We start from the raw sequence: 106,869 nt of genomic DNA on the forward strand, positions 1-106,869 counted from the left end.
GTACGATACCCGCGGCAATGTCATCCACAATGGCCGTTACCCGCTCAGCTATAACCTGGGACAGCAAATGGTCTCAGCCAAAGGTATCAACTACAGCTACGATGGCCATAATCGTCGGGTACGCAAAACTGAAAGCGGTAAAAACAGTTACAGTGTGTACAGTCAGGGGGGCCAGTTGTTACATCGAGTCTCTGAAAACGGCATGAAGACTGACAGTATATATTTGGGCAAAACCATAGTTGCTGAAGTGGATGACCCAACCTCCTCGGTTGTTGTGCCGGCTCCTACAGTGAATATCAATATATCAGACACCATGATTGGTGGTGAATGCCCTCCTAAACAAGAATGTTTTGATATTGTGGATGTACCAGCGCACCGAATAGCCTGGTCGTCAACTTCATCCACGAGCTGCAGCGGTACGATTCAAAAGTATCGGAATGGTATCAACATGGGCACTATTACCCTGGTAGGTACAAGTGGCACACAAACAGAATTAAAGAATGGCACAGTGTATAACATCAGTGTCACTTGCACAGGAAACGGCGGCAGCAAAAGCGCTATTGCGACAGCTCGCGGCGGCAGTAGCGGCGGCGGTGATTACATGTAAGGGGAATACTCATGGAACGAATAATTCAACTCCTAACGCTGCTGTTACTGTTAATATGCAGCCAAGTATCAGCAACCACAGTTAGATATCAGCATACAGATATGCTGGGGTCAGTCGTTGCAGAATCGGACAGTGCCGGCAACATCATTAGTCGCAGTCATTACGAACCGTTTGGCAAACGATTGGGGGGAGACAAGGCCGGCATAGGCTACACAGGCCACCTGCAGGATGAGGACTTGAACCTGACCTATATGCAGGCACGATACTATGATCCACTGATAGGGCGGTTCTATGCCAATGATCCGGTTGGATTCAGGGATGTGCATAGCTTTAACCGGTATGCGTATGGGAATAATAATCCGTATAAATACGTAGATCCGGATGGGAAAACAGGGGTTTTAGCTTATACGCCAACAAGTTCTCCTGTTGGAACAACCGGCATGGAGAAGCTTTCCCTTGAGCAACAATCAGCTGGGGTAAATGCTGTAATGGATGCGGCTCCGATTGTTGGTGATATCAAAGCTATTCAAGAAGCCGCAAGTAACCCTACCGGGGTAAATATTGCCGCAGCAGCAATTGGTGCCATACCACTGATAGGAGATGCCGCTGCGGCTGGTATAAAAGGGAGTAAAGTTTTTAGCAAAGAAAAACAAGCTCTTGTGGAGATGGCTAAAATGGACAAGAAGAATGGTGGTGTGACGCAAGGTGATATGGATGCATATGCCGAATTAAATGCTGAGCTATCAGACCCCTTCCCATCAAATCAAGTCAGGGGACTGGAAACTCATCCAGATAGGGCTAATGGGAGTGAGCCTCATGGTCACGTTGGCCCAGTAAACCATATACCAGAAAAGAAAATCGAAGATTAAAGGCTTAGTATGTATAAGAAACTGCTTGATTTTTGGATAAAAGTATCTAGTGAACTAAATTTGGACATTGATATTGGACATAAGGTCACATTGGATTCTGGGGAAGTAATCGAGTCGCTACTTTTGGTTAAAGGATTTGGTGCCAAAATGGGGATGTTAATCTTTAGCAAAGATATTGATATTACCCAAGTAAGAAAAGAGTTGAACGAACTTGGTTATGGGTACTCACATATGTACCCACCACTAGAGAATGAACAATTTGACATTGATGATTATGTTGAACTTTTAGAAGATTGGGGGTGGACGGGTAAGCTATCAGAAAAACCTTTTTAAGTTCAATTATGCTAAATAATTTAAAGACTCTGACAAGTCTTGAGTAGGTCTGAGAAGCGTGGTCAGTTTTCAGCGGAAAGCTGGCCAACTGTTTTAGAAAAAGACAGGACAGCCAGATCTTTTTGATGTTTCGCACAGGCTTGACTAGGCTTTGAAATACCCATCAAAGCTCAATCGAGGTTGGTTATGACCACAGCCCGTCGCCAGTTGATAGATGCTGAAAGTACGCCCTTTTACCACGTGATTAACCGTTGCGTTAGAAGGGCATTTTTGTGTGGTGAAGATGCACTGTCTGGGCGCAGTTACCAGCATAGACGTGGCTGGATAGTGGATAAAATCAGGCAGTTGTCGTCAATATTCTGCATCGACGTTTGCGCTTATGCGGTTATGAGTAATCACTACCATTTGGTGCTGGCATCCAAATTCATCCACGGATAAGGTCTGCTCACCATCCTTGGCTCACGCCCATAAGCACACTCGCCGCTGGCCACTTTATTTGCGCCAATAGGCTCTCGGCAACGCCCAAGTGCAGCGCAATTTTGTAAGTCTAAATTCGTGAGTTTAGGATGTGTGTCTATTCCTCGGTGCAGGTTCGCACCTTCCTTAGTTTCAATACAGCTTAAAAAAGACTAGGATCCAGTAGCTTGTCTAGTTTTTAACAATTGTTTCGCCAGGCCTTGGAGGCCTTGCGCCGCTGCGCAGCAAGGTTAACTGGTGGCCGACAAGCGAGGATGATATCCTTTTTGCTCAGGAATTAGAGTTTTTACTCTAGGGGTGTAGATGAAATTGACCAAATTTGCCTGGTTGCTGTTGTGGCCGCTGGCGGCTCAGCCTGCGCTTGCCGCAGACTATAGTTTTGCCTCGGCCTGGCAACAGTTGCTGGAGGTGAGCGATAAGCTGGCGGCCGAAGGCCAGGAAGTCAGCCGCGCCGAGGCGCAGCAAGAGGCCGGGCGTGACCTTAACCTGCCATCGCTCAACATCAACGGCAGCTATACCAGGCTGGCAAAACCGATAGAGTTGGATCTTAGCGATCTCAATCCACTCGCCTCTATGGATCCCGCCACTCTGCCACCGGCCATAGGTGGCATTATCGGCTCGCTTCCCGGCTCGATGTTTGTGACTCCTTTTACCGAGCAGGATGTGTTCCGAGCCAGCTTACAGGCGATGTGGCCGATTTATACCGGTGGCCAGATCTCTGCCGCTCAAGGCATTCAGGCGGCTCAGGTGGCTGAGAAGAAGCAGCAACTGGAGTTGGCGCGGCGTGAGCTGTTTACCACTCTGGTAGACAGATACTATGCAGTCACTGTGACCCAGGCTTTGGTGCAAACCCAGGCTCAGCTGGTGGCCTCGCTGGAAAAGCATTACAGCCACGCTGAAAAACTGGAACAACAGGGGCAGATCGCCAGAGTCGAGCGCCTCAATGCCCAGGTGGCACTGGATCAGGCCAAGGTCGACCTCGGCAGTGCCAAACGCCGCCATGAGATGGCGCTGATAGCCTTGTCACGCCTGCTGCACCAGACTGATATCGCCACCAAGTCACCGCTGTTTATGGCGCCAAACTCCCCTTCATTGCCGCAATTGACCGAGCTGACGCTGAAACAGCATCCAGCCTTGCGCTTGTTGGAGGCGAAAGAGACCCAGGCTCAGGGCCTGGTCGATATGGAAAAGGGAAAATACTTCCCTACGGTTTTCCTCTACGGTAACTACACCCTCTATGAAGACGACAGCCTGTTTTCCAAGGTCGAACCCGACTGGATGGTAGGCGTCGGGGTCAAGGTGCCGCTGCTGTCCCGTGATGGTCGCAGTGGCAAGGTGCAGGCGGCCAAGAGCGCCCTGCTGCAGGCCAGATACACCAAGGCACAAACCCGTCAGGATCTCAGTCTGTTGGTGGATCAGAGCTATCGCCAACTGCTGCAGGCCGAAGAGGAGGTCAATGCCTTGAACAGCTCTCTGGCGCTGGCAGAGGAAAACCTCAAGCTGCGGGAACTGGCTTTCAATCAAGGGCTGTCTACCTCTATCGACAGAGTGGATGCCGAGCTCAAACTCAGCGCCGTACGCACCAAGCAGTTGGCGGCTCAATATCGTTATGTTCAGGCCTATGCCCGCTTGATGGCGGTCAGTGGCCAGTTGGATGAATTTATCGGACGCAGTGACAAGCAGGAGATACAGGATGCGGGTTAATCCTTTGGTGGCCATAGTGGCCCTGGTAACCATAGTGGCGGCGCTGGTATATGGGCTGATCCTGGCTTACTCCCCCAAGCCACAGCTGTTGCAGGGGCAGATAGAGGCCAGGGAATACAATGTGTCTTCCAAGGTGCCGGGCCGGGTAGAGCAGGTGTTGGTGCGCCGCGGAGACAGTGTCAGTGAAGGGGATCTGCTGTTTGCCATCGACAGCCCCGAGCTCAACGCCAAACTGATGCAGGCCGAGGGTGGCCGTGATGCCGCCAAGGCGATGCAGCAGGAAGCCGACAGCGGTGCTCGTAAGCAGCAGGTTGCCGCCTCCCGCGAGCAGTGGCTCAAGGCCAAGGCCGCCAGTGAGCTGGCCAAGACTACCTTCGACCGGGTAGAAAACCTGTTCCGCGATGGCGTACTTGCCCGGCAAAAGCGTGATGAAGCCTTTACCCAATATCAGGCCGCCAAGTATACCGAGCAGGCCGCCTATGCCATGTACCAAATGACCGAAGAGGGCGCCCGGGAAGAAACCAAGGCCGCCGCAGCCGGTAATGCCCGTATGGCCGAAGGCGCGGTGAAAGAGGTCAGTGCCATACTCGCCGACAGCCAGATGCGCGCGCCCAAGGGCGGTGAAATCACCGAGGTGCTGTTGCAGGTGGGCGAGCTGGCACCCAGTGGTTTCCCTGTGGTCAGTTTGGTGGATATGACAGATGCCTGGGCCGTGTTTCAGGTGCGAGAGGATCAACTCAAGCAGTTCAAGAAGGGCGAGCGTATGACCCTGACACTGCCGGCGCTGCAACGCAGTGTCGAGTTTGAGGTCAGCCACATCAGTGTGCTGGGCGACTTCGCCACCTGGCGGGCGACCGAGAGTGGCCACGACTTTGATATGCGTACCTTTGAAGTGGAGCTCAGGCCGCTGGAGCCGGTGGCCGATCTACGGGTGGGCATGTCAGTATTACTTGAAAAGTCTTGATTATGAATAAGTTGCTTCGGCGAGAGTGGCAGGCTGTCTGGCGCGATCCCTGGCAGCTGGCACTGATAAGCTATCTGCCGCTTATCGGTGTGCTCTGTCTTTGGTGGTTGTTTTCCGCCGGGTTGCCCAGGCAGTTGCCGGTGGCGCTGGTGGATCAGGACAATTCCAGCCTCAGTCGTGAGCTGGGGCGTCATCTTGAGGCTAATCCTGTCACCGCCCCCAGGCGCTATCTGGCGCTGGACGAGGCGGTCGAGGCGATGCGCCGCGGCGAGGTCTATGCCTTGGTTATCTTGCCCTATGGTCTGAAACAGGAACTGCTGACCGGGCATACTCCCACCATAGACCTGCGCTACAACGGCCAGTTTTTGCTGGTGGGCAAACTGCTGGCCAGTCAGTTGCAACTGACCCTGGCCGATGGTTTGCAGCAGGTGGCCAGGCTCAAGCAGCTGGCGGCCGGTGTCAACCCGTCCCAGGTTGAGGTTCACCTCAGCCCTGTAAGCACCCAAACCACGGCACTGTTCAACCGCAATAACAACTATGTCGGCTTCCTGGTGCCGCCTGTGCTGATAGCTCTGTGGCAGTTATTTGCCATGCTGGCCTTTGCCGGCAGTCTCAACCGTGAGCTGCGCCAGGATACTCTGGGGGAATGCTTCCGCCTGGGTATGCCCTCGGTGCTTTTGAGTAAGTTTATGGTCAACGGCGCCTTTATGTTGCTGCACGGCGGCTTTATTTTGGTGCTGCTGTATCAGCTGCTGGGGCTGCCGATTGCCGGGCAACTCCTGTGGCTGCTGCCGATGCAACTCTTGATGTTGATGGGCGTTTGGCTCTGGGTGCAGGGGATTTTCTTTATGCTGGCCGACTGCGCCAGGGTGATCAGCTTTTGCACCGCGCTGTTTGCACCCGCCTTTGCCTTTATGGGCATTACCTTCCCGACCGGAGAAATGCCGCTGCTGGCGCAGTGGTGGCGTCTGTTGATGCCATCAAGCCACTATATAGAGTCCCATGTTGCTTTGGTGAGCTATGGCGCCGGGCCGGCCAGCTTGCTGCCTCAGGCGCTGGGTTATCTCGGCTTTCTGCTGCTGTTGATCCCCAGTTGGTTCTTTGCCCGTCGTTATGCCAGGGTGCTGCAGTCGCAGTTGCCGCTTGAGGAGAGGTTATGACAGCCAAGTCCCTTTCGTTATGGCAGTTGATCTGGTTGGATTTACGCGCCTTGGTGCGTGACAAGGCGATCTCTTTGACCCTGTTTGGCGGCGTGCTCTTCTATGCTGTGCTCTATCCCTTGCCCTATCTGCATCAAGTACCCACAGAGCAGCAGTTGGTGGTGGTGGATCACGATAACTCTTCGCTGTCACGGCGGCTTATCCGTCACGCCGATGCCAGTGCCCGTATTCAGGTTGTCGGCCGGGTCGGCGCCATCGACGAAGCCAAGGCCTGGGTCACCGATGGCCGCGCCCATGGTTTATTGGTGATCCCGTTTGATTTTCGCCGCGATCTGTTACTGGGACGGGGCGCGACCTTGAGCTTCGGCGGTGATGCCAGTTACTTCCTGATCTATTCCGCCGTGGTAGAAGGTTTGGTGAGTGTCGGTATGGATGCCGGCAAGCAGATCCAGCTCAAGGGACTATTGGCCTCGGGCCAGAGCCCTGAGGCCGCTGCCCAGAGTCTGGCGCCGATTAAACTCAATGCCGTGCCCGCGTTTAATAAAGGTTTGGGTTATACCCCCTATGTGGTGCCCGGCTTGTTTCTGCTGATTTTGCACCAGACCTTGTTGATAGGCGCAGGCATACTCGGCGCCGGGCAATGGCGTCAGCCGGGCTATTGGAACCGGGTCAGCCCCTTGATGCTGGTCAGTGCGCGGGTGTTGGCCTTCAGTCTGCTCTATTGCCTGTTCAGTGCGCTCTATATTGGCTGGTGTTACTACGTCTATCAGGTGAGTCTGCAGGCGAGTCTGGGGCAGGTGTTGTTGCTGATGTTGCCTTTTCTACTGACCACGGCCAGCGCCGGGGTGGCACTCAGCTGCCTGTTTGTGCGGCGCGAATTGCCGACCCAGGTGATACTCTTGGTTTCTATGCCTATTCTGTTTGTCAGCGGCTTTGTCTGGCCCTTGGCGCTGATCCCTGAGCCCTTGGTGTGGCTGTCGCAGGTGATCCCGGCGGTACCGGCGATTATGGGAATGTTGCAGTTGAATCAGATGGGAGCCGAGTGGGCAGCCATAGCCCCCAAATGGTTACAGCTGTGGGGGCTATTGTTGCTGTTCTTCCCTCTGGCGGTTTGGGGCGTTAGTTGGCGTCGGCGTCAGCTGCCAGCAGCGGCGCACTGACTCTTTCCAGCACCCCACAGGCCTTGGCTAGTACCAGCCCGTAGTTGGTGATGGCGACGCCGCGGCGGCGACATTCGAGAATGCGCCGCTGCATCTCTGCCCGACCCAACATACAGGCGCCACAATGGACTACCAGTTTGTAGCGTTCCAAATCGGCCGGAAAGTCATGACCGGCACAGACGCTGAACTGCAACTGCTTGCCGGTCAATTTGCCGATGGCCGCCGGGATCTTCACTCTACCTATATCTTCATCCTGCACCTCATGGCTACAGGCTTCGGCGATCAATACCCGATCGCCATCCTCAAGCTTTTCGAGCATCTCGGCGCCTTGCAGCTGCGCCGGTAGATCGCCCTTGGCCCGGGCAAACAGGGTGGAGAAGGTGGTCAGCGGAATACTGTCGGGTACCTGAGCGGCCACTTGTCTCACCGCCTGGGCATCGGTTACTACCAGTGCCGGTGGCGTGGGCATGGCGGCCAAGGCCGTGGCCAGCTCAGACTCACGGCAGATGCTGGCGATGGCACCGTTATCCAGCGCTTCTCTGAGAACCTGCACCTGGGGCAAAATCAATCTGCCCTTGGGGGCGGCTGAATCTATCGGGGCGACCAGCAGCAGCTGCTCTCCGGTGCGGTAACAGTCGGCGGCCAGCACGGGATCGCGGCGAAAATCGGCCGGTACCAGTTGAACCAGCTGCTCGACCAAGTCTTCCCGGTGTTTTGCCTCTTGGGTCGACAGGCATAAGAACTTGATGCCTTGGTCGTTGAGCCAGTGCTGATGCTCTGCGGGCAACGGCGCCAGATCTTGCTTGTTCGCTACCACCAGGATCGGCAGTTGCCAGCTTTGCAGCAGTAACAGCCAGTCGCGGTCAAACTCATCCAACCCCAGTTCATCCAGCACATAGACGGCGATATCGGCCTGTTGCAACGCCCGGCGACTGGCGGCTATTCGCTGAAGCCCCAGGGCGCCGGTATCGTCCAGTCCGGCGGTATCTATCAGGGTAGCCGGGCCGACCGGATGCAGCTCAAAGGGCTTGCGCACCGCATCTGTAGTGGTGCCCTTGGTCTCAGAGACTATGGCACTCTGCTGGTTGGATAAGTAATTGAGCAGGGAGGATTTCCCGGCGTTGCGACGACCACACAATACTATGTGCAGTCTGACTCCGCGGGGGGCTGCATTGGGGGCCGAATTACACATTAATTTGTCTCCTGGCGTTGCCTCTGTCCGCAGAGCAATGCAAGCCGCGGGCTTTGAGGCTGAGTTTGATATCGGCGAGACGCTGTTCCAGCGGGCAGCCGGAGGCATTTTTGCCGGGGTAAATAAGGTATTTACTGCTGTCTTTCTGTGGTGTGAACGAGGGCATAAGCACATTGCAGCCGCGGCTCAGGGAGTCGAGCCTAGCGCCGCTTTGCAGGGCATCCAGGGCGCTGGTGGCCGGTATGTTGGCACCGGGGTTAAGCAATCTGAGTATGGCGCAGGCCCGTTGGCACTCAAGCACATTGCCATTGGCCGTGTTTGCCAGCGGGGTTTGTGGATGACTGACGAAGGGGCCGACCGCCAACATCTCCAGTTCCATGGCTGAGAGCGCCAACAGGGCGTCAGCCAGGGCATCGCTCTTGCTGCCCGGCAGGCCACAGATAATGCCGCTACCTGTCTCATATCCCAGGCTCTTGAGGGTTTCCAGTAGCCTTAGGCGTTTGTCCAGCACTCTTCCCGGACGCAGGCGGCTATAGAGCTCGGCATCCAGGGTTTCCAGTTTCAACAGATAGCGGTCGGCGCCGGCTTCGCGCCAGAGCGCCAGTTCACTGTGGCTGCGTTCACCCAAAGATAGCGTGATGGCCAACTGGCTTTGCTGTTTGATAGTGCTGAGGATGCGGCTTATGCCATCCTGGCGAAAGCGGCTGTCTTCACCGGATTGCAGCACCAGGGTACCGATGCCGGCTTTATCTACTTTGAGGGCCGAGTCGATGATTTCCTGGTGGCTGAGCCGGTAACGCTCAATGTCGCGATTGGCGGCTCTCAGGCCACAGTAGTGACAGTCGCAGCGGCAATAACTGGAAAACTCCACTATGCCTCTGAGCCAGATCTCTTTGCCAAAGTACTGGCGCTTGACCTCATCGGCACGGGCAAACAGCCAGTCATCAGCTTCGCCGCAGAGCAAGGCTCTGATTTCTGCTGAATCCAGATTTTCGGCCGGTTTCATGCCTGGGCTCCTGCCTGTTTCAGCACTTGTGCCAGCTCATCGGCGTAGCGATATAACGCCTGTTGCCAAGGCGTGGCAGCGACCTTGGTGCGGCCTTGCATTCTTTGCCATAGGCCTGCCGGTGGCAGCCCCAGCTCGCGGCTGTCCAACTTGAGCCACAATCCCAAAGGCGCCAGATGTGGACTATGGGCATAGTGGCCGACAAACAGTTGATCATCGAGCAATAGCAGCGGCGCGCTGGCGGCCAGCTTACTGCTGACTGCTGTCACCTGCTCAGGCCAGGAGGAGGCGAGTTGCTTGCTCCAATGCTGAGACACCCGGTATTCCTCGAGGATTTCCATCTCGGTGGACTCAGGACGCAACATTTTGCCAAACGCCAGCCCGGCTTCGCTTTCCAGTTCTTGCGTCACTATCAACAGCTGCGACAGCTGGCGGCTTTGCAGTCTTTGTCGCAGCAGCTGATCTATCGCCCCTTCACTGAAATTGGCATAGTGGCCGGCATGCAGGGCCACTCGCCGGGCGCGGCTCAGTGCCGATTTCAGCTGTTGTTTTGGCAGCCCGGCATAGAGACGGCAGCCGGGTGCCAGTACCAGGGTACGACCTTTCACAGATAGATGTCCCTCTCGCCCGCATCGGTGCGCGTGAGGCAAGCCTCGATATTACGTCTTCTGGCAGGGCTGAGTTTATCCAGCTCGGCGGCTATCAAGGCTTCGCCGGCTTTGCGGGTCTGCTCGCTGGCGTAGTCGTTGAGGTATTCCTTGAAGGTGATCAGGGCATTGGGTTGGCAGAATTTGCCAATAAACTGCTGCTTGGCCAGGCCGATAAAGTGATCGCCGGTGCGGCCCTTGCGGTAACAGCCGGTGCAGAATGAGGGGATGGAATGGCTATGCTTGACCAGATCCAATACCACTTCATCCATGCTGCGGTGATCGCCCAGGCTAAATTGGGCTGCATCGTCTTCCTGGTTGTAGCCACCTGGGGTGGTCCGTGAGCCGGCACTGATCTGTGAAACCCCCAGGCTCAGGAGTTCACGTCTGAGTTCGGCATTTTCACGGGTGCTCATAATCAGCCCTGTGTAGGGCACTGCCAGGCGGGTAATGGCTACCAGGCGCTTGAAGGTGGCGTCATCGACGACATAGGGAGGCTGCTCCGACAAGCTGGAGCCATCGGCGGGTTCAATCCGCGGGAAGGAGATGGTATGCGGGCCTATGCCGCAATCCTGCTCCAGTTGCTGTACATGGGCGAGCATGGCCAGCAGCTCGAATCTGTGGTCATAGAGACCAAACAGTACGCCAATGCCCACATCGTCGATACCGGCTTCCATGGCTCTGTGCATGGCGTAGAGGCGGTAGAGGAAGTCCTTCTTGCGGCCCTTGAGGTGCACCTGTTCGTAGGTCGTTCTGTGGTAGCTTTCCTGAAAACACTGATAGGTGCCTATGGCGGCTGTTTTCAGCAGCTTGAAGTCTTCTGTGTCCATGGGGGCGCAGTTGACATTGATGCGGCGGATCTCACCACCTTTGCCTTTGCGCACGCTGTACATGGTCTTGATGGAGTCGACTATGGCGCGGGCGTTATTGCGCGGGTGTTCACCGTAGACCGCCAGGATCCGTTTGTGGCCCATATCTTCCAGGGTTTCCACTTCGGCGATCAGCTCCTGCTCGCTCAGGGTCTTGCGTGGCAAGTCATGGTTGTCGGCGCTGAAGCCGCAATAACTGCAGGCGTTGGCGCAATAGTTGGAAACATACAGGGGTGCGAACAGTACAATGCGATTGCCATAAATGGCATCTTTGATGCCACGGGCAACGGCAAACAGCTCTTCGTCTACAGTGGCGTCCTGGTTTTGCAGTAAAACCGCCACTTCCTCCAGTGTCAGCCCCTGCAAACTGCGGGCTTTTTCCAACACCTGACGTACGATTTCTTTGTCGGGTTGTTGATTATTGTTGAGCAAGGCCCAGATGGCGTCATCATCAATAAAATTCACGGCGGGGTTATAGTCTTTGACTTGAATCGTCTCGGCATGGCCCGATACAAGCGGGTCTGATATCAAAGGGCCTGACATTTGTGGCTCTCCTGTGAAAAAAGGAGCACAGTCAAACTGCGCTCCTTGGAATTTGAAGAAGGGGAGGGTTACTCGGCGTGCTTGGTAGAGACCGGAACGACCTCCTCCTGTACCCATAGTGGCGTGTATTCGGCGGCGTCGTGATAAGGCACTTTACCGTGCAACATCATTGCCTTGAAGTCGTCGAAGCGGTAAACCGCCAGGAACAGGTGCACGGGCAAAAACGCTGTCAGCAGCAGGCCACAACCCAGGTGGATCATGCCTAGCAACCAAGCGGTATCACGTGGGATTGCATAGGGAACCAGCCATAGCGCCAGACCTGTGATAATCAGTGCAGTACCGCCGAGCAGAACGCAAACCCCGAACAGCTTCTGTCCTGAGTTGTACTTACGCATAGGAGGTACGGCAACTTTTTTGCCCAGCAAAAACTTCTGTGGATAGCCACCGAGTACCTTGAACCAGCCTACATCGTTGCCACCGAAGGTGAACACCCGGTTGGTGAACAGCACGACACGGTCGAATGCCATCAGGGTGAAAGCCACCGAATCCAGCGCCATAATGACACCGGCAACAATATGAATGTCATAAGTCAGCCCCATCGCGCTGTCGCTCAAGGGTTTAAAGAACAACAATAGCCCGGTAGCCGCCAGTGGCAGGAAGCTCAGCAGCAAAATGTAGTGGAACACCCGAACATTCAGCGGGTGCTTGAGAATGGGACGATTGTCCTGATGCATAGCCGACTCCTTAGGATTTCAGTTTAGTGCGATCGACAAAATGGGTATGCAGCAACTCGTGGGACAGATGTCCCAAGGGCTCACCGCCAAATTCGCTGTAATAGCGGGCAATGGCTGGGTTGGCGTGGCTGACACGGTACTTGGCGATGGCATCATCCATATAGAGGGCATCGGCCCTGGCCTTGATGTATTCGTTGCGCTTGGCGATACGGCTGCCGAGCCAGCCCACAGGCAGGGCCAGTACCGCCAGAATGGCTGCGCCCACAGCCATGAAACGGCGCCGAGACAACAGAAAACCGTCTTCGGTAAATTGATACTTGTCTGTCATGAGCAACTCCTTACAGTTGGGCAACCCAGGATGTGCCTGAGCCGTTGATAGGTTGACCGCCACCGTTGACACAACCACCGGCGCAGTTCATCACTTCGATAAAGTGGTAGGGAGACGTGCCGGCCATCACCTGTTCCAGCAAGGGGCGGATATTGCGGCCCATGTCGTGCACCACGGCGACTTTCAGCTGCACATCTTGCTTAAGCTGTTTGTCATGAATGGTGAGTTCGGCTTCCTTGACGCCTTCCAGACCGCGTACCGGAGTCAGTTCCAGTTTGGCCAGTTCTTCGCCTGTGAGCACCTTGTGCGCAGTACGCACCGCGGCTTCCATCACGCCACCTGTGTTACCGAAAATAGTGCCGGCCCCTGTGTATTGGGAAAACAGGCTATCACCCTTATATTCGGTCACATCGGGTAGGTTGATGTTGAGGCGCTTGAGCAGCTCGGCCATCTCGCGGGTGGTCAGCACAGCATCCACATCGGCGTAAGGTGCGGCATCGTTGTCGTATTGTTGGTGGAATTGCCAGGCTGATTTGAACTCTGGACGTGATGCTTCGAGTTTTTTCGAAGTGCAAGGCATAACCGCTACAGTGAAGATCTTTTCCGGAGCCATATCGTAGACTTTAGCGCCATAAGTTTTGGCGACAGTACCGGCCATCTGCTGCGGCGACTTGGCGGTAGAAAGATGTGGCAACAGGTTGGGGTATTCGATTTCCAGGAAGCGAACCCAGCCCGGACAGCAGGAGGTGAACTGCGGCAGCTTACCGGCATCTGGTTCCTGACGCACATTGGCGTGCAGCCTGTGAATGAACTCAGAGCCTTCTTCCATAATGGTCAGGTCGGCGGCGAAGTTACAGTCGAAGATCCTGAATCCGGCCTGGTGCATGGCGCCATAGAGTTTATTGGTCAGCAGTTGCCCCTTGGGCAGATTGAAGGCTTCACCTATGGCAACCCGTACTGCTGGAGCCAGAATGCCGACCACTTCAGTGTTGGGATCCTGGAGCTTGGTTAATACTGTATCCAAGGCACTCTGGGTTTCATGAATGGCACCGAACGGACAGTTGATCAAACACTGGCCGCAGCTCAGGCAACGCTCTTCATCAATCTTATGGGGGGCACCGGATGCGCCCTCAATAGCATGGGTGGGACAGAACTGTTTGCAGGCGTCACACCCTTTGCATTTGAGCGCATCTATCTGGATCAGTCCGCGGATCTCTCCTGGCTGATAGCTGGTTGCTGTCATGGCAATGCGTTCCTTTTTACGTGAGAATGTTCTTATTTTCTAATTGCTTATGTAAAAGCTATGCCCCTTGGGAAAGGGCGGAAGGATTATAGGAAATAGCTGGCAGCTATCTGTGATCCAAAGCCGAACAAATTGGAGATTTCACAAGTTTTTACATGAAATATGATGAAATTAGCCAGTGAAACAGGGGCATGGGACTTTTTGACTTAGGCCCTGTTTCAGTTAATTTCACAGATGTGACGCGGGATAACACGGATATATCTAGTTGGGATGAGTGTTAGAAATAGAGGTTTTCGACTGTTTTACCGTCAACCAGAATCTCACACTTGTCACCATTGCTGGATTTTGAGGATTGTACCGCGCTGGCAATAATGCCAAATGCGCCGCCTTGACTGCCGAGTACAGACCCAAAGTAGCACTTGCCATCGATTTCCATCTCTTGATAACGACCACCCAGATTTTGGGTTGGAGTATAAGGAGGGAAGGTGCCGCGCATTATCGGGTCACCATTGACTGTCAGTTCCAGTTTCTTCTTATCGGAAAAGTAGCGTCCACCGAGCTTCAGCGTTTGGCCTTTCACTTCGACAGTTTTTTCCTGGGCTATGATGGGTTGCGGGGTTGAACTACAGCCTGCCAGCAGAGCGCCGGCGCAAGCTAGTGAGGCAAGGGTCAATTTACGCATTAATCCGTCCTTTGTTGGATTGTAAGGTATTACTTTTCCGTGTTATCCGCGCCGGATTATAACTTCTTGGCAACAAAGAACGCCAGCATCCTGGTTTAATTCCTTTTACTAAGTTGATCATTTTGATGAGCGTCGTTTTCATAACAAGGCATGCAACTGTTAGGGAAGGTGCGAATCAAGGTACCGTTTGCTTTGGCTAATACATGCTCCTGATAACACTTGAGCTGTAAATTTAAACAAATTGCGAGAGAGGGCGGGATTTTGCTTTGCCAGATAAAAAGAAAGGATCGAGTATTTCTCCGCTCGATCCCCATTATTCCGACCAAATATCCATCTAGATATCACTGTTAATGCTCATCTGAACATTACATAGAGCCGGCTTTGGAGTCTGAAAACGGCAGCAATAAGGCATTAGGTACGACAATAGCCAGCAGACTCGTTACGGTATCAGTTGATTGTAGGTGCTGATTTTTTATTGTGCAGCACTTCCAACATTCTATCTTCCAACTGGAAGCGGGTCTCCAGGGCGTGCACCAATTCGGCGAGATCTTTATCCAGTTGATAGAGTAGATCGTCGCTTTCCAGCTCGGAGTATTTATCACTGAAGTCCAGAGCTTGATCTGTCGTCTCGACAATCTTGGGCAGTAATTGCTGTGCCAGTGCCTTGTTCGATTGCCCTTGTTCGTCACAGGCGTCGACGACTCTATTGAAGACCTCGAAATGACCTTCTGAAACGTAATCCACCAACAGATTACAGAAGCCGCGAACCTGATCGACGCAGGGCAGGGACTTGTCACGGTTTTCATAGGGGGCCAGTCCGGCTAATTTGCAGTAATAAACCAGCAATTTCCTGCGGTTATTCAACCATTGATCCACCAAAGCATTGGCTCCGCCCCATTTTTGCTCGGCCTGTTCAAGTTGTTTCAGCATGATCTTCTCATCCTTATCGCCGCACCTGTACCTAATTTAGGTGACAAGTTAACCAGTGATCAACTCTTTTCGGCGTGTAAATGGTTTTTTTACTCATGGACAAACCAGTTGTTTTGTATACAAAAACAACTCAAATGTTAAATTGTGTATCCGGATGCGGATTGGAAAATAAAAAGCCCAGCGGTAGAAACTACAGCTGGGCGAGGAAAGTTTTAACGGGCTCGATGTGACGAGCTTCTTGATTGTTCTTGCTAGCGCAGACTTTTTATACCAAAGGGTGGGAACCTGTGCAACTTTTTTCTGTCATAAGACGTTCGGCTGACGCCTGGATCTTTATACTTTTGTTGTAAAAATGTGAGCTGGCGCAATTGCGTTGCCGTGTCTCGCGGCGCATTAAGTCTGTGGTGGCCGAGTCGTTAGTCTTTATCGTCAATTCGGTCATAAATTTGTCCATTTCAGTTGCCCAATAAAGCTTGGATGGGGTCAAACTCTTCTCCGGAATGGTATTTATCCATGCCTCTGGTCACATAAATACTCAGACACAGGTTACAATGCAGCCGCAAATGCTAAACTAGCGAACCAGCAGATCTCAATCGGAGTAGGAATAAGCCCAATGGCAGAATTAAAAAACGATCGTTATTTACGTGCGCTGCTCAAGCAACCTGTTGATGTTACACCAGTTTGGATGATGCGCCAGGCTGGCCGCTATCTGCCAGAATATCGCGCTACCCGCGCCGAGGCCGGTGACTTTATGGCGCTGTGCCGTAATGCCGAGCTGGCTTGTGAAGTTACCCTGCAGCCGCTGCGTCGTTTTGAATTGGATGCGGCAATCCTGTTTTCCGATATTTTGACTGTGCCTGATGCCATGGGTTTGGGCCTGTATTTTGAAGCAGGTGAGGGGCCTCGCTTTGAACGCCCAACCGATACCATTGACGCCATCAAGAAACTGGCTATTCCGGATCCGGAAGATGAGCTCGGTTATGTGATGAAAGCCGTTAGCACCATTCGCCGCGAACTCAAGGGCGAAGTACCGCTAATAGGTTTTTCTGGTTCACCTTGGACACTGGCTACCTATATGGTTGAAGGTGGTTCCAGCAAGGCCTTCGAAAAGATCAAGCGGATGATGTATGCCGAGCCTGCAGCATTGCACATGTTGCTGGACAAGCTGGCTGACTCAGTGACCCTTTATCTGAACGCCCAGATCGCCAATGGTGCACAAGCCGTGATGATCTTTGACTCTTGGGGTGGGGCGCTGTCACATGCGGCTTATCGTGAATTCTCCCTGCGTTATATGCAGAAGATCATCGATGGTTTGAACCGTCATGCCGAAGGTCGTCAGGTTCCTGTAACCCTGTTTACCAAGGGCGGTGGTCTATGGCTTGAAGCTATGGCTGAGACAGGTTGTGATGCCCTGGGGCTGGATTGGACCATAGACATAGGCGATGCCCGTAAGCGTGTCGGCGATAAGGTTGCCCTGCAGGGCAATATGGATCCTTCGACTCTGTACGCATCGCCTGAGCGTATTCATGAAGAAGTGGCGCAGATCCTGGCCAGCTATGGTCAAGGTACAGGCCATGTATTCAACCTGGGTCATGGTATCCACCAGCACGTGGATCCTGAGCATGCCGGTGCCTTCGTTAAGTCGGTACATGAGCTGTCTGCCCAGTACCATAAGTAAGTTAGTATTCGTTTATTAAAAAGGCCCGCAGTGCGGGCCTTTTTAATGTTAAAACAATAACATGTTGTCCGGGCTTGCACCCTTGGATAACATTAATGCGACTGAGTGGCTGTGTCTTAGGGGGAGGACTAACCTGATTCTGCGGTGGACAGGAACCCATGCTGAATTACCCGGAATACAGATTTAGTTCCTTACCATTGATATTTTCAATTTGACAAATTGTGCTCCAAAGCACGTATCTATCTCTTTTTTCCTGCGCCAAATCAACACAAGCCTGTAAGAGTCAGGGCAAGCTGGTGCAGTTTGTCGCGGGCAAAGGGCGGCAAACTGGCGATGATGCCAGTCAAGAGTTTTAACCGGTCATTAAATGAGGTATGTTGCCTGCCGGAGTTCGGTCACTCTTGATATCCGATCACAATCAGCCGTGGTTTAAGATGCACATTGGCAAAAAAATAGGCGTGTTCATTCTGGGGTTCTGTATTCCGGCCCTGCTTGTGGTCGCCTACTGTTTGAATTTTTGGTTTGAATACAGTCTGGGTCAGTTCCGGCAGCAAACGCTGGAACATGAGTATGTCGGTATTGAACAACAGTTTACCCGAGAGTCCCGGCGTTTGCTGCAGCTGGCGCGTCTCTATGTCCCCATTCTCGAAATGCCGTCAGATTCATTGTTAGCCGGTTGGGTTGAGGGGTTACAGTCATCCAATATCAGTCTGTTTCATCTACATCAGGGCAAGGTAACGGCGCTGGCCAACGGCAAGACCCGGGTGCTTGAGCAAAAAGTTCCTCCTGCCGATATGTTTGCTGCTTTGGATAAAGAAGCGTTTGGCGCTGCTGTCGTCAATGGTCAACCGCTGCAGATTGGCTTCTATCGTTTTGACGATGACGAGGCTTTGATCGTCACTCGTTTGCTGACCCCTGTGCACCTGCAGAGTCTTGGGCAGACCAATCTTATCCAATCTGTGACCTTGGTTCCGCTGCGACAGCCTGTGAGTATAGGGCAGCATCTTAAGCTTTTCAGTCAAGTTCCCGTACCGACACTGTTGGACGAGCCTTTTGTATTACAGATCAGACAACAGAGCGATGCCTTTGAACGTCTGGAGTGGCAGAGTTTACTTGTGGTGATGCTGCTATTGCTCGGTGGCATGCTGATGGTCGCCATCGGTTATTTGTGGTTACGACGCGGGTTGCTAAAACCTTTCGACCGACTGATGACAGAGCTTAAGGAGATAGATCCCAGCGCCAGGCGTTATACCCATATTAGTGGTTGCGGCGGCGCTGAATTCAAGGTGTTGGCTGACAGGATCAACAACTTGTTGTTGCGGATATTTCAGCAAAACGAACGTTCCCGTATCACCCTTGAATCCATTGCCGAAGCGGTAATCCTCACCAACAATAAGGCCAAGGTTATCTACCTTAATCCGCAGGCTGAATCCCTGCTTGGGCTGCGCAGTCAACAGGCATTGGGGCGAACGCTGGATTCTCTACTCAAGAGTGACGATCAACTGGACGAAGAGTTACTCGCCTTTATGTCCAGTGGTAACCGACAGCCCGAGTACAGTAAGGTCACTCTGCAGATGCAGCAGCCGAGGATTATGGAACGGGCTGTGAGCAATCTCTGTAACCACAAAGGTAAAGTGATAGGTGCGGTGACAGTGCTGCGGGACATTACCCAAGAAGAAACCCTCAAACAGCAACTCAGGTTGAAGGCCAGTGTCGATGGTATTACCGGGCTTTATAATCGTAGCGCCTTTGAGGAACGCTTGCCCGGCTTTGCCGAAGGCGCCGATACCCTGGCGCTTTGTTATCTGGATTTGGAGCAGTTCAAGCTTATTAATGATAACTGTGGTCATGACGCCGGCGATCAGATGTTGGTGATGGTTGCCAGAGCCATAGAATCCTGCTTGCAGGGCGATGAAATGTTGGCCAGACTCGGTGGTGATGAGTTTGGCTTGGCTGTCCGTAACCGCAGTGCTCTTGAAGTCGCCAAGCTTTTGAAGCAGTTGGTGAAGCAAGTTTGTTTGCAGGTATTGCCTTGCGGCGGTGCCCATTACCGGGTGGGTGTCAGCAGTGGTGTGGCCTTCCATCGAGGCCCTTGCATGGCCCCGGCCGAACTGCTCAAGGATGCCGATATCGCTTGTCTGGCGGCCAAGCGCAAGGGCAGTAATCAAATTCACTTCTTTGATGATCGCAATAAAGAGCTGGCTAATGAGCGCAATGCCCCCAAGTGGGCTGTGCGTATTGCCAGAGCCATAGAAGACAAAGAGTTATTGCTCTATTTTCAGCCAATTAAAGGACTCAATGGTTGTTGTCGCCGTCAAAGGTTGGAGATCTTGCTGCGGATCCGCGACAACAGTGGCCGAATCTTGCCTCCGGCCCAGTTTATTGCGGCGGCGGAACGCTTCAAGTTAATGCCCGATGTCGACCGGGAAGTGATCCGCAAGGCTTTCCTGTGGCTCTCTGAGCATCCGCAGCTGTGGCCTGAGATCAGTATCTCTATCAACCTCTCGGGTAATAGTCTGGGCAGCGAGGGCATGCTGGACTATATCGCCGAGATGCAGGGGCGTTATGGTATTCCCAGCTCCTGTGTCTGCTTTGAGATTACAGAAACCAGTGCTATCCAGAACCGAACCCGGGCGATGGAAATGCTCAACCAATTGCGCCGCTTGGGATTTGCCTTCGCCCTGGATGATTTTGGCAGTGGCTTTGCTTCTTACGGTTACTTGCGGGAACTTCCGGTGGATTATGTCAAGATAGATGGTTGCTTCGTTCGTCATCTGGCCAGCAATGCCAAAGATTATGCGATAGTTAAATCCATTCATGATGTGTGCCGGGTCATGGGGATAGAAACTGTCGCCGAGTTTGTCGAAAACCAGGAAATAGTGGACAAGCTGTTGGAGATAGGGGTTGATTATGCTCAGGGTTACGCCATAGGGCGCCCCAAACCTCTGGAGCAATTTTATCAGTGGCAGAAGGCTCATGAGCAGCAGTTGCAGGGATTGCACTTGCAAGAGGAGTATGCGAGCTTAGCCTGATAACTTCGACTGACAATGGACTGTAGATGGAAGGACTCGCTAATAAGGTCATAGTGATTACCGGTGCCTCGGAAGGTATTGGACGGGCGCTGACGCTGGCATTGGCACCACTCGGTGGACAACTTGTGCTCAGTGCCCGCAACGAACCCAGATTACGTACCCTGGCGATGGAGGTCGAATCGGTCGGCGGTGCGTCGCTGGTGGTCTGTGGTGATGTCGGGCGACAACAGGACTGTGAAGCCTTGATAGCCACGGTAATCGAGCGCTTTGGTCGGCTGGATATATTGATTAATAATGCCGGCATGACCATGTGGAGCCGCTTCGATGAACTCAAGCAACTGGATATTCTTGAACAGCTGATGCGGGTCAATTATTTGGGACCTGCCTGGCTGACCCATGCGGCGCTGCCGCATCTGAAGGCTTCCCAAGGGCAAGTGGTCGTGGTGGCTTCCGTGGCTGGTCTCACTGGGGTGCCAACCCGCAGTGGTTATGCTGCTTCCAAACATGCTGTAGTGGGGTTCTTTGACTCTCTGCGTATCGAATTGGCCGAGGATGGTATTGCAGTGACAGTGATCTGCCCTGACTTTGTGGTTTCCGAGATCCATCGGCGGGCGCTGGATGGTGAGGGTAAGCCACTCGGGACTTCTCCCATGGCGGAGAGCAAGATCATGACTGCCGAAGAATGCGCGCAGATGATGCTGCCGGTCATAGCCGGGCGGGGCAGGATGCTAATTACCTCCTGGCGTGGTCGTCTGGGACGTTTTGTTCGCCTTATTGCTCCAGCATGGGTGGATAATCTTGCCCGCAAGGCAATAGCGTCCGGGCACTAGCCCAAAAATAGATAAGCCTCCGCAGTGGAGGCTTATTTAGGTTATTTTAGAGATTACTTTTTGTCGTTGAGGTGCTGGACTATGGTGGCCTTCGCCTCTTCATGGCTAGCCTTGGCAGCTTTGGCTTGAATATGGGCTGTGGCTTTGTGGCCGGTTAAATCCTCGGCGATATGTAGCCAATCCGGATGCCAGTAAAACTGGCTGCCTTCCAGGGTTGACCAGTTGTGTACTCCATGAGTTTCACCGTTATATACCAAGTCTTTGATTGAATATCCCATAGTCAGTCTCTCCAAGTCGGAATGGTATTATCATGCGGCCGTTGTGGCCGCTTGATTGTGACAAAGATCTCATTTTAGGTGCGAAAACGGCTGATCAAATGCGCCAGATTGTGGGCTAACTGACTCAGCTCCTGGCTGGATTGAGATACCTGCCCTGTTCCCATTGACACCCTGGAGGCGGCATCACTGATATTGGTGATGTTGACCCCCAACTCGCCGGTAACCGCTGTCTGTTGTTCGGTGGCACTGGCCACCTGAATTGCCATATCGTTGATGATACTGATGGCGGCACTAATCCTTTCAATCGCATCACTGGCCTCATTGGCACAGCGGACACTGCCTTGCATACGTTCACGGCTCTTTTGCATCACTTCATTGGCATGTTGAGCCCTTTGTTGCAGCTGCTCTATAGTGCCTTTGATTTCCAGCGCCGAGCTTTGGGTGCGGCTGGCGAGGGTGCGTACTTCATCGGCCACTACTGCAAAGCCTCTGCCGGCTTCACCGGCCCTGGCAGCTTCGATGGCGGCATTGAGGGCCAACAGGTTGGTCTGGTCCGTTATCTGGGCGATCACTTCCAGCACCATGGCTATGGAGTCTGAGTCTTTCTGTAATTGATTTATCACTTCGCTGGCGGCGGTGATTTCTGCATCTGAACTTTGAATGGTATCCAGAGTTTGCATTACCACTTGCTGGCCTTCAGTGGTGGCTTGCACCCCTTGGTTGGCTTGATCGGCGGTTTGTGTGGTGTTGCGGGAGATGTCGGCAATCGAGCTCTGTAGCTCTGTCATAGCGGTGGCTACCTGATCGACCTCAGAGCGCTGCTGTTGCATCTCCTCGGCAGATTCAGCGGCGACAGCAGTCATCTCCTCCACAGCCGCAGCCAGTTGTACCGAGGCGGCGCCTATCTGGGAGATCATTTCATGCAATGTGGTACGCATCTGTCCCAGAGTTTCTGCCAAATGTTTGAATTCGCTGCCGCTGAATTTCTCCATCGGGATGGCGCTGGCGAGATCGCCCGAAGCGATTTTTTCCAGCACTTGCGTGGTGGCGCCAAGGGGGATAAAGATTCGTCGCAGCAGGAACCAGCCGGCTCCCAGTGCCAGGGTTACAAAGAGACAGAAGACGATAACCAAACTGCTGCTGAGGGATTGAATCGCCTGTTCACTGGCGCTTCTGGCAGAGCTGACCTTATTGGTTTCCAGCTCCATCAAGGCTTTGAGCTCGGTCTCGACATTGTTGTAAATATGCCAGGATTCCATGGAGGTCAGCATGTTGGCGGTGTTTTCCGCAAGGTCGTTGCTGTCTTGAGCCAAAAACTGCTTATGCAGTCCCATAAAGGCCTGCAGCGGCGCATCCAGCTTGTGCAGCTGCACCAGGGTATCTTGTCCGGCACCCTGTTTAAGTTGCTGTAATGCCGAGTTGATCGCCAGAGTCTGATCTTGAAGGTACTGACGTGACTCCTCACTCATGGGAGCGTTCAGTACCCGTCTCAAGCTGTAACCCAGCTGTTCCCGTCTGAGGCCGGATACCAGTTGCAGTAAAGAGGCGGCCTGATCATTGCTGTGGTACTCCCGTTCCAGCAGGCTTATTTGGCTTTTCACCTCCTCTAGGTGATAGCCAATGGTGCCCAATGACAGGCAAAACAGTGCTAAAAGCGCAGCAAACAAGGTGATTAACAACTTGCGCAAAGAAAGATTGGAAAAGATGGCTTGGTTCAAAACCCGGCTCCCAAACAAATGCATGAAAAATATAGTGAATGTTTCAAGATCCTAGGTCTTTGCTCTGTTATAAACTGTGAGTTGTGGCAATTTAATAGGTAAATGTTTTAACTTTTAGTATTTTTGATTGTTAATATTATTAAGTCGTTATTTAGTAATGATTTAATATGAACTTTTGAGACTGTATTTTGTTTTTGAACAAAGTAGGGGAAATACCGATGAAGCCGACTCTGTTTTGCCCTCTTACCTTGAGTCCGGTTCTATCAGTAGCCTGCCAAGGCGCGTAGGAGCAATGGGTCTTTCCTGCTATAATGCGCGCTCGTTTTTGTGGAGGCGCGAATGGACGTATCTTCTTTATTGGATGGCCTGAATGACAAGCAGCGTGAGGCGGTAGCCGCACCTCAATCGAGCATGCTGGTGCTCGCCGGAGCCGGTAGCGGCAAGACCCGGGTACTGACTCACAGGATTGCCTGGCTGCTGCAGGTGGAAAACCAGAGCCCGTACTCCATTATGGCGGTGACCTTTACCAATAAGGCGGCCGCCGAGATGCGGGAGCGGCTGGAGAAGATAGTCGGCAACCATATGGGCCGTATGTGGATTGGTACCTTTCATGGTCTGGCCCATCGTCTGCTGCGCACTCACTGGCAGGATGCTGGCCTGCCGCAGAATTTTCAGATCCTCGACTCGGATGATCAGCTGCGCTTGCTCAAGCGTATTCTCAAGAGCCTGAATTTGGATGAGAAGCAGTATCCGCCGCGGATGGTGGCCAGTTATATTAATGGTAAAAAGGATGAAGGTTTACGCCCGAAGCATCTTGATGGGGGGATTTTCCCCATGGAACAGAGGCTGATTCAAATCTATCAGGTGTATCAGGAATCCTGTGATCGTGCCGGGCTGGTGGATTTTGCCGAGATACTCTTGCGGGCTCACGAGCTGTTTCTCAACAAGGAACATATTCTGGCCCACTATCAGGATAGATTCCGCAATATTCTGGTGGATGAGTTTCAGGACACCAACGCCATTCAATATGCCTGGATCAGAGTACTGGCAGGCAAGAGCGCCAATGTGATGATAGTGGGCGACGATGACCAGTCCATCTATGGCTGGCGCGGCGCCCAAGTGGAAAATCTGCACAAGTTTTTGCAGGACTTTCCCAATGCTGAAACCATTCGCCTGGAGCAAAACTACCGCTCCAGCGGCAATATTCTCAAGGCCTCCAACGAACTTATCGCCAACAACCCGGATCGGCTGGGTAAACAGTTGTGGACCGAAGATGTCGATGGTGAACCCATCTCAGTTTATTGTGCCTTCAATGAGATGGATGAAGCCCGCTTCATCATAGGCCGCATTGGCGACTGGCAGGACAAGGGCGGCAGTCTCAGTGACTGCGCCATCCTCTATCGCAGTAATGCTCAATCACGGGTATTGGAAGAGGCCTTGCTGCACAAGGGGCTGGCTTATCGCATCTATGGCGGTTTGCGCTTCTTCGAGCGTCAGGAGATCAAGGATGCCATGGGGTACCTGCGTCTGATTGCCAACCGCGATGATGATGCCGCCTTCGAGCGGGTGGTCAACACTCCCGCCAGAGGTATAGGCGATCGCACCCTGGATATTCTCAGAACCACAGCCCGGCAGCAGCAACTGACTCTGTGGCAGGCCTGCGTCCGTTTGTTGGAAGAGAAGGTCTTGGCAGGCCGCGCCGCCAATGCGGTGCGTGGCTTTATGGACTTGATAGTGCAGCTGCGCAGTGACACCGAAGAGCTGCCTCTCTATCGCCAAGCGGATAGAGTGATCCAGGATTCCGGGCTCAAGGCCATGTATGAACAGGAAAAGGGCGAAAAGGCTCAGGCCAGAGTGGAAAACCTCGAGGAACTGGTCACCGCGGCGCGCACCTTCGAAGTGCCGGAAGAGCTGGTGGACATGGGGGAGTTGAACGCCTTCTTATCCCATGCGGCGCTGGAGGCGGGAGAAGGCCAGGCTGATGCCCACACAGATGCGGTGCAGTTGATGACGCTGCACTCGGCCAAGGGGCTGGAGTTCCCGCTGGTGTTTATGGCCGGTGTTGAAGAAGGGCTGTTTCCCAGTCAGTTGTCGCTGGAAGAGGGCGATCGTTTGGAAGAAGAGCGGCGCCTGTGTTACGTGGGCATGACCCGCGCCATGCAGCAGCTGTATATCACCTATGCCGAGTCGCGCCGCATCTATGGCCGTGAAAACTATTCACGGCCGTCGCGCTTTATCAAGGAGATCCCGCCTCAGTACCTGCAGGAAATTCGTCTCAAGGCGCAGGTGGCCACCCCCATGGCCAATAACAGGTTCAGCAAGTCGCAAAGCAGCTTCAACGACACGGGCTTCAATGTCGGCCAACGGGTGCTGCATCCCAAATTCGGTGAGGGGATAGTGACCAATTTTGAAGGCCAGGGCGCACAGGCCAGGGTGCAGGTGAATTTTGATGACTTCGGCAGTAAGTGGTTGGTGGTGGCCTACGCCAAGTTAACCGCGTGCTGACAGCCCGCATAGGAAAATTCGCGTTTTGCGGTGTCAATCACACTGTTGCTGAGTCATAATGCTTGGCAAATTTAAGGCTGAGATGTGTTGGAGAGCCTACCGATGAACTTGAGGGAAAAAATTGACGTCTATGCCCGTCTGTCGCGACTGGACAGACCCATAGGGACTTTTCTGCTGTTGTGGCCCTGTTTAATGGCGCTGTGGTTGGCGGCCGGGGGCTTACCGGATCTCAAGGTGTTGATCATCTTTATCATAGGTGTGTTTGTGATGCGCGCCTGCGGCTGCATCATCAACGACTATGCAGACCGTGAATTGGACACCTATGTCGAGCGCACCAAGGCCAGACCTTTGGCCAGTGGCGAGGTCACAGTCAAAGAAGCGCTGGGCTTGTTTGTCGTCATGGGGCTGTTTGCCTTTGGTCTGGTGTTGCTGCTTAACCCTCTGGTGGTGAAGCTCTCCCTTGTCGGTATGCTGCTGACTATCATCTATCCCTTCACCAAACGCTACACCAATATGCCGCAGATGTTCCTCGGCACAGTGTGGAGCTGGTCGATCCCCATGGCTTATGCCGCCCAGACAGGTGAAGTCCCTGTCGAAGCCTGGTGGCTATTTGCCGCTAACTGGTTCTGGACTGTAGCCTACGACACCATGTATGCCATGGTGGACAGGGACGATGATCTCAAGGTGGGGATCAAGTCCACCGCGATTCTGTTCGGCCGTTACGACAGGCAGATCATCGGCCTGTTTCAGCTGGCGGCGCTGGCCTGCTTTATGACTGCAGGTTATGTGGCCGAGCGAGGAGCCCTTTATCTGGTAGGGCTACTGGCCTTTATCGGCTTTGGACTTTATCAGCAGAAGCTGATTTATGACAGGCAGCGGGCACCCTGCTTCAAGGCGTTTCTCAACAACAACTGGGCGGGTATGGCTTTGTTTGTCGCCTTGGGGATGGATTACCTGCTCTGAACGACATTGAGTTTGACTATCAACGCCGCGATTCTCGCGGCGTTTTTGCTGGTGCAAACCACTGCCAACCGTTAGTCTGAACAGCCAGGTTAGTAAACCAAGCAGCGGCAAGAGGTGCTGCTGAGGACTGAAGCAAGAAGGAGTCTTGGTATGTTGATAGAACAACTCTTTGGTATTGAATTACCGCTTATTCAAGCACCTATGGCCGGTGCTCAGGGGGTGCCGCTGGCTTTGGCGGTCGCTTCTGCCGGTGCGCTTGGCTCCATTCCCTGCGCCATGTTATCCCATGACAAACTCAAGCTGGCAATAGAAAGCTTCAGGCGTCAGAGTGACCGGCCGCTGAACCTTAACTTCTTTTGCCATAAGCCACCCGAGGAACAACCCGAGCGTTTGCGTACCTGGCTGCAGCAACTGGCGCCTTATTACCGTGAATTCGAGGTCGAAGAACTCGGCGGCGGTGCTGAGCGGCGTCCCTTCGATGCCGAGGTGGCCGCGGTTATAGAACCCTTTCGTCCCGAAGTGGTGAGTTTTCATTTCGGGCTACCCTCCACCGAACTGATGCTCAGGGTCAAGAGTTGGGGCACCAAGGTGATTGCCTCGGCAACCAGCGTCGCTGAGGCCAAATGGCTTGAATCCAGAGGCGTGGATGCCATCATAGCCCAGGGCCTGGAAGCCGGTGGTCACAGAGGCCATTTCCTCAGTGATGACTTGACTGAGCATAGCGGTACTTTTGCCCTGTTACCGCGCCTGGTACAGGCGGTGAAGGTGCCCGTGATTGCCGCCGGTGGTATTGCCGACGCCGCCGGAGTGCAGGCGGCCATGGCTTTAGGGGCGGCCGGGGTGCAGGTGGGTACAGCCTATCTCCTGTGCCCGGAGGCCGAGATCAGTGAACTGCATCGCCAAGCGCTGAAAGATCCGCAAATGAATCGCCATACGGCACTGACCAACCTCTACAGTGGTCGCCCGGCCAGAGGCATAATGACCCGTTTGATGCGTGAGTTGGGGCCTTTGGGGCAAGCGCCGGACTTTCCACTGGCGGCCAATGCCATTGCGCCGCTGCGCGCCGCGGCAGAAGCACGCGACTGCTGTGACTTCAGCCCGCTCTGGTGTGGTCAGAATCCGGAGGGATGTCGGGAAATTCCCGCCGCCGACTTGACCCGTGAGTTGATGGCGGCCTTTATCAGGGCTTGAGCTTTTTCTGGTCTAGTGTATGTAACTGGTTGTATCATTGCGAATTAGTCACTCCTGCAACCGGTGGAGTGACCCTATCTTAAGATGGACTGCAATCAAAGCTTTGACTGCGGCGTAGAGCCGCAAAAGGGAGATATAGATGAAAAAATCACTTGCTCTGGCGCTGCTGGCCCTAATGGTCAGTGCCAACGCCGCGGCGCGAGATACCATAGCCCAGTATCCGGTGCAGGAACTGCTGCAGACCGAGAAGGCCAAAGAAGCCCTTTACGATGTGCCACTGTATTTTGCCACTCAGGCGCATCCGGAGATCAGCAAGAGCTATGGCGAGGTGATCACCAATAAAAAGACCAATGCCTTTGGCAAGTCAGATCGCGAAGCTTGTGAGTGGGTGATGTTGAGTGCCCTAAAGGCGTTGCAGGAGCGCGCCGAGCGTGAGGGGATGGACGCTGTGGTCAATATCCAGTCCTATTACAAGAAGCGTGAGTTTGCCAGCGAAACTGAATATGAGTGTGGTGCCGGGGCTATCATGGCCGGGGTGGCGCTGAAAGGGACCTTGGTGAAGTTCTAACGGTGAAGTTCTAACGATGAAGCACTCACAGTTTTGAACGCTGAAAAAGCAGACCTGGAGTCTGCTTTTGTGGGCGAGCGGTTGGGAACCTGTTTGGTTCCCCAAAGGCGAGTGCCAGTTTAGGATTGAACGCCGAGCGTTACACCAGATCCTTGAGGTTGGCTGGACGATAATAGACAGACTTGAGCACCTTGCCCTGGCGCACTGTTTTGCCGGTCATTTCCACATCTTTGGCGCACTTGGCTATCAGGAAGTCACCCTGACGGCTACCGACAATTTCCACCCCTTGCTTGGCATAGTGGGCCACGGTGTCGGCCAGTTCTTGCTCATTGCGGCACACCTTGCTCATGTTGCTGGCATGCACTTCATCCCAGCAGGGCTCAAAGTCGATAGCTTTGTTGGCGGCAACCTGCAGCAGCAGATCTATCAGGTAGCTGATCTCCAGTCGCTCCCCGACTTGGGTGCAGCCCAAGTGCACCAAGCGTCCCATCAATACATACACGCTGTCGACTATGGCGTCGGCCTGTTCAACCTTGTCGTCGGCTTCGGCCAGTTCGGTCAGCTCTTCGCTGATAAGTGAGGTGTGCAGAGTGTCTGCCTTGGCATCTAGGGTCTCAGGAGAGTCGACCGGCAGATCGAAGGTGGTTCGGAATTCGTGAATATCCCGGTAGAGCTTGCTGTATAGCTCTTGAGTCAGCAGAGTCAGTTTCATTGCTTGGGTTCCAGCTTGGGCAAAGGAGGGGATGATAAAGAATTACCGGGTTTGAGGCAAAGTTTGGCTACTGTGCCTGTTTAAAATCTGCCTTTGCTCGGCTTGATGCTGACACCCCAGGTTGTCACCTTTGGATTTTGTGCCAAGCTGAACTTTGTATCTGGAGTTGCCCTCGGACCGTTTTTTGGGCCCTTCCCCTGAGAAGCATTAATCACACTTGAGATACAAAGTTTGAATTTTGTACATAATTACATACAATCAAATTCATAGCTTTCGGGGATGTGACATCATGGATTTGAGTGAATTTATCCTGTTGGTTGATGACGATCAGGAATTAACAGAGCTGCTGAGTGGCTTTTTGACCAAGAATGGCTTTGAGGTCCGAACCGAAGCCAATGGTGTAAATGCCGCCAGACGCATTATTGACGAACGCCCCCGATTGGTGGTGTTGGATGTCATGCTGCCAGAGATGGATGGACTTTCTATCTGTCGCGAAGTTCGTAGTCGTTATCCCGGCCCCATCCTGATGTTAACCGGGTTAGGGGATGATATTGATGAAGTTGCCGGGCTTGAAACCGGAGCGGATGACTATATTGCCAAGCCGGTTCGTTCCCGGGTGCTGTTGGCGCGTATTCGCAGCTTGCTGCGCCGCTCGGAACGACAAGAAGGCCAAGTTCAGGAACCAAGAGCAAATCAGAGTGAGACCCATTTGGCTGTCAATGGTTTGCGTCTGGACAAGCTGGAGCGGACTGCAAGTTTGAATAACCAAGATCTTGAACTTACCCTGGCCGAGTTTGAACTGCTGTGGCTTTTGAGCAAACATGCTGGCCGGACTCTCGCGCGGGATGCTATTTGCGAACACTTTAAAGAGCTGGGTTATGACAGCACACCGCGCACTATAGATCTTCGAATTTCTCATCTGCGACGCAAGATGGATGATGATCCCAAAGAACCCTCCCTAATTAAAACGATACGTGGTCAAGGCTACGTACTGACCCTGAGTTAAGATGAAAGTCTTCTTGGTAGTTTCCAGATTTCAAGGCCGTTCTGGGGCGTTAATGCCCTGGCTCTTGGGATTGTTACTGCTGATATTGCTGCCATCTTGTCAGGAAGCGGAACGTTCATCTTTGGTCTCGGATGAGCATAGTCAAATCCTCGAACTGCTTGATTTGGCTGCCGCCTCACGCCATCAAGACCCAATCAAAACCATAGACTACAGTACACAGGCTCTGCGACTACTGGAAATTGAGCCTGACCCAGGTTCCGAGGTGATGGCGCTCAGTAATCTGGCCTGGGCGAAAATGATGTTGGGGGAGTTTGCCGAGGCTGCGGACTTTGGCGAAGCTGCGTTGACTTTGGCCGAGGAGCAGCAGCAAGCTGAGATCTTGGTGGTACCGCTCAATGTCGCCGGTCTGATTTATTGGCGTCAGAGTCAGTTGGATAAGGCTCTAACCTATTATCAGAGAGCGCTTACAGTTGCCAATAGCCTGAAAAACAGTTCTTTTGAAGCGACCACCTACAACAATATGGGTCTTATCTACAGTGATAAGGCTGAATATCAGTTGGCACTGGAGTGTTTTACCAAGGCCAGGGATCTACATAGAGGACTGGACGACTCAAGAGCATTGGCGCTGGCGTTGAATAATATTGCAGGTATTCATGCGACTTTGGGCGATTTTGGTGAAGCGCTGGCAAATCAACAGGAGTCTTTGAGGATCAGGGAGCAGTTGGATGATAAGTCAGGCGTGGCGGAATTGCATCACAATATGGGGATCACTTATGAGCACATAGGTGATTTGCAGGAGGCTATGGCGCAGTTGCAATTGGGACTGCAGGGATTCGAGGCCTTGGATGACAAGACCGGAATGGCACAGGCGCTGACAGCTCTCGGGACAGTGCAGCAAAAATTGAATAGAAAGGTGGCGGCCAAGGCTGCCATGAAACAAGCTCTGATCTATGGTGAAGAGCTTAAAGACGGTAATGTCACTGCCACGGCTTTAATGAGTCTTGGTAAGCTTTCCTTGGACATGGGCGAGTATCCTATTGCCCGGCGTTATCTGGAGCGAGGCTTGGCTACAGCCGACCGATTGGGGCTGGTCGCCTTGCAAGCCCAGGGAAGGCTGAGTCTCGCTGATTATTTTTTGGCGACCAACGATGTGGATATTGCCCGTGAAAGAGCCGAGCAGGCATTGCAATTGGCGCTTGCCAGTGGCGATCGTGGTCAGCTCAGAGATACCTATGAACTCTTGTCAAAAATACATGAACGTAAAGGTAATTATCGCCAGGCGTTGTTAAACCATAAAGAGTTTAAAAGTATCAATGATGCGCTTTTTAATGCCAACTCCAGTGAGCGTCTGGCATGGCTGCGCAGTTCATTTGAAGATGAAAAACGCCAGCGACAAATCACTTTGCTGGAAGGCGAGAAAGCCTTGCAACAAGAGGTTATCAAACAACAAAAGTTTACCCGCAATCTTTGGATCGTGGCGCTGGTAGCGGCTGCGGCTATTCTGCTGCTGCTCTATGGTCGTCATAGTCAATCGCGGGTAAATCAAGCCTTGCAACGCTCGATAAAGATGCAAAGCGATCTAATGCAGGCAGTGGCGCACGAGTTCAGGGCGCCACTGGCCAGGGTGCAACTGGCTTTTGATATGCTCATCGAAGCCGAGGAGGACGAAAGGCCGCAATTGGAAGACAGGGTACTGCGGGGCCTGGAAGAGTTGGATGAGCTGATCCGTGAAATCGTCAAGCTGATTAAAGCTGAAGGAAGTCCGAGGCGAGCGCCAACAGAGTCTTTGTCGCTGGCGCCATTATTGCAAACTTTGGTGGTAAGGCAGCATCCCTTGTTCCCCGAGAAAAAGATCACCTTAACGCCAGTTGATCCTGAAATATCTGTCATTGCCAGTAAGAAGCATTTGGAATGGGCAATAAACAACTTGCTATCCAATGCATTGCGACACTGCCATCAAGAGGTTCGGCTCAGTTGTCAGCTTGAACAAGGGCAGGTGAATATCATAGTGGACGATGATGGTCCCGGGGTGCCGACTGCAGAAAGAGAACGGATTTTTGAACCTTTCATCCGTCTCGATCCCAGTCGCACCCGTGCCACCGGCGGTATAGGCTTGGGGTTGGCCATCGCTCGACGATTGGCCGAAAATAGTCGGGGGCAAATTCGTGTCGGCGATAGTCCAATGGGCGGGGCGAGATTCGAACTCGTTTGGCCCTGTTAACTTCTTGTTCCTGCTAAATATACCTGCCATCAAATTGTATTTCTTTAGATACACTTCATAACATTCCTTGCTGTTTTTAAGCGGATCTTAGCGTTCTTCAGTTCTTTACCCTGGTGAGACTCAGCTAGTTTTTGCTGCTGAGGATCCACTTTGCTTGGAGTGATGGTGTAAGAACGCTATTGTTAAAAAAGTTTCTTTTTTGTTTGAATTTTGTTTGTTTCGTGTCTAGATTGTATGTGTTCGCATACATAACGATTATAGCGAGCACTCTTAATCACAGGAGACTACAAATGAGAAAGCCGCATACTCGCTTGAGCCGATTGACTTTGGCCATGCTCTCTACTTCCCTGATGGCAGTGACGGTTCCGTCACTTGCCGCCAAGAAACTAGAACCCAAACAAGACTTCGATAATGCCTCTGTTATTGTTAAATTCAAAGAAACCGCAAAGAAAGCGGACCGTAAGCAGTTAATGGCTCAATTCGGTTCTTCATTCAAAGATAAAAACCATGATGGCGTTGATGATCGATTTCGCCATATTGCCAAGGGTCGACTGGCTGAATTGACAGTTCCCCGGGGGCTGGATGCCCGCGCTATGGTGGAACGGCTCAAGCACAACCCCCACATCGAATACGCTGAACTCAACCACAGATTTTATCCTTCGGTTATCCCCAACGATCCAAGCTACGGCCAGTTGTGGGGTATGCCAAAAATCAATGCGGAGCAGGCCTGGGAGATGGAAATGGGCTCGCGAGAGGTAGTCGTTGGGGTGATAGATACAGGTTTTGACTACACTCACCCGGATCTGCGAGACAATATTTGGGTGAATCCCAATGAGGTCCCCAATAACGGTATCGACGACGATGGCAACGGTTATATTGATGATATTCACGGTATTTCAGCCATTAATGATAACGGCAATCCGCAGGATACCCATTACCATGGCACGCATGTTGCGGGAACCATAGGGGCGACCGGCAATAATGGCTCGGGAGTGGTTGGGGTCAACTGGAATACTGCCATGGTAGGTTGCTCTTTCCTGGGTAACCAAGGTGGTACCACGGCAGATGGTATTCAGTGTATTGATTACATGGTTGATTTGAAAAACCGTGGCGTAAATATCCGAGTGTTGAACAACTCCTGGGGCGGTGGCTCATTCAGCCAGGCTTTGGAAGATGCTATTACGGCAGCCAATAATGCCGATATTCTGTTTGTCGCCGCGGCCGGTAATGATGCGATTGATAATGATGTCAATGACAGCTGGCCCGCCAACCATGATGTACCCAATGTGATGGCCATTGCCTCTACTACTCGCGATGATGAAATGTCTTACTTCTCTCAGTGGGGGCTTAATACGGTTGATATGGGGGCTCCAGGCTCGGATGTTTATTCCACTGTTCCAGGGAGTGATTACAATACCCTGAGCGGGACTTCCATGGCGACTCCCCATGTGGCAGGGGCTGCCGCTTTGATTTTGGCCGCCGATCCAACCCTGACTACGGCCGATGTCAAGAATATCCTAATGTCTTCCGGTGACCCCATTGCCGCATTGGAAGGTAAAACCGTGACAGGTAAGCGCTTGAACCTGGAGAGTGCCTTGAACATGGCCGGTGCCGGTGGTCCTGGTTATTATCTGCTGGTGAGTCCTGCCAGTCGCACTGTGAACCAAGACTCGTCTGTGACCTTTGATATCGACATGAACGCCGTGGGTGGCTATAACGGCAATGCCAGTTTCAGTGCTGATGTGCCAGCGGGCTTGAATGCAGCGGTGAGCTTCTCCAGTAACACAGTACCGGCCGATGGTCGCACCACAATGACAGTCTCCACAGATGTCAATACTACCCTGGGCAATCACATCATTACTATTAATGCAGTTGATGGTGATATCCACAAGAGTATCGATGTCAGTCTGCTGGTGTATCCTGCCGGTACGTTCAGCACTACCTACAGCAATGAAAATCCGCTGGCGATCCCCGATGACAATGCCGATGGTGTAAGTAGCGTAATCAATGTACCAATCAACCTGACATTGACGGACCTCGTGGTCAATCTGGACATAGCACATACCTATATAGGTGATTTGCTGGTGACTTTGACTTCGCCCAGCGGTCGCACAGTTACCCTGCATAATCGTACCGGCGGCAGTGCTGATAACCTGGTAGCCAGTTATGCAGTGGAAGACTTTGATCTGGAAGAGGCTTTAGGTGATTGGATTCTTCACGTCACAGATTCAGGATTCCGTGATACCGGTACTCTCAAAAGTTGGAGCATGGATGTTACAGGTGGATCTCAGCCTGGTACCAATCTGCCTCCTACAGTGACTATAGGTGCTAACCTGCAAAATGCTCTATATTTGCCGGGTGATGTAGTCAATTTCGTTGCTGATGCAACCGACTCAGAAGATGGTGATGTTCGTGCCTCACTGGTGTGGACTTCCAGCCTCGATGGTCAAATCGGCACAGGTGGAAACTTCTCCCGCTCGGATTTGAGCCAGGGGACTCACCAGATCACAGTGACAGCCTTTGACAGTCAAGGTGTGGTGAGCAGCCGTGAGTTCTTTCTGTACATTGTTAGTGACGGCACCGTTGTTTCCTATGAGGACAGCAGGGTTCAATCCATCCCTGATATGGGAAGTGTGGTAGCTGAGATTAATGTTCCCCTTGGTGTGAAGATCAAGGACATGAGCCTGTTTGTGGATATTATGCATGGCTTCAACAACGACTTGTTGATCCATTTGGTGTCTCCGAACGGTACTACGGTTGAGATCTTCGATGTGCGCGGTCCGAACGATAACTACCGCGATCTGATTAAAACATTCTATCCTGTTGAGTTTAATGGAGAAGTAGCTACAGGTATTTGGCAATTGGTCATTAGGGATGAATGGAGCGGTGACGCAGGTCGACTGAACAAATGGAGTTTGACTTTTACCCACGACGGTATTGGTAGCACACCTGTTAACGCAGCTCCGGTTGTTGGTATTAGCGCTCCAGTGGGGGGCAGCAGTTTTATTGAGGGTGACACTGTGGCCTTTATGGGCTCTGCCAACGATGCGGAAGATGGTGATGTAGCTAATACCCTGGAGTGGACATCCGATCTGGATGGCCTGATTGGTCAAGGCGCGTCCTTTAGCACCAACAGCCTGAGCGTGGGGCAGCATACAGTGACGGCCAGCGCAGCCGATAGCCAGGCTGCTAATGGTGTGGCCCTGGTAACTTTGACAGTGGAAGCTGCGCCTGTGAATGAATTGCCAAGCGCAGAGTTCAGCTTCCAGGTGAATCATCTGGATGTGAACTTTGCCGATGCTTCCGGTGATAATGATGGGGCTGTGGTCGCTTGGGCTTGGGACTTCGGTGATGGCAATATTTCATCACTGGCCAATCCAAGCCACAGTTATGCCTCTGGTGGTAGCTATGAGGTGACGCTGACAGTGACAGACAACAGTGGCGCCAGTCACAGCATCAGCAAGCAGGTGAGCGTTGCCGCGGCTATCAGCCTCAGTGGTGCCGGCAGTACAGACGGTAGCAAGGTGAATGTCAACTTGAACTGGAATGGCTCGTCAGCCCGAGCCGTCGACATTTATCGTGATGGTCAACTGATCGACAGTACCCGAGATAGAGGCAGCTATAAGGAACGTTTCAACAGCAGTGCCGAAAGCTTTGAATACAAGGTATGTGAAGCCGGCAGCAATATCTGCTCTGAACTTATCACTGTGACCCCTGAGTTAAGCCGCAAAGGAAAAGGTAAGTAACCTATTTGGTTTGTATTGAAAGCCGCCTTAGTTAAGGCGGCTTTTTTTGTTTTCAGTGTTAAGACCGGCTTACAGAATGAAGCGACTCAGATCTTCATCCTGAACCAGGTTGTCCAGGTGAGCATCGACATATTCGGCATCGATAACAAACTTGCTGCCGGACTTGTCGCTGGCCTCGAAAGAGATGTCTTCCATCAGCCGCTCCATCACAGTGTGCAGCCGACGGGCGCCAATGTTTTCGGTACGCTCGTTGACTTGCCAGGCGGCCTGGGCGATACGGTCGATACCCGACTCGGTAAATTCGATGCTGACTCCTTCGGTGCCCATCAAGGCCACATACTGCTCGGTGAGCGAGGCGTGGGGCTCGGTGAGGATCCGTTTGAAGTCGGAGGCGGTCAGGGCATCCAGCTCGACCCGAATCGGCAGACGGCCCTGCAGTTCGGGGATCAGATCCGATGGCTTGCTCATCTGGAAGGCGCCGGAGGCGATAAACAGAATGTGGTCTGTCTTTACCATGCCGTGCTTGGTGTTGACTGTGCAGCCTTCCACCAGCGGCAAAAGGTCACGCTGTACCCCTTCGCGGGACACATCCGGGCCTGAGGTTTCGCCGCGCTTACAGATTTTGTCTATCTCATCGAGGAACACTATGCCGTGCTGCTCGACCAGCTCAATAGCCTGCTCTTTGAGATCTTCCTGGTTGACCAGCTTGGCGGCTTCCTCTTCGACCAGTTGCTTGTAGGCATCCTTGATCTTGAGTTTCTTGCGCTTGCTCTGTCCCTGACCCATGTTCTGGAACAGGCTCTGCAGCTGGTTGGTCATCTCTTCCATACCGGGAGGCGACATGATTTCGACGCCAATTTGCGGCGCCGAGACATCGATTTCGATCTCTTTGTCGTCCAACTGGCCTTCACGCAGTTTCTTGCGGAACACCTGGCGGGTGTGGGACTTGTCCTCGGTTTCCGGATCCCATTCACTCTTTGGCTTGGGCAGCAGGGCATCGAGAACCCGCTCCTCGGCGGCTTCTTCGGCGAGGGAGCGGCACTTCTTCATCTGCTGCTCGCGGGTCAGTTTGACCGCGGCGTCGGTGAGATCGCGGATGATCTGCTCCACTTCCTTACCCACATAGCCCACTTCGGTGAACTTGGTCGCTTCAACCTTGATGAAAGGCGCATTGGCCAGCTTGGCCAGACGGCGGGCGATCTCTGTCTTACCGACACCGGTTGGGCCTATCATCAGAATATTCTTCGGGGTCACTTCCTGGCGCAAGCCGGCATCCAGCTGCATGCGGCGCCAGCGGTTACGCAGGGCTACTGCGACAGAGCGTTTGGCCTTCTGTTGGCCTATGATGTGCGCGTCCAGTTCGTGGACGATTTCGCGGGGTGTCATTTCAGACATAATACTTCCTCACGCTCGGGATCAGTAATTCAGTTCTTCTATAGTCTTGAACTGGTTGGTAAATACGCAGATATCGCCGGCTATGGTCAGCGACTTCTCGGCAATATCACGGGCACCCAGTTCGGTGTTTTCCAGCAGCGCCAACGCCGCGGCCTGGGCATAGTTGCCACCTGAGCCTATGGCGATAAGATCATGCTCCGGCTGCACCACATCGCCATTACCTGTGATGATCAGTGAGCTTTCATGATCGGCCACCACTAACATGGCTTCGAGTTTCCGTAAGGCTCTGTCACTGCGCCAGTCTTTGGCCAGTTCGACCGCCGACTTCATCAAATGCCCCTGATGCATCTCCAGTTTGGCCTCGAAGCGTTCAAACAGGGTAAAGGCATCGGCGGTGCCACCGGCAAAACCGGCCAATACTTTATTGTGGTACAGGCGGCGTACTTTGCGGGCATTGCCTTTCATCACAGTGTTGCCCAGAGACACTTGGCCGTCACCGGCGACAACAACCTGATTATTACGGCGTACAGATACGATAGTGGTCACGATAGATCCTCTTCTCGGGCGGACGGCGCGTCCGTCATGGGTCAAATCCCCAGGGGCTGCTGCATGAAACGGCCCATTGGGGGCACAGCAAGGCCAACTAATGAGGTGATAGTTTTCTATATGGGGTTGGGGACAGGAATATCAAGTGCCCGGCAGCGGCTTTCGTGCTGAAAAACAAAAAGGCTGCAAATCTTATTGTTTGCAGCCTTTAAATTGAGAGGAGTTTATTCCTCCCAGAACCAGATCATACAGCCGTTGAGACCGGCTCTTTGCAGCACGTGGCGCTGCCGCTCGGCATCGCGCTTGCTGTCATAGGGGCCGAGTACCACCTTGTACCAGACACCACTGGTGCCTTGCACCTTGCGCACCTGGGCTTCAAGCCCCTGGAAGGCGATCACGGCTTTCATCTCGTCGGCCTGGGATTGCACCCGGAAGGAACCGCACTGCATCTGATAAGGGCGAGATGGCTTGTTGCTCTCTTCCGGCAGATCCACTTCTACCTGTTTGTTTTCCAGCTCCTTGAGGTAGGTCCACTCCTCTTTGGGCTTGGGCGGCAAGGCGTTGGGGTCTTTCTTCTGTGGCACCGGCTTAGTCTGTGGCTGAGGCTTAGCCACTTCGGCCTCGGGGGCGCTGCTCTTCAGGCTCCAGAGGAAATAGCCAAAGCCGGCCACCACGGCCACTACCACCACAAGCAACAGCACAGGAAAGCCTTGCCTGGGCTGCGGTTGCTTGCGAGCACCCCGCTTGGCTGGCTTGCGGGGCTTGGGTTTGCTATTGGCGTAATCGCGTCCCATGGATTACATGCGCTCCAGAGTCTCGATACCCAGCAGTGACAGGCCCTGCTTAAGGGTCTTGGCGGTCAACTGAGACAGCAGCAGACGGCTGTGCTTCTGGGTTTCGTTATCGGCCGCCAGCACGGGGCAGGCTTCGTAGAAGCTGGAGAAGGCGCCGGCCAGTTCAAACAGATAACCACAAAGTACATGGGGTTGGCCCTTGTCGACCATACGGGCAAGGATTTCACCGAACTGGGCCAGCTTGTTGCCCAGCTCTTTTTCCTTGTCGTGTTCCAGAGCGATAACGGCATTGCTCAGATCCACATCTTCGGCCCGCTTGAAGATCCCGGCAACCCGGGTATAGGCGTACAGCAGGTATGGCGCTGTGTTGCCTTCAAAGCTCAGCATCTGATCGAAGCTGAAGATATAGTCGCTGGCGCGGTTCTTCGACAGATCGGCGTATTTCACCGAGGCGATGCCGACTACTCGGGCGATTTCGGCCAGGGTGTCTTCGTCCATGTCGGGGTTCTTGCTGCGTACCAGCTCCAGCGCCCTGACATTGGCTTCATCGAGCAGGTCCACCAGTTTCACCACCCCACCGCTGCGGGTCTTGAATGGGCGGCCGTCTTCACCGTTCATGGTGCCAAAGCCCATGTGTTCCAGTGTCATTTCCGGGCGCACAAAACCTGCGGTGCGGGCCAGGCTGAACACTTGCTGGAAGTGCAGCGCCTGGCGCAGATCTACGAAGTAGAGGGCGCGATCGGCATGCAGGGTACCCGAGCGATAGCGCATGGCCGCCAGGTCTGTGGTGGCATAGAGATAGCCGCCATCGGCCTTCTGAATGATCACCGGCAGGGCTTCACCGTCTTTGTTACGGAATTCTTCCTGGAATACTACCTTGGCGCCGTTACTTTCAGACAGCAAGCCTTGGGCATCCAGATCTTTGACCACCTGTTCCAGATCGTCGTTGTAAGCACTTTCACCATGGACATCGGCGCGGGTCAGGCTGACGCCCAGGCGCTGATATACGTCATGGCAGTGGCTCAGAGAGATATCGTTGAACTCACGCCACAGCTTGTTGCAGTACTCGTCACCGGATTGCAGCTCGACTACCAGCTGGCGGGCGCGGGTGGCAAATTCGGCCGACTCGTCGAAACGCAGTTTGGCAGCACGATAGAAGCTTTCCAGATCCGACAACTCCAGGTTGGCGTTTTCGCCATTTTGCGCCCGCAGCTCTTCCATATAGGCCAGCAACATGCCGAACTGGGTACCCCAGTCGCCGACGTGGTTTTGGCGGATCACCTTGTGACCGAGAAACTCCAGCGCCCGCACAACGCTGTCGCCAATGATGGTGGAGCGCAGGTGGCCCACATGCATCTCTTTGGCGAGGTTGGGGGAGGAGTAGTCCACTACCACGGTTTGCGACTTGGGCAGACTCACACCCAGATGCTCGTCGGCCAGTGCCGCCTGCAGCTGTTTGGCCAGGGCATTGTCATCAATAAAGAAGTTGATAAAGCCGGGGCCGGCTATTTCTACCTTGGCCACATGGCTTGACGCAGGCAGGTTGTCGATGATCAGTTGTGCCAGCTCCCGAGGCGGTTTGCCGGCAGCCTTGGTCAGCATCATGGCCAGGTTGGTGGCCAAGTCGCCGTGACTCTTATCCTTGGTTCGGTCTACCTGAATCCTTGGCGCAGTCTCTTCGGGGATCAACCCCTGTTGTTTCAAAGTGGCTACTGTCTGTTCAAGCAAAGATTGGATATGTGATTTCATTGGCGTTTTATCGACACTGACTGATAAAGGTTAAAAGGGGAATAACCGCACATTCTAGCGCTTTCGGCAGTAACATTGCTATCACCAGTATGGTTTTATCAGCAAATTTTGTTGTTGTCTGGGTTTGCGGTTGCCTGTGACCTTTTAAGATCACTGTTATTGATAAAGAGGGATGAATCTTTGTTTAAGAATCACTGATTTTCGTTTTTGGGGAGTATGATGTCGATCCTGTCTTCCCCCCAAGTGCCGATTTTGCTATCGGTATGTGTCGATAGTTTCAATGGAGATATAGATGCTGGACTCCATCACCACAGTGTTACAAGCCATTTGGCAACAGGATTTTACCGCGCTGCATGCTCCGGGTATCGCCCTGAGTATCTATGTGTGCATCTTCAGTTTTATTTTCCTGGAGAGTGCTTTGCTGCCGGCGGCCCCCTTGCCTTGCGACAGTGTGGTCATACTCTCAGGCACCCTGGCGGCCATGGGGATCCTCAACCCTTGGCTGGTGTATCTGTTGCTGTTTGCGGCGGCCGCAGGCGGCAGCTATTTGGCATTTGTTCAGGGGCGGCTGCTCAATCGTCTGCCCAAGGTGCAGGGCTGGGTCTACAAGGTGCCGCCCGACAGCCTAGCGGCAGTGGATAAACTCCTTGCTCGCCATGGGTTGGTGGCACTCTTCTGTGCCCGTTTTCTGCCGCTGGTGCGTTCGCTGTTGCCTTTGGTGATGGGCGTGCGCATGGCCTGTATCAAGAGCTTCTATTTTTTTGCGGCCCTGAGCGCCTTTTTCTGGGTGGGGCTGTTGGTATCACTGGGCTATATGATGCCGTTTCTGCCGGAGCGGATCAGCAAGCTGTTGACCATGGCGCTGATGGCGGCGCCGGTGATTACTCTGGTATTGGTGCTCGGCAGTTGGCTGACCTATAAGCTGCTGCGCAAGCCGCAGGATAGGCAGGGGCCTCACGGTCAATTCTGAGCCGGATTAAAGCCGTTCAAGGGAGTTACAGCAGATCCTGCGGACTCTTATCAATTACAACAGATCCTGCGGATCTCGATCCAGACTCCAGCGGCAGCGCTTGGCCTCGGGCAGCTGTTCGGCCTGGGGCAACAGCTGTTCAAACACCTGTTGCAGCCTGCGTCTGTCCTTGGCCTGGGCCAACAACTGGCGCCGATACTTGCCGGCCTTGCGATCCAGCGGCGCCGGCAGCGGGCCTATCACTTCAAAATCCTTGTCCATGGGTAACATGGCGGCAAAGGCCGCCAGAAAGGCATCAGCATCCTCGGCGCGGTGGGATTCGGCGCGGATCAGCACCATATGCCAGGCCGGGGGCAACAGTGCCTGCTGGCGCTCATTGAGCTGACTGCGGGCAAACTCGCCATAGCCTCTGTGAAGCAGGTCCCTGAGTAAGGGGTTGTCGCTCTGATGGGTCTGCAGCAGCACAGTGCCAGGCTTGTTGGCGCGACCGGCGCGACCTGCTACCTGGGTATAGAGTTGGCCGAATCGCTCTGGAGCTCGAAAATCGGCGCTGAACAGTGCGCCATCCACATCCAGCAGCCCCACCAGGGTGACATCGGGAAAATGATGTCCCTTGGCCAACATCTGGGTGCCTACCAATATCTTGTATTCGCCGCGATGAATAGCGCTTAAGTGCTGTTCCAGCGAGCCTTTACGGCTGGTGGTATCCCGGTCGATTCGCACCACGGGATACTCGGGAAACTCCTTGCTGAGCGCCGCCTCCAATTGCTCCGTGCCTATGCCCTGGCCTTGTAACATGGTGCTGCCGCAGTTGTGGCACTGGCGTGGAATCGCGTATTGGTTGCCGCAGTGGTGGCAGCGAATTTCGCCGAGTGATTGGTGCAGGGTGAAAAATGCATCACAGCGATCGCACTCGTGCAGATGGCCACATTCGTGGCACAGCAGGGCTGGGGCAAAGCCGCGGCGATTGAGAAACAGCAACACCTGGTTACCGGCCTGCAGATGCAGGCGCATCTCGTTCAGCAGCGGTTGCGACATGCCCGCCTGCAGCGGTTGGTTGCGGATATCTATCAGTCCCTGACGCACCTTGAGGGCATTGCCGGCCCGCTCTCCCAATTTTAGATGCTGATAGCGGCCGCTGAGGGCGTTTTGCAGGCTCTCCAGCGACGGCGTCGCGCTGCCCAGCAGCACAGGAACCTGCTCCAGGTGGCCACGCATGACGGCCAGATCCCGGGCGTGATAACCCACGCCTTCCTGCTGTTTGAAACTGCTGTCGTGTTCCTCATCGAGAATGATGATCCCGGGCCAGGCCATGGGAGTGAACAGCGCCGAGCGGGTGCCGATTATGATGGCCGCCTCGCCACTGCGGGCCAGGCGCCAGGCGTCGAGGCGCTGCTTGTCGGTCAGGCCGGAATGGATCACGGCAACCGTGACTTTGAATCTGCGTTTGAACCTGTTAATGGTTTGCGGCGTCAGGCCGATTTCCGGCACCAGGATCAGCGCTTGTTTACCTGCTTTGAGTATGGTTTCCAGTACCGCCAGATAGACTTCTGTCTTGCCTGAGCCTGTGATCCCTTCCAGCAAGCTGCACTGATAGCCGCTCTGGGCATTGAGGCTGGCGACCGCCACGGCTTGCTCCGGGTTGAGCCTGTGAGCTTCTTCCCCCAGTTCAAGCTTTTGCCGCCATTCAAGATTGGCGCTGACTGACCGTTCTCTCTGCTCGGCCCAGCCCTTGTCCAGCAGCCCCTTGATGGCACTCTTGCTCAGCTCCAGCGCGTTGACCTCTTCAGTGGTCAGTTCCCCCAGTTTGAGCTGTTGCAGCAGTTTGCGTTGGGCGGGAGCCCGTTTCAACGACTCCAGCGTGGCCTCCTGGCCCGCACTGGTCAGACACAGATAACTGATTTTCTCCGGCGCGGCATCGGCACCCTTGCGCAGCGCTACCGGTAGGGCCTGGGTCAACATCTGCCCCTGGCTGCAGAAATAGTATCTGGCGGCCCAGAGGGTCAGTTGGTACAGCGCCGGTGGCAGCAATGGCGCGCTGTCCAGCACTTGATATACCGGCTTGAGTTGTTTGGGCTCGAGTTCGCACTCATCACTCAGGCCTGTCACCAGGCCTATGAGTTGCTGGCGGCCAAAGGGCACCCGCACCCGCATCCCCGGCTCGAGTGGCCAGGGACAGGCTTTGGGCATCAGGTAACTGAAGTTCTGCCGCATGGGAACGGGAAGGGCAACTTCGACAAACTGCGGCATAGTCAGAATTTTCGCAAATGATCACGGCACATGTTGCCCGTCAGTTTACTCAGGCTAGAATGAGAGAACCAGCCCCGGAAACAAAAAGCCGCAAAACCGCAGCTTGAATCTGCTGACTTAACGAATCCAAACCAAAGAACTTAAGCCAGAGAACCTAAGCCAGAGAGCCTAAGCCAGAGAATCCAAGCCGGATAGCCTAAACTGGGTAATTTAAAATCAAACAGAGAGGATAGGGATGAGAGCGGGTTTACTGATGCTTGTACTCATGTTGTTAACGTCTGTTACCAGAGCAGAAACCGCCCATGTCAGTATCAATCAAAGAATGTTTGAGCTTGGGCACTTGCCCATGCTCAAGGTCAATGTGGTGGCCGACAGTGAGGATATGACTCGGCTGGAGTTTATTGTCAGGCAGCAAGGTGCGGCGGAAAAACTCATGGTGCAACCCATTAACCGTTACATGGTGTTGCTGCTGGGGATAGATGAAGTGACCGACAAGCAGGCCGAATTACTGGTGCGGGAATACCGAATCAATCGCTGGCATGAACTCAAACGCTTGCCCTTGTTCGATACCTCAGTGCCTGTGGCGCTGCGTTCCAACCGTGCCCGGGTCTTTGGTGAGCAGATGCCGAGTGAGTCACAGCGGGCTGCAGTGCAAGCCACAACAGGAGCAAGCGAAGCTGTGAAATTGTCAGCCGTTCAAGCTCAAAGGGTTCAAGAGGTCGCCGTTCAAGCCGATGCCGAGCCTCAACGTCCTGGTATGTCCTCGGCCTCTCAAGCCGTTGCCGCGCCAGACTCACAGGTGAAGGCGCCGCCAATTGAGAAGCGTGAGCAGGGATGCATGCTGGATTTCGATGGTACGGAAACCCTCTGGCGGGTGGCCAGCCGCTATGCCGAGAACAACCATACCCATGTCTATGGCGCCATGCTGGCTATTTTTGAGGCCAATCCCAAGGCCTTCAGCCGCGGTAATATCCGCAACCTTCGCAGTGATGCCAAGCTGCACTGCCCCAGTAGCCGCTTGCTGCAGTCCTATGAGGATAAAGCCGCGGCCAAAGAAAAGTTCGAGCAGATGTAGTCACCTACTTGTCAGCGCTGGGCAGATACTGTACTATTCTGCGCCCTGAACTTTTGATATTAACCGCATGTGGTGTCCGACTTCGGGTTGGAAGAGCGACATGGCCTTAACTTGAGGTAACCCCAATGAAACCAGGTATCCATCCTGAATACGCAGAAATCACTGCAACTTGTACTTGTGGCAATGTCATCAAAGTAAACTCTACTGCAGGCAAAGCTCTGCACTTGGACGTTTGCGGTGCATGTCACCCTTTCTACACTGGTACTCAGAAAGTTGTTGATACCGGTGGTCGTATCGACAAGTTCAACAAGCGTTTCGGTATGCTGGGCAAGAAGTAATTGCCACTGCAACCAATCGAAAAGGCGTCCATGGGACGCCTTTTTTGTTGCTTCAGGAGTCATGCTGTTGTGACTCAGTTCGGAGGCTTCCTGGTTAATGAGAGTTTGATGTTGAGTAGTGTTTGCCGTCGGGCCTGTTATCTAGAGATGTGAGTGTTACACCCTGGGTTCCAGGGGGAATTGCAGTGAGCCACGCATTGCATCCAGTAGCCGATGCAGGGCACACATGGGACTTGTTCACAGCTTCCTTATGTTCAATATTTACGGGAGTGATACCTCTTATTTGCATGCTTTTTATCCCATCCGACAAGTTAACTCAGAGTGCTGATGGAACTTGTTAAAACCTTTCTTATTCCTAATCCTGAAAATAAAGTTATTTATTAAATAATAAAATACTTATCAATAATTGAAATAATATATGTCCTATATGATTTTCATTCTCATATTCGTTGTTTATGTTTTAATAATACATGTTTTTTGAGTCTTTTTAAATTGTGATTCATATCAATCATGCAATTATTATGCAGCTATTTCGTTGTTACATTCTTTTTCGTTAATTATTTCAATATCTACCCATTTGGTTAACGACTTTGTTTTTTTAATTGTTATTCAAAATGTTATCTTTGGTCAATTTATTGGCTTTTATTGGTTGTAATGTGGTTTTGAGTGATCTGTGTCATATTGTTGTGTTGTTTTATATGTTCATCCCAAATTTGAGATATGGAAATGCAACATTTGATAATTCGAAAAGTGAATGCCTTAGAATTGTGTTTGGGAGAAAACTGTCTCCTTTTTAAGTGAAATAGATAATAAAGGCCGGAGAATGATTAAATCTATCAATAAAGGCTGGAGTTTTTGCCTATATGCGCTAAGCGCTGTCTTATTGTTTTCAACTGCTTTGGTTCAGGCTACCCCTTGGGATAATTTAACTGCAACCGAGCTTGAACAGCAATTAACTGAAAAGTTCAGTGATGGGAAATATTCCCCTAAAGGCGCTGATTCCTGTCTGATGTGCCATAAAAAAGATCCCAAAGTTATGGCGCTGTTTAAAGGAACCCATGGCGGGATGAATAATAGCCGTTTACCTATGGCTGGACTTCAATGTGAAGCTTGTCATGGCCCCATGGGTAAGCATAACCGTGGCGGTAAGGAGCCTATGATAAGCTTCGGCCCGGAGTCCAAACTCTCAGCTGAAAGTCAGAATAGTGTTTGCCTTGATTGTCACCAGAATACGGAACAGATGGCTTGGCACAACAGTTTGCATAATCTGGAGCAGGTAGCCTGCGCCGATTGCCATCAGGTGCATGCCGCCGAAGACCCCATGCTCAATCCTTTGCGGATCAACGAGGCCTGCACCAGCTGCCATACCCGTGCCAAGGCCGATATGAGCAAGCGTTCATCCCATCCGCTCAAGTGGGATCAGATGACCTGTATCGATTGCCACAACCCTCATGGTTCCTTGACCGAAAGTGCACTGAAACAGAGCAGTATCAATACCACTTGCTATGAATGTCATGCCGACAAGCGTGGCCCTGTATTGTGGGAACATGCTCCTGTGGTGGAAAACTGCGCCAACTGCCACAACGCCCACGGCAGTGTGAACGAAGCCTTGTTGAAAGCCCGGGTACCCCAGTTATGTCAACAATGCCATGCCGACGATGGTCATGCCTCAAGAGCTGTATCTCAAAGTGGTATTAACGCTTTTGGCTCCGGCAAGAGTTGTTTGAACTGCCACAGCCAAATCCATGGTTCTAATCATCCAGCCGGCAGTGTGCTGTCCCGTTAAGCAGGAGTGTTGAAGATGAGATTTCCTTTGAATCTGTTGACTGTGGCACTACTGGGTGTTTCAGGAACTGTTGTGGCTGCCGATTTTGGGGTTAGCCGTGCCAATACAGATAAGGTCAATACTGCCGGTTTTCAATGTCGGCAGTGTCAGTTGACGCCAGGCTTGGCCGGTGAGGCTACAGTGAATGCCGGGTACAACGACAGTGATGATATCCACAGCGGTAATGCTTTTGGTGATGATCATGATGGTATCGTCGCCAGTGTCGATGCTGCACTTGGTTACCGCACCGAAAACGGGTATCGCAGCCAACTGCGGGCCCATAATTTGGGTCAGGATAACGGCTTTGTCAGCCTTAAAAGCGGTCGCCCCGGCAAGTACCAGATGACGCTGGATTATCGCAGCTTGACCCGTTATGAGAACGGCAACGTTGGCACCGGACTTTGGCATAACCAGGGTATGCTGCAACCCGATGATACCCTGCGTTACCTGGATCTGGAACTGGAGCGGCAGCAGGCTGGAATAGGCTTTCGCTATGACTTCGGTCAATTGGCCCAAATCGGTGACCTGAGCAGCTATGTTCGCTATGACAGAGAAGAAAAACAGGGCCACCGCAGTGCCAGTTTGATGACTCCAAGGCCGGTCAACTTCGCTTTGCCGGTGGATGAGAGCAACGACAAGTTGCGGGCCGGGTTACAGCTCAGCGGCGACAATTGGTTTACTGAATTGGCGTATCAAGGTAGCCAATACAAGAATGACATCAACAATTTAAGTCTGCCTTATGCCAGTGATATCTACAGCGCCGCACCGGACAATCAGGCCCATCAACTGACATTGAACGGCCAGTACCGGTTGAGCAACACGGTGATCAGCGGCCGGGCAATTGCCGGACGGATGATCCAGGATGAAGGCCTGATCCAGATGACGGGAAATCCGCTGCAAAGCTGGGATGGTCAGGTAGATACCCTGGACGCCAATCTGGCCGTCAGCACCTTGGTCAATAGTCGTTTGCGCCTGGGGGGACAATTGGATTACCGCAAGCGCGACAATGATTCTACTGTTGCCGAATTTGTGCAGCTTGAATTCAACCCAGTCAGTGGCGCTATTCGGCAAAATCCTTTGCTGGATTCTGAACGTCAGGCACTGAAACTCAATGCCAGCTACCGCTTGGCGCCGGGTTACCGACTCCAGACTGGTTACGACTTCAAACAGCTTGATCGCAGCTATGGTGAGCGGGAAGAAACCCGTGACCACAACCTGTGGGCCAAGCTGGGTATGCAGCTTTTTACTCCGCTGAAGCTTGATCTGAAAGCCAGTTTTGGTGAGCGGGATGGCAGCCGCTATGAGGCGGCCGAACTGACCTCCAGCGAAACCCAGAGCCTGCTGCGCAAGTATCACCTGGCTGATCGACGCCGGACCGCAATGGAACTTGGGTTGCAGTACACACCGCTGAGCTGGATGACGTTGGACCTGAACAGTCACTATGCCTTTGATGATTATCAAGAAACAGTCATTGGTCTTACTGAATCCCGCGATTATGGCTATGACCTGAACCTGACAATGCAGTTGAGTAAGCAACTGAGTGTTTACGGTTTCGTTGGCCAGCAGTGGATTGCATCGAAACAGAGTGGCGACCAAAGCGCGACTTGGTATGGCGACATCGATGACAGCTTTATCAACCTTGGGGCAGGTATCGCCTATAGCGGCTTGCTGGACGACCGCCTGACCTTGGGGGCTGACTATCAATTTGCCGATTCCGAGGGGGAAACCTGTATTGGAAGCGCTCAGTACGATGACTATTACAGTTTTAATCATAGTGTTGAGCTATACGGCCGCTACCACTTGAATGATGCCATGGCTCTGAAAGTGTCGTACCGGTACGAGCGTTACTTCGATACCGATGGCAGCGATGTCGGTATTGATGCCGTCACCGGCCTGACTACTTTGGGCGTATTGAATCATAACTATAACGCCCATCAGCTGATGTTCTCTTTCAGCTACCTGTTGCCTTGAGCAAACTTAAATCGTGAGGATAAATATAATGGAACGCAGAAGTTTCTTGAAAATGAGTGCCGCCCTGGGTTGCGCTGCAACAGTGTCTGGCTGTAATTCCAGCTCTGATGACGCCAATGTTGTCCCGCCAAAGCCACCTGTCAGTGATGAGCAGATAAACTGGTCATCCTGCTTGGTTAACTGTGGCTCCAACTGTCCGATTAAAGTGTTCAGTCGTGATGGCATTATTACCCGGGTAGAGACAGATCATGAGGTAGAAGATGTCTACGGTCTTCATCAAATTCGTGCCTGCGCCCGTGGTCGTTCGTTGCGCCAACGTGCATATGCACCGGATCGCCTGAAAACACCAATGAAACGGGTAGGGGAAAGGGGAGAAGCCAAGTTTGTGCCGATCACCTGGGATGAAGCAACTCAAACCATCGCAGATAATTTGCAGCGGGTGATTAATCAATATGGTAACAAGGCCGTATTCCGCAGTTATGGCTCAGGCGCCTATTATGGCTTTGCCTCCAATGCCTGTTTTAACCGCTTGTTTAACCTGGTAGGTGGTTGCCTTAACGCTTACGGCAACTACTCTTGGGCTCAGCAGATGGAAGCGGCCAAACATACTTTCGGGACAGGGAGTACTCAAGGCTCGTCGACCATAACTCTGGAACACAGTGACTTTTTCCTGGGCTTTGGTTACAACCCAAGTGAAATTCGTCAATCCGGATCGGGTGAAGGGTACGACTACCTGCAGGCCTTGATGAAAAATAATGGCCTTAAAGTGGTGATGATTGATCCTCGCTATACCGATTCTATGCTGGGCAAAGAGTCCATGTGGTTGCCTATTCGTCCCGGAACCGATGCGGCGTTTGCCGAAGCTGTTGCTTTCGAGATGATCAGCACAGGTTGGGTAGATGCCAATTCACTTGGCTTTATCAATGAATATGCAGTGGGGTATGACGCGGCCTCCATTGAGAAACAAAAAGCACTGTTTGCTGCCAGCAGTGATGCCAAAGAGCAAGAATATGCGGCCTGTATGGACAGCAGCGATAACTACCATGATTACATCATGGGGGTTGGTAAGTTTGCCGCTCAAGGCGCGCGCACGCCTGAATGGGCCGAGAAAATTACCGGCATCAGCGCTGCTTATATCCGTCAGGTGGCCGAAGATCTGATGAATGCCAAGGCTCCCTATATTGTGGCCGGTGCCGGGGTTAACCGCCAGGCCAACGGTGAACAGAGCATGCGTGCCCTGTATATGCTTTCTGTACTGACAGGTAAGCTGGGTACGCCAGGCGCCTCCAACGGTGAACTGCCTTATATGAGCAGCATGTCACGTGCAGGTATTCCCACGGGGTCCAACCCGGTTAAGGAAGCTATCTCCTTCTTTACCTGGACTGAAGCGATTGAAAACGGTGAGAATTTTACTGCACGTACTCACGGTATTCGCGGAACTGCGGATCCCGATGAGAAACTGGGCAGCAATATTCATTTTGTGTTCAGTGCCTCGGATAGTTCTTTGCTGAACCAGCACGCTGAAATCAATAACACAGCGCGTATTTTACGTGATGCTGAAGACTTGTTTATCGTTTCCTGCGATTGCTGGATGACTCCAGGGGCTAAGTTTGCCGATATCATACTTCCCGATACCAGTTGGCTGGAGTCCAATGACTTGGTGAATGACTCATATGCCTCAGGTTCGCTTGGGTATTTGACCGCCATGTCAGCCGCGGTAAAACCTATGTGGGATTGCAAGTCCATGTATGAAGCCGCAGCCATGATCGCTGAGAAAATGGGGGTTGGTCAGCTGTTCACTGAAGGCAAAACCGAAGCTGATTGGTTGGAAGAACTTTATCAGAAAACCAAGAGTGCCAGTGCAAACCTAGGTGTCAGCCCGGCTTTCCCTGCCAGCTATAAAGAGGCCCAGAAAATAGGGGTATTCCGCAAGAATATGGGCGACAAATATGTTGCTCTGGATAGCTATGTCAATGGTGGCAAAGCGTTATCTACGCCTTCAGGCAAGATAGAGATTTATTCTGCAGAGCTGGCTTGGCGCGCCAAAAACTGGGAACAGAACAAGGTAAAAGGTGACTCCATTACAGCCATTCCTCAGTACACGGTGACTTGGGATGGTTATGAGGATCAGGACGCCATAGATGCAGGCTTCCCGCTGCAACTTGCAGGTTATCACACCAAGGGGCGCACTCACTCCAGCTACCACAACGTGCCTTGGTTGCGTGAGGCTGTGGAAGATGCTGTGTGGATTAACCCCATCGACGCGGCTGCCTATCAGTTGACTGCCGGTGATGTGGTCGAAATGTACAACGAGCGGGGATCTATTGAGGTCAAGGTTCGGGTTACTCCTCGAGTGGCGCCAGGCGTCGTGGCATTGGGGCAAGGGGCCTGGTACCTGGCTGATGCCAATGGCCGCATTGGACAGTCCGGAAAAGTGATCGATGTCGGCGGGGCAATCAATACTCTGACCCGTTATATCCCAAGCCCGGTGGCCAAGGGGAATCCTCAACACACCAACCGTGTTCAGCTCATCAAAAAAGCGTAAGGGAGCACTTGTAAATGAATCAATCTACTCAATACGGCTTTTATGTCGATACCACCAAGTGCACTGGTTGCAAGGCCTGTCATGTATCTTGCAAAGACCGTCAGGGTGATTTGCTGCGCGCCAATAATAAACCTTTGGCCAATGGCGTCCCCAGCCTGAAAGGCGTCACCTGGCGCCGGGTTTATGAATATTGTGGTGGTAGCTGGTCTGTGGATCCCAATACCCAGACTTATAGTCAGGATGTATTTGCTTATTATATGTCCATTGGCTGTAACCATTGCAGCGAACCTGTGTGCGTCAAAGCCTGTCCAACCGGTGCTATGCACAAGCGTCGTGAAGATGGTTTGGTGCATGTCGAAGAGTCTCTGTGTATTGGCTGTGAAAGCTGTGCCAGAGCTTGTCCGTACGACGCACCACAGATAGATAGAGAGCGTAAAGTGATGACCAAATGCGATGGTTGTCACGAACGCTTGGCTGAAGGGCGCCAACCTGTCTGTGTTGAGTCCTGCCCAATGCGAGCGCTGGACTTTGATACCATGGACAACTTGCGCGCCAAGTATGGTGACGGTGATGGTCATATCGCCCCCTTGCCCAGTGAATCGATAACTTCCCCTAACCTGATCATCAAGGCAAACCGCCATGGTCAACCCGCGGGAAGTGGTGCCGGCAAGGTGCTTAACCCTACTGAGGTGTAACTGGAAAACAGGCGCCCGTGGGCGCCTGTTTTTGTCCATTAGGAGATAAGATGTCTAAGTCTTTGTCTAATATAGATTTCATTCAATATCAAGGGATAGCACGTCTTCTGCATCATCTGCTTTACGGCTACCCTAAACCTGAGTTGATCACCGAATTAAAGGTCAATCAAGTTGCCGAGACTTGGCCTGAGCTGGCTGCTCGAGACGGTAACAGGATCGGTAGGGAAGCACTGGCTAACTATTTGCAGCAATGGGACGAGACTCAATTTCTGGATCTGCAACTTGACTATGGACAACTGTTTTTCGGTCCCGGTGAGCCTAAAGCTGTACCTTATGGTTCTGTTTATTTGGGTGAAGAACAAGTGTTGAATGACAGAAGCACTCTGGCGTTGATGGATTTTTATCAGGTTCATGATGTCAGTTTGCAGCTACCGGCAAGGGATCCGGTCGATCATATCGGCCTGTTCTTTAGCGTGTTGGATGCCAGTTTTGGACGCTTGGCAGCAGAGCCGGATAACCAGAGATTAGTGCGTTTTACTCAGGTATTACTGCAACAGCATCTTCTTCCTTGGGCGGAGCGCTGCCTTGAGTTGGCTGCCGAGCATGCACAAACTGAGTTTTATTTTGCAGTTGCATTGCTGGCCAGGGATTTTTTGCTGCAGCTGACAGAGGATTTTAATCTCATACCTATGCCTGCAAGATTGTTTCGGTAAGAGGAGTCTGGGGTGAGTGTTATTCATGCTTTGGGAGCTCAGTGGCAGAAGGCCGAATTTGCAGAGCATTTGGCTAAGGCCCTGGCAACCCGTCCTGCGGTTTGCGAGTTATCCGGTGGGGCTACCTCTTTGACCACCCTGTGTAACCTGGTAGCGGCCATCAGTTATCGGCCCGATGATCCCCGCTTTAGCCAAACACAGATAGATGATGGTCTACTGTTATCTGTATTTTTTGATTGTTTCAGGCTCTTGTTTATCAAGGAAGTACAGCAAGAATCAATCACTCAGGCCGAGCAGCAGATACTGCATTTGGCCCCCAAGTTGGCAGCCGAGCTGTCCGTCGGGGCCTTGAGCGAATCTCAGCAACTGCAGCGGCAGCAATTGTTGGAGATCAGCTCTCAGTTGGAGTCCTTATATACGCAGCGACGCCAACTCAGTCGCAATATGGGGTGAAGTTAAACTGAGAGTTTAATCGAGCACAAACAGGGTTTGCTGTAGCCCTACCGCTTCACCGTTTTCTGCCAGTATGGCTTTCACCGTGCCGCTCTGTTCTGCCTTGACCGGATTGAGGGATTTCATGGTTTGCACATAGCCCAGTACTGTGCCCGGCTCAACTTCTGTGCCCAATTCCACCAAGGGGACGCCATGGTCGCCGGCGCTGCGTAAAAAGGTGCCGGCGACAGGCGCCAACACTTGCACGCTGTCATTACCAATACTGAAACAGGCTTGGGGTTGTTGTGGGCCAAAACGGCGGATACGCACGGCTTCCTGGCCTTCAGTTATTTCCAGCTCATTGATGCCGGATTCCTGCACCAATTCGATCAGTTTTTTGATTTTACGTATGTCCATCGTCATTCTCAGTACTAAAGGGTGACAGGACCTTCCTTTGCTCAGCCTTGTTTGAGCGCCTCTATGGCGGCTTCCAGGGCAAATTCATAACCCTTTGGCCCCAGTCCCACTATCACTCCTTTGGCCTTGTCGGAAAAGAAGGAATGATGGCGAAACGGCTCCCTGGCATGCACATTGGAAAGGTGCACTTCAATGAAAGGAATGGCGACCCCCAGCAGGGCATCTCTGAGTGCCACGCTGGTGTGGGTAAAGGCGGCCGGGTTGATGATCACAAAACCGGCATCTGTGTTGTGGATAGCTTCTATGAGCTGGTATTCGGCATTGGACTGAATATGCTCCAGTTTTACTCCGGCGGCAAGCGCCTTGTCCTGCAATCCCTGCACCAGTTGCTCCAGCGTCCGCTGGCCGTAATGTTCCGGCTCTCTGCGACCAAGCAGGTTGAGATTGGGGCCATTCACCAAGAGTATTTTTGCCTGACTGCTCATATTGTTTTCCTTGCCTTAAGGGAGAGTTCGCACCTGAATTTGTGCCTCCCTGATTTCAGCAAAAGCTGTCGAATTTGTCGACCAATAGCCGCACAATCGCTGCACATTCCTTTCAGTTGCCAGCAATTATTGTCTATTCCGGCGGCAAGACTGGTCTTATCAGAAGCGGATCTTATTCTGCCGCAGCAATTTCACTTCACCGCGTTGCTTTTTGCTGTCGACCCGGCGCCTTTGGCTGGCGCGGGTGGCCTTGGTGGGAATACGTTTCTTGGTTACTTCGCCGACCGAAGCAACCAGTTCGATAAACTGTTGTAAGGCTGTCTGGCGGTTGGCGTCCTGGCTGCGGCTCTGTTGGCATTTGATAATGATCTTGCCGCTTTGAGTAATGCGGTGATCTGTCTTGGTCAACAGCTTTTCCTTGTAGAAGTCCGGCAGCGATGAGGCCTTGATGTCGAAGATGAGTTGCGCCGCCGTGGAGACCTTATTCAGGTGCTGGCCTCCGGCACCACTGGAACGGACAAATTGCCATTCGATTTCATTTTCTGAAACTTGGACACGGTTTGAGATCTTTATCATGGCAAAATAATTGTTTTTTGAGGCAGTCGCTATATTACCATCCCATGGAAGCGTTTACTTCCTCCATAGTGCGGAGAGTCTTGTAAGACTAAACTTCCTGTACGGGATAACCCATAGTCATCAGATACCGTGCCATAAGCCGGTATCGAAGGTTCAATGGAGCTTTGCTTATGTTGTGTCAAATTCCGGATATTGCCAAAGGCGTGATCAGCTTGTTTGCCAGTGGCCGTATCACTGCCGAGGATTACCGCACATATCTGCGTCCCGCCATCAAGAGTTACCGCCAGGAGTGGGGCCAGGTCTGTCTTTATATAGAGGCAGATGTATTGTTGGAAGGCTGGGAGATGGCCTCCCTCTCGGGAGCCGGTGAAGTGCAACTGCCTCCATTTGATGCCTTGGTGTTTGTCGGTGGCCCGGATTGGGTCGGCAATGCGGTGCGTCTGCTGGGGCCCTTTGTCAGCGCTGAACTGGCTTGGTATCCGCTGGAACATAAAGACGAGGCTATTCGTTGGATAGCCAAACGTTCGGCCTGCTAGTTGTCAAAACCGCCTATAGGGTAAAGCCGGTTATTCTGCTATTCTGTGGCGATTAAGTAACTCAGATAAGGAAATTTCGATGTCATTATCCAAAATTTTTGCTGCATCTTTGGCGCTGGCTTTTGCCGCCGGATTGAGTGCTTGTGCCCCTGAAGTGGGCAGCGAAGCTTGGTGTAAGCAGATGGATGAAAAGCCCAAGGGTGATTGGAGCGCCAATGAAGCGGCCGATTACGCCAAACATTGTGTGTTTAACTAACTGAACTTTATCTTGGCCTGTAGGTCTATTTGGGCACGGGCCATTTTTACCCTTAACCGGAATTATCCTTGACTGTATTTGTCCGCAAACTGACTCATATGCTTATCGCCTTGGTGGTGCTGCAATTTTGCGCCGCTAATCTTGGCGCGCATCAGTTGCATCTGGGCAATCCGGCCGAGGAAGAGAGTAACCATCCTCATCTCAAGTTTGTCACCGAAGTCACAGTGATCAGCCAGTGCATCGATTGTACCTGTGAGTCAGAGACTTCATCCGGGATGGAGGTTTCCCGAGTGACTCACAGTCATCTGCATTCTCATACTGAGTCCCAACAGTTTGATCTCTGCCTCGACTGTCAATGTCATGGTGGTCACCTGTCTTTGCCGGTGACTCTGGCTCAGAGCCTGACTCCCTTGATGCACGCAAGGCCCCAGAGTATGGAGCCCGCTTTCCAACCCTATTTCTCCACCCCAGATTACCGCCCCCCAATAGCTTGATTAACTGATTTCAGTGTTTGTGGTGCCCAGGCATGGTTTGCCTGTATTCCATGGCGCTTGTCTTGAGCTGTCTGTAGTCAGAGCCTTTAACCGCTTTATTTCAACAGCTTGAATCATCTCATGCGCTTTGGCTGATATAGCCGCAGCATTCTGATCAGTATTCGACTCAACACACAAAACGTTAACCATTGACTTTAGATTTAACTCTAAGGTTTAACCTTTGGTCACACGATTTCATCGTGGCCATATAGGTCTTTCCCAAGGAAAGTTTATGTTGAAATTTATAGTCTCCATGAGTCTATTTGGGCTGGGAACACTAGTCTCGCAACCGGCGTTTGCCGCCGAGAAGCCGGATACTTCCTATCTTGTTGGTGGCACCGAGTCCGAAGTGTCATTGGCTTGGCTTGAGCAGCTGATGCGGCAGATGACGACTTTACCCGAGTTTCAGGCGCAGGAAGCCAGACTCCGTGAGGCCCAATATCTGGCAAAGGGCGCCGATCGCGCCATCTACAACCCCGAGTTGGGCTTGAGTTATCAAAATGCACCGGAAGATGACACATACAACCTGTCTCTCAGCCAAACCATTGACTGGGGTGATAAGCGCGCCGCAGCCAGTGCATTGGCGCTCACACAGTTGATGTTGCTGAAGAGTGATATCGCTATTGAACGTTCCCGCTTGTATGCCGAGGTATTGCAGGCCCTGGTCGATCAGAGTCTGGCCAAGAAGAAGCTGATGTTTGTGCGGGCTCAGAATAATTATGGTGAGCAGCAGTTGCAGATAGCCAGGCAAAGAGCCGAAGTCGGTGATTTGTCCCAGGCAGAATTGAATCTGATGGAGTTGGAACAGGCCAGTGCCATCAGTGATCTGGCTTTGGCCCAGAAAGCGTTGCTGGATGCCGATACCCGTATTCTGGCGCGTTTTGGCCGGGCAGAGCTGCCCTTTGGCAGCTTCGCCGACCGGCTAGAGTTGCCCGCGACCGAGGCGCCCGTGCCGGCACTGAATAGTGCCGGGTTGCAACTTGAGTTGGCGCGGCTGCAAGTCAATCAAGCCAAGGCTCAAGCAGCGGCTGACCCCAATATCAGCCTTAGTGCCGAGAGAGAAGGTTCAGATAACAAGTTGGGGATTGGGGTATCTGTGCCACTGCAACTGCGTAACGACTACAGCGAGTCGATCAAGGCGGCTATGGAGGCGGTTACCGCCGCCAGCGCCCAGTTCCAAAGCATTGAGATGGCACTTAAACAACAGCAACAGCAGTTTAGCTACAGCTTACCCAGATTAAAACAGAGCTGGCTTGACTGGCAACAGCAGGCTTTGGTGGCCGGTCGCAAGGCGGCCGAGCTTTTGGGGCAACGCTGGCGCAGCGGCGATCTTAGCACCAGCGACTATTTGACCAGTCGGCGGCAATTGGCCAGCAGTTTTCAGGCCGGTCTCGAACTGGAAGCCGCCCTCTATCAAAGTTGGCTCGAGTGGATGGGCGCTTCGGGGCAACTGCCCGGCGCACTGCCGAAAATAGCCGTATCCCAGGAGAATGCCCAATGATAGCCCCATACACACTAAGGTACCGGACAATGAACAAGACTTTACAATACCCACGGCTACAGGCCGCTTTACTGGCGCTGATGTTGGGGCTGTCCAGCCCTTTGACTGTCGCCGCCGAAGATGGACATGAAGATGAGCATCAGGCGCTGCAGCTCTCAAGTGAACAACGCCAACTGGCTGGCATTCAGATCCAAGAGGTCAGCGTCGGTGGCTTTAGCCTCAATGCTGTTGCCAACGCCACCTTACTGGTGGATCGCGAGCGTACTGTGGTGCTGACGCCGCAGCTGGAAGTACGGGTGTTGGAACGGCATGTGGTGCCGGGGCAAGAGGTAAAGGCGGGGGATCCTTTGCTGACCTTGGGTGGTGCCGCGGTGGCCCAGGCTCAGGCTGATTATATCAATGCCGCTGCCGAGTGGAGCCGGGTTAGCCGCATGAGTGAGAGCGCCGTCAGTGCCAGTCGCAGGTTGCAGACTCAGGTCGATGCCAGTCTGAAACGCGCCATTCTCAAGTCATTGCAGATGACGGATCAACAGATAAAGGCGCTGGAAAGCCGGCCCCAGGAGATAGGCCAGTATCAGCTGTTGGCGCCCATAGATGGCCGGGTGCAGCAGGATGAGGCGCGCCTTGGGCAGTTGCTCGGCGCCGGTAGCCAACTGTTGCAGCTGACCGATGAGCGCTCGCTGTGGGTGGCCGCCGAGCTGACTCCTGCGCAGGCCGAAGGCTTGGGTGAAGGTAGTGAGACTCTGGTGCGGATTGGCGATCGCAGTGTCAGTGCCAGCGTGATAGGCCGCTCCCATGAGTTGTCCAGTGTGACCCGTACCGAGCGGGTGCTGGCGCGGTTGGATAACACTCAGGTGCGTTGGCATGCAGGTCAGTTTGCCGAACTGTTTTTGCCCGATCCCCGCGGTGAAGGTGTGATGTTGCCGGATGCGGCATTGAGCCGGAGTGGCGATGGCGACTGGCAGGTGTTTATCGAAGATGATGACGGTTTCGAGGCCAAAGAGGTGCAACTGCTGGCCAGTGAACGCGGCATGAACCTGGTATCCGGCATAGAGCCTGGAACTCGGGTTGTTACCGCCGGAGCCTTCTTCCTGGCATCCGAGCTGGCCAAGTCTGGCTTCGACATCCACAACCATTGAGGAAAGCACTATGCTGCAATCGTTAATAGATTGGGCTATCCGCAACCGCTTTCTGGTGTTGCTGGCCTTGATTGTTGTTTTGGTGGTGGGGGTGTTTGCCCTGCCAAAGCTTAATCTGGATGCCTTTCCCGATGTGACCAATGTGCAAGTCACTGTCAATACCGAAGCCGAGGGACTGGCGGCCGAAGAGGTGGAAAAACTCATCTCTTATCCGGTGGAGTCCAGCATGTACTCACTGCCTGCGGTGACAGAAGTTCGTTCACTCTCCCGCACCGGACTTTCCATAGTGACTGTGGTGTTTGAGGAAGGCACAGATATCTACTTTGCTCGTCAGCAGGTGTTTGAACAGCTGGCCACCGCCAAGGAGATGATCCCGGATGGAGTCGGGGTGCCGGAAATCGGCCCCAACACCTCGGGTCTTGGGCAGATTTATCAGTACATTCTGCGAGCCGAACCGGACAGTAATATCGGCGCCGATGAGCTGCGTAGTCTCAACGATTATCTGGTGAAGCTGTTGCTGATGCCGGTTGGTGGCGTGACCGATGTGCTCTCTTTCGGTGGCGAAGTGCGTCAGTATCAGGTCAGGGTCGATCCCAATAGGCTGCTGGCTTACGGTTTGTCTATGTCACAGCTGGAGCAGGCGCTGAATGCCAACAACCGCAATGCCGGCGGCTGGTTTATGCCCAACGGTCAGGAGCAACTCGTGGTGCGTGGTTATGGTTTGTTGCCTGCGGGTCAGGCCGGGCTGGACGCCATAGGCCGCATTCCGGTGAGCGAATACCAGGGCACGCCGGTCACAGTTGCTGACTTGGCGGAAGTGGGCTTTGGCAGTGAAATCCGGGTCGGCGCCGTCACCATGACCCGTCGGGACGACAATGGTGAAGCCAAGGCTTTGGGCGAAGTGGTTGCCGGGGTGGTGCTCAAAAGAATGGGCGCCAACACCAAGGCGACTATCGATGATATCGCCGAGCGCGAACAGTTGATCAGCCAGGCGCTGCCAGAGGGGGTGACCTTCGAGGTGTTCTACGATCAGGCTGACTTGGTAACCAAGGCGGTGACCACAGTGCGTGATGCCCTGTTATTGGCCTTTGTGTTTATCGTGGTGATCCTGGCACTGTTCCTGGTCAACGTACGGGCCACCTTGCTGGTATTGCTGTCAATTCCAGTCTCCATTTTGTTGGCATTGCTGGTGATGAGCTATCTGGGAATGTCGGCCAACCTGATGTCGCTCGGTGGTTTGGCGATCGCCATAGGTATGCTGGTGGATGGTTCTGTGGTGATGGTGGAGAACATCTTCAAACATCTGAGTGAACCGGATAGGCGCCACCAAGACCAGGCGCGGCAGCGCAGCGATGGCGAGGAAGACCCTTATCATGGCGAAGAAGACCAATACAGAGGCTCGATTGCCATGCGGGTATGGCAGGCCGCCAAAGAGGTGTGCAGCCCGGTGTTCTTTGCCACGGCGATCATCATAGTGGTGTTTGCGCCACTGTTTGCCCTGCAAGGGGTCGAAGGCAAGCTGTTTCAGCCGATGGCGGTGAGTATCATTCTTGCGATGATCTCGGCGCTGCTGGTGGCATTGCTGGTGGTGCCGGCACTGGCCGTTTATCTGTTCCGCAAGGGGGTGACTTTCCGGCAAAGCCCAGTATTGGCACCGCTTGAGCGGGTCTACCGCCCGCTGCTGCAAAAGGTGTTGACCTCGCCTGGCAAGGTGGGGCTGGTGGCGGTAGTCATGCTGGGCATGAGCCTGTCGCTGTTGCCAAGGTTGGGTACGGAATTTGTACCTGAACTGGAAGAGGGCACCATCAACTTGCGGGTCACTCTGGCACCCACCGCGAGCCTGGAGACCTCTCTGGATGTGGCGCCCAAACTTGAGGCCCTGCTGCTGGAGTTCCCTGAGGTGGAGTATGCCCTGTCACGCATAGGGGCACCTGAGCTGGGCGGTGACCCTGAGCCGGTGAGTAATATTGAAATCTATATCGGTCTCAAACCTTTGGATGAGTGGACTTCGGCCGAAAACCGCGCCGAACTGCAACGCTTGATGGAGCAGAAACTCAGTGTCTTCCCCGGATTGTTGCTGACCTTTTCCCAGCCGATCGCGACCCGGGTCGATGAACTCCTGTCCGGGGTTAAGGCGCAGTTGGCCATCAAGCTGTTTGGCCCGGATCTCGATGTGCTGGCGGAAAAAGGTGAGCAACTGTCGAAATTGGTGGCCCAGGTGCCCGGCGCCGTGGATGTGTCTCTTGAGCAGATCACCGGCGAGGCGCAATTGGTGGTGCGGCCCAACAACGCGATGCTGGGACGTTACGGCATCAGTGTCGATGAGGTGATGTCGCTGGTGAGCACAGGCATAGGCGGCAGCAGTGCCGGTCAGGTGATCGACGGCAACGCCCGTTACGATATCAACCTGCGTCTGGCCAGCCGTTTCCGCCAGAGCCCGGATGCGATAGCCGATCTGCGTCTGGTAGCTGCCAATGGGGCGCAGGTGCGTTTGGGCGAAGTGGCCGATGTCAGCATAGAGATGGCGCCGCCCAATATCCGCCGTGACGATGTGCAGCGTCGAGTCGTGGTGCAGGCCAACGTCTCCGGCCGGGATATGGGTTCCGTGGTGCAGGATATCTACAACCTGGTGCCCGAAGCCCAACTGCCGCCGGGCTATACCGTGATGGTGGGCGGCCAATATGAGAACCAGCAGCGGGCCCAACAAAGGCTGAGTATGGTGGTGCCCATCTCTGTGGCACTGATCGCCTTGCTGCTTTACTTCTCCTTTGGCTCCATCAAGCAGGTGGCGCTGATCATGGCCAATGTGCCACTGGCGTTGATTGGCGGCGTGTTGGCGCTCTGGCTCAGCGGTACCTATCTATCTGTGCCCAGCTCCATCGGCTTTATCACTCTGTTTGGGGTGGCGGTGCTCAATGGGGTGGTGCTGGTGGATTCAATCAACCAGAGGCGCAACAGCGGCGAGTCGTTGGAACAGGCGGTGTTTGAAGGCACGGTCGGCCGACTGCGCCCTGTGTTGATGACGGCACTGACTTCGGCGCTGGGGCTGATCCCCATTTTGATGTCAACCGGTGCCGGCAGTGAGATCCAAAAGCCGCTGGCCGTGGTGGTGATAGGCGGCCTGCTGAGCTCAACCGCATTGACTCTCTTGGTATTGCCAACCCTGTATCGAGCCCTGTACCTCAAGAGCGACAAGGAGCTGGAAACCTTGGAATAACAGCTGATTTACTCCGATAGAGAAGCATTGTACAGATTGGAGCGTGACGCCCTAAAGTGGAAGATGAGAGCCGCTTTGGGTTATGGCCGGACTGCCTACCTGGCCTGCGTCTAAGGCCTGCCGCTTTGCGGTAGGCCTGGGCAGGGATGCCCCCTTTTATAGGGAAACATGCTATGCAAAAATCTTCTCAAGAATGGCAGGCACTGGCGTTGGAGAATACGGGGCACTTCCACCAAGATAACCCGGATCATGGCGGTCGTCTGGGATTGGCGGTGATCATCAATATGTTACTCACTCTGGCGCAGTTGTTTGGTGGTATTTGGGCTGGTAGTTTGTCATTGATTGCCGATGCTCTGCATAACTTCGGTGATGCCATAGCAATCTTGATAGCTTTAATTGCCCGTAAATTAAGTCGGAAAACCAGTCACCCAGGGATGAGCTACGGCTATAAACGCGCCGAAGTGCTGGGCACCTTTATCAATGCGGCAATCTTATCGTTGGTAGGTGTGTACCTTGTCTATGAGGCTCTGCAGCGTTTCTGGAACCCGCAATGGAGTCAGCAGGCTGTGGACGGTTTGCTGATGTTTTGGCTGGCTGCCCTGGCTTTGATTATCTATATTGGCACTGCTATGTTGACTTATGGTGTCGGGGCCAAGGACAAGATGAATATCCGCGCAGCCTTTGTTTATAATGTATCGGATGCCATGGCATCAGTGGCTGTGTTGGTAGCCAGCGGGCTGATTATCCTTTACCAATGGTATTGGGTCGATCTCTTGGTCACTGTATTGATCTCTGTTTACGTGATCCACCATGGCGCACTGCTATTGGCGGAGTCCGGGCGTATTCTGATGCAGCAGGCTCCGGCTGACTTGGCCCCGGAACTGTTGCAGGAGCAGTTGGCCGCCAGACCTGAAGTGGTCAGAGTCGAGTCGATGCACCTGTGGCGTTTGGATGAGAAGCAAAACGTGTTGACTGCGGTGGTCTACCTGGAGCCAGGGTTGGACAGTGCATCGCCCTTGGCGCAGCAGCGGCTCAGATGTTGGTTGAGCCGGCGCACTCAGGGGGCAGAGATAACGCTTGAATGCAGGTTTGCCTGAATCAGCAATCGTCGGCGCCGAGCATGCGTTGCAGTAATTGGCTTAGCCTGGTTATTGTTTCTTGTGGTGTGGCATGGCCGCAGGCCACGGCATTGGCGACTTCATTGATGGCACCATGGATGGCCCAGTACAGCAGTTTACTTTGTGGCGCCGGCAACTGGATGTAATCGGCAAAGAGTTCGCTGTAGAAATCGGTGAAGAAGTCGCGAATATCTGTAGTGATGTTCTGATACTCAGGATAGCCGCGCAGCGCCGCAACTATCGCCTCATACTCGGGGCCGCAGCGTACGGCGCAGTCCAGATAGGCGCAGCAGACCAAAGTGCAAAGCTCTGCCAGCGAGGTTTTTTGCTCCGCTTCGGCTTGTTTCACCGCCTCGACAAATTGACTGTCGTAGTGGCGGTACATCTGTGCCAACAATCCTTGTCGGGTGGCGAAGTGACGATAGGTCAAAGGCTTGGTTACTCCGGCTCTTTGAGCCAGGGTGTTCAAGGTCAGCGCATCGGTACCGGCTTCGCGGACAATCTCACAGGCAACTTCGAGCAACTGTTCCCGGCGCTGATCTTTGAGCATTCTCTTCTTCACGTATCCCCCACAGATAGCTGATTGAATTTAAATTGAAAAAGCGGCAATGCATAGCATTGTCGCTTCTCTTTTGTTACTCAGTATAGGGTTGCAGTGGAACCTTTGGAAAGTCGATTTTTGGCTGCACTGTGTTGTTAACCCAGTTGCTGAAGTTATTCAGACCACTCCAGGCGCAGACTTGCATCACCTTGGCCTCACTGAACCCGGCATCCAAACAGGCCGTTAGCAATGAGTCCGGCAGTTTGCCTCTGTGTTGCAGCAGTGCCAGGGCAACATCCAGCAGCAGTTGATCTTCGCTGTTATCGGCCTTGCCTTGCTGCGCCTTGATGCAGGCGTCGGGGCTGAGTCCGGCACGTTTTCCGGAAAAGCTATGGCCGCTGACACAGTATTCGCAGCCGTTATAGTTGGCAACCGCCAGGGAGATCATCTCCCGCTGGGCCAGGCTCAGCAAACTGTGCTCTTCCAGATTGGCCTCAAACTCCAGATAGCCCTTCATGACCGCGCCATCTATGCCCAGGGCTGAATAGAAGTTGGGGATCACTCCGTAGCGAGCCTTGATCTCCTGCAATATGGGTTTGGCCAGTTCATCGGCATTGTCCAGAGTGCACTTGGTTAACCTTTCCACACTAAAACTCCTGTTGCTGTTATTGGCCGTTTACGGCTTAAGCGCAACGGCAAAAATACCAAGCTGTGCCGGTCGGCTGCTTTGCCTGTCCTCGAAACGGACGGCCTCGAAACGGATACCCTTGAAACAGATATCCATGAAACGACAGCCACTAACGCTTGGTTGACTAAGTTACTTATAGTAACAAGTGCAAAGTTACCATTAGTAACTTTTGTTTGCAATCTCCAGCCAGCATGTTTTTCAAACAAGATTTGAGACATTGACCATGACTCCTTGCCGGATATCGCTGATTTTGTTGTTGGCGTGGCCTAAGCCGCTGGCGGTTTCAAGGCCAATCAACCGCACTCTATGGGTAATATGGCGTCATCCCGGGGAGGCTGGATCACACTTGGCGGCATTGAACTGTAAATGGGTGTTTTGTAAACGATATTGTTTTTGCGTTTCCGTTAGAATTGCCCTTCCTCGTCCGAAAAGGAGGCTCGGCCGCCGGCTTAAGCCGGTGTTTACTGAATGTCTGCTATTGGGGGAAGGAAGACATATTTGCTAATGACTCAAGGAATATGAGAGATGCTGGACGTATTAAAAAACAAGCTTGAAGCCTTCACTCGCCCCAATACAGACAAGTTACTGTTAGACGCTTGCCGGATTATCGATGAGCAGCAAACCGGTTTGGCACAAGCCGTCAGTCAGTATATTTTGACCGGTGAACCTGTGGCGTGCCTGTCGCAGCTCCAGCAGCTCAGTGCCAGAGAAACACTGGCGCGGCCGGGTGTTTCCTATGGTTACGGACAAAATGATGAACGCTTGGTTCAGGCCCGTGATGCCATTAACCGGTTTGTGGCAACCGGTGCCTGTAATGAAGCGGCCGTTATGCGCCGTCTCGGCTTGGTGTGTCATGCCTGCAACCCAGATATAAGCACCTACGGCGTGCAAAACAGCTCGAGCGGCTGGCTCAATGGCGTGCTGATGCTGTTTAAAGAGTTGGCGGAAGAGTATTACGGTTGCCGTTTGGCGGGCAAAGATCTGCCCAGTCGTGACTATCTTGCTTCGCTGGTCGCGCAATATGAGCACCCGTCCCATGAGCTGGAAGCCTTTATTCTAGAAGGTTCCGACTCTTATTATCACGATACATTCCGCACCGCGCTGAGGAAGAGAACCGACTGGCTCAAGCTCAGTGAAGATCCTGAATATCTGCAGCTGTTGAAACAGTTGCACTTCAGCGGCCGCGAAACCTTTTGTGCTTTGCTCAATAAAGCCTGTCAGACCCTGTCACAGGCGCAGCTGCCGCTGGTCATGGCGTTGGCCGCCGATGGTTCGGCGACTGTCCGTGAAGAGGCCCTGAAACTGCTGAAAAAGAGCTCGCAACAAGAGCTGCTGACGTTTCTGGAGCGGGAATTTCCGGGTGCCAAGGCGGCTACCCGTGGTCACTGGCTGGTTGTGGCCGGCCGCTATCCTGAAGCGACCCCCTTGCTGCAGCGCTGGCACAGTGAAGAGAAATCCGCCACGGTGAAAACGGCACTGGCGAAAATGCTGGATAACACTACCCGGCAGCAACAGAGTGAGCAGTTCAGCTGGGATATTCCGGCCGTTGCGGCCATTGATAATAAGGTCAAAGTGCCTGAAGAATGGCTCGGTCTGTGTGAAAAGCAGTTGGCTAAAGAGATCAAAGAGTTCGAAGAAGATATCGCTGCGGCGGAGCACCCAGATGCCCCCAGCTACCGAAAAAGTTATTTGGCCGACTACCGGAAAAGTCTGCAGCAGTGGCAGCAGATCAGTAGTGCCAAGCTGCAAGCGGCGCTGATGGATCTCGAAAATGGCCGGCAATCATCTCTGTCAGGGTTTTATTCTCTGATCAGCCACGCCGATCTCGACGAGCACCCCAAAGCCTGTTTGCGGCTTATTTTGCGGATGGAACGTCATGAGCTCTCCTGCCATTCCTGGGAACGTATGCTGGGGCAGGAACATATTCTGAAAAGTCTGCAGGGAATGACGGATTTACGGCAACTCTTGAGCCTGTGCAACCAAGAGAATCAACCCGCCGCGGCCTTGGTTGAAGCCCTGTTTGGTTACGAAGGCCGCGAAGATGACTGGTTGCCTGCCGCCTGTGAACAACTGCTGATCTGGCCCTTCTTTGCCGAAAACCCCGACTATATAGAGCATGGCCTCAATGGCCGGGTGCTCAATGGCACCTATCGACACGATGCCAATCAGGTATTGATACAGACCTTGGCGATTCTGGCCGAATTTCCCAAGCTGCCGCAGCACTGGCAAAGAAAGGTTCATGAACATGCCTTCCATGGTCGCAAAGCCATACAGGCGGCGGCTCAGTACTGCGCCGAACGCCACGGCGCCGATATCAGCCTTATCACTCCCGAACTGGCCTCCGGCAGCAAGGATAACCGGGTACTGGCCGCCACTTGGCTGGGTCGCCTCAAGGCGGCTTCGGCGCAGGAGGCATTGAGTCAGGCGCTGAATAAAGAGAAAGATATGCCAACCCGGGTGGTGCTGCTGGAAGCCTTGTTGCAAACCGGCGCCGATATCAGCCAGTTTCTCGGCAAGGAAGCGCTGCTGGCCGAAGCCAAGGCCGGCCTTAAAAAGGCGCCACCCAAGTCGATGGATTGGTTCCCGCGTGAATCGCTGCCCGCATGCCGTTTTGAAGATGGCAACGCGGTCGAGCCCGAACTTGTGTTCTGGTGGGTAGTCTTGGCGGTGAAGCTCAAGCAGCCTCAGGGCAACCCATTGCTGAGTCACTATCTGTCGCTGCTGGATAGCGAAAGCCGTCAGCGTCTGGGGCATTTTATTCTGTCGGCATTTATCGCCCAGGATACCAGTGGTCCTTCGGATGATGAGGCGCTGGCATACGCCAACGCTCACCAACATCAACAGTTGCAAATTTTCCAGCAATGGGCCCGGTATGACTGGGGTAAAGAGTATCAACACAAGACCCTTGAGGATGCGTTTCAAACCTGTTTTGCCGAGAAAAAGAATGAGCTCTTGGGCTCGGCCATCAAAGACAAGGGGATGTTGGCCCTGATCGCTGGCGGCGATGCGCAAACCCTGCTGGGCATGATCCAACCCTTTATGAAGAAGCGCTATGAGCGGCGGGCACAGATAGAGGCCATGTTGCAGGCCTTGGCCAACTCGGACGATCCTGTGGCGATTCAGTTTCTGCTGAGTATTTCGCGGCGTTATCGTACCAACTCGGTGCAGGAGCTGGCACGGGCGCAAGTCAGTCAAATTGCGGCCCGTAACGGCTGGACTCAGGATGAGCTGGCGGATCGCACTGTGCAGACGGCCGGGCTCGAACATCTGACCCAGCCCAGCCCGTTTGAATTCGGCAGCCGTACTTTGGCGCTGGCACTCGGGGACGACCTCAAGCTGAGATTGCTCAACGAAGAGGGCAAGCTGCTCAAGAGCCTGCCGCAACCTCGGCAGACGGACAACGAAGGCGATATTGCCGAAGTGAAAAAATGGTTCAGCAACTGCAAGAAAGAACTCAAGCAGGTGGTCGAACAGCAAAGTGCCAGATTGTATGAGGCCATGGTCACAGAGCGGCATTGGCTCGCCGCGGACTGGCAGCAATACCTGCATCAGCATCCGGTCATGTATCGCCTGTTGCAGCGCACCCTCTGGCAGGTGGAGATTGATGGTCAATGGCAAACCTTCAGACCCACGGAAGACGGCGCCTTTATCGATATTGATGATGAAGAGCTGCAACTGCCCGCTGCGGCGAGCATACGCCTGGTGAGCGGTAACCTGTTACCGGCGGCAGCGCTGGATGCCTGGCGTTCACATCTCAAGGATTACAAGGTCAAGCCGCTGTTCGAACAACTGCGAAGTGCCGAAGTGACGCTAACTGAAGGTCAGGAGGCTCTCAATGACCTGCGCGGCCGGATGACCGACTGCTATACCCTGCGAGGCCTGTTGACCAAGAAAGGTTATCAGCGCGGCGAAGCGGAAGATGGCGGTTTCTTTGATCACTACTTCAAGCGTTTCGATACCCTGGGACTGAGAGTGGAGTTCGGCTTCAGCGGTAACTGCGTGCCGGAAGAAAACGAGGCCGCCGCCATCTATGACATCAGGGTCATGGAGCGGACTAACCCCCGCGGCCGCTATGCCCGCTACCGTAAACTGCCGTTGGCCGAGGTGCCGGTCAACCTGCTCAATGCCATCGCCGTTGACTATCGTGAAGTCGGCGACAAGTGCGTGGCAGAATTGGACTGGGAATCGAAACTGCCCTGGTAAAGGTCGATAACGGATGGATTAGGCTGCTTCCTTACTGGTGGCAGCCAATAAGGAGAAGCAAACAGGATGGAACAAGTCATTCGGGCTCATGCCGAGCAGCGTTATCAGGATGAATTGCAACGCTTGATAGCGGCCGACAAGGGGGTTATTCCGCCGGGTTGGGTCATGTCGGCCGGAGCGGTGCGACGTTTTATCTGCGGCGATGCGGCGCTTGATATCAGCCGCAAATACTACGGGGAAGATGCCCTGGTGGAGCGGGCCATTGTCAGCCTGATGGGCAACAACGGCCTGATGTTGGTCGGTGAACCCGGTACCGCCAAGTCAATGCTTTCTGAGCTATTGAGCGCCGCCATCAGCGGCAGCAGTGAGTATCTCATTCAGGGCACAGCTGGCACTACGGAAGAGCAGCTCAAGTACAGCTGGAACTTTGCCCTGTTGCTGTCCGGTGGCCCCAGTCTGGAGGCTTTACTGAAAAGCCCCGTCTATCAGGCGATGGAGCAGGGCAAGCTGGTGCGTATCGAAGAGATCACCCGCTGCCCGCAGGAGGTGCAGGATGTGCTGATCTCGCTGATGTCGGAAAAAAGCCTCAGTATCCCCGAGCTGGGCGTCTCGATTCAGGCCAAGCCCGGCTTCAACCTGATAGCCACCGCCAACCTGCTGGACCGTGGGGTCAACGAGATGTCCAGCGCGCTCAAGCGCCGTTTCAACTTCGAGACAGTGCCTGTGCTCAGCGATCCTCTGCTGGAGCGCCAGCTGATTTTGGCTCAGGTGAGCCAACGTCTGGCGGACAGCGGCCAACAGGTGCAGTTGGATGAAGCGCTGGTGGACTTGCTGGTGCGGGTATTTCACGACCTTCGCAGCACAGTCGGCCCACAGGCGATGGATGCCACTCTGTCCACGGCCGAGGCGGTTAACATAGTGCATGGCTGTGCCCTGCACAGCCTCTATTGGCAAGAGCCCATGAGTGCCGCCCAGTTGGTGCAGCAGATGCACGGCACGCTAATCAAGGACAAGGCCGACGATGTGAAGAAGCTGGCTCATTACATGGATGTGGTCGCCCGTGAACGCCAGGGCTGGCAAGCCTTCTTCCAGGCAGGAAAAGCGCTGTGGATGAGGTGATGCTCCTTAGAGAGGAGTTTGGCGAACTGCTCAAGGCCGCCGCGGCCGATCCCGGGGTGTGCTGGTTGCCGCTGCGGCATCACAGCCCCGCCTGCGCCGCCATGGCGCTGGAGCAGTTGCAGCGCCGGCAGCCCCAGGCTGTGTTAATAGAAGCCCCCGGCAGTTTTATCCGCCATCTGTCGCTGCTGCAGCGCGATACTGTGGTGCCGCCTATTGCCATCTATCAGAGTGGCAGCTACTACCCTCTGGCCGAGAACAGCCCGGAGTGGCAGGCGCTGCGCTGGGCGACGGCGCAGGGCGTTGAGGTGATCTTCATCGATCTGGATGAAAAGGCGCAGGAGGGCGGTGCAAGCAACCGCTGGAGTGATAGCCGCTTTTTAAGCTCGGATTACAGTCGCCGCCTACAGCAGCAACTGGGCTGCCGGGATGCCGGTGAACTGTGGCAGCGTTTGTTTGAACAACAAAATTTCGCCTCGGCCGAGAGCTTCTTTACCCAGGTATTGCTGTTCTGCGCCGCCAGTCGTGCCTGCTTTGGCACAGACAGCCTGGAAGAGATGGGCGATCTGGCCCGTGAAACCCAGATGCGGGCCCATATCAAGGCGGCCCGCCGCCGCTATGAGCGAGTGGCCGTGCTCACAGGTGGTTTTCATACCCCGGCGTTGATTAACTTTGCCGATGAGGCCGAGGCGATCGTCGTCGATGACACGCAAGACAGCTTTGTGATCCGTTTCAGTGACGCCTTGCTGGATGCCCGCAAAGGCTACGGCGCCGGTATGCCTTATCCGGCCTTTTGTCGCTGGCAGTTTCAGCAGCGGCAATTGAACGCCGATGATTGGTTGCTCTACCTCTTGGAGCAGATGCCGCAACTGCCGCTGATCTATAAGAAAAACTGCTTTGAACATCTGCAGGCCCTCTGTAGTTTGCGTGGCTTGGCGCGCCCCGGCAGCTATGATCTGCTGGATTCTTTAGGCAGCTGCCTGATTAAACAGCAGCTGTCGGCATCGACACTCGAACCCTGGCAAAAGGTACTCAGCGGCGATGCCCTGGGGCAGTTACCGGCCGACCAACCCAGTTTACCGCTGGTGGAAGAGGTGTTGGCGCTATGTCGTAAGGCCAGATTGCAGACGGAAAAACCGGGACGCTGTCACTTCGATCTCTACGCCATGACGGACAAGCATATTGAGCGCCGTCGCCTCCTGTGTCGGCTGCTGTTTGTGGGCAGCGGTTTTGCCAGGCCACAAAATGGCATGCCGGTCATCCGGCAATTGAAGTTCAACCATCGCCACGAACATTGGAACTATCATTGGACTCCGGCGGTGGAAGTGGCACTGGCCGAAAAATCCAGCCTGGGGCTACGTCTCGAGCTGGTGGTGAAACGGCGGCTCAGTGAGTTGCCCCAGGAGGATTTGCAGCAACTGGTGGAAAAACTGGTGTTGGCACTGCATCTGGGGATGCCGGAAGAGCTGAGCGCCCATGCCATTGCGCAGCAGATAAGCCAATGCAGCGACATTCAGCAACTGGCCAATAGCTTTATGACCTTGCTGGCGGCAGCACATCATCCACTGTTTGCCGATATTGAGCTGCTGGCTTACCAAAAAGCCCTGTGGCATCAGGTCGGCTTTCATTTACCGGCAATCAACCGCCTGAGCGATGAAGAGGCGCTGAAGTTACTATTGGATCTGCAGAGCGTAGCTGTCTTGCATCAGGACGAGCTCGAGTCTCCCTGGCGTGACAGACTGCGCTGGTTGACAAGCCATAACGCCCATCGACCCGTGCTCTATTTTGTCCTGCAGGCCTTGGCTATCGAGCTGGACAAGTTGGACCCGGCGCCACTGCTGCAACAATTGCAGCTGCAAAACGATCCCTTTCCTGTGATTGAGGCGCTGCTCAAGGTGGTGCCGCACTGGTTGCGGCAAGACCATGGCCTGTTGCCCATGCTGAATCACTGGCTCAGTGAGCTGAGTGAGGCGCAGTTTATCGACAAGCTACCGGCCATGAGGGGCTTGTTCTGCGCGCTGGATGCCAGAGAGGTGGATGAGCTCTGCCGCCGTTTGCTGCAGCTGAATCAGTGGGATAATGGCCTGAATTGGTTGCAATACGGGATATCTGAGCAGGACTTTCAACAGGGGCTGGCGCTGGAGCGGCAGCTGCGCAGTGACCTGGAGCAACAAGGATTGAGTCAATGGATGAGCAACTGAAGCAACGCTGGCGTCTGGTGTTGGGGCGCTATGCCAACGCGCTTGATACCCGTCTCAGCTCCCGGCAACAGCAACAGGATGAGGTGTTGCAGCAGCTCTATCAGGAGGGCCAGCTGCAGCGTGGCTTCAAGGTAAGCGCTGGCTTGGGGGAAAGCGAGTTGGCAGTGACCAACTGGCTGGAGGCGGCGGAGACCCTGTTTCCCCGTTCGGTCAACGACAGGCTGCAGTCCGATGCGGTCGAGCGCTTTGGGTTGCATCAGGTGTTGCAGCAGCCGCAGGTGCTGGAAAAGATCACTCCCAGTATGGGGGTGCTGAAGCAGTTGCTGAAACTCAATGCCCATCACAAGCCGGCCATTCGGCAACAGGTAGAGCGAATTATTCAGGGAGTGGTCGAGGAGTTGCTGCGTCGCCTGCGGCCGACCTATATCAACAACTTGAGTGGCAGGCTCAACCGCCAGGCCCACAGTCCGGTGAAACGGCTGGCCAATCTGGATTGGCAGACCAGTATTCGCCGCAACCTCAAGCATTTTGATGGCGAGAAGGTCTGTTTCGAGCGGGTCTATTTCCATGCCCGCCAGCAGCACCAACTGCCCTGGCACATAGTGCTCTGCATAGATCAGTCCGGCTCCATGGCGACTTCACTGATCTACTCGGCAGTGATCGCCGGGATCCTGACCCGCTTGCCATCGGTGAAGTTGTCGCTGGTGGTGTTCGACACCCAGGTGGTGGACTTGAGTGAGCAGGCCCAGGACCCCGTGTCTGTGTTGCTCAATTGCCAGTTGGGCGGCGGCACCCTGATCTCCCAGGCCTGGCGCTATTGTCAGCAACTCTGTTCTGAGCCGGGGCGCTCTGTGGTGGCAACCGTGTCCGACTTTGAAGAGGGCGGTTCGATGCAGACCTTACTGGCCCAGGCTCAAGGGATGATAGACAGTGGCATCAAGATGTTGGGGATGACCGCCATGAATCACGATGCCGAGCCTTTCTACAGCACTTTTAGTACCGACAACCTGCAGCGCCTGGGGATGGAGATAGGCTCACTCAGCCCGGATAACTTTGCCGAATGGCTGGCGCTGACTATGGGGCTACGCCGATGAATGAAACCATACTCACCAGCCTCGGCAGTGCAGGTTTGGTGCGCCGGGCCCGCAAGGCGTTGGAGCAAAGCCAGCCGCAGATGCAGGATTATGGCTTTGAGTTTGAAGGGCAAAAGGGGCAGCTGGATTGGGATAACCCGCTCGCCAGTCGCTGCGATTGCGGCGCCTCCGGCCTGTGTAAACACATAGTGGCTGCGGCGCTTTATCTGCTGGAGCAGCCTGCATCCACTGAGACTCGCGCCGAAGAGCCGCCCCGGGTGGAACTCCATCTGGCCGAGCTTTTGAATGATGCCGGCAAGACTCAGGTTCGCCGCCTGTATCAGCAGAGTCAGCGCCGCTGGGCGGCGGATATTAAGCTTTCGCAAAGCACAGTCTGCGTCGAACTGGAGGGGCAGCAGCTGTATTTTCGGTGCGTACAGGGGCTGCAGGATATTATCTGCACCGAAGAGGCGCAGCGTTATGCGCTGCTCGCCGTCTGGCTCTATTGCCAAGAACAGGCCATCGCCTTTGAATGGCCGCAATGGCTGCTCGATGAGCAGGCGCAGTTGCAGTATCTGGGGCAGCAGAGCCGCGATCAGTTAAAGCGCCGTTGCCTTAAGTTGCTGGAGCAGATGACTGAGCTCGGCATAGATAGGTTGCGGCCCTCGTCCCTGGTAGAGCTGGAACTCCTGCTGGTGCCCATGGACAGGCAAAATCTGCCACTGACCGCTTTGAAACAGCTGCATGGCACGCTGGAAAAATATGTCTCGGGCCAAGGCGTCAGGGACCGAAAATTGCTGCTCAGCTGTCTGGCCCGCTCCTTGGCGGCCCTGGAAGGCAGCCAGGCTCAGACGCAAAGACCCTATCAACAAGCGCCGGAGCAGGTGCTGGGGCTGGGCGCTTTTCCCTGGCAAAGCGAAGGGGGCGCCCATGGTTTGACTCAGGTATTGCAGGATGAGCAGGGGCGCTTTATCACCCTGGCCGAGAGCCGCCCCAAAGCCGAGCAGCGGCTGGATTATGCCAGCGTATTTCGCGGTCTGCCCATGCTGGCAGGTGCGCCGTCGGCCCTGGGTTGGCAGGGTAAGACCCAAACCCTGGCTCAGGCCGAACTCAATGCCTGGGGGCGCCTGCGGCGTTTGCAGGATACCCGGGTCTACCCCGCGACCCAGCCGCTGGAGCCCGTGAGTCTCTCTGTTGCCGGCGAGATAGACTGGCAACAGGAGTACCTGTGTTTCCGGCCAAGCGGTCTCTACCTGAGTGGTTTCAATCAGGCCAGTCAGTGTATGGAACTGCACTATTGGGACAGGGAGCAGGCGCTGCTGAGTTTCTCGCTGCCTTACAACAAGTTGAGTCAAAGAGCCGTGACCAATCTGGAGTTGCTGGGTGAGCGGGTACCCGAGCTGATAGTGGCGCGCATCGAGCGCACTGCCAGCCACTTATACCTGCGACCTGTGTCCCTGCTGCTGGATAACTGGTTCAGCCTCTTTTTCGATACCTTGCCCCAATCCGGCGATCAGCAACTACTCGCGCAGGCGCTGGCCGAGCCTTCAGCCCCCCAGGCGCCGCAGCCGCGCCTGGGCCTGATGCAACAAACCCTGCATGGGGTGCTGGATGAGCTGGCCGATGGCCTGCCGGCACCAAGGCCAACATTGGCGCAAAGGGCCGAGCGTCTCGGGCTGATGACGCTGAGTCACAACCTCAAGGGAGCTAAAGCGCGGGACTATCTGCGCGCCGCCTATTGCGCCGAGAAAATGCTCGCCATGTGTCTGATCAAGCCGGTGCATTACCCGGAAGGCTAGGATGAACCTAAAAAAAGCCCCGCTGCAGGGGCGGGGCAAGAGTTTGGGAGTTGCTAATTATTATTATGGTGAGGAATTAGTCGTTAACTAGCTTGATTAGAAGTTGAACGCGAGTCCTATCATATAGTGGTCGTGCTCAAACTCCTGATAACTGGCTTCCAGCAGCAGATCCAACTGTGACAACAGGGGATAGCTGTAGCGCAGTGCCAGATCGTAGGCGCTGTTTTTAAGCTCCCCCTTATCTTCAAAGCCCATGGTTTCGGCATCGAAGTAATAGCCGCCATGGATCACCAGTTCGCCATATTGTGCCAGCGGCAGCGCATAGTTGGCCTCGCTGTACCAGGTTTCAAAGTCCTGATCATAGTTGAGCGCCAAGTTTAAGCTGTTGTAGTCCATGGACAGTGTGTATTCGAGATTGGAGTGATTGTCACCATAGGTGTAACGCATGGCATTGAAGCCAAAGCCCAACTCGTCGTTGACCGTCAGGTAGTAACCCGCGTAGTAGTCGATTTCATAATCTTTCTCTATGCCCTCATCGCCTTGATACCTATAGGTTTCAAAGGCGACTCCGGCATAGAAACCGGTTTCATGTTCCAACATGATATCGGCCTGCAGTGAGGGTTTGTCGTCGCTGATGGTCAGGCCGCGCCACAGATAGTTGCTCAGCCCCATGATCACTCCTGAGGTCTGAAAGGCGCTTTCCTGGGCCTGCGCGTATTGCATACTGCCAAGACCGCACAGCAGTAAACTGATTATCATCTTATGTTTCATATTCGGCTCCTGGGCTCAGTGTTTGGGTAAACGTTCTTTAGGGACTATCCATTGGCTTTCTGAGACGGGATCTGTTTCTCCTAGATGAACGTCACTTTCTTTGAGGAAGATATCCTCATCAGTGTTGTGGCAGTTTTCACACATGCGCCCACTTTCGCGTGCCTGCTTGGTCGCCAGAGGGTTCTTGGCGGTAAAGTGAGTAGAAAAGGGCACCCAATAGGATTTGGTGGCCGGATCTTTGAGATCCACCTTGACCCCGGCATCGATACTGATCCCGGCCGAATGGCTCAGCGGAATCAATTTGCTGTTTTTATCATTGGCTATGCTGAGACCCAGCTTGATGTTCTGCTCCGGAGTCTCGGCAGTCTTGAGACTCTGCCAGTTGCCCAGAGACAAGGTGTCGTCCTGGTGGCAACCGAAGCAGTTGCTGTAGGGCTGGGTGTGGCAGGCGGTACATTTCAGCTTGGCATTGTGATCTATGGGAGAGGCCTTACCGCTTAGAAGTTCGGTGTGATCGGCGACTTTATCCTGGTGGCAGTCTTCACATTTCACCACGATAATGTCGCGTTTCTGAGTCTGCTCATAGGGGCCGGTCTTGTTACTGTTCGGGCCTTCGCTGTAGAGTCTGCCTTCGGGGATCTGCTTGATGTCCCGACCGTGGAATTCCTGTTGTGCACTGTGACAGTCGATACAGCTCATATTGTGCTTGGTGACGTGCACATCTTGCTCTTTGTGCTGCTCGGCATTTTCATAGTGACAGGTTTCACAGGTCTTGACCGGATCCGGTGTACCGATAAAGGCGTGCTTGTTCAAAAGGCCGCCACCGGCGAAGTCGGGAGCACTGACATGGCACTGGCCGCAAGTTGCGTGGCAACTGGCACAGCCTTCTTCGCCGTTGTGCATCTGTTCAAACAACTGGGCCCGCTCTGGGGTCTGCTGCAACCTTTCCATCAAGCCCTTGGCAACGCCATTGACAGTGAAGTGCAGTGAGTGGCGGAAGTTGGTAATCATCTCCTCACCATGGCAGTCACCACAGACACTGCCGCCATCGGCACTGGGATCGGCCAGAACGCCTGGGTGCCAGGCTCTGCCCTCTGGTTTGTCGGCCTTGCTGTGGCAGTCGCGACAGCCGAGTTCGGCATGACTGCCCATATCTGTTTGGCTTACCAAAAGTTGCAGAGATTGTTGCTCGACGGAGAGCGACTCTTTTTCCAACTGATGTTGCTTTATCAGCGCCTGTAATTTGGCTTGATCACTGTGACAATTCAGGCAGCTGTCTGCCGCCTGAACCCCTTGTCCCAGCAGACAAAGGAGCGCAGCCAACCCTGCCGAATATGTGGCCATATTCAGTATTTTTGGTTTCATCTTGTTATCCCTTAGGTAATAGCTCCCCCTGACAAGAGCGAACTCTTGCCATGTTCATTCCGGGAGACTTTTTGTTATGAGTTGGGTTTTCCTGGGAAGGTGCGAACAAGCCTCATGTGTGCTCTGCGTCGGCTTACAGGCCTGGATGCAAGGCGTGGTTCGCAGCAAATGGCCCTAGTCCTTTGCAAGAAACACAACACAGCAGGCAGGTCCGTAAGCCACGCCCTTCGGGGCTTTCACAGCAATCGGCTTTCTGCGTTATCCGACTTTGACAGGCCCCGGCATGCCTTCAGTCAGATGCCTTGAACGCCAATTGCTGTGTAAGCCAGAGTGCCACTAGGACTTATTTGCACCTTCCCCTATTCCATTCGCTTTTCAGCTCTCTGATCAATACCTCCTTAAGCCAGTCTCTGGCCTGTGATTTATTTAGATCACTGGCCACGACATAATGGCCTATATCTCTGTTGGTGTTTATTTCGCTTAGCAGCGTCTCACTTATTTCGAGAGGCAGTTTTCTATAAATAAGATTGGGAAAGCTGGCGATATAATCTGTGGTAAATAGATTGCAGGATATGGAGTAGTAAGGCATATCCAGCAGTACACAGGCGAGGCTGGCCAGACTCCCGGTAGAGCCGGCAATGACACAATCCTGGTTGCGCCGTCTGGCTGCCGAGACAATTAAAGGCTCGGGTAAGTCGCAGAAATTATCCATCTCATAATAAGGGTATTTGAACAGGTCTTCCAAAGTCACCTGCACATTATCCTGCAAGAAAGGATGTTTACGGCTGCCCAATAAATACAGGTTTTTCACTTCGGCAAATAGATTGCCCTGTAAATGGGCGCCGGTATAACTTTCTGACATCACGGCAATATCTATATTGCCGTTTTCCAGTTCTGTGGTGTATTCGTGGGAAAGAATTCGAATATCAAAACTCATGTCAGGAGCGAAAGGACGTACCTTATTATTGAGTATTTTGTGAATAATCGGACTGAAGTCATCGTAAACGGAAATAACAAAGTGCTCCCGTGACTTGGCCGGTTGATACTCGGTGAACTGATTTTCCAACTCCTGATAGCGCTGACACAACTCCCTAATCATGGGCAGTAATTGACTTGCTTTATGGGTGGGAATAAAACCACTGGCACGGCGGATGTACAGGGTGTCATCAAAAATTTCTCTTAGCTGCTTGAGGTACCTGCTCATAGCAGAATTGCTTATCCTCAAGGCATGGGCCGCATTTTGGCAATTTCTATGCTCATCTATGGCGATAAGCACCTGCATTAATTCATAGTCCAGTCGTTTTATATCTTTCATAGCTGGGTAAGTGCTTCCAAGGTATGTCCGAATAATGGCGGGATAACTAACAGGGGAAAGTGAACTGAGTCACATCTGACTTGAGTGAGTTAACCAAAATGTTACATAGCGCCCAATGTTGCCGAATCGAAAAAAGCGAATCCCAAAAGTGGAAAAACTCTATTGTGAACCTCTGTGACCGGCATGGACGTCGTGCTGAAGAGATCAAACAATTGTGTGCTGTGACTTAAATCAGCCAAGGTGGACAAATGTCCTTAACTTGAGCTTTGCCATCTGCTTACATTGGCCAAAAACACAATTAATGCAAGGAATAGATGATGGATATTGCCGCTTGGTTTGATATCAACAATACTCTGGTGAACATTCCCATTGGCAGTGGCTATGCCATGTCATGGATTGAAGCCGTGGGCACAGTATTTGGTTTGCTCTGTATCTGGTTTGCCAGCCAGGAAAAAACGATTAATTATCTGTTTGGGTTGGTTAATGTCACTCTGTTTGCGATTATTTTTTATCAAATACAGCTCTACGGCATCTTGCTGCTGCAGCTGTTTTTCTTCTGCGCCAACCTCTATGGCTGGTATGCCTGGACCCGGCCGGATCAGCAAACCGGCGACACCCTCAAGGTGCGTTGGCTGTCGAAGCAAAAACTGGCCTTTACCGCGGCGGTCTCAGTGCTGGGCATCGGCCTGATGACTGTCTATATCGATCCGGTATTTGCTCTCTTTGCCCAGGTCAGTGTCGATACGCTCAACCTGTTTGGTGCCGAGCTGGCCCAGCCAGTGCTGGAGCCGGATGCTTTCCCTTTTTGGGACTCAGTAATGACAGTGCTGTCTGTGGTGGCGCAAATTCTGATGACCCGAAAATATGTCGAGAACTGGATCCTCTGGGTACTTATCAATGTGGTCAGTGTCGGCATTTATGCCGCCCAGGGGGTTTATGCCCTGTCGATTGAATACATCATTCTGCTGTTTATTGCCGCCAACGGCACCCGTCAGTGGATGCGTACCGCCAAAGACAATGGCAGCCGTCCGGCGGAGGCTTGCTGATGAGCGCCGATAAACAGCCGCATATCTGTCTGTCTCCGGCGCAGGTGAGTGAGCGGGTGATCCTTTGCGGTGAGCCACAAAGGGTCAATCGGATTGCCGCGCTGTTGGACGATGGCCGGTTGCTGGCAGAGAACCGCGAGTTTCGCAGCATGGGCGGATTTTACCAAGGCGTGGCTGTCACTGTTTGCAGCACAGGCATAGGCGCACCATCGGCGATTATCGCCCTGGAAGAGTTGTATCAGTGTGGCGCCCGCCGTGTTATTCGGGTCGGCTCCGCCGGCGCGCTGCAGCCGCAGATAGCCTTGGGCGAGTTGATTCTGGCCGAAGCCGCAGTGCGCGATGACGGTGGCTCAGCTTGTTATGCACCGCCCGGTTACCCGGCGCTGGCGAGTCGGCAGCTTATCAATGCCATGGCGGCCTATTTGCAGCGCCGCGATTGCCGCTTCCACTCCGGCATAGTGCGCTCACACGACAGTTTTTACCGGGATGATGAGCTGGAGATTTGCCGTCATTGGCATCGACTCGGAGTCTTGGGGGCCGACATGGAAACAGCCGCGCTGCTGACGCTTGGCCGCCTGAGAGGCCTGGAAGTGGCTGCGGTGCTCAATAATGTGGTCTTGTATGGTGAAGATGTACAACAGGGCATCAACCAGTATGTCGACGCCGATAGCGCCATGATGCAGGGGGAGAAGCTAGCGTCTTTGGCGGCGCTGGAGGCGCTCTGTTGTTGAAGTTTGTGCCCGTAAGGCTGATGGGCTAGCATGAGCCATCATCTTTACGGGAGCTTGTTGTTATGCAGCTGCAACCATACAGCACCGGGCGTTTCAGTGCGCATCTAAAGCAGTCTCACCAGGCGTTTTGCGACGCCATGCTCGAGTGCTGCGTCCAGAACCAATTGCTGCAGGCTGGTGAAGATCTCTTGTCTCAGGGGCGGGAGTTGACCCATATGTGCCTGGTGCCCGAAGGCCGGGTGTCGATGAATATCTGCGCCGTCAATGGCCGCAGGTTTCAATTGGGGGAGCTGGATTGCGACTGGCACCTTTTCGGTGAGATGGAGTTCTTTACCGCCACCAGTTGTCAGTGGAGTGTGGTGGCCGAAGAGCCGATGGAAATCCGCCGGTTATGCCTGAAGAAAGTCAGGCAGATGCTGCTGCAACAACCCGAATTTACCCTCTTTTTTGCCAGTGCCCTGGCCTGGGATTATCAGGACTCGCTGGACATCTACACCAATAGGCTCTTGCACCCCATCAGCTACAACATCGCTTTCGATCTGCTCAGGCGTCAACACGAAGAGGTGATGCTGGGTTCCTGTGGCAGCCCGGATCAGGAAGCGGAGCGATTCGGCACCTCAGGCCGGGTCTATCGCAGGGCGGTAAAAGAGCTTATCGACAAGGGCCTGGTCATAAAACAGGGTGCCTTGCTGAAAATAGCCAACCTGCAGGCATTGCAGGATTTTGTCGATAAGGCTTAGTAGCCAACTTATTGATCTGACATTTAATTCAGCCAGCGGACAGGCGACGGGTTTTAGACTAGGATTAGTTTGCGCAAAGGCTTTGGCAGCCGCGAGTAGATCTAGCGAGAAGATTAAGGAGCAAAAATGAGTTTGGGGACAGTTTCACAGGCAGGGCTTGTACTGGCGTTGGTCGCCGCGGCGACGCTCAGTGGCTGCGGGCAGCAGGCACTGGATAACAGCCAGGATGTTGCCGCCGCATTGGCTACAGGTGATGGCTCAACCTCGCCCCAGGGGGCGGAGCGGGAACTGCCGACATTTGATTGCAACGCCTTGGGCGAGCGGGCCTCCAGCATAGAGATGCTTATTTGTCAGGAACCCGAGCTTGCCAAGCTGGATCAGCAGCTGGCCGAAGTTTATGCCAAGGCCAGTGACAAGGCGGTCAATGAACAGCCACCCCTGCTCAAGGCCGAGCAGCGCGGCTGGATCAAGGGCCGCAACGAATGTTGGAAGAGTGAAGACAAGCTGCAATGTACCAAGGATTCATATCAAAGGCGGATAGTGGAACTGCAGGCCCGTTATCACTTGGTGGAGTTTAGCGGCCCGGTATTCTTTGCCTGTGACGGCAACCCGGCCAATGAGTTGGTGACTACTTTCTTCGAGACAGAGCCGGCAACCATGATTGCCGAGCGCGGTGACAGAAGCATTTTGATGTTCAGTGTGCCAAGCGGTAGCGGCGCCAAGTATCAGGGCGGTGACTACAGCTTCTGGGAGCATCAGGGCGAGGCCAGGGTGACCTGGGGTTATGGCGCCGAGGAGATGCTTTGCAAGCCCACACCCCAAGACGATAAATAAACCACTGACCCCAAAACGCCCGCAATCGCGGGCGTTTTACTGCAAGTGCTCTTTTAATCCAACAGTACTTTTACGACTACCTTGCGGACAGCAACGGCCTTGGCCAGCGTACCCGGCATATGCATGTCTCCGGGGAAGAAAATGGCAAACATGCCGGCCTTCAAAGGGATAAATGCCGCGGCTTGGCGGTTGGATTGATAATCAAACTCGGCATAGTCGTGCGTCTCATGATAGGGGCGACTGGGCGTTTGGGCTCCCAGCGGCAGGTAGCCAAACTCCTCTTCACCACTGACCACATACTGCACGTCCAGATAGCGTCTATGTACCTCGAATGGCTCAGTCTCTCTGGGCTTGGTGTGGTAATCGTTGACTATGGCAAACAGCTTTTTACCATCCAGTTCATAGCTGCCGGGGGCCAGTTGGCTGAAGTCTGTTGCGGCCAGATAATCCAGGGCCGCCTGAATACGTGGGCCCAGCGCTCGGTAATGGCCACGGTTGGCCAGAGTATCCACTATCATTTTGTATCTTCTGGGGAAAGGAGTTGGCTCAGTATAATAGCATTCCTGCTGGAAGTTTGATCTCTTTGAGAATCAGCAGGCGCCTGACAGACGCTTGAGCCGCCAAGCGGCCGATATCAGCGGCATCAGCGCCAAAAAGCACAAAGGCCGGCGATATCGCCGGCCCCCATGTTTCCCTGCAAATATGTTTCCCTGCAAATGTGTTTCCCGGTAAATCAGTAGCTGTATCTGGCTTCGAGGAAGTAGTAACCGCCGTTGAAACCAAAAGGTGTGTTGGTCAAGGGGTAGACGAAGATCCCGTTGAAGTTGTTGTCGTCCGGACGTTTTTCCGGATAGGTATCGAACAGGTTCTGCACCCCGGCGGTGAAGCTCAGGCTATCTGTGGCCGCATAGGTCAGCGACAGATCCACGGTGAACTTACCGTCGTACTCCACGTCTTCACGGGAATAACCTATGGTGTAGGGGCCAAAGTAACTCAGGCGCAGATTGGTCTTGAAGTCGCCCAGGCTGTGGGTCAGCCCCAGGTTACCTGTGTTCTTCGGATTGGCCTTGGTCATCCGGGTCTGCTCTATACGGTCAAACAGCTGGTCTTCCAGGCCATCCAGAAGGTTTGGCAGATGAATATCGCGGATTTCCGTGTCGTTATAAGCATAGGCCAGGCTGGCGCGCAGATCGCCGTAGCTGCCGAGATCAAAGTCCTGGGTCACCACCAGATCCACACCTCGGGTGCGGCTATCGACGGCATTGATAAAGAAGCGTGCCGACTCGGCGTTGGTACCGGCCAGTGCATCTGCCACCACCTGGGAGTCGGCCGGTGTCAGTGAGCTGGAGAGCACGATTCTGTCATCTATGCTGATCTGATAGGCATCCAGAGTCACCGCCAGACCGGAATCATTGGTGTACACCAGTCCCAGGCTGAAGGACTCTGACAACTCGGGTTGCAGCTTGCCTACCTGCAGCGCCTGGGTCACGGAAGACAGGTTGTTGAAGGTGCCCGATTCGGTCGGTACCAGCTGGCCTGTCACGGGATCCGGGTTGAACAGGGTCGAGATATTGGTGAAGTACAACTGCTGCACGCTGGGGGCACGAAAGCCGGTGTTGGCAGTGGCTCTGAGTGCCAGGTTGTCGGTCAGATCGTATCTGGCTGCCAGCTTCCAACTGGTGTTGTCACCAAAGTCGGAATAGTCTTCATAGCGCACCGCGGCGGCCCAGTAGAAGTCGTCGGTCAGTTGGTTTTCCACCTCGAGATAGACACCTATGTTGTCTCTATCCTCATCTACCGCCGATTCTGGGGTAAAGCCGCCGAAGCCTTGGCTGCCACCGGCCTTGTTCTGATAACCGCCATTGATATAAGAGGCTTGCTCTCCGGCTTCCACCTGATAAGCGTTCTGGCGCCAGGCTGTGCCCATAGCGACCAGGAGCTCTGAGTCATTGTAAAAGTCGAAGTAACGTGAGGCATCCAGAGTCAGGTTCCACTCTTCGGTGGACAGGGTACCTGCGTTGAATTCGGTTTGGCTGCCGGGGCCCAAAGAGGCGTTGAGTGTGTTCTCGACCCGGTACTTAAAGCGGTTCTTGCCGTATCCGGCCGAGGCATCCAACTGCCACTCGCCCAGGTTAAATTCATAACCCAGCAGCAGCGACTGATCTGTGATCTTGGGGGTTATCTGCGGCAGGAAACCATCGGGATAGATTTCGGCAACATTGCGGCTATCCAGTGGACGGCGGAAGAAGGCGCCTGAGCGGGTCTCGCGCTGGCTCAAGCCACCGAAGGCGTACAGTTTGCTGTCATTGGCAAACTCCTGAGCGGCATTGAGAAACAACCCCAGGTTGTCATATTCGGCGTCACCCACATGGTGATTCTTGCGGTTAACGGTTTGTTCGCGGGGATCCGGGCTGCCATCGGCCAGCAATGGATATTGCTGACGCGGATCCAAACCGGCGCGATTGGTGCTGTTCTTGTGATGCGCTTCCAGCGACAGATTCACAAAGCCAGTGTCACCTATGCTGAGGCCGTGGTTGAGGCCGACACGCCACTGCTCGCCATCACCCTGATAGGTTTGACCGGCTTGGGCCGATACCATGCCACCTTCACTGTTGTCTTTGAGCACTACGTTGATCACCCCGGCTATGGCGTCAGAGCCATATTGGGCCGAAGCGCCATCACGAAGAATTTCGATGCGTTTGATGGCCGTCATAGGGATGGCGTTCAGGTCGACGTTGGACGAGCCCTTGCCCACAGTCCCTGAGAGGTGGACCAGTGCCGAGCCATGACGGCGTTTGCCGTTAACCAGCACCAGGGTATGGTCCGGTGACAGGCCGCGCAGACTGGCGGGACGCACCGCATCTGAGCCATCGGTGACCGAGGAGAAGGGGAAGCTGTAGCTAGGTGCGGCAAACTGCAGCGCCTTGGCGGTTTCCGTCATGCCAGTGGCTTCAAGTTGTTCGGCCGTAATGATATCGACCGGTGCCACGCTGTCGGTGGCGGTCCGCAGGGCGATACGTGAACCTATGACGGAGATGGTTTCGATACTGGGCTGCTCTTCGGCAGCAAAGACGGCAGGAACAGTCAGTTGACTCGCCACTGCCAGTGAAATAAGAGCTAAGCGCATACGACCTCTTGAATGATTCAAAACTGCATTTTTATTGCGCGGATAGTAGCATTGTTACAATTGATGCATTTAGACGTAAAAGTGATAACTCAGAGCGCAGCGTTCTAGAAACATTTGGTTTTTTTCGAGAAAATCTTTCCCTGAACTTGGTTGTTTGGGGAGCTGCCTATTTTGGCGATATCTGCTGATATTGGGTTTATTTGGGGGTTAATTGGCTGTTTTGCTTTTATTTATACAGTGGTTTTTGAGTTAACAGCCTATTTATGACTATCTCTACTTTCAAATCTGTCTTTAGAACATTTTCTTGGACATTTAAACAAGGGCTATCCCGGCCGTTTTCGGAGCCGTCGGGAGGAGGGGAAATACTGAGTCAAACTTGGCTGCCGTGCAAGGCTGCGGTATCTTGCCTGTGACTTTTGCGGCTCAGGGAGTGACTTTTTGGCTAACTTGCGATTTCTTGCCGGTACAGACGCCCATCAGACATTGATGGAACAGGGCTTAAAGCCTGAGCATTTTACTCAACTATTGGCGGCATCCGGTGGTCCCAAATGGCTGGGGATTGCCGGGCTAGATAAATACCTGTTTGGTGAGTTTTTCAAACAGAGGCAGACTCCGCTCTACACTATTGGTGCTTCATCTGGCGCCTGGCGTTTGGCCTGTCTGGCTCAGGCAGATCCGCTGGCGGCTTATCAAAGGCTGGAACAGCTCTACATAGGCCAGCGCTATGAAACCCGTCCGAGTCGGGAAGAGGTCAGCCGCCAGGTCCGCGGTATAGTCAGCGGGATTTTAGGCACCAGCGGCGCCGAAGAGATCCTCAAACAGCCGCATATTCGCAGTCACATAGTGGTATGCCGCGCCCGTCACTTGAACCGCGCCGGCAGCAAGCTGGCACTGGCGGCAGGCCTGGGTGCTACCGCCATGACCAACCTTGTCAGTCGCCGCACCTTGGGGTGGCACTTTGAGCGTCTGGTATTCGCCTCTGCCATTGAGGGTTCCCCCTTCGCTCAGCTGAAGGATCTCCCGGGAGACAGCGCCTTGCTCAGTAGTGACAATATCGAAGCCGTGTTGCTGGCCACAGGTTCTATTCCGTTGCTGCTGTCACCGGTGACGGAAATAAGCGGCGTGACCAACGGGCACTTCTATGATGGCGGCATCACCGATTACCACTTCGACCTGCCGCTGTCACGGGCGCCGGGGTTGACCCTGTATCCGCATTTTTATCCCCATATGGCGCCGGGATGGTTCGATAAATCCTTGCCTTGGCGCCGGGCCAAGCGCCGTTATCACAATGCTTTGGTGTTGGCACCCACAGAGGAGTTTGTCGCTTCGTTACCCTATGGCAAAATTCCAGATCGCAAGGACTTTGAAACCTTGGATAGTGCCAGTCGAATTCAATATTGGCGCCGCGCCGCCGATATGAGTAACAGATTGGCTGATGAATTTGCCGAGGTATTTCTCGGCGGTAAAATAGCCCAAAGGCTGGAGCTTCTATAAATACGCTTGCAACAAAATCCACTCAACGCCTGTCTAACTCATTAGCAGACCTAAGGACTAGCCTAAATTGCCAATGGATGAAATTTCAGCAACTGCTAGACTTTAAAACGAATGTTGAACCTCAGGTTCGCTTTCGGTTGCTCACTCCCCGAGGGGAAGGAGGTTGCTATGCATACACAGGAAATGGCGTTACTGACCTATGATGCCTTGTTGTTGCCAGGTGGACGGCTTGAGATCAGGATCCTTGACCCCATTACCTTGAGCATGGTGGCCGATGTCCTGAAGGGGAAATATCCGCTGGCTTTCGGAATGCGTAACAGCGTTGCCATGCCGCCCAGTTTTCCCATTGCCACTCGCTGCGAGCTCATCGACTTCAATCAGCTCGAAGATGACTCGCTGAGTATCACCCTGGAAGGCAAGCAAAGGGTCAAAGTCCTGTCCGCCAAACAGGAAAAAGATGGCCGCTGGCTGGCAAAGGTAATGGATTGTCCCAACTGGGCCGAGGAGCCTATTCGGGGCGAGTTCACCCTTATCAGCGCGGCACTGGAGCAGTTTTATGAGGTCAACCCGGATTTGCGCGGGCTCTACTCATCAGAAGTGCATCTGGATGATGCCGCCTGGGTGAGCCAGCGTTGGTTGGAGGTTTTGCCCTTATACAACAAGGACAAACAGCTGTTGTTGAATCAACCTGATTGCCACAAGACCATGGACTTTGTGCTCAAGTTGATTAAGTCCCATGTTCAGCAGCAGCTTTGAGTGTACTCGCCTCGAATAATCTGAGGCAGATAGAGTAGAATGGCGGCCCCGAGTCGCCATTTTTTATTTTGCCGGAAGAGTTATGAGCCAAACAGACAGAGCCGCACAGCCCTCCTATGTTGTCTTGCCAAGGGATGTGACCGATAAGCCCACTGTATTGGCCTTTCTTATCGACCATTTCAGCCGCATCGATGCCGATGTCTGGCGTGAGCGGGTCGCAACCGGCAAGGTACACTGGCAAAATGGCGAGCCTATCCAGGCCGATACCCCTTATCGGCCTACCGCCAGGGTCTACTATTACCGTGAAGTCCCCAAAGAAACCCGGATCCCTTTTGAAGAGCGGATCTTGTTTCAGGACGAACACAGCATTCTGGTGTTCAAACCGCACTTTTTGCCTGTGACTCCCAGCGGCAACTATGTCAACGAGTGCCTGGTGCACAGGTTAAGGCGCCGCACCGGAATAGAAACCATAGCGCCGGCGCACAGGCTGGACAGAGAAACGGCCGGAGTCATGCTGATGTCCACAGATCCCGAAACCCGGCATGCCTATCATGCGCTGTTCCGTGAAGGCCAGATACGCAAGGACTACCAGGCGCTGGCGCGGCTGACACCTGAGCTTCAGGCGGGATTGGCAACTGGCGAACTTAGCCTGCCGCTGCACTGGACGGTGAAAAATCGCCTTATCAAGGGCGAGCCCAGTTTTATCATGCGTTTGGCCGAGGGTGAGGCCAACAGTCACTCGGAAATCAGTCTCATCGCCGTTAATGGCGATATGGGGCTGTTCAGTCTAAGTCCAATTACCGGTAAGACTCACCAACTCAGGCTGCATATGCAGAGTCTTGGAATGCCACTGCTGAACGACAGGTTTTACCCCGAACTGCAACCCAGGAGCGAAGACAATTTCAATAAGCCCCTCAAACTTATGGCTTGTCGGTTGCGCTTTATTGATCCCATCAGTGGCAAACAACAGGATATAAAAGTGGATGGTTTTGAAACTGAATTGGTCGATACAGCTTGATACGTTGGAAAATAAAAACAGGTGTATTGATTAACTCTGTTTATTATGTTTTGTGAGGTTATTATAAAATATGATCAATTAAAGGTTGGTTTAAGTGGTTTTGGTGGTAATTACGGTTTTTTTGTCAAAATATTGGCGGTTTTCTTCATTGTCTATATAATCCCCATTTGTTGAATTTCATTTTTGTCTAATTAAATTGTATGAACTTAGCCGAGGTTTTTCCTCTTATCATTGGCGGGTTTATCATTGTCGGGATTTATATGTCTATTACCAGAGCAGATATCCATGTTGAGGCGCAGGCCATTCCTTGTTGGATTGGTGATAGAGGTGAAGAATTATATGGCAATGATTTTGAAGAATTTAATGATGTTTTTGGTTTCTTGGATACCGGGCTTGCTTATGATGCCATCTGCCTGAATCTGCCGACAGGAATTCAGGACCAAGCGCTTATTCTGTTGAGGCAACAGCCATCGACTTTTATGGCCATGATCAAGGTGGTAACGCCAAGCCTTTTATCTGATTATCTGGCCAATGGTTTATTTCAGCCTGACTTCAAACAAGAGTTGGAAAATTATTGGCAAAGGAAGAACTTAATTAAATTACCCAGCCGGGATGATGTCAGTTATCGGCTGTTGAGTTTTATGTGGCTATTCCCTGAATATAGTTTGCAACCTGTGGCTACGCCGGAAAAGCCACATCTTTATGAGTATCCACTGCTGCAGATATTGACTGATTCAGCGAAGGAAAGTCAGACCCTATTAAATAAATTAATGAACCGGCATTGGCTGGCACCCACCAAGTTGAGGGACAGAGTTAGGCTATGCGGCAAGTGCCACTCAGGACATCTCAACTATATCGATCTCTGTCCCCAGTGCCGCAGCATAGAAATTGATATGCAGACCAGTTTGCACTGTTTTAACTGTGGTCATGTGGATAATCAGCAAGCCTTCGGTCGTAGTAGCGGACTCAGTTGCCCCAACTGTTTGCAGCGGCTGCGGCATATAGGTGTCGACTATGACAGACCAATAGAAAACCAGCATTGTAATAGCTGTAATAGCCTGTTTTTGGAGGCCAAGGTCGAGGCTGTTTGTCTGCACTGTGGTCATGGACATCAACCGGACGAGCTGACCATACGTCGCATCTCTGACTTTGAACTGGCGGAGCAGGGAAGAGAACTGGTGCGCCATGGCGTGCAGCAACAACTGCTTGCCGCACTTGGCGAACAGATGAGTCGGGCCCATTTCCTCTGGTTGCTGCAATGGCACAATCAGCTGGCGCTGCGTCATGATCATGAGCATCTGTTGCTGGTATTGGAGCTGGAGGCGTTGGCGCCAGATCTGGCCGGCAGCGGAGAAACCCGTTCCTTAGTCTTACTTGATGCGCTCAAGCAGCGATTATTGAGCCTGGTGCGGGTAACGGACGCCTGCAATAGCCATGATGACCAAGGTGTCTTATTACTATTGCCTTACACCGGCGAGTCACAGTTACCGGCATTGAAGCAAAAGCTGCAGCGGCTTAATGACAGTGTGCCTGAAGGGGAGCTGAGACTCAGGTTTAAGGCAATCAGCCTGCCGGATCAACAACTTGATACTGAAGTTGAGTCCTGGTTGGTCAGTCGTCTGCAGCAGGCCGAGGTATTGGACGGTGAGTGAGTTCAATACCCTGGCTTTTATGAGCCTGGATATTTGGCACAAGCTTGCCACAGACGTCAGTCTGTTTCTCTGGCTGGTGCCGATGATTTTCCTCTATGAAATACCATTGATGTTGATCGTAGTTTCAGGCGTCATCGGCTGGCATTGGCGAACATTTCGTCGTCCCAAGGTTCAAAAGGCTTATCGGCCCAAGGTTAGTTGCATCATTGCTTGCTACGCCGAGAAAGAAGCGGTGCGGCAAACCATAGTCACCCTCGTTGAACAGGACTATCCAGGGGAGATGGAGATCATTGCCGTGGTTGATGGCGCGGTACAAAACGCCGAAACTTTTGCAGTTGCCAAAGCAGCCGCAGCTGAATGCCGTCGCCCTGGACGGGAGATTATCGTGTTGCCCAAGTGGCAACGTGGCGGTCGGGTTTCGACTTCAAATGCAGGTCTGGCCAGAGCCAGCGGTGAGTTGGTGATTAATGCCGATGCCGATACCTCTTTCGACAATGATATGGTTTCTCAAATCGTGCCGCTGTTCGCCGATCCCAATGTGCCTGCCGTCGGCGGTGCTTTGCGGGTACGCAATGTCAATGATTCGCTGTGGACCCGGATGCAGGCGATTGAATACTTGATCTCCATGCAGGGGGGGAAGACGGGCCTTGGGCACTGGAATCTGCTAAATAATATCTCTGGGGCTTTCGGCGCCTTTCGTCGTGATGTGCTGGTCAAAATTGGCGGCTGGGATACCCATACCGCCGAGGATCTGGATCTAACGTTGAGATTAAAACAGTACTTTGGCCGTCACCCCAATTGGCGCATTCCCTTTGCTACGCTGGCTATTGGGCATACCGATGCCCCCATGGATCTCAAGACGCTTGTCTGGCAAAGGTTGCGTTGGGATGGCGACCTTTTGTTTCTCTACTTTCGCAAGCACTGGCCGGCTTTTTCTCCAAGGCTTCTGGGGGGCGCTACTTTCGCTTTTACGCTGATTTACGGTGTTATGCAAAATGTGCTGATGCCTTTTGTCATCCTGCTTTACAGTTTCGGGATAGCGCTGGCGTATCCCTGGCAGTTTTTGACAATAATTACGCTGACTATCTATTTGGCCTATTTGTCTTTTTTGTTGTTTTTCTATTTGTTGGTGTTGTTGGCGATTTCCGAGCGGCCGCGGCAGGATTTAAGGTTGCTGCTCTGGTTGCCCCTTTATCCCTTCTATGCCTTGTTTATGCGTAGTGTCAGCTTATTTGCCCTGATTAATGAAGCAGTTAGACGTTCACATGAAGAGAGTTCCATGGCTCCTTGGTGGGTGCTGAAACGAGGGAGAAAATTTTAGTGAAAGTGACTTACCAAGCGGCCGCCAAGGCGCAACAACCTACACGAGATCAAGGTTTGAAGGTGGACTACGCCCCGGCGAAACGGGGCGGAATGAAATGGCGTTGGTATCTGTTGCTATTACTGGTTATTGCCCCAGTGGTCCTGTTGCTTTGGGTGTTGCTGCGTCCGAGCCTGTTTGTGCTGGCGCCGGGAATCTTGACCTCAGAGCCGCTGGAGATGCGGGCTATGCAGAAGGGCAGATTATTGGAGCTTTCAGTGCGGCCTGGTTCTCAGGTGGAGCCGGGTCAGGCGCTCGGGCGCATAGCCGATGCCGGTCTGGACGCCAGCATTGACGAGTTACAGCGCCAGTTGGCCGAGCTGACACCGCCATCGCAGGCACAGGATCAGGCTATTTTGGGGCAACTTGAACAGCGGATATTGGTGGCTGAACAGGGAGTAAAGCGTCAGGATGAACTACTGTCGCAGTTTGAGTCATTCCGTAAGCAAGGGGTGGTTCCCACTGCAGATATGGCGGCAGTGATGCAAGCCCATACCAGTGCCAGAATGGCGCTGGAACAGGCCCGGGCCGAGTTGTTGCAGCAAAGGCAGTTGCAACAACAAGAACGGGAGGCTGGTGTAATAGCCCAGAGCCGCAACAGCCTGTTGTTAAAGCTGGCGGAGCTGCAAGCCAAACGTCAGCAATTGACCTTGCAGGCGCCGTTTGCCGGCCGGGTAGCCGATGTTTTGGTGCAGCGGGGGGAAGCCATAGCCGAGCAGCAGCCTATGCTTTGGTTATCGGGGCGGGCACAGCCTGTGGTGGTATGTTATCTGGCGCCTGAGTATCTTGACTATGTTGCTCAGGGGCAGCAGGCCAGTGTCAAATTGCCCAATGGCACCCTAATCCGCGCCGAAATCAAAGAGCCGACCCAGTTAGTGGGCAAGGTGCCCAAGCAGCTGTCCGGTCCTTTTGACGGGGACAAACCGGCACTCAAGATTACGCTTGCTTTGCATCAAAATCTGCCTTTGGCGATTGAGGGGGTTCCGGTAGAGGTGAGTTTCGATCGTTTCTGAGAAAAAGGCTTTCCCGACAAAAGAGGCGTGCGTGACGGGAAAGCGGGCAAAAAGTGTGGGCGGAGAAGTCACATGGTTCTTTGCCAAAGAGTTGCCCGGAGTGACTTGGGGAGATGCTCCGGGACGGTTGCACTATTTACTGTTTCGCTTTGCTTTGGGCCAGCGTTTGATACTTGGCGGCAAAGCGCAACAGATAGTCGGCGATATCCGGGTCGTCCCAGTCCAGATAGCCGCGGATAAAGCCGACTAAGTTCCCATTGGGATCAAAAACATAAGTCGCCGGAACCACATTGGCCGGCATGATCTTCTCTATCTCTTTTTTGCTGTCTATCCAGCTGTCATCCAACTTGAGTTCATGCTTGGCCAGAAAAGGTGCCACAGCAGCCGGATCTTCATCTATCGACAGCGGCACTATTTGGATACTGCTGCCCTGCAGTTTGCTGCGTAGCTTGGCCAGCGCCGGCATCTCACGCAGACAGGGTGGACACCAGCTGGCCCAAAGATTCAGCAGCACCATACGTCCTTGGTATTCAGCCAAGGTCTTGGGGTTACCCTGTAGATCGGCAAAGGTCACCTTGGCCACCTTTCTGGCGTGCTGCATTTCAACAAATTCACGCATAATCATAGGCTTGTTTGGTACAGGTTCCCCTGTGTGATAAGCCTTGTGCTGCATTATGCCCCCTTGGGCCGATAGCGGCAGCAACAGGGCGAGACATAGAAGCAAGTAAGATCTCAAGATGGATTCTCCTGATCGTGTGGGGATGGATTGTTGCTGCGGCCGAAAAACAGCAGCATGCCGGGCAATACCAGTAACAAGATGACAGGTCCCAGCCATAGCAGTGCTGTGCCTGCGTTCAGCGAGGGTTGATAACGGATCTGCTCGCCATAGCGTTCTACCATAAAGTCGAGGATCTGCTCCCGGCTCTTGCCCTGCTGCAGCATCAAGTAGATCTGTGCTTTGAGCTCACTGGCAATGGCGGTTTCCGACTCAAACAGGTTTTGGTTGGTGGCCATGGGGCAGCGCAGTTCTTTGGAAATATCTATGCTGAGACGGGCTATATCCATGTCGGTCGCCTGGGCTTCGGCGCAAGCAAAGCTGAGCCATAATCCAAGTAGCATTAGCTTAATCATGTTGAAGTCTCCCTGAGGCGGTTAATAAATCGGTTTGCGGCCGGCGTTGACGTCGGTTTCCGAGGGCCAGTAGGCCACCAATGGCCATCAAGGCACCACCGAGCCAGATCCAACTCACCAATGGTTTGATGCTGAGGCGCACCAAAAATTCTTCATCGCTCAGTTGGGTGCCCATGGAGACATAGAGATCACCAAAGGCCCCACGGTGGATAGCAGCCTGGGACAGTGACATGCCGTTGGAGTTGAATTCCTGGCGTTCCGGATAAAGGTAAGTAAGCAGTTGCTCATTGTGCTCTACCCGAATCACGGCCTGTTCACCTCTGTAGGCAGGTTTGTCCAGCAAGCGGGTTTGCTCATAGATAAAGGTGTAGTCACCCAGAATGCTGCCTTGGCCCGGCCCCATACGCAGCAGAGAGTGCTGCTCGAAACAACTGACTCCGGTCGCGCCCATGATGCTGATAAGAAGGCCGGTGTGAGCCAGCAGCATGGGAATACTGCGGCGTTTGCCGGCAATCTGGCCCAGCGGCAACAGATAAAGCAGCAGAGTGCAGAGTAGAAAGAGGCTCATCGCACCGCCTGCCAGTAACCAAGGGTCGAGCCTGCCTTTAAAAAACAGCGCCAGTGCGGTCGCAATTACAGTGACCAGCGCCAGTAGCCCCAGGCGCCTCGGCGCCATATACGGCAGGGTGCTTATCGCCATGGGCAAGAGCAGCAGCGCCAGCATGGGCACAAACAGGGTATTAAAGTAGGGCGCCCCTACTGACAGACTTCCCAGGCCAATTGCCTGATAGAAAAGTGGGTAAAGGGTGCCCAGCAAGGTAGTCAGCGCCATGGTCAGCAGGATCAGGCTACCGAGCAACAGCTGACCGTCCCGGCCAAGTGGTGCCAGCTTGCCCGGCTGCCAGTGATGGCGACATCTGAGGCCAAATAGGGTGAATCCGGCGCCACCATAAAGTAGCAGTAACAGGAGTATGATGACTCCTCGCTCCGGATCGGCAGCAAACGCATGTACAGACTGAATAATGCCGGAGCGAACAATAAAGGTACCCAGCAGACACAGACTGAAGCCCAGCAGCACCAGCGCCAGGGCCGAGAGCTGGGCCAAGGGGTTGTGGTTTTTGATCAGCAAGCAGTGTAGCGCGCCAGTGGTCACCAGCCAGGGAATAAAGGCGGCATTTTCCACAGGATCCCAGAACCACCATCCGCCCCACCCCAATTCGTTATAGGCCCACCAGGAGCCCAGGGCATTACCTGCGGTGAGAAACACCCAGGTCAGCAGCAGATGGCGCTTGAGCCTGCCAAGGCGGGCGGCGCTGAACTTTTGGCTGACAAGCAATGCCAGCGCAATACAAAAACAGATCCCAAGGCCTGCATAACCGAGAAACAGCAGCGGCGGGTGCAGGATAAGGCCTATGTCCTGCAGCATGGGGCTGAGATCGCGTCCCTCTATCGGCACTTCCGGTAGTAGACGGGCAAAGGGGTTGGCGTACAGCAACATAAAGAAGATAAAGCCGCTGAGAATCGCTGAACAACTGCCGTGCAGCATCAACAGATAGTTGTGATCTTGCGAGCGCCTCTGTAGTCCCAGCCAGGCCCATAGTGCCATTACTGTCATCCAAAACAGCAAAGACCCTTCATGGCTGCCCCAAACTGCGGCCACTTTATAAAACAGCGGCAGGGCCGAGTTGGAATTGTTGGCCACATAAGCCACAGAGAAGTCGTTGAGGATAAACGCCAGTGCCAGCATGAGTACGGCGCCGGTCAGCCCAAGCGCTTGCCCCAGCAACAGCGGTCGCAGCGGCCATTCGAACCGAGGAATGCGATATTTGAGCAGCGCAAGCAAGGCGCCAAATAAGGCACAACTGCCGCTCAGGATCAGCAGGAAGTGTCCCAGTTCGGGCAACATGGTGATGGAAAACATGGCCGCTCTCTTTTGTTTTGCCGGGAAGCCCCGGGAATGGATCTATGGCACTGAGACTAGGGTTATTACCCCTTTGGCTCTGTGATCTGTCGCGCCTTTATCAGCCTATGTTTGCCGGCGCGGCATTTTTCAATTTTCAGCCGGGGTTTTGAGGTTTTTTGAGAAATAAAACGCTCAAAAAAAGAACTGAATAGTTCTGTTGTTAAAGATTAAAGCTATTGTTTTAAAAGATAAATGTAAGGTGTTGCTTTCTTGAGTTCTCAAGCGGGGGCGGGCTGTGCTCTGGCGCAGATTTTTGTCCTTGCACATATGAAGAATGAGTCGTGACCGGTCAAGCCGGCAATAACAAGTTCGTTTGTGAAATAACCGACGACAAATTCAGGAGTATATGATGAGACGATGGCAACAAAGGACAACACTCAGTATGTTGTTTTGTTTAACTGCCGTCAGCGGGGCTGGTGCGCTCGCGGCAGATAAACCAGGTCACGGCAATAAGCAGATGGGAGAGTCGGCACAAAAAGTGATCGCCAATCCCAACGGCATGGAAAAGGTAAACGGCGTCAAAACACTGCAGGATTATATCGTTCAGGAGAAAGAGCTGTTCGATTACCTGTTCCAGAATCACCCTGTGTTCAAGTATCAGGAAGAAGGCCGCCTCATTGGTATGTATAAGGTCAGTGACCGCGGTGAAGAATACATGGACCAAGGTAACAGCCAGAAGTACAGCAAACGGGTGGGACGCCCTTCTGCGGTGCAATATCGTTTGGCTGCCAAGTCTATTCTTGACTTTCCCAATAAGTTTGTTGGCCCTGAGAAGTGTGGTGAGTGTCATGCGGTGCAGTATGAGAAGTGGCAGCGTTCCCGTCACGCCCAGACCATACGTTTCCCCGGTGAGCATCCGGAAGTGGACAATGATCTGAAGAAAAAGCTGTATGGTTCTGATGCTTCCATATTGCCGGACGGCATTACTCCGGATGCTATTTACGCCACTGTAGGTACTCCAAGAACCAAGTATGGCTATATCGATAGCTTCCTGGTGCGTGGTTCCTACCACATTGAAGGCGGTCTGCTGAAAGATGGTACAGGTACCATGGTTGCCGGTGGTAACCAATTCTCCCGTGGTTGGGCCGAATGGTTGACCCCGGAAATGGCCAAGAAGATTCAGAAGGTTATTCCTGACTTCCCAACCAAGATGGAAGACTTCGGCGCCAGTGGTTCTCACCAGTGGGGTATGACCTCCTACGGTGCCAAGTATAAGAAAGAGTTCCTGTTCCAGCCTGCCAGCTCCTACTGCGAAGTGTGTCATAGCTTCAAGTTTGACTTCAAGAACAAGCAGGAATACCTGGATGCCCTTGGCGATCCCAAGAAACTGCAGGAACACACCATCAGCCGCGGTATCGCTTGTGAAGAGTGTCACGGCGCGGGTGGTCACCTGGACGGTGGTAACGGCGGCGGTATGCCTTCCAACTGTGAACGTTGTCACCAGCGTTTCAACTATATTGACGAACTGGCCGAAACCGAGCAAGGCAAGGAAAAGCTGGAATATGCCTTCAACGTCAAGATGAAGTCTTCTTGCCCATCTTGTGGTACCGAAGGTTCACAGATGTTCATGTCTTCTCACTATGACAAGGGCATGCGTTGTTCTACCTGTCACGATCCACATGAAGTAACAGGTAACGACTGGAAATCCGGTTACACCAAGCCAGCAATCAAGAAAGACTGTGTTGACTGTCACCAGGTTCAGGCCGAAATGGCTGCCAACACCGGCACTCACGCCAAGAACAGCTGTACCAGCTGTCACATGCCGAACATGGGTAGCTGTGAAAACTTCACCGCGATTCAATACCCGGATATGGCCGGCTTCGACGCAGTGCGTAAGTCTCACCTGTGGAAGATTGATGTCAGCCCCGATCGCAAGACTCTGAATCCTCCTGAAGGTCAACCTCGTAAGTCCACCACCAAAGGCTGGACTGTGGCTCAGGATGAGAATGGCCATGGCTATCTTGACCTGATGTGGACCTGTGCCCGTACCTCTATCTCTGACCACGACGTGGTTGAGCGTAAGGGTTGTCACAGCCAGTTCCAGTCCGAGCTGAGCAAGGGCCTGCACTTCAAGGATCAGAAAGAGATCTACGGCAAGGTCATGAAGTGGCAGACACCTGTCAAAGACAGCCTGGCGAAAGTGGAAGATGCGCTCAAGCGTGTCGATCGCAAGGTCGCCAAGAACAAACTGTCTATCGAAGACAAGACTCAGGTACTGCTGTTGACCGACAAGGCTCGCGACATAGTCGAGTTTATTCGTAAAGACGGTTCCTGGGGTGTTCACGCCCCCCGTTATGCCCGCAAGCGTATGGATGCAGCGGTCACTTATGTGACTCAGGCTGAAGCCATTGCTGACGGCAAAGGCACCAAGACAGCCTCGCTGTAATTTGGCAACTCAGGCTCCGGGCGCTCGTCCGGAGCCTTTAATGGAGGATAAAGATGCGAGTTCGACTCTCATTGAAACAGGCGCTGAAACAGTCCCTGCTGCCGCTGGCATTTATGGTTGCGGCACCGGCGGTGCTGGCAGGCGGTGGCGGAGATCTGGTTCCGGCTCCCTACCACGAAGAGATACTCAACCAGATCTCCATGCGTGAGGCCGAGATGCTGCTCAGCCAGCCCGGGGTGATCTTCTATGACGTCAACACCCTGGAGATATGGGGTGATGGCTTCATTCCCGGTGCCATCTACTTCAACGTCAATAACTGGAAGACCTTGTTGCCGGAAAACAAGGACACCACCATGGTGTTTTACTGTGCCAACCGCCTCTGTACTGCCAGCAACGTGGCCGCCAGAGAGGTGATGAAACTGGGTTATACCGATGTCAGACAGATGCCGGATGGTATCTATGGCTGGCGCATCTCGGGACGACCGATTGAGCGTCCTTGAGAATAGATTATTTGGGCATTAAATTTAGAAATTGCAGGATGAAAACCATGAAATTACAAAAACTTGCTACTACTATTTCCCTCTCTCTTTGTCTGAGCCTGCCCGCACTGGCGGCAGACTTGAAGACGGAGACAGACAAGACCTCCTACGCTCTGGGTGCCTCTGTAGGCAACTATATATCGGGCCAGGTTTATCAACAGTTGGAGCTGGGCGCCGAAGTCAATATGGAGCTGCTGGTTACCGGCTTTACCGATGCGCTTAAAGACAAGCAGCAACTGACAGATGAACAGATCCTGGATCTACTGAATCAACGCGCCATCGTACTCAATGAAGAAAGAGAGGCCCGCTTCGATAAACTGGCTGAGGATAACCTCAAGGCCGGCGAAGCTTTCCTGGCCGAGAACAAGAAAAAGTCCGGCGTTAAGGTCACCGACAGTGGCTTGCAGTACGAAGTGCTGAGCATGGGTAAGGGCAAGAAGCCTAATCCTGAAGATGTGGTGACGGTCAACTATGTCGGCAAGCTTATCGACGGCACAGTATTTGAGGACAGCAGTACCAACAAGGCCGCCGGTCGTTTTGCGCTGATGACAGTGATCCCCGGCTGGGAAGAGGGCCTGAGACTCATGCCCGAAGGCTCCAAGTTCCGTTTTGTGATCCCTGCCAAGCTGGCCTATGGCGAGCAGGCTCCCGGGGTGATCCCGCCGCAGGCCACTCTGGTGTTTGAAGTCGAGCTGGTCAAGGTCGAGCAGCCGGGTAAAGACAGCAAGTATCCAATGCCTGGCCACGGTTGACAGGAGGCGTTATGGCTAACCCGCTTTGGTTGGGACTGGCCCTGCTGAGTCTGGCATTTATGAGCCTGTTTGCCCTTTATCAGTGGCAAACCTGCCGCGGAGACAGGGGCGTACCGGCTCTATGGCACTGGAGTCTGTTGCCGCTGCTGATCATAGGTTTGAGTCTTGGGACTTACTCCTATACCGGCCGTTATAACGATTGGCAGTTGGCCGAGGCCGACGACAGCATAGATTATCTGTTGGCTGCCGAAATTGTCCGGCTTCGGCGCGCCAGTGCCGAGGCGCCACAAGACACCAGCCTGATGCAACAGCTGGCGCAGGCCTATGTGCGCGGCGGCATGTATCTGGATGCGGTAGCTACCTTGAAGCAGCAGTTGCAACTTCAGGGCAAGAGTGCCGCCTTACTGGGGCAGTTGGCCGAAGCCGCCTATTACCGAGATCAACGCCAGTGGCTGCCGGAATCCCAGGATTGGGTCGAACAGGCCCTGGCGCTGGATAACGCCGATCCTGGCACCCGGCTGTTGCTGGCCAATGATGCCTTCCTTAACCAAAGATATGCCGAGGCTATAGGCCATTGGCAACTGCTGCTCGACAGTAGCAATGAGCAGTTGGACCGTGAGGCGTTGCAATATGCCATTGCCAACGCCCGCAGCCGACTCGAATGATTTTTTCAACCCTCGCCCAATGGGTTGTCCCTGCAAGGCCCCGGCGAGGTGTTGAATCTGTTGATTGGAGAGAAAGATGAAAAAGACACTTTTGGCTATCGCTATTCCCATCCTGTTAATGGGGCTGTCCGGATGCTCTCCGGCGCAGAGCCACAATCAGGAAACTCACGCCCAGCATCTGGAACAGCATGACAAGTGCCATATGTGCGGCATGATGATCACCAAATACCCTGGACCCAAGGGGCAACTTATGCTCAAAGACAGTGATGCTGTGCCCAAGTTCTGCTCCAGCCGTGACATGTTCAGCTTTGCGTTGCAACCGGAAAACCAGCGCAGAATCAAGGCTATGTTTGTCCATGATATGGGTACTACCGACTGGGAACAGCCGGATGACAACGCCTTTATCGATGCTACCACTGCTTGGTATGTTTATGGCACCAGCAAGAAGGGAGTGATGGGGCCGGCGGTTGCACCATTTTCAACCAAGGAAGCGGCGCAGGCTTTCGCCGAAGCCTGGGGTGGCCGGGTACTGGCCTATGAGGAGATCACTTTGGAACTGCTGGAAGGAGCCGACTGAGGTTGATGTTACGCACTCTGCTGGCCCTGATGCTGCTCTCGTTTGGCTGCCTTGGCAGCCAAAACCCGCTGCAGGCACGTATAGATGCACTGAGAGAAGGCGAGGTACTGACTCTCTCTGCCGCCGAGTATGTGGGGCCGCTGATGATCGACAAGGCGATCGCCATTGTCGGCGAGCCCGGCACTATAATCGATGCCGGTGGTAAAGGTAGCGCCGTGACCATCAAGGCTGCAGGCGTGCGCCTGCAGGGGCTTGAGATACGTAACTGGGGCAGCGATCTCTATGAACATGATTCCGGGGTGCGTCTGTTGCCGGGGGCCGATGATGTCCGCTTGTTGCAGCTTGAGCTGTCTGGGCCTGGATTTGGCATTCATGGCGAGCAGCTCAAGCGTCCGGAAGTGGAATATTGCCGTATCAGCGGTGACGACAGGCGTTATCTGCTGGACAGAGGTGACGGCATCTTTCTCAAATATGTTGAGGCCCCCGAACTGCACCACAATCAGATAGCTTCGGTGCGCGACGGTATTTATCTGGAAAACGTCGACGCCAGCCAGGTCAGCCACAATCAATTCAGCCGCCAGCAATATGGCATTCACTACATGTACACCCGCAATGACAGCGCCTGGAACAACAACGCCAAATGGTTACAGGGTGGCTATGCGCTGATGAGCTCCAAGGGGATCACCCTGGAACATAATCAAGTCAGCGCCGCAATCGATTTTGGTATCTTGCTCAATGTGACTCAGCAGAGCGAGGTGCATCATAACCGGGTGACCACTATTCATAACCCCAAGGGCGATCCCGCTATTGCCAGTGAAGGTAAGGGGCTGTTTATCTATGGTGCCGCCGACAACCGCATCAGCCATAACCATTTCAGTGACAGTGATACCGGCATAAGTGTCGCTTTGGGCGGTGAAGGTAATAGCCTGTGGCGCAACAACATAGAAAACAATCTGACTCAGGTGCGTTACGTCGGCAGTAAGTCGCAGGAGTGGAGCCTTATGGGACAGGGTAATTATTGGAGCAGTTATCAGGGCTGGGATCTCGATGGTGATGACATAGGTGATACTCCCTATCTGCCCAACGATGCCCTGGACAGGCTGTTTTGGCTTTATCCAGAGGCCAGATGGTTGATGGACAGCCCAGTGGTGCTCCTGCTGCGCTGGCTGCAGCGCCAGTTGGCTCTGGCCGAGGATATCGGCATTCGCGACAGTTTTCCTTTGCTGCAACCCATTGAGATTCAGACGAAGCGAGAAATGACAACCAATTCGCAACCGAGTGACGAGGAGACCCGCTATGCCCAGCATTGATTGTCGGCAACTGGCCTATGTTCGTGGCGACAGGCCTGTGCTGGAGAATATCAGTTTGCAGCTGCCCCAGGGTAAGTTACTGGCGCTGCTGGGCCATAATGGTGCCGGCAAATCGACCCTGATCAAACTGCTGTTGGGGCTGCTTAAACCCGCCGGTGGCGAGCTGAAGATTCTCGGTAAGGCCGCCGGTGAAAGCCCTATGCAGGTGGGGTATCTGCCGGAGAATGTCAGTTTCTACGACAATATGCCTTTGGGCGAACTGCTGAATTATTTTGCCGGGCTCAAGGGTATAGACGCGGCCAGGGTCAAAGAGCTGCTGGTTGAGTTTGAACTGGATGGCTTGGTGAAACGCAGGTTGGGACAGTGCTCCAAGGGGCAAAGACAGCGGCTTGGGTTGGCGCAGGCACTACTGAGCCGCCCCAGATTACTGTTGCTCGATGAACCGACAGTAGGCCTGGACCCCTCGGCCTCGGCGCTCATGTATGCTCAATTGGCGGCGCTGAAACAGCAGGGCTGCACCATAGTGGTTTGCACCCATGAGCTGGCTTTGGTTGAGCCGCATCTTGATTTGGCGCTCATGTTGGCAAATGGCCGGATGCGGGCGTTGGGAAGCTTGGATAACCTGAGGCAAGAGGCTGACTTACCACAAGAGATCCTGTTGCCATCTCGGCTGGAGCTCAGTGGCGATCCCGTGCTGGGGCCGAGTTTTTCCGCTGGCCGGTTGAAACTGGCTAAGGCCAGCGTGCCGGATGCGATAGCCGTACTGACGGAGCAATACCGCTGCTTTGACTTTCAGTTGCCTCCGGCCTCGCTCGGTGAACTATTTCATCATTTTATGGCGCCGTCTGACTCAAATCGCCGAAATGTTGCGCCCAAAAGATTCGGGGAGGCCGCCTGATGCAACTGGTCAGAGAAAATGAAGCATTGACATCTCAGCGGCCTAATCCGTTATTTATCGTAGCCGCCAAAGAGTTTAAAGATTGCCTGCGGAGCCGCTGGCTGCAAACGGCTTGCTGCTTGTTTGCCTTGTTGGCGGCGGCAGTTATTTTCGGCGCCGGAGCCTTAGGCGGTGAGTTTCGCTGGCAGGTACTGCCGCAGCTGTTCAATTCTCTTTTAACCTTAAGCGTTTTTCTGGTGCCGCTGCTGGCGCTGCTATTGAGTTTCGATGCCGTGGTGGGGGAGGCCGAAGCCGGCACCTTATTATTACTGCTGACTTACCCTTTGAGCCGCAGTCAGTGGTTGGCCGGTAAACTGATGGGGCAGGGCGGCGCCTTGCTGCTGGCTTTGTTGCTGGGGTTTGGCTTGCCTTTGGGGTTACTGCCGCTATTGGCTCAGGAATACCGTACAGTTGAGTTACCCGCGGCTCTTACCCTCTTACTGGCCAGCGCCTGGTTGCTCGGGTTGGTGTTTATGCTGTTAGGCTACTGGGTCAGCATGCAGGTTAAACAGAAGGCTCAGGCACTGGCGCTGCTAATGCTGCTTTGGCTGCTGCTAGTGCTGCTCTATGATCTGGCCTTGTTGGTATTGGCCGTGGTAGCGGCCGATACCCTTGGTCAGGCGGGATTGCAGTGGCTGATGCTGCTGAACCCGGCCAGTGTGTTTCGGCTGCTCAATCAAAGTTTTCTGGGCTTGGCCAGTGGTGTGCCGACCTGGCCCTGGTTACTGGGAATACTCTTTGGCTGGCTGTTGTTGTTATCTTGGCTGTGCCGCTACAGTTTTCAGCGTCGACTACTGTAAATCTGCTATTGGAGTCTGCTGTATTAGATATTTTTTGTTTAACAAAAACAAATTGTTAATTGATATAGCTGTCACATTCTATCTGTTGCACTCAGGTTAAACTCATAACCTATCCTCAGGCCCCCATTGATGGGGGCAGTCAAATCTTCTGGAGTGACTTTTCGGAGTGACAATGCAACAGCTGACTCCCTATTTGGCGTTGGATACCAAGGCAAAACACTTGCTGGATCAACGCGATGGTTCAGAAATCGTCCTGTCGTTTTCTGAGGCTCAGGTATTGTCACACCTGTTGTCTGCCCCGGGAAACGTGTTTGGAAAAGAAGAATTGCTGGCTGTAGGTTGGCCGGAGCGGGTGGTGGCGCTGACCTCTCTGACTCAATGCATCAGTATTCTCAGAAAAAAGCTGGAACCCTATCCTGAAATTCAGCTCAAGACGGTTGCCCGCCGTGGCTATCAGCTGAATATTTCCGAGCAGTCGCACGTGCATATGCTGGCTATCTCAGATGGTGAAGCTATCCGCACTGCCTTGGTGAGTGTGTCGCTCAAGATAAAGCTCCTGGGGATTTTGTTGTTGTTGGGGCTGGTGGGCTTCTTCTGGTACTACAGTGACTATCATGAGATGGTCAAGCAGGTGAGCCATTGGCGGGCCGACAAGCAGTTGCCTTTGAATGTGGGCGGCACGCTGGCCTCGGCGCAGTTGTTTTACAGTGATGAGGCCAAGCAGCTGCATCCTTCCATGTGGCAAAAGCATCTGGCGCCTGAGGGAAATCTTATCCCCGGATTGAAGCATTTCAGCGCTTATGCCTCTTCGGATGGGCGTAATTACTCCTTTGCCATCTGTCCCAGTGCCGATGAAACCGGCTGTGACGGCGATGGTATCATCAATATCACCGCCATAGATCCCAAACCTGCCGGTCTTAGCATGAAGGAGTTTGTGCCCCTGAGTAAGGAGATGGAGCGACGGATCCGCTACAACCGTATTATTTTGCCACCGGCGGTAGACAATGCCGAATTGGTGGAGCACAACTACCATGCGGATATCTATTTCCCGGTTGCCGGTGAACTCTTGGTGCGTACCGATCTCAGCCTATCCTTGGTTTACGACAATAAAGACTCGGGGCAGTTTTATTCATCGGCTTGTGTTACCGATCAGGATTGCATCACCACACCGATAAAGTATCAACTGCGGGGCCATTTTCACCAGTACCGCACTGAGATTTCCGGCACCTTGGTGGATGTGTTCCAGGTGAAAGTGAATCAGAAAGAGCTCATCAAGCCGGACAATGTCAGTGACTCAGCGATGCACTTCTACCGCGAGATCCGTAAAGACGATATCCGTGATGAGGAGATCTACTACTTCCGGGTCTATCAGGATCACAAGACAGCGGTCTGGATAGTGCCGCAGATGGGTAATTTGCTGGCCTGGACCACTTACAGTGAAGTGAAACTCTGAGCCGATAAGGTTACTTTACTACCATCACAGGGCACTTGGCCTTGTTGATAATCTCCTCGGCGACACTGGGCAGCAGCCAATGGGCCAGCGCAGTGCGTTGATGACAGCCGATAACTATCATGCCCACATCGGCGCTCTCGGCCTCTTCGAGGATTTGGCCGGCAGCGCTGCCGCGGCGGATAAGCACCTCGAGCTGCTGCTCTGGATGCAACTGCTGCAACAGAGCTTGTATTTTTTCTGAAGCATAGGCCTGCATATGTTGCTGTAACTGCGCTTGGGTCACGGCCACTATGCCGAAGTTCTCTTCGTGATGGGGTAGAGTGGTAATGTCTTCGCCATAGGCTTTGCTTATCACATGCAGCAGCCTCAGCTTCACTTTATAGAGCGCCGCCAACTCTATGGCATATTCCAGGGCGTGTTCGGATTCTTCAGAGAAGTCGACCGGACAGAGGATTTGTCGGGTACGCATGATGCATCTCCTTTTACTCGGCGTTGGCCATTTCTTTAAGTTTAAGCCAGTCTTGGCCAGGTACAAATCTGGCGTTCAGGGGAGATATTCGCTGGTGCCTCATGCTGTTTGATGGCCTTGATGATTGTTCTTCGGTGTAACGTTTCTTCATGTTGAGATCTCCATTGGCTCTAGTGTATTGGAAATCTCATCAATGTCATGGTCTTAAATTCGGGGTCTGGAGGATCCCCTCATAATTCGGGCCTCCCAGAGGTGTTAACCAGTTTAAGAAATTCACCCCAAGCCCAGCGAAAATGCGATTCTTTGATTGAGTATTCCGGACGTCGTCTCACTTCTTTGCCGAGTCTGAGCACAGATAGCACGTTTCTGTCACGTATCGTATTGGCTTGAAATCTCCGCTGCCATCCCAGATGCCTGGCAGCCAGACCGATGCACCAAAGCAGGATTTCTGCCAACAAAGCTATCAGCAACAACACATCATAACGGCGTGGACAACGACTGCGGCTTTGTCTGAGTCCCATGCCGTATTGGGGACTTTTGAGGTCGCGAAAGGTTTCTTCTATCTGCATCCGTCTGGCATAAAGTTTGACCACCTGCGTTGACGAGAACGCCTCCGTAGGCAAGTTGGTTGCCAGTAACCAAGGCTCTTTACTGCCAAGACGGTAACTTTGTTGTGCCGTATGATTGCGTCCTGCTTTGGATGACCGCTTGTCGGCTCGATATTTCGGCGCAGCCTTGTACAGATGTAAATGACAGCACATAGGCGATTTTCGTCCCAGTTTTACGTAACCAATATGTCGGGCTTTCGCCGTGGCGGAGGGATAAAGCGACTTATTCAACTGCCATTGGGCATGATTGGCCAGGAGAAAGCCGACATCCCCACGGACACGGCCAAGCCAAAACCAACCATATCGTTCCACCTCCCGAAACCAGGTATTGCGGTAACCCGCATCGGTGACAATCAGTGGACACACATGGGACGGCAGCACCTGTGCCAACTCAGCCAAGAAGGCGTTATGGCTGCGGGGAGCATTATAGTCGGCAAACTTGAAAGTACGCTCATACAGGGTAATCGAGCGCCCTTGCACACTGACAGAGGCTCGCAATGTCATCATCCGCAGTTGTTCACGGACATCAGACCAATCAATGAGGATTACCGGCATGGGATTAGCTGCACAGAGTAACTTTGCATGCCATTGATAAATAGCGAATTTATCAGAGTGTAGATGCGGGTTGCCGAGTAGCCTGTCTATCCGTTTGATGTTGTGCTTTGGCGCCACCGCACCAGAGATATTGCGACCAAGCTGAGTCAGTGACAATTGGTTGCCATCAAGTAACGCTTCTGTAGCAACCATCAGAGAATTAAGCCGTTTTTGATGTATTTGCGGGCATTGCTTTTTGAGTAAATCGTGTAAGATGTGGACATCACGCATGGTGTTGGATCTGGTAGTTTTTTGGCGAAATCAATTAGATAAATCAACACCATGCGTGTCTACTGAATTGAATAAAAAGGGAATTATCTGGGGATTCCCTAGATTCGGGGTAAAGGTCACTGCCAAAAGGTAATAAAGATTAATCCACAATGAGTTAGTTGAATAGCTCGCGAATTCAACTCCGAAGTGCACCACTCGCTAAATTAGGCTGCCTTGCGTAATTCATTGAATACCGCAATAGGTTGCCTGAAGCCGAGGCACTTTCTCGGTCTGGCATTTAATGCCCGTTCAATCTCACTAATTTGCCTATCTGTTACCGTCCGCAAATCGGTGCCTTTCCGTATGTATTGCCGCAGCAAACCGTTGAAGTTTTCATTCAGTCCGCGTTCCCAGGACGAATAAGGGTTAGCGAAGTAGACATCCGTTTTAAGCTTTTCTGCGACCTGTTCGTGGTCACAGAACTCGCTGCCGTTGTCCGCAGTGATAGTTCGAACATAACTTCGATATTTCCACAGCATGCCAACCATTGCCCGGGCCACATCGGCTGCGCTTTTCGCTGGCACTTTGCGTATCAGGTACAGCTTACTTTTTCTCTCAACCAGGCTGACAATCGCGCCCGTACCTTGCTTGCCCAGAACC

Annotated in this window: 90 protein-coding genes and 1 pseudogene; 58 read left to right on the forward strand and 33 right to left on the reverse strand. The window is 53.4% G+C overall.

Features of this window, described 5'->3' with window-relative positions; all coding sequences use genetic code 11:
* The 8 genes and pseudogenes from ACMHXH_RS13395 to ACMHXH_RS13430 all read left to right on the forward strand — a co-directional run.
* The coding region (locus ACMHXH_RS13395) for a hypothetical protein (RefSeq protein ID WP_413738165.1) at window positions 1-607 on the forward strand (607 nt) is incomplete at its 5' end.
* Window positions 608-618: 11 nt separating this feature from the next.
* A complete protein-coding gene (locus ACMHXH_RS13400) occupies window positions 619-1,476 on the forward strand; it encodes an RHS repeat domain-containing protein (RefSeq protein WP_233962915.1) in 858 nt (285 codons plus the stop codon).
* Window positions 1,477-1,485: 9 nt separating this feature from the next.
* On the forward strand, window positions 1,486-1,809 hold the full coding sequence (locus ACMHXH_RS13405; protein WP_025010228.1) for a hypothetical protein: 324 nt from the start codon (window positions 1,486-1,488) through the stop codon (window positions 1,807-1,809).
* A gap of 186 nt (window positions 1,810-1,995) precedes the next feature.
* Window positions 1,996-2,223, forward strand: a pseudogene (locus ACMHXH_RS13410) (alpha-amylase family glycosyl hydrolase); the annotation flags it as partial.
* 366 nt (window positions 2,224-2,589) lie between these two features.
* Window positions 2,590-3,990: a TolC family protein gene (locus ACMHXH_RS13415; protein WP_335912364.1), complete on the forward strand. Its 1,401-nt coding sequence runs from the start codon at window positions 2,590-2,592 to the stop codon at window positions 3,988-3,990.
* Window positions 3,980-4,954 (forward strand): HlyD family secretion protein, encoded by a 975-nt coding sequence (locus ACMHXH_RS13420; protein ID WP_028781331.1) that lies wholly within the window; start codon window positions 3,980-3,982, stop codon window positions 4,952-4,954. The genes ACMHXH_RS13415 and ACMHXH_RS13420 overlap by 11 nt, the downstream gene beginning before the upstream one ends.
* Window positions 4,955-4,956: 2 nt before the next feature.
* On the forward strand, window positions 4,957-6,114 hold the full coding sequence (locus ACMHXH_RS13425; protein ID WP_052248166.1) for an ABC transporter permease: 1,158 nt from the start codon (window positions 4,957-4,959) through the stop codon (window positions 6,112-6,114).
* On the forward strand, window positions 6,111-7,274 hold the full coding sequence (locus tag ACMHXH_RS13430; RefSeq protein ID WP_335912365.1) for an ABC transporter permease: 1,164 nt from the start codon (window positions 6,111-6,113) through the stop codon (window positions 7,272-7,274). Before ACMHXH_RS13425 ends, ACMHXH_RS13430 begins: the two co-directional genes overlap by 4 nt.
* Here the strand turns inward: ACMHXH_RS13430 and hydF are convergent.
* From hydF to ACMHXH_RS13475, 9 genes are all read right to left on the reverse strand, one after another.
* The gene (gene hydF, locus ACMHXH_RS13435; protein ID WP_335912366.1) at window positions 7,234-8,466 is read right to left on the reverse strand and encodes a [FeFe] hydrogenase H-cluster maturation GTPase HydF; all 1,233 of its coding nucleotides are present in this window, start codon (window positions 8,464-8,466) and stop codon (window positions 7,234-7,236) included. The genes ACMHXH_RS13430 and hydF overlap by 41 nt on opposite strands.
* Window positions 8,459-9,472, reverse strand: a complete 1,014-nt coding sequence (hydE, locus tag ACMHXH_RS13440) for a [FeFe] hydrogenase H-cluster radical SAM maturase HydE (RefSeq protein WP_144360873.1) — start codon at window positions 9,470-9,472, stop codon at window positions 8,459-8,461. Before hydE ends, hydF begins: the two co-directional genes overlap by 8 nt.
* Window positions 9,469-10,080, reverse strand: a complete 612-nt coding sequence (locus ACMHXH_RS13445) for a hypothetical protein (RefSeq protein ID WP_052248165.1) — start codon at window positions 10,078-10,080, stop codon at window positions 9,469-9,471. Before ACMHXH_RS13445 ends, hydE begins: the two co-directional genes overlap by 4 nt.
* On the reverse strand, window positions 10,077-11,531 hold the full coding sequence (gene hydG / locus ACMHXH_RS13450; protein ID WP_039034847.1) for a [FeFe] hydrogenase H-cluster radical SAM maturase HydG: 1,455 nt from the start codon (window positions 11,529-11,531) through the stop codon (window positions 10,077-10,079). The genes ACMHXH_RS13445 and hydG overlap by 4 nt, the downstream gene beginning before the upstream one ends.
* A 68-nt stretch (window positions 11,532-11,599) precedes the next feature.
* The gene (locus ACMHXH_RS13455; protein ID WP_335912367.1) at window positions 11,600-12,265 is read right to left on the reverse strand and encodes a cytochrome b/b6 domain-containing protein; all 666 of its coding nucleotides are present in this window, start codon (window positions 12,263-12,265) and stop codon (window positions 11,600-11,602) included.
* Window positions 12,266-12,275: 10 nt separating this feature from the next.
* Entirely contained in the window at window positions 12,276-12,593 is a 318-nt protein-coding gene (locus ACMHXH_RS13460; RefSeq protein WP_039034845.1) for an iron hydrogenase small subunit, read from the reverse strand.
* 10 nt (window positions 12,594-12,603) lie between these two features.
* Window positions 12,604-13,836: a [FeFe] hydrogenase, group A gene (locus tag ACMHXH_RS13465; protein ID WP_335912368.1), complete on the reverse strand. Its 1,233-nt coding sequence runs from the start codon at window positions 13,834-13,836 to the stop codon at window positions 12,604-12,606.
* A 277-nt stretch (window positions 13,837-14,113) separates the two neighbouring features.
* Window positions 14,114-14,518 (reverse strand): hypothetical protein, encoded by a 405-nt coding sequence (locus ACMHXH_RS13470; protein WP_039034843.1) that lies wholly within the window; start codon window positions 14,516-14,518, stop codon window positions 14,114-14,116.
* A gap of 447 nt (window positions 14,519-14,965) precedes the next feature.
* Entirely contained in the window at window positions 14,966-15,448 is a 483-nt protein-coding gene (locus ACMHXH_RS13475) for an Rsd/AlgQ family anti-sigma factor (protein ID WP_039034842.1), read from the reverse strand.
* A gap of 613 nt (window positions 15,449-16,061) precedes the next feature.
* Between ACMHXH_RS13475 and hemE the strand changes: the two genes are divergently transcribed.
* The 3 genes from hemE to ACMHXH_RS13490 all read left to right on the forward strand — a co-directional run bounded on the left by hemE (window position 16,062) and on the right by ACMHXH_RS13490 (window position 20,988).
* Window positions 16,062-17,126, forward strand: coding sequence for a uroporphyrinogen decarboxylase (gene hemE, locus ACMHXH_RS13480; RefSeq protein ID WP_039034841.1), 1,065 nt, complete (start codon window positions 16,062-16,064; stop codon window positions 17,124-17,126).
* 434 nt (window positions 17,127-17,560) lie between these two features.
* On the forward strand, window positions 17,561-20,158 hold the full coding sequence (locus ACMHXH_RS13485; RefSeq protein WP_335912369.1) for a putative bifunctional diguanylate cyclase/phosphodiesterase: 2,598 nt from the start codon (window positions 17,561-17,563) through the stop codon (window positions 20,156-20,158).
* 26 nt (window positions 20,159-20,184) lie between these two features.
* Complete coding sequence (locus tag ACMHXH_RS13490; protein ID WP_071476148.1) at window positions 20,185-20,988, forward strand: SDR family oxidoreductase; 804 nt, start codon at window positions 20,185-20,187, stop codon at window positions 20,986-20,988.
* Between the two features lie 53 nt (window positions 20,989-21,041).
* On the opposite strand, the gene ACMHXH_RS13495 is transcribed toward ACMHXH_RS13490, so the two are convergent.
* Both ACMHXH_RS13495 and ACMHXH_RS13500 read right to left on the reverse strand, forming a co-directional pair.
* Window positions 21,042-21,266, reverse strand: coding sequence for a hypothetical protein (locus tag ACMHXH_RS13495; RefSeq protein WP_039034839.1), 225 nt, complete (start codon window positions 21,264-21,266; stop codon window positions 21,042-21,044).
* A gap of 74 nt (window positions 21,267-21,340) precedes the next feature.
* Window positions 21,341-22,984 (reverse strand): methyl-accepting chemotaxis protein, encoded by a 1,644-nt coding sequence (locus ACMHXH_RS13500; protein ID WP_233962916.1) that lies wholly within the window; start codon window positions 22,982-22,984, stop codon window positions 21,341-21,343.
* Window positions 22,985-23,323: 339 nt separating this feature from the next.
* On the opposite strand from ACMHXH_RS13500, the gene uvrD reads away from it, so the two are divergent.
* The 4 genes from uvrD to ACMHXH_RS13520 all read left to right on the forward strand — a co-directional run bounded on the left by uvrD (window position 23,324) and on the right by ACMHXH_RS13520 (window position 28,211).
* Window positions 23,324-25,489 carry a DNA helicase II gene (gene uvrD / locus ACMHXH_RS13505; protein WP_039034838.1) on the forward strand — a complete coding sequence of 722 codons (2,166 nt, stop codon included), beginning with the start codon at window positions 23,324-23,326 and terminating at the stop codon, window positions 25,487-25,489.
* Window positions 25,490-25,591: 102 nt separating this feature from the next.
* Complete coding sequence (ubiA, locus tag ACMHXH_RS13510) at window positions 25,592-26,452, forward strand: 4-hydroxybenzoate octaprenyltransferase (RefSeq protein WP_039034837.1); 861 nt, start codon at window positions 25,592-25,594, stop codon at window positions 26,450-26,452.
* A 150-nt stretch (window positions 26,453-26,602) separates the two neighbouring features.
* Window positions 26,603-27,643, forward strand: a complete 1,041-nt coding sequence (locus ACMHXH_RS13515) for an NAD(P)H-dependent flavin oxidoreductase (protein WP_162207064.1) — start codon at window positions 26,603-26,605, stop codon at window positions 27,641-27,643.
* A gap of 139 nt (window positions 27,644-27,782) precedes the next feature.
* On the forward strand, window positions 27,783-28,211 hold the full coding sequence (locus ACMHXH_RS13520; protein ID WP_025009251.1) for a hypothetical protein: 429 nt from the start codon (window positions 27,783-27,785) through the stop codon (window positions 28,209-28,211).
* Between the two features lie 139 nt (window positions 28,212-28,350).
* Here ACMHXH_RS13520 and ACMHXH_RS13525 read toward each other — a convergent pair whose 3' ends face one another.
* A complete protein-coding gene (locus ACMHXH_RS13525; RefSeq protein ID WP_162207065.1) occupies window positions 28,351-28,923 on the reverse strand; it encodes a nucleoside triphosphate pyrophosphohydrolase family protein in 573 nt (190 codons plus the stop codon).
* Window positions 28,924-29,212: 289 nt separating this feature from the next.
* On the opposite strand from ACMHXH_RS13525, the gene ACMHXH_RS13530 reads away from it, so the two are divergent.
* The 3 genes from ACMHXH_RS13530 to ACMHXH_RS13540 all read left to right on the forward strand — a co-directional run bounded on the left by ACMHXH_RS13530 (window position 29,213) and on the right by ACMHXH_RS13540 (window position 35,896).
* Window positions 29,213-29,929, forward strand: coding sequence for a response regulator transcription factor (locus tag ACMHXH_RS13530; protein ID WP_335912370.1), 717 nt, complete (start codon window positions 29,213-29,215; stop codon window positions 29,927-29,929).
* A 52-nt stretch (window positions 29,930-29,981) separates the two neighbouring features.
* Window positions 29,982-32,150 carry a tetratricopeptide repeat protein gene (locus tag ACMHXH_RS13535; RefSeq protein ID WP_186299992.1) on the forward strand — a complete coding sequence of 723 codons (2,169 nt, stop codon included), beginning with the start codon at window positions 29,982-29,984 and terminating at the stop codon, window positions 32,148-32,150.
* Between the two features lie 290 nt (window positions 32,151-32,440).
* On the forward strand, window positions 32,441-35,896 hold the full coding sequence (locus ACMHXH_RS13540) for a S8 family serine peptidase (protein WP_071476146.1): 3,456 nt from the start codon (window positions 32,441-32,443) through the stop codon (window positions 35,894-35,896).
* Between the two features lie 69 nt (window positions 35,897-35,965).
* Here the strand turns inward: ACMHXH_RS13540 and hslU are convergent, their stop codons facing one another.
* From hslU to argS, 4 genes are all read right to left on the reverse strand, one after another.
* Window positions 35,966-37,291: an HslU--HslV peptidase ATPase subunit gene (gene hslU / locus ACMHXH_RS13545; RefSeq protein ID WP_039034832.1), complete on the reverse strand. Its 1,326-nt coding sequence runs from the start codon at window positions 37,289-37,291 to the stop codon at window positions 35,966-35,968.
* Between the two features lie 21 nt (window positions 37,292-37,312).
* Window positions 37,313-37,837, reverse strand: coding sequence for an ATP-dependent protease subunit HslV (gene hslV, locus ACMHXH_RS13550; RefSeq protein ID WP_025009255.1), 525 nt, complete (start codon window positions 37,835-37,837; stop codon window positions 37,313-37,315).
* Between the two features lie 224 nt (window positions 37,838-38,061).
* On the reverse strand, window positions 38,062-38,631 hold the full coding sequence (locus ACMHXH_RS13555; protein WP_335912371.1) for an SPOR domain-containing protein: 570 nt from the start codon (window positions 38,629-38,631) through the stop codon (window positions 38,062-38,064).
* A 3-nt stretch (window positions 38,632-38,634) separates the two neighbouring features.
* On the reverse strand, window positions 38,635-40,380 hold the full coding sequence (gene argS, locus ACMHXH_RS13560; RefSeq protein WP_319619211.1) for an arginine--tRNA ligase: 1,746 nt from the start codon (window positions 40,378-40,380) through the stop codon (window positions 38,635-38,637).
* A gap of 292 nt (window positions 40,381-40,672) precedes the next feature.
* On the opposite strand from argS, the gene ACMHXH_RS13565 reads away from it, so the two are divergent.
* Window positions 40,673-41,350 (forward strand): DedA family protein, encoded by a 678-nt coding sequence (locus tag ACMHXH_RS13565; RefSeq protein ID WP_335912372.1) that lies wholly within the window; start codon window positions 40,673-40,675, stop codon window positions 41,348-41,350.
* 54 nt (window positions 41,351-41,404) lie between these two features.
* Here ACMHXH_RS13565 and priA read toward each other — a convergent pair whose 3' ends face one another.
* Complete coding sequence (gene priA, locus ACMHXH_RS13570; RefSeq protein WP_335912373.1) at window positions 41,405-43,600, reverse strand: primosomal protein N'; 2,196 nt, start codon at window positions 43,598-43,600, stop codon at window positions 41,405-41,407.
* Window positions 43,601-43,853: 253 nt separating this feature from the next.
* On the opposite strand from priA, the gene ACMHXH_RS13575 reads away from it, so the two are divergent.
* The 8 genes from ACMHXH_RS13575 (at window position 43,854) to ACMHXH_RS13610 (ending at window position 53,215) form a co-directional block, all read left to right on the forward strand.
* A complete protein-coding gene (locus tag ACMHXH_RS13575; RefSeq protein WP_413738172.1) occupies window positions 43,854-44,675 on the forward strand; it encodes a FimV/HubP family polar landmark protein in 822 nt (273 codons plus the stop codon).
* Window positions 44,676-44,800: 125 nt separating this feature from the next.
* Window positions 44,801-45,013 (forward strand): 50S ribosomal protein L31, encoded by a 213-nt coding sequence (gene rpmE / locus ACMHXH_RS13580; protein WP_025009259.1) that lies wholly within the window; start codon window positions 44,801-44,803, stop codon window positions 45,011-45,013.
* Window positions 45,014-45,836: 823 nt separating this feature from the next.
* Window positions 45,837-46,799 carry a DmsE family decaheme c-type cytochrome gene (locus ACMHXH_RS13585; protein WP_082014310.1) on the forward strand — a complete coding sequence of 321 codons (963 nt, stop codon included), beginning with the start codon at window positions 45,837-45,839 and terminating at the stop codon, window positions 46,797-46,799.
* A gap of 15 nt (window positions 46,800-46,814) precedes the next feature.
* Window positions 46,815-48,809, forward strand: a complete 1,995-nt coding sequence (locus tag ACMHXH_RS13590; RefSeq protein ID WP_071475517.1) for an MtrB/PioB family decaheme-associated outer membrane protein — start codon at window positions 46,815-46,817, stop codon at window positions 48,807-48,809.
* A gap of 28 nt (window positions 48,810-48,837) precedes the next feature.
* A complete protein-coding gene (locus ACMHXH_RS13595; protein ID WP_144360883.1) occupies window positions 48,838-51,354 on the forward strand; it encodes a DMSO/selenate family reductase complex A subunit in 2,517 nt (838 codons plus the stop codon).
* A gap of 14 nt (window positions 51,355-51,368) precedes the next feature.
* Window positions 51,369-52,049 carry a DMSO/selenate family reductase complex B subunit gene (locus ACMHXH_RS13600; protein ID WP_039034824.1) on the forward strand — a complete coding sequence of 227 codons (681 nt, stop codon included), beginning with the start codon at window positions 51,369-51,371 and terminating at the stop codon, window positions 52,047-52,049.
* Window positions 52,050-52,099: 50 nt separating this feature from the next.
* Window positions 52,100-52,762, forward strand: a complete 663-nt coding sequence (locus tag ACMHXH_RS13605; RefSeq protein WP_071475516.1) for a molecular chaperone — start codon at window positions 52,100-52,102, stop codon at window positions 52,760-52,762.
* Between the two features lie 12 nt (window positions 52,763-52,774).
* The gene (locus ACMHXH_RS13610; RefSeq protein WP_039034823.1) at window positions 52,775-53,215 is read left to right on the forward strand and encodes a hypothetical protein; all 441 of its coding nucleotides are present in this window, start codon (window positions 52,775-52,777) and stop codon (window positions 53,213-53,215) included.
* 15 nt (window positions 53,216-53,230) lie between these two features.
* Here ACMHXH_RS13610 and ACMHXH_RS13615 read toward each other — a convergent pair whose 3' ends face one another.
* The 3 genes from ACMHXH_RS13615 to arfB all read right to left on the reverse strand — a co-directional run bounded on the left by ACMHXH_RS13615 (window position 53,231) and on the right by arfB (window position 54,672).
* Entirely contained in the window at window positions 53,231-53,611 is a 381-nt protein-coding gene (locus tag ACMHXH_RS13615) for an acetyl-CoA carboxylase biotin carboxyl carrier protein (protein ID WP_039034822.1), read from the reverse strand.
* Between the two features lie 41 nt (window positions 53,612-53,652).
* The gene (gene aroQ / locus ACMHXH_RS13620) at window positions 53,653-54,096 is read right to left on the reverse strand and encodes a type II 3-dehydroquinate dehydratase (protein ID WP_039034821.1); all 444 of its coding nucleotides are present in this window, start codon (window positions 54,094-54,096) and stop codon (window positions 53,653-53,655) included.
* 159 nt (window positions 54,097-54,255) lie between these two features.
* A complete protein-coding gene (gene arfB / locus ACMHXH_RS13625) occupies window positions 54,256-54,672 on the reverse strand; it encodes an alternative ribosome rescue aminoacyl-tRNA hydrolase ArfB (RefSeq protein ID WP_039034820.1) in 417 nt (138 codons plus the stop codon).
* Between the two features lie 170 nt (window positions 54,673-54,842).
* On the opposite strand from arfB, the gene ACMHXH_RS13630 reads away from it, so the two are divergent.
* The 7 genes from ACMHXH_RS13630 (at window position 54,843) to ACMHXH_RS13660 (ending at window position 62,951) form a co-directional block, all read left to right on the forward strand.
* Window positions 54,843-55,208 (forward strand): STAS/SEC14 domain-containing protein, encoded by a 366-nt coding sequence (locus ACMHXH_RS13630; protein WP_025009267.1) that lies wholly within the window; start codon window positions 54,843-54,845, stop codon window positions 55,206-55,208.
* 79 nt (window positions 55,209-55,287) lie between these two features.
* Window positions 55,288-55,464, forward strand: coding sequence for a DUF3012 domain-containing protein (locus ACMHXH_RS13635; protein ID WP_335912375.1), 177 nt, complete (start codon window positions 55,288-55,290; stop codon window positions 55,462-55,464).
* A gap of 98 nt (window positions 55,465-55,562) precedes the next feature.
* Window positions 55,563-55,958: a hypothetical protein gene (locus ACMHXH_RS13640; protein WP_413738180.1), complete on the forward strand. Its 396-nt coding sequence runs from the start codon at window positions 55,563-55,565 to the stop codon at window positions 55,956-55,958.
* A 271-nt stretch (window positions 55,959-56,229) separates the two neighbouring features.
* A complete protein-coding gene (locus tag ACMHXH_RS13645; RefSeq protein ID WP_039034818.1) occupies window positions 56,230-57,498 on the forward strand; it encodes a TolC family protein in 1,269 nt (422 codons plus the stop codon).
* An 80-nt stretch (window positions 57,499-57,578) separates the two neighbouring features.
* Window positions 57,579-58,637, forward strand: a complete 1,059-nt coding sequence (locus tag ACMHXH_RS13650; RefSeq protein ID WP_224866486.1) for an efflux RND transporter periplasmic adaptor subunit — start codon at window positions 57,579-57,581, stop codon at window positions 58,635-58,637.
* Between the two features lie 10 nt (window positions 58,638-58,647).
* Window positions 58,648-61,854, forward strand: a complete 3,207-nt coding sequence (locus ACMHXH_RS13655; RefSeq protein ID WP_071475513.1) for an efflux RND transporter permease subunit — start codon at window positions 58,648-58,650, stop codon at window positions 61,852-61,854.
* Window positions 61,855-62,027: 173 nt separating this feature from the next.
* On the forward strand, window positions 62,028-62,951 hold the full coding sequence (locus tag ACMHXH_RS13660) for a cation diffusion facilitator family transporter (protein WP_082014308.1): 924 nt from the start codon (window positions 62,028-62,030) through the stop codon (window positions 62,949-62,951).
* 1 nt (window position 62,952) lies between these two features.
* Here the strand turns inward: ACMHXH_RS13660 and ACMHXH_RS13665 are convergent, their stop codons facing one another.
* Window positions 62,953-63,534 carry a TetR/AcrR family transcriptional regulator gene (locus ACMHXH_RS13665; RefSeq protein ID WP_143078327.1) on the reverse strand — a complete coding sequence of 194 codons (582 nt, stop codon included), beginning with the start codon at window positions 63,532-63,534 and terminating at the stop codon, window positions 62,953-62,955.
* 73 nt (window positions 63,535-63,607) lie between these two features.
* A complete protein-coding gene (locus tag ACMHXH_RS13670) occupies window positions 63,608-64,159 on the reverse strand; it encodes a carboxymuconolactone decarboxylase family protein (RefSeq protein ID WP_052248157.1) in 552 nt (183 codons plus the stop codon).
* A 567-nt stretch (window positions 64,160-64,726) separates the two neighbouring features.
* On the opposite strand from ACMHXH_RS13670, the gene ACMHXH_RS13675 reads away from it, so the two are divergent.
* The 5 genes from ACMHXH_RS13675 (at window position 64,727) to ACMHXH_RS13695 (ending at window position 74,593) form a co-directional block, all read left to right on the forward strand.
* Window positions 64,727-68,404 carry a DUF4132 domain-containing protein gene (locus ACMHXH_RS13675; RefSeq protein WP_335912377.1) on the forward strand — a complete coding sequence of 1,226 codons (3,678 nt, stop codon included), beginning with the start codon at window positions 64,727-64,729 and terminating at the stop codon, window positions 68,402-68,404.
* Between the two features lie 66 nt (window positions 68,405-68,470).
* Window positions 68,471-69,523: an AAA family ATPase gene (locus ACMHXH_RS13680; RefSeq protein ID WP_144360888.1), complete on the forward strand. Its 1,053-nt coding sequence runs from the start codon at window positions 68,471-68,473 to the stop codon at window positions 69,521-69,523.
* On the forward strand, window positions 69,511-71,721 hold the full coding sequence (locus ACMHXH_RS13685) for a DUF5682 family protein (RefSeq protein WP_335912378.1): 2,211 nt from the start codon (window positions 69,511-69,513) through the stop codon (window positions 71,719-71,721). The genes ACMHXH_RS13680 and ACMHXH_RS13685 overlap by 13 nt, the downstream gene beginning before the upstream one ends.
* Window positions 71,706-72,815 carry a VWA domain-containing protein gene (locus tag ACMHXH_RS13690; protein ID WP_335912379.1) on the forward strand — a complete coding sequence of 370 codons (1,110 nt, stop codon included), beginning with the start codon at window positions 71,706-71,708 and terminating at the stop codon, window positions 72,813-72,815. Before ACMHXH_RS13685 ends, ACMHXH_RS13690 begins: the two co-directional genes overlap by 16 nt.
* Window positions 72,812-74,593, forward strand: a complete 1,782-nt coding sequence (locus ACMHXH_RS13695) for an SWIM zinc finger family protein (protein WP_335912380.1) — start codon at window positions 72,812-72,814, stop codon at window positions 74,591-74,593. The genes ACMHXH_RS13690 and ACMHXH_RS13695 overlap by 4 nt, the downstream gene beginning before the upstream one ends.
* Window positions 74,594-74,689: 96 nt before the next feature.
* On the opposite strand, the gene ACMHXH_RS13700 is transcribed toward ACMHXH_RS13695, so the two are convergent.
* The 3 genes from ACMHXH_RS13700 to ACMHXH_RS13710 form a co-directional block, all read right to left on the reverse strand.
* Window positions 74,690-75,364: a TorF family putative porin gene (locus ACMHXH_RS13700; protein ID WP_039034812.1), complete on the reverse strand. Its 675-nt coding sequence runs from the start codon at window positions 75,362-75,364 to the stop codon at window positions 74,690-74,692.
* 15 nt (window positions 75,365-75,379) lie between these two features.
* Window positions 75,380-76,729 (reverse strand): hypothetical protein, encoded by a 1,350-nt coding sequence (locus tag ACMHXH_RS13705; protein WP_039034811.1) that lies wholly within the window; start codon window positions 76,727-76,729, stop codon window positions 75,380-75,382.
* 343 nt (window positions 76,730-77,072) lie between these two features.
* Window positions 77,073-78,044 (reverse strand): LysR family transcriptional regulator, encoded by a 972-nt coding sequence (locus ACMHXH_RS13710; RefSeq protein ID WP_082014307.1) that lies wholly within the window; start codon window positions 78,042-78,044, stop codon window positions 77,073-77,075.
* Window positions 78,045-78,361: 317 nt separating this feature from the next.
* Here ACMHXH_RS13710 and pnuC point away from each other — a divergent pair, with 317 nt between their 5' ends.
* The 4 genes from pnuC to ACMHXH_RS13730 all read left to right on the forward strand — a co-directional run bounded on the left by pnuC (window position 78,362) and on the right by ACMHXH_RS13730 (window position 81,395).
* Complete coding sequence (gene pnuC / locus ACMHXH_RS13715; protein ID WP_039034809.1) at window positions 78,362-79,090, forward strand: nicotinamide riboside transporter PnuC; 729 nt, start codon at window positions 78,362-78,364, stop codon at window positions 79,088-79,090.
* Window positions 79,090-79,821 (forward strand): nucleoside phosphorylase, encoded by a 732-nt coding sequence (locus tag ACMHXH_RS13720; protein WP_071475506.1) that lies wholly within the window; start codon window positions 79,090-79,092, stop codon window positions 79,819-79,821. Before pnuC ends, ACMHXH_RS13720 begins: the two co-directional genes overlap by 1 nt.
* Window positions 79,822-79,883: 62 nt before the next feature.
* Complete coding sequence (locus ACMHXH_RS13725; protein WP_071475505.1) at window positions 79,884-80,561, forward strand: Crp/Fnr family transcriptional regulator; 678 nt, start codon at window positions 79,884-79,886, stop codon at window positions 80,559-80,561.
* Window positions 80,562-80,687: 126 nt separating this feature from the next.
* The gene (locus ACMHXH_RS13730; RefSeq protein ID WP_144360891.1) at window positions 80,688-81,395 is read left to right on the forward strand and encodes an MliC family protein; all 708 of its coding nucleotides are present in this window, start codon (window positions 80,688-80,690) and stop codon (window positions 81,393-81,395) included.
* 53 nt (window positions 81,396-81,448) lie between these two features.
* On the opposite strand, the gene ACMHXH_RS13735 is transcribed toward ACMHXH_RS13730, so the two are convergent.
* Together ACMHXH_RS13735 and ACMHXH_RS13740 are read right to left on the reverse strand one after the other, a co-directional pair.
* A complete protein-coding gene (locus ACMHXH_RS13735) occupies window positions 81,449-81,913 on the reverse strand; it encodes a YhcH/YjgK/YiaL family protein (protein WP_162207079.1) in 465 nt (154 codons plus the stop codon).
* Between the two features lie 215 nt (window positions 81,914-82,128).
* Window positions 82,129-84,522, reverse strand: a complete 2,394-nt coding sequence (locus ACMHXH_RS13740) for a TonB-dependent receptor plug domain-containing protein (protein WP_039034805.1) — start codon at window positions 84,520-84,522, stop codon at window positions 82,129-82,131.
* Between the two features lie 438 nt (window positions 84,523-84,960).
* On the opposite strand from ACMHXH_RS13740, the gene ACMHXH_RS13745 reads away from it, so the two are divergent.
* From ACMHXH_RS13745 to ACMHXH_RS13770, 6 genes are all read left to right on the forward strand, one after another.
* Complete coding sequence (locus ACMHXH_RS13745; protein ID WP_335912381.1) at window positions 84,961-86,016, forward strand: alpha/beta hydrolase; 1,056 nt, start codon at window positions 84,961-84,963, stop codon at window positions 86,014-86,016.
* 168 nt (window positions 86,017-86,184) lie between these two features.
* Entirely contained in the window at window positions 86,185-86,772 is a 588-nt protein-coding gene (locus ACMHXH_RS13750; RefSeq protein WP_100143023.1) for an LON peptidase substrate-binding domain-containing protein, read from the forward strand.
* Between the two features lie 82 nt (window positions 86,773-86,854).
* A complete protein-coding gene (locus ACMHXH_RS13755) occupies window positions 86,855-87,790 on the forward strand; it encodes a pseudouridine synthase (protein WP_071475501.1) in 936 nt (311 codons plus the stop codon).
* A 260-nt stretch (window positions 87,791-88,050) separates the two neighbouring features.
* Window positions 88,051-89,442 carry a hypothetical protein gene (locus ACMHXH_RS13760; RefSeq protein WP_335912382.1) on the forward strand — a complete coding sequence of 464 codons (1,392 nt, stop codon included), beginning with the start codon at window positions 88,051-88,053 and terminating at the stop codon, window positions 89,440-89,442.
* Window positions 89,435-90,763, forward strand: coding sequence for a glycosyltransferase family 2 protein (locus ACMHXH_RS13765; protein ID WP_071475499.1), 1,329 nt, complete (start codon window positions 89,435-89,437; stop codon window positions 90,761-90,763). Before ACMHXH_RS13760 ends, ACMHXH_RS13765 begins: the two co-directional genes overlap by 8 nt.
* Entirely contained in the window at window positions 90,763-91,815 is a 1,053-nt protein-coding gene (locus ACMHXH_RS13770) for an HlyD family secretion protein (RefSeq protein ID WP_071475498.1), read from the forward strand. The genes ACMHXH_RS13765 and ACMHXH_RS13770 overlap by 1 nt, the downstream gene beginning before the upstream one ends.
* Window positions 91,816-91,951: 136 nt before the next feature.
* On the opposite strand, the gene ACMHXH_RS13775 is transcribed toward ACMHXH_RS13770, so the two are convergent.
* The 3 genes from ACMHXH_RS13775 to ACMHXH_RS13785 are packed head-to-tail and all read right to left on the reverse strand — an operon-like array spanning window position 91,952 to window position 94,867.
* Complete coding sequence (locus tag ACMHXH_RS13775; RefSeq protein ID WP_039036054.1) at window positions 91,952-92,551, reverse strand: TlpA family protein disulfide reductase; 600 nt, start codon at window positions 92,549-92,551, stop codon at window positions 91,952-91,954.
* A complete protein-coding gene (locus ACMHXH_RS13780; protein ID WP_071475497.1) occupies window positions 92,548-92,946 on the reverse strand; it encodes a cytochrome c-type biogenesis protein CcmH in 399 nt (132 codons plus the stop codon). The genes ACMHXH_RS13775 and ACMHXH_RS13780 overlap by 4 nt, the downstream gene beginning before the upstream one ends.
* Window positions 92,939-94,867, reverse strand: coding sequence for a heme lyase CcmF/NrfE family subunit (locus ACMHXH_RS13785; RefSeq protein ID WP_052248295.1), 1,929 nt, complete (start codon window positions 94,865-94,867; stop codon window positions 92,939-92,941). The genes ACMHXH_RS13780 and ACMHXH_RS13785 overlap by 8 nt, the downstream gene beginning before the upstream one ends.
* 391 nt (window positions 94,868-95,258) lie before the next feature.
* Between ACMHXH_RS13785 and ACMHXH_RS13790 the strand changes: the two genes are divergently transcribed.
* From ACMHXH_RS13790 to ACMHXH_RS13830, 9 genes are all read left to right on the forward strand, one after another.
* Entirely contained in the window at window positions 95,259-97,295 is a 2,037-nt protein-coding gene (locus tag ACMHXH_RS13790) for a cytochrome c (RefSeq protein WP_039036055.1), read from the forward strand.
* 113 nt (window positions 97,296-97,408) lie between these two features.
* Complete coding sequence (locus tag ACMHXH_RS13795; RefSeq protein ID WP_226684573.1) at window positions 97,409-97,795, forward strand: rhodanese-like domain-containing protein; 387 nt, start codon at window positions 97,409-97,411, stop codon at window positions 97,793-97,795.
* Window positions 97,796-97,833: 38 nt separating this feature from the next.
* Complete coding sequence (locus ACMHXH_RS13800) at window positions 97,834-98,586, forward strand: FKBP-type peptidyl-prolyl cis-trans isomerase (RefSeq protein ID WP_039036057.1); 753 nt, start codon at window positions 97,834-97,836, stop codon at window positions 98,584-98,586.
* An 11-nt stretch (window positions 98,587-98,597) separates the two neighbouring features.
* Entirely contained in the window at window positions 98,598-99,251 is a 654-nt protein-coding gene (locus ACMHXH_RS13805; RefSeq protein WP_039036058.1) for a tetratricopeptide repeat protein, read from the forward strand.
* Between the two features lie 76 nt (window positions 99,252-99,327).
* On the forward strand, window positions 99,328-99,828 hold the full coding sequence (locus tag ACMHXH_RS13810) for a nitrous oxide reductase accessory protein NosL (protein WP_039036059.1): 501 nt from the start codon (window positions 99,328-99,330) through the stop codon (window positions 99,826-99,828).
* A 5-nt stretch (window positions 99,829-99,833) separates the two neighbouring features.
* Window positions 99,834-101,138: a nitrous oxide reductase family maturation protein NosD gene (gene nosD, locus ACMHXH_RS13815; RefSeq protein ID WP_071475496.1), complete on the forward strand. Its 1,305-nt coding sequence runs from the start codon at window positions 99,834-99,836 to the stop codon at window positions 101,136-101,138.
* A complete protein-coding gene (locus ACMHXH_RS13820; RefSeq protein WP_052248298.1) occupies window positions 101,125-102,036 on the forward strand; it encodes an ABC transporter ATP-binding protein in 912 nt (303 codons plus the stop codon). Before nosD ends, ACMHXH_RS13820 begins: the two co-directional genes overlap by 14 nt.
* The gene (locus ACMHXH_RS13825; protein WP_335912383.1) at window positions 102,036-102,875 is read left to right on the forward strand and encodes an ABC transporter permease subunit; all 840 of its coding nucleotides are present in this window, start codon (window positions 102,036-102,038) and stop codon (window positions 102,873-102,875) included. The genes ACMHXH_RS13820 and ACMHXH_RS13825 overlap by 1 nt, the downstream gene beginning before the upstream one ends.
* Window positions 102,876-103,047: 172 nt before the next feature.
* Complete coding sequence (locus ACMHXH_RS13830; protein WP_071475494.1) at window positions 103,048-104,328, forward strand: winged helix-turn-helix domain-containing protein; 1,281 nt, start codon at window positions 103,048-103,050, stop codon at window positions 104,326-104,328.
* A 10-nt stretch (window positions 104,329-104,338) separates the two neighbouring features.
* Here the strand turns inward: ACMHXH_RS13830 and ACMHXH_RS13835 are convergent, their stop codons facing one another.
* From ACMHXH_RS13835 to ACMHXH_RS13845, 3 genes are all read right to left on the reverse strand, one after another.
* On the reverse strand, window positions 104,339-104,797 hold the full coding sequence (locus tag ACMHXH_RS13835; protein ID WP_144360896.1) for a universal stress protein: 459 nt from the start codon (window positions 104,795-104,797) through the stop codon (window positions 104,339-104,341).
* 230 nt (window positions 104,798-105,027) lie between these two features.
* Window positions 105,028-106,230 (reverse strand): IS4 family transposase, encoded by a 1,203-nt coding sequence (locus tag ACMHXH_RS13840; protein ID WP_335912385.1) that lies wholly within the window; start codon window positions 106,228-106,230, stop codon window positions 105,028-105,030.
* Between the two features lie 203 nt (window positions 106,231-106,433).
* The coding region (locus tag ACMHXH_RS13845) for an IS30 family transposase (protein WP_413737912.1) at window positions 106,434-106,869 on the reverse strand (436 nt) is incomplete at its 5' end.

The sequence above is a fragment of the Shewanella sp. BJSY2023SW001 genome, assembly GCF_047314685.1.
GTDB classification, from domain to species: Bacteria; Pseudomonadota; Gammaproteobacteria; order Enterobacterales; family Shewanellaceae; genus Shewanella; species Shewanella indica.

What these genes read in the sequence shown, in the direction of transcription:
- ACMHXH_RS13400 (WP_233962915.1), top strand. Translation starts at nt 619, where the DNA reads ATGGAACGAATAATTCAACTCCTAACGCTGCTGTTACTGTTAATATGC.
- ACMHXH_RS13405 (WP_025010228.1), top strand. Translation starts at nt 1,486, where the DNA reads ATGTATAAGAAACTGCTTGATTTTTGGATAAAAGTATCTAGTGAACTA.
- ACMHXH_RS13415 (WP_335912364.1), top strand. Translation starts at nt 2,590, where the DNA reads ATGAAATTGACCAAATTTGCCTGGTTGCTGTTGTGGCCGCTGGCGGCT.
- ACMHXH_RS13420 (WP_028781331.1), top strand. Translation starts at nt 3,980, where the DNA reads ATGCGGGTTAATCCTTTGGTGGCCATAGTGGCCCTGGTAACCATAGTG.
- ACMHXH_RS13425 (WP_052248166.1), top strand. Translation starts at nt 4,957, where the DNA reads ATGAATAAGTTGCTTCGGCGAGAGTGGCAGGCTGTCTGGCGCGATCCC.
- ACMHXH_RS13430 (WP_335912365.1), top strand. Translation starts at nt 6,111, where the DNA reads ATGACAGCCAAGTCCCTTTCGTTATGGCAGTTGATCTGGTTGGATTTA.
- hydF (WP_335912366.1), bottom strand. Translation starts at nt 8,466, where the DNA reads ATGTGTAATTCGGCCCCCAATGCAGCCCCCCGCGGAGTCAGACTGCAC.
- hydE (WP_144360873.1), bottom strand. Translation starts at nt 9,472, where the DNA reads ATGAAACCGGCCGAAAATCTGGATTCAGCAGAAATCAGAGCCTTGCTC.
- hydG (WP_039034847.1), bottom strand. Translation starts at nt 11,531, where the DNA reads ATGTCAGGCCCTTTGATATCAGACCCGCTTGTATCGGGCCATGCCGAG.
- ACMHXH_RS13455 (WP_335912367.1), bottom strand. Translation starts at nt 12,265, where the DNA reads ATGCATCAGGACAATCGTCCCATTCTCAAGCACCCGCTGAATGTTCGG.
- ACMHXH_RS13460 (WP_039034845.1), bottom strand. Translation starts at nt 12,593, where the DNA reads ATGACAGACAAGTATCAATTTACCGAAGACGGTTTTCTGTTGTCTCGG.
- ACMHXH_RS13465 (WP_335912368.1), bottom strand. Translation starts at nt 13,836, where the DNA reads ATGACAGCAACCAGCTATCAGCCAGGAGAGATCCGCGGACTGATCCAG.
- ACMHXH_RS13470 (WP_039034843.1), bottom strand. Translation starts at nt 14,518, where the DNA reads ATGCGTAAATTGACCCTTGCCTCACTAGCTTGCGCCGGCGCTCTGCTG.
- ACMHXH_RS13475 (WP_039034842.1), bottom strand. Translation starts at nt 15,448, where the DNA reads ATGCTGAAACAACTTGAACAGGCCGAGCAAAAATGGGGCGGAGCCAAT.
- hemE (WP_039034841.1), top strand. Translation starts at nt 16,062, where the DNA reads ATGGCAGAATTAAAAAACGATCGTTATTTACGTGCGCTGCTCAAGCAA.
- ACMHXH_RS13485 (WP_335912369.1), top strand. Translation starts at nt 17,561, where the DNA reads ATGCACATTGGCAAAAAAATAGGCGTGTTCATTCTGGGGTTCTGTATT.
- ACMHXH_RS13490 (WP_071476148.1), top strand. Translation starts at nt 20,185, where the DNA reads ATGGAAGGACTCGCTAATAAGGTCATAGTGATTACCGGTGCCTCGGAA.
- ACMHXH_RS13495 (WP_039034839.1), bottom strand. Translation starts at nt 21,266, where the DNA reads ATGGGATATTCAATCAAAGACTTGGTATATAACGGTGAAACTCATGGA.
- uvrD (WP_039034838.1), top strand. Translation starts at nt 23,324, where the DNA reads ATGGACGTATCTTCTTTATTGGATGGCCTGAATGACAAGCAGCGTGAG.
- ubiA (WP_039034837.1), top strand. Translation starts at nt 25,592, where the DNA reads ATGAACTTGAGGGAAAAAATTGACGTCTATGCCCGTCTGTCGCGACTG.
- ACMHXH_RS13515 (WP_162207064.1), top strand. Translation starts at nt 26,603, where the DNA reads ATGTTGATAGAACAACTCTTTGGTATTGAATTACCGCTTATTCAAGCA.
- ACMHXH_RS13520 (WP_025009251.1), top strand. Translation starts at nt 27,783, where the DNA reads ATGAAAAAATCACTTGCTCTGGCGCTGCTGGCCCTAATGGTCAGTGCC.
- ACMHXH_RS13525 (WP_162207065.1), bottom strand. Translation starts at nt 28,923, where the DNA reads ATGAAACTGACTCTGCTGACTCAAGAGCTATACAGCAAGCTCTACCGG.
- ACMHXH_RS13530 (WP_335912370.1), top strand. Translation starts at nt 29,213, where the DNA reads ATGGATTTGAGTGAATTTATCCTGTTGGTTGATGACGATCAGGAATTA.
- ACMHXH_RS13535 (WP_186299992.1), top strand. Translation starts at nt 29,982, where the DNA reads ATGCCCTGGCTCTTGGGATTGTTACTGCTGATATTGCTGCCATCTTGT.
- ACMHXH_RS13540 (WP_071476146.1), top strand. Translation starts at nt 32,441, where the DNA reads ATGAGAAAGCCGCATACTCGCTTGAGCCGATTGACTTTGGCCATGCTC.
- hslU (WP_039034832.1), bottom strand. Translation starts at nt 37,291, where the DNA reads ATGTCTGAAATGACACCCCGCGAAATCGTCCACGAACTGGACGCGCAC.
- ACMHXH_RS13555 (WP_335912371.1), bottom strand. Translation starts at nt 38,631, where the DNA reads ATGGGACGCGATTACGCCAATAGCAAACCCAAGCCCCGCAAGCCAGCC.
- argS (WP_319619211.1), bottom strand. Translation starts at nt 40,380, where the DNA reads ATGAAATCACATATCCAATCTTTGCTTGAACAGACAGTAGCCACTTTG.
- ACMHXH_RS13565 (WP_335912372.1), top strand. Translation starts at nt 40,673, where the DNA reads ATGCTGGACTCCATCACCACAGTGTTACAAGCCATTTGGCAACAGGAT.
- priA (WP_335912373.1), bottom strand. Translation starts at nt 43,600, where the DNA reads ATGCCGCAGTTTGTCGAAGTTGCCCTTCCCGTTCCCATGCGGCAGAAC.
- ACMHXH_RS13575 (WP_413738172.1), top strand. Translation starts at nt 43,854, where the DNA reads ATGCTTGTACTCATGTTGTTAACGTCTGTTACCAGAGCAGAAACCGCC.
- rpmE (WP_025009259.1), top strand. Translation starts at nt 44,801, where the DNA reads ATGAAACCAGGTATCCATCCTGAATACGCAGAAATCACTGCAACTTGT.
- ACMHXH_RS13585 (WP_082014310.1), top strand. Translation starts at nt 45,837, where the DNA reads ATGATTAAATCTATCAATAAAGGCTGGAGTTTTTGCCTATATGCGCTA.
- ACMHXH_RS13590 (WP_071475517.1), top strand. Translation starts at nt 46,815, where the DNA reads ATGAGATTTCCTTTGAATCTGTTGACTGTGGCACTACTGGGTGTTTCA.
- ACMHXH_RS13595 (WP_144360883.1), top strand. Translation starts at nt 48,838, where the DNA reads ATGGAACGCAGAAGTTTCTTGAAAATGAGTGCCGCCCTGGGTTGCGCT.
- ACMHXH_RS13600 (WP_039034824.1), top strand. Translation starts at nt 51,369, where the DNA reads ATGAATCAATCTACTCAATACGGCTTTTATGTCGATACCACCAAGTGC.
- ACMHXH_RS13605 (WP_071475516.1), top strand. Translation starts at nt 52,100, where the DNA reads ATGTCTAAGTCTTTGTCTAATATAGATTTCATTCAATATCAAGGGATA.
- ACMHXH_RS13615 (WP_039034822.1), bottom strand. Translation starts at nt 53,611, where the DNA reads ATGGACATACGTAAAATCAAAAAACTGATCGAATTGGTGCAGGAATCC.
- aroQ (WP_039034821.1), bottom strand. Translation starts at nt 54,096, where the DNA reads ATGAGCAGTCAGGCAAAAATACTCTTGGTGAATGGCCCCAATCTCAAC.
- arfB (WP_039034820.1), bottom strand. Translation starts at nt 54,672, where the DNA reads ATGATAAAGATCTCAAACCGTGTCCAAGTTTCAGAAAATGAAATCGAA.
- ACMHXH_RS13630 (WP_025009267.1), top strand. Translation starts at nt 54,843, where the DNA reads ATGTTGTGTCAAATTCCGGATATTGCCAAAGGCGTGATCAGCTTGTTT.
- ACMHXH_RS13635 (WP_335912375.1), top strand. Translation starts at nt 55,288, where the DNA reads ATGTCATTATCCAAAATTTTTGCTGCATCTTTGGCGCTGGCTTTTGCC.
- ACMHXH_RS13640 (WP_413738180.1), top strand. Translation starts at nt 55,563, where the DNA reads ATGCTTATCGCCTTGGTGGTGCTGCAATTTTGCGCCGCTAATCTTGGC.
- ACMHXH_RS13645 (WP_039034818.1), top strand. Translation starts at nt 56,230, where the DNA reads ATGTTGAAATTTATAGTCTCCATGAGTCTATTTGGGCTGGGAACACTA.
- ACMHXH_RS13650 (WP_224866486.1), top strand. Translation starts at nt 57,579, where the DNA reads ATGTTGGGGCTGTCCAGCCCTTTGACTGTCGCCGCCGAAGATGGACAT.
- ACMHXH_RS13655 (WP_071475513.1), top strand. Translation starts at nt 58,648, where the DNA reads ATGCTGCAATCGTTAATAGATTGGGCTATCCGCAACCGCTTTCTGGTG.
- ACMHXH_RS13660 (WP_082014308.1), top strand. Translation starts at nt 62,028, where the DNA reads ATGCAAAAATCTTCTCAAGAATGGCAGGCACTGGCGTTGGAGAATACG.
- ACMHXH_RS13675 (WP_335912377.1), top strand. Translation starts at nt 64,727, where the DNA reads ATGCTGGACGTATTAAAAAACAAGCTTGAAGCCTTCACTCGCCCCAAT.
- ACMHXH_RS13680 (WP_144360888.1), top strand. Translation starts at nt 68,471, where the DNA reads ATGGAACAAGTCATTCGGGCTCATGCCGAGCAGCGTTATCAGGATGAA.
- ACMHXH_RS13690 (WP_335912379.1), top strand. Translation starts at nt 71,706, where the DNA reads ATGGATGAGCAACTGAAGCAACGCTGGCGTCTGGTGTTGGGGCGCTAT.
- ACMHXH_RS13695 (WP_335912380.1), top strand. Translation starts at nt 72,812, where the DNA reads ATGAATGAAACCATACTCACCAGCCTCGGCAGTGCAGGTTTGGTGCGC.
- ACMHXH_RS13700 (WP_039034812.1), bottom strand. Translation starts at nt 75,364, where the DNA reads ATGAAACATAAGATGATAATCAGTTTACTGCTGTGCGGTCTTGGCAGT.
- ACMHXH_RS13705 (WP_039034811.1), bottom strand. Translation starts at nt 76,729, where the DNA reads ATGAAACCAAAAATACTGAATATGGCCACATATTCGGCAGGGTTGGCT.
- ACMHXH_RS13710 (WP_082014307.1), bottom strand. Translation starts at nt 78,044, where the DNA reads ATGAAAGATATAAAACGACTGGACTATGAATTAATGCAGGTGCTTATC.
- pnuC (WP_039034809.1), top strand. Translation starts at nt 78,362, where the DNA reads ATGGATATTGCCGCTTGGTTTGATATCAACAATACTCTGGTGAACATT.
- ACMHXH_RS13720 (WP_071475506.1), top strand. Translation starts at nt 79,090, where the DNA reads ATGAGCGCCGATAAACAGCCGCATATCTGTCTGTCTCCGGCGCAGGTG.
- ACMHXH_RS13725 (WP_071475505.1), top strand. Translation starts at nt 79,884, where the DNA reads ATGCAGCTGCAACCATACAGCACCGGGCGTTTCAGTGCGCATCTAAAG.
- ACMHXH_RS13730 (WP_144360891.1), top strand. Translation starts at nt 80,688, where the DNA reads ATGAGTTTGGGGACAGTTTCACAGGCAGGGCTTGTACTGGCGTTGGTC.
- ACMHXH_RS13735 (WP_162207079.1), bottom strand. Translation starts at nt 81,913, where the DNA reads ATGATAGTGGATACTCTGGCCAACCGTGGCCATTACCGAGCGCTGGGC.
- ACMHXH_RS13740 (WP_039034805.1), bottom strand. Translation starts at nt 84,522, where the DNA reads ATGCGCTTAGCTCTTATTTCACTGGCAGTGGCGAGTCAACTGACTGTT.
- ACMHXH_RS13750 (WP_100143023.1), top strand. Translation starts at nt 86,185, where the DNA reads ATGCATACACAGGAAATGGCGTTACTGACCTATGATGCCTTGTTGTTG.
- ACMHXH_RS13755 (WP_071475501.1), top strand. Translation starts at nt 86,855, where the DNA reads ATGAGCCAAACAGACAGAGCCGCACAGCCCTCCTATGTTGTCTTGCCA.
- ACMHXH_RS13760 (WP_335912382.1), top strand. Translation starts at nt 88,051, where the DNA reads ATGTCTATTACCAGAGCAGATATCCATGTTGAGGCGCAGGCCATTCCT.
- ACMHXH_RS13780 (WP_071475497.1), bottom strand. Translation starts at nt 92,946, where the DNA reads ATGATTAAGCTAATGCTACTTGGATTATGGCTCAGCTTTGCTTGCGCC.
- ACMHXH_RS13785 (WP_052248295.1), bottom strand. Translation starts at nt 94,867, where the DNA reads ATGTTTTCCATCACCATGTTGCCCGAACTGGGACACTTCCTGCTGATC.
- ACMHXH_RS13790 (WP_039036055.1), top strand. Translation starts at nt 95,259, where the DNA reads ATGAGACGATGGCAACAAAGGACAACACTCAGTATGTTGTTTTGTTTA.
- ACMHXH_RS13795 (WP_226684573.1), top strand. Translation starts at nt 97,409, where the DNA reads ATGGTTGCGGCACCGGCGGTGCTGGCAGGCGGTGGCGGAGATCTGGTT.
- ACMHXH_RS13800 (WP_039036057.1), top strand. Translation starts at nt 97,834, where the DNA reads ATGAAAACCATGAAATTACAAAAACTTGCTACTACTATTTCCCTCTCT.
- ACMHXH_RS13805 (WP_039036058.1), top strand. Translation starts at nt 98,598, where the DNA reads ATGGCTAACCCGCTTTGGTTGGGACTGGCCCTGCTGAGTCTGGCATTT.
- ACMHXH_RS13810 (WP_039036059.1), top strand. Translation starts at nt 99,328, where the DNA reads ATGAAAAAGACACTTTTGGCTATCGCTATTCCCATCCTGTTAATGGGG.
- nosD (WP_071475496.1), top strand. Translation starts at nt 99,834, where the DNA reads ATGTTACGCACTCTGCTGGCCCTGATGCTGCTCTCGTTTGGCTGCCTT.
- ACMHXH_RS13820 (WP_052248298.1), top strand. Translation starts at nt 101,125, where the DNA reads ATGCCCAGCATTGATTGTCGGCAACTGGCCTATGTTCGTGGCGACAGG.
- ACMHXH_RS13825 (WP_335912383.1), top strand. Translation starts at nt 102,036, where the DNA reads ATGCAACTGGTCAGAGAAAATGAAGCATTGACATCTCAGCGGCCTAAT.
- ACMHXH_RS13830 (WP_071475494.1), top strand. Translation starts at nt 103,048, where the DNA reads ATGCAACAGCTGACTCCCTATTTGGCGTTGGATACCAAGGCAAAACAC.
- ACMHXH_RS13835 (WP_144360896.1), bottom strand. Translation starts at nt 104,797, where the DNA reads ATGCGTACCCGACAAATCCTCTGTCCGGTCGACTTCTCTGAAGAATCC.
- ACMHXH_RS13840 (WP_335912385.1), bottom strand. Translation starts at nt 106,230, where the DNA reads ATGCGTGATGTCCACATCTTACACGATTTACTCAAAAAGCAATGCCCG.